General features: G+C 69.4%; 106 protein-coding genes and 1 tRNA gene (1 of these 107 only partly in view). 40 read left to right on the forward strand and 67 right to left on the reverse strand.

All coding sequences use genetic code 11. The features are described 5' to 3' along the window. The first annotated feature begins 82 nt into the window (after positions 1 to 82). Positions 83 to 1,495: an acyl-CoA dehydrogenase family protein gene (locus C7H75_RS17085; protein WP_106851627.1), complete on the forward strand. Its 1,413-nt coding sequence runs from the start codon at positions 83 to 85 to the stop codon at positions 1,493 to 1,495. A 33-nt stretch (positions 1,496 to 1,528) separates the two neighbouring features. Continuing rightward, a complete protein-coding gene (locus C7H75_RS17090) occupies positions 1,529 to 2,737 on the forward strand; it encodes an acyl-CoA dehydrogenase family protein (protein WP_084962111.1) in 1,209 nt (402 codons plus the stop codon). A gap of 373 nt (positions 2,738 to 3,110) precedes the next feature. On the opposite strand, the gene C7H75_RS17095 is transcribed toward C7H75_RS17090, so the two are convergent. The 3 genes from C7H75_RS17095 to C7H75_RS17105 form a co-directional block, all read right to left on the reverse strand. Beyond that, positions 3,111 to 3,587, reverse strand: coding sequence for an Rv2732c family membrane protein (locus C7H75_RS17095; RefSeq protein ID WP_005518848.1), 477 nt, complete (start codon positions 3,585 to 3,587; stop codon positions 3,111 to 3,113). Next, a complete protein-coding gene (locus C7H75_RS17100) occupies positions 3,584 to 5,068 on the reverse strand; it encodes a PepSY-associated TM helix domain-containing protein (RefSeq protein ID WP_022597053.1) in 1,485 nt (494 codons plus the stop codon). Before C7H75_RS17100 ends, C7H75_RS17095 begins: the two co-directional genes overlap by 4 nt. A gap of 153 nt (positions 5,069 to 5,221) precedes the next feature. Beyond that, positions 5,222 to 5,758, reverse strand: a complete 537-nt coding sequence (locus C7H75_RS17105; RefSeq protein ID WP_013416688.1) for a hypothetical protein — start codon at positions 5,756 to 5,758, stop codon at positions 5,222 to 5,224. A 127-nt stretch (positions 5,759 to 5,885) separates the two neighbouring features. Here C7H75_RS17105 and C7H75_RS17110 point away from each other — a divergent pair, with 127 nt between their 5' ends. After that, positions 5,886 to 7,529: an acyl-CoA synthetase gene (locus C7H75_RS17110; RefSeq protein ID WP_060934501.1), complete on the forward strand. Its 1,644-nt coding sequence runs from the start codon at positions 5,886 to 5,888 to the stop codon at positions 7,527 to 7,529. 161 nt (positions 7,530 to 7,690) lie between these two features. Here the strand turns inward: C7H75_RS17110 and C7H75_RS17115 are convergent. Continuing rightward, positions 7,691 to 7,767 (reverse strand) — tRNA-Met (locus C7H75_RS17115). 458 nt (positions 7,768 to 8,225) lie between these two features. Here C7H75_RS17115 and C7H75_RS17120 point away from each other — a divergent pair. Next, on the forward strand, positions 8,226 to 8,777 hold the full coding sequence (locus tag C7H75_RS17120) for a transglycosylase family protein (protein WP_022597055.1): 552 nt from the start codon (positions 8,226 to 8,228) through the stop codon (positions 8,775 to 8,777). Positions 8,778 to 8,861: 84 nt separating this feature from the next. On the opposite strand, the gene C7H75_RS17125 is transcribed toward C7H75_RS17120, so the two are convergent. After that, entirely contained in the window at positions 8,862 to 11,783 is a 2,922-nt protein-coding gene (locus C7H75_RS17125; RefSeq protein ID WP_233281926.1) for a UPF0182 family protein, read from the reverse strand. Positions 11,784 to 12,010: 227 nt separating this feature from the next. Here C7H75_RS17125 and C7H75_RS17130 point away from each other — a divergent pair, with 227 nt between their 5' ends. Continuing rightward, positions 12,011 to 12,595, forward strand: coding sequence for a PPA1309 family protein (locus tag C7H75_RS17130; RefSeq protein ID WP_233281786.1), 585 nt, complete (start codon positions 12,011 to 12,013; stop codon positions 12,593 to 12,595). On the opposite strand, the gene C7H75_RS17135 is transcribed toward C7H75_RS17130, so the two are convergent. Continuing rightward, on the reverse strand, positions 12,592 to 13,650 hold the full coding sequence (locus C7H75_RS17135) for a YlbL family protein (RefSeq protein WP_217451363.1): 1,059 nt from the start codon (positions 13,648 to 13,650) through the stop codon (positions 12,592 to 12,594). The genes C7H75_RS17130 and C7H75_RS17135 overlap by 4 nt on opposite strands. 111 nt (positions 13,651 to 13,761) lie before the next feature. On the opposite strand from C7H75_RS17135, the gene C7H75_RS17140 reads away from it, so the two are divergent. Next, positions 13,762 to 15,204, forward strand: a complete 1,443-nt coding sequence (locus tag C7H75_RS17140) for a zinc-dependent metalloprotease (protein ID WP_084985009.1) — start codon at positions 13,762 to 13,764, stop codon at positions 15,202 to 15,204. Here C7H75_RS17140 and C7H75_RS17145 read toward each other — a convergent pair. Continuing rightward, on the reverse strand, positions 15,201 to 15,803 hold the full coding sequence (locus tag C7H75_RS17145) for a M48 metallopeptidase family protein (protein ID WP_233281787.1): 603 nt from the start codon (positions 15,801 to 15,803) through the stop codon (positions 15,201 to 15,203). The two genes, C7H75_RS17140 and C7H75_RS17145, sit on opposite strands and share 4 nt — an antisense overlap. A 158-nt stretch (positions 15,804 to 15,961) precedes the next feature. On the opposite strand from C7H75_RS17145, the gene C7H75_RS17150 reads away from it, so the two are divergent. From C7H75_RS17150 to C7H75_RS17160, 3 genes are all read left to right on the forward strand, one after another. Next, the gene (locus C7H75_RS17150) at positions 15,962 to 16,855 is read left to right on the forward strand and encodes a TOMM precursor leader peptide-binding protein (RefSeq protein ID WP_081182427.1); all 894 of its coding nucleotides are present in this window, start codon (positions 15,962 to 15,964) and stop codon (positions 16,853 to 16,855) included. 7 nt (positions 16,856 to 16,862) lie between these two features. After that, positions 16,863 to 18,206, forward strand: a complete 1,344-nt coding sequence (locus C7H75_RS17155) for an ABC1 kinase family protein (protein ID WP_106851630.1) — start codon at positions 16,863 to 16,865, stop codon at positions 18,204 to 18,206. A 202-nt stretch (positions 18,207 to 18,408) separates the two neighbouring features. Then, on the forward strand, positions 18,409 to 19,050 hold the full coding sequence (locus C7H75_RS17160; protein ID WP_064077655.1) for a DUF2510 domain-containing protein: 642 nt from the start codon (positions 18,409 to 18,411) through the stop codon (positions 19,048 to 19,050). Positions 19,051 to 19,129: 79 nt separating this feature from the next. Here the strand turns inward: C7H75_RS17160 and C7H75_RS17165 are convergent, their stop codons facing one another. Then, positions 19,130 to 19,462, reverse strand: a complete 333-nt coding sequence (locus C7H75_RS17165) for a WhiB family transcriptional regulator (protein WP_041674341.1) — start codon at positions 19,460 to 19,462, stop codon at positions 19,130 to 19,132. Between the two features lie 492 nt (positions 19,463 to 19,954). Continuing rightward, the gene (locus C7H75_RS17170) at positions 19,955 to 22,126 is read right to left on the reverse strand and encodes an ATP-dependent DNA helicase UvrD2 (RefSeq protein WP_005518823.1); all 2,172 of its coding nucleotides are present in this window, start codon (positions 22,124 to 22,126) and stop codon (positions 19,955 to 19,957) included. Between the two features lie 125 nt (positions 22,127 to 22,251). Here C7H75_RS17170 and C7H75_RS17175 point away from each other — a divergent pair, with 125 nt between their 5' ends. After that, complete coding sequence (locus C7H75_RS17175; RefSeq protein WP_022597066.1) at positions 22,252 to 22,476, forward strand: mycoredoxin; 225 nt, start codon at positions 22,252 to 22,254, stop codon at positions 22,474 to 22,476. 28 nt (positions 22,477 to 22,504) lie between these two features. Here C7H75_RS17175 and nudC read toward each other — a convergent pair whose 3' ends face one another. Together nudC and C7H75_RS17185 are read right to left on the reverse strand one after the other, a co-directional pair. Beyond that, complete coding sequence (nudC, locus tag C7H75_RS17180) at positions 22,505 to 23,407, reverse strand: NAD(+) diphosphatase (RefSeq protein ID WP_013416698.1); 903 nt, start codon at positions 23,405 to 23,407, stop codon at positions 22,505 to 22,507. Positions 23,408 to 23,449: 42 nt separating this feature from the next. After that, a complete protein-coding gene (locus C7H75_RS17185) occupies positions 23,450 to 24,517 on the reverse strand; it encodes a potassium channel family protein (RefSeq protein ID WP_005518820.1) in 1,068 nt (355 codons plus the stop codon). Between the two features lie 143 nt (positions 24,518 to 24,660). On the opposite strand from C7H75_RS17185, the gene C7H75_RS17190 reads away from it, so the two are divergent. After that, the gene (locus tag C7H75_RS17190) at positions 24,661 to 25,056 is read left to right on the forward strand and encodes a DoxX family protein (protein ID WP_013416699.1); all 396 of its coding nucleotides are present in this window, start codon (positions 24,661 to 24,663) and stop codon (positions 25,054 to 25,056) included. Between the two features lie 10 nt (positions 25,057 to 25,066). Here the strand turns inward: C7H75_RS17190 and C7H75_RS17195 are convergent, their stop codons facing one another. Together C7H75_RS17195 and C7H75_RS17200 are read right to left on the reverse strand one after the other, a co-directional pair. Further along, positions 25,067 to 28,444 (reverse strand): ATP-dependent helicase, encoded by a 3,378-nt coding sequence (locus tag C7H75_RS17195; protein WP_022597073.1) that lies wholly within the window; start codon positions 28,442 to 28,444, stop codon positions 25,067 to 25,069. Then, on the reverse strand, positions 28,441 to 31,758 hold the full coding sequence (locus tag C7H75_RS17200; RefSeq protein ID WP_022597074.1) for an ATP-dependent helicase: 3,318 nt from the start codon (positions 31,756 to 31,758) through the stop codon (positions 28,441 to 28,443). Before C7H75_RS17200 ends, C7H75_RS17195 begins: the two co-directional genes overlap by 4 nt. 56 nt (positions 31,759 to 31,814) lie before the next feature. On the opposite strand from C7H75_RS17200, the gene C7H75_RS17205 reads away from it, so the two are divergent. The 3 genes from C7H75_RS17205 to C7H75_RS17215 are packed head-to-tail and all read left to right on the forward strand — an operon-like array spanning position 31,815 to position 34,707. Then, complete coding sequence (locus C7H75_RS17205; RefSeq protein WP_044991357.1) at positions 31,815 to 32,591, forward strand: alpha/beta fold hydrolase; 777 nt, start codon at positions 31,815 to 31,817, stop codon at positions 32,589 to 32,591. An 8-nt stretch (positions 32,592 to 32,599) separates the two neighbouring features. Next, positions 32,600 to 32,896 carry an MGMT family protein gene (locus tag C7H75_RS17210; RefSeq protein WP_022597076.1) on the forward strand — a complete coding sequence of 99 codons (297 nt, stop codon included), beginning with the start codon at positions 32,600 to 32,602 and terminating at the stop codon, positions 32,894 to 32,896. A 41-nt stretch (positions 32,897 to 32,937) separates the two neighbouring features. Continuing rightward, on the forward strand, positions 32,938 to 34,707 hold the full coding sequence (locus tag C7H75_RS17215; RefSeq protein WP_022597077.1) for an NTP transferase domain-containing protein: 1,770 nt from the start codon (positions 32,938 to 32,940) through the stop codon (positions 34,705 to 34,707). Positions 34,708 to 34,714: 7 nt separating this feature from the next. Here C7H75_RS17215 and C7H75_RS17220 read toward each other — a convergent pair whose 3' ends face one another. Further along, on the reverse strand, positions 34,715 to 35,065 hold the full coding sequence (locus tag C7H75_RS17220) for a PLDc N-terminal domain-containing protein (RefSeq protein WP_005518808.1): 351 nt from the start codon (positions 35,063 to 35,065) through the stop codon (positions 34,715 to 34,717). 138 nt (positions 35,066 to 35,203) lie between these two features. Then, positions 35,204 to 36,268, reverse strand: a complete 1,065-nt coding sequence (locus C7H75_RS17225; RefSeq protein WP_044991316.1) for an alpha/beta hydrolase — start codon at positions 36,266 to 36,268, stop codon at positions 35,204 to 35,206. A 393-nt stretch (positions 36,269 to 36,661) separates the two neighbouring features. On the opposite strand from C7H75_RS17225, the gene rsgA (C7H75_RS17230) reads away from it, so the two are divergent. Together rsgA (C7H75_RS17230) and C7H75_RS17235 are read left to right on the forward strand one after the other, a co-directional pair. After that, a complete protein-coding gene (gene rsgA, locus C7H75_RS17230; RefSeq protein WP_044991358.1) occupies positions 36,662 to 37,765 on the forward strand; it encodes a ribosome small subunit-dependent GTPase A in 1,104 nt (367 codons plus the stop codon). A gap of 31 nt (positions 37,766 to 37,796) precedes the next feature. After that, complete coding sequence (locus tag C7H75_RS17235; RefSeq protein ID WP_022597081.1) at positions 37,797 to 38,306, forward strand: GNAT family N-acetyltransferase; 510 nt, start codon at positions 37,797 to 37,799, stop codon at positions 38,304 to 38,306. Here the strand turns inward: C7H75_RS17235 and C7H75_RS17240 are convergent. After that, on the reverse strand, positions 38,279 to 39,319 hold the full coding sequence (locus tag C7H75_RS17240; protein WP_022597082.1) for a hypothetical protein: 1,041 nt from the start codon (positions 39,317 to 39,319) through the stop codon (positions 38,279 to 38,281). The genes C7H75_RS17235 and C7H75_RS17240 overlap by 28 nt on opposite strands. Before the next feature lie 55 nt (positions 39,320 to 39,374). Further along, positions 39,375 to 40,346 (reverse strand): R2-like ligand-binding oxidase, encoded by a 972-nt coding sequence (locus C7H75_RS17245; protein ID WP_005518799.1) that lies wholly within the window; start codon positions 40,344 to 40,346, stop codon positions 39,375 to 39,377. Positions 40,347 to 40,546: 200 nt separating this feature from the next. Between C7H75_RS17245 and C7H75_RS17250 the strand changes: the two genes are divergently transcribed. After that, positions 40,547 to 41,389 carry an acyl-CoA thioesterase domain-containing protein gene (locus tag C7H75_RS17250; RefSeq protein ID WP_005518798.1) on the forward strand — a complete coding sequence of 281 codons (843 nt, stop codon included), beginning with the start codon at positions 40,547 to 40,549 and terminating at the stop codon, positions 41,387 to 41,389. On the opposite strand, the gene C7H75_RS17255 is transcribed toward C7H75_RS17250, so the two are convergent. The 8 genes from C7H75_RS17255 to C7H75_RS17290 all read right to left on the reverse strand — a co-directional run bounded on the left by C7H75_RS17255 (position 41,343) and on the right by C7H75_RS17290 (position 52,593). Continuing rightward, positions 41,343 to 42,074, reverse strand: a complete 732-nt coding sequence (locus C7H75_RS17255) for a sirohydrochlorin chelatase (protein ID WP_022597084.1) — start codon at positions 42,072 to 42,074, stop codon at positions 41,343 to 41,345. The two genes, C7H75_RS17250 and C7H75_RS17255, sit on opposite strands and share 47 nt — an antisense overlap. Next, positions 42,071 to 43,240 (reverse strand): uroporphyrinogen-III synthase, encoded by a 1,170-nt coding sequence (locus tag C7H75_RS17260; protein ID WP_044991360.1) that lies wholly within the window; start codon positions 43,238 to 43,240, stop codon positions 42,071 to 42,073. The genes C7H75_RS17255 and C7H75_RS17260 overlap by 4 nt, the downstream gene beginning before the upstream one ends. Next, on the reverse strand, positions 43,237 to 43,659 hold the full coding sequence (gene nirD, locus C7H75_RS17265; protein WP_005518795.1) for a nitrite reductase small subunit NirD: 423 nt from the start codon (positions 43,657 to 43,659) through the stop codon (positions 43,237 to 43,239). The genes C7H75_RS17260 and nirD overlap by 4 nt, the downstream gene beginning before the upstream one ends. 63 nt (positions 43,660 to 43,722) lie before the next feature. Then, entirely contained in the window at positions 43,723 to 46,248 is a 2,526-nt protein-coding gene (gene nirB / locus C7H75_RS17270) for a nitrite reductase large subunit NirB (protein ID WP_106851631.1), read from the reverse strand. Next, on the reverse strand, positions 46,245 to 47,732 hold the full coding sequence (locus tag C7H75_RS17275; protein ID WP_106852032.1) for an FAD-dependent oxidoreductase: 1,488 nt from the start codon (positions 47,730 to 47,732) through the stop codon (positions 46,245 to 46,247). Before C7H75_RS17275 ends, nirB begins: the two co-directional genes overlap by 4 nt. Beyond that, a complete protein-coding gene (locus tag C7H75_RS17280) occupies positions 47,729 to 49,849 on the reverse strand; it encodes a molybdopterin oxidoreductase family protein (protein WP_106851632.1) in 2,121 nt (706 codons plus the stop codon). The genes C7H75_RS17275 and C7H75_RS17280 overlap by 4 nt, the downstream gene beginning before the upstream one ends. Continuing rightward, complete coding sequence (locus C7H75_RS17285; protein WP_087586979.1) at positions 49,846 to 51,243, reverse strand: MFS transporter; 1,398 nt, start codon at positions 51,241 to 51,243, stop codon at positions 49,846 to 49,848. The genes C7H75_RS17280 and C7H75_RS17285 overlap by 4 nt, the downstream gene beginning before the upstream one ends. A gap of 183 nt (positions 51,244 to 51,426) precedes the next feature. Beyond that, positions 51,427 to 52,593, reverse strand: coding sequence for an MFS transporter (locus C7H75_RS17290; RefSeq protein WP_044991362.1), 1,167 nt, complete (start codon positions 52,591 to 52,593; stop codon positions 51,427 to 51,429). A gap of 255 nt (positions 52,594 to 52,848) precedes the next feature. Here C7H75_RS17290 and C7H75_RS17295 point away from each other — a divergent pair, with 255 nt between their 5' ends. Continuing rightward, positions 52,849 to 53,514: a FadR/GntR family transcriptional regulator gene (locus C7H75_RS17295; RefSeq protein WP_013416713.1), complete on the forward strand. Its 666-nt coding sequence runs from the start codon at positions 52,849 to 52,851 to the stop codon at positions 53,512 to 53,514. Between the two features lie 27 nt (positions 53,515 to 53,541). Here C7H75_RS17295 and C7H75_RS17300 read toward each other — a convergent pair whose 3' ends face one another. The 4 genes from C7H75_RS17300 to C7H75_RS17315 all read right to left on the reverse strand — a co-directional run bounded on the left by C7H75_RS17300 (position 53,542) and on the right by C7H75_RS17315 (position 57,550). Beyond that, positions 53,542 to 54,396 carry a TIGR02569 family protein gene (locus tag C7H75_RS17300; protein ID WP_005518784.1) on the reverse strand — a complete coding sequence of 285 codons (855 nt, stop codon included), beginning with the start codon at positions 54,394 to 54,396 and terminating at the stop codon, positions 53,542 to 53,544. A 79-nt stretch (positions 54,397 to 54,475) separates the two neighbouring features. Further along, positions 54,476 to 55,654, reverse strand: a complete 1,179-nt coding sequence (gene moeZ / locus C7H75_RS17305; RefSeq protein WP_044991363.1) for an adenylyltransferase/sulfurtransferase MoeZ — start codon at positions 55,652 to 55,654, stop codon at positions 54,476 to 54,478. A 42-nt stretch (positions 55,655 to 55,696) separates the two neighbouring features. After that, entirely contained in the window at positions 55,697 to 56,452 is a 756-nt protein-coding gene (locus C7H75_RS17310; RefSeq protein ID WP_013416715.1) for a beta-phosphoglucomutase family hydrolase, read from the reverse strand. Positions 56,453 to 56,461: 9 nt separating this feature from the next. Beyond that, entirely contained in the window at positions 56,462 to 57,550 is a 1,089-nt protein-coding gene (locus tag C7H75_RS17315) for a DUF3152 domain-containing protein (protein WP_013416716.1), read from the reverse strand. A gap of 360 nt (positions 57,551 to 57,910) precedes the next feature. Between C7H75_RS17315 and fasR the strand changes: the two genes are divergently transcribed. Continuing rightward, entirely contained in the window at positions 57,911 to 58,582 is a 672-nt protein-coding gene (gene fasR, locus C7H75_RS17320) for an HTH-type transcriptional activator FasR (protein WP_013416717.1), read from the forward strand. Between the two features lie 67 nt (positions 58,583 to 58,649). Here the strand turns inward: fasR and C7H75_RS17325 are convergent, their stop codons facing one another. Beyond that, the gene (locus C7H75_RS17325; RefSeq protein ID WP_022597096.1) at positions 58,650 to 58,880 is read right to left on the reverse strand and encodes a DUF3107 domain-containing protein; all 231 of its coding nucleotides are present in this window, start codon (positions 58,878 to 58,880) and stop codon (positions 58,650 to 58,652) included. A 106-nt stretch (positions 58,881 to 58,986) separates the two neighbouring features. Continuing rightward, positions 58,987 to 59,667, reverse strand: a complete 681-nt coding sequence (locus tag C7H75_RS17330; RefSeq protein ID WP_005518776.1) for a ferritin-like fold-containing protein — start codon at positions 59,665 to 59,667, stop codon at positions 58,987 to 58,989. Between the two features lie 370 nt (positions 59,668 to 60,037). On the opposite strand from C7H75_RS17330, the gene C7H75_RS17335 reads away from it, so the two are divergent. Then, positions 60,038 to 61,675 carry a DEAD/DEAH box helicase gene (locus tag C7H75_RS17335; RefSeq protein WP_081120612.1) on the forward strand — a complete coding sequence of 546 codons (1,638 nt, stop codon included), beginning with the start codon at positions 60,038 to 60,040 and terminating at the stop codon, positions 61,673 to 61,675. Between the two features lie 20 nt (positions 61,676 to 61,695). Beyond that, complete coding sequence (locus C7H75_RS17340; protein ID WP_081120613.1) at positions 61,696 to 62,910, forward strand: Rv3212 family protein; 1,215 nt, start codon at positions 61,696 to 61,698, stop codon at positions 62,908 to 62,910. Between the two features lie 15 nt (positions 62,911 to 62,925). Here the strand turns inward: C7H75_RS17340 and C7H75_RS17345 are convergent, their stop codons facing one another. Continuing rightward, positions 62,926 to 63,729 carry a ParA family protein gene (locus C7H75_RS17345; protein WP_013416719.1) on the reverse strand — a complete coding sequence of 268 codons (804 nt, stop codon included), beginning with the start codon at positions 63,727 to 63,729 and terminating at the stop codon, positions 62,926 to 62,928. 55 nt (positions 63,730 to 63,784) lie between these two features. On the opposite strand from C7H75_RS17345, the gene C7H75_RS17350 reads away from it, so the two are divergent. Both C7H75_RS17350 and C7H75_RS17355 read left to right on the forward strand, forming a co-directional pair. Next, on the forward strand, positions 63,785 to 64,399 hold the full coding sequence (locus C7H75_RS17350; RefSeq protein WP_106851633.1) for an acid phosphatase: 615 nt from the start codon (positions 63,785 to 63,787) through the stop codon (positions 64,397 to 64,399). A 23-nt stretch (positions 64,400 to 64,422) separates the two neighbouring features. Next, positions 64,423 to 64,911, forward strand: coding sequence for a GNAT family N-acetyltransferase (locus tag C7H75_RS17355; RefSeq protein ID WP_106852033.1), 489 nt, complete (start codon positions 64,423 to 64,425; stop codon positions 64,909 to 64,911). A 13-nt stretch (positions 64,912 to 64,924) separates the two neighbouring features. On the opposite strand, the gene C7H75_RS17360 is transcribed toward C7H75_RS17355, so the two are convergent. Then, positions 64,925 to 65,347, reverse strand: coding sequence for a hypothetical protein (locus C7H75_RS17360; RefSeq protein ID WP_005518768.1), 423 nt, complete (start codon positions 65,345 to 65,347; stop codon positions 64,925 to 64,927). A gap of 45 nt (positions 65,348 to 65,392) precedes the next feature. Here C7H75_RS17360 and C7H75_RS17365 point away from each other — a divergent pair, with 45 nt between their 5' ends. Beyond that, complete coding sequence (locus tag C7H75_RS17365; RefSeq protein ID WP_106851634.1) at positions 65,393 to 66,349, forward strand: diacylglycerol/lipid kinase family protein; 957 nt, start codon at positions 65,393 to 65,395, stop codon at positions 66,347 to 66,349. A 338-nt stretch (positions 66,350 to 66,687) separates the two neighbouring features. Then, positions 66,688 to 66,942, forward strand: a complete 255-nt coding sequence (locus C7H75_RS17370; protein WP_005518766.1) for a WhiB family transcriptional regulator — start codon at positions 66,688 to 66,690, stop codon at positions 66,940 to 66,942. Positions 66,943 to 67,031: 89 nt separating this feature from the next. On the opposite strand, the gene C7H75_RS17375 is transcribed toward C7H75_RS17370, so the two are convergent. Further along, positions 67,032 to 68,543, reverse strand: coding sequence for a sensor histidine kinase (locus C7H75_RS17375; protein ID WP_106851635.1), 1,512 nt, complete (start codon positions 68,541 to 68,543; stop codon positions 67,032 to 67,034). A gap of 28 nt (positions 68,544 to 68,571) precedes the next feature. Then, a complete protein-coding gene (locus tag C7H75_RS17380; protein WP_106851636.1) occupies positions 68,572 to 68,823 on the reverse strand; it encodes a biotin/lipoyl-binding carrier protein in 252 nt (83 codons plus the stop codon). 72 nt (positions 68,824 to 68,895) lie between these two features. Here C7H75_RS17380 and C7H75_RS26490 point away from each other — a divergent pair, with 72 nt between their 5' ends. Next, the gene (locus C7H75_RS26490; protein ID WP_022597109.1) at positions 68,896 to 68,970 is read left to right on the forward strand and encodes a 50S ribosomal protein bL37; all 75 of its coding nucleotides are present in this window, start codon (positions 68,896 to 68,898) and stop codon (positions 68,968 to 68,970) included. Positions 68,971 to 69,043: 73 nt separating this feature from the next. Here the strand turns inward: C7H75_RS26490 and rsrA are convergent, their stop codons facing one another. Continuing rightward, positions 69,044 to 69,343, reverse strand: a complete 300-nt coding sequence (rsrA, locus tag C7H75_RS17385) for a mycothiol system anti-sigma-R factor (protein ID WP_005518761.1) — start codon at positions 69,341 to 69,343, stop codon at positions 69,044 to 69,046. Next, the gene (locus tag C7H75_RS17390) at positions 69,340 to 70,011 is read right to left on the reverse strand and encodes a sigma-70 family RNA polymerase sigma factor (RefSeq protein WP_175271684.1); all 672 of its coding nucleotides are present in this window, start codon (positions 70,009 to 70,011) and stop codon (positions 69,340 to 69,342) included. The genes rsrA and C7H75_RS17390 overlap by 4 nt, the downstream gene beginning before the upstream one ends. Positions 70,012 to 70,245: 234 nt before the next feature. Between C7H75_RS17390 and ybaK the strand changes: the two genes are divergently transcribed. Together ybaK and C7H75_RS17400 are read left to right on the forward strand one after the other, a co-directional pair. Then, the gene (gene ybaK, locus C7H75_RS17395; protein WP_013416724.1) at positions 70,246 to 70,740 is read left to right on the forward strand and encodes a Cys-tRNA(Pro) deacylase; all 495 of its coding nucleotides are present in this window, start codon (positions 70,246 to 70,248) and stop codon (positions 70,738 to 70,740) included. Between the two features lie 73 nt (positions 70,741 to 70,813). After that, on the forward strand, positions 70,814 to 71,839 hold the full coding sequence (locus C7H75_RS17400; RefSeq protein ID WP_106851637.1) for an LLM class flavin-dependent oxidoreductase: 1,026 nt from the start codon (positions 70,814 to 70,816) through the stop codon (positions 71,837 to 71,839). Here the strand turns inward: C7H75_RS17400 and C7H75_RS17405 are convergent. Then, complete coding sequence (locus C7H75_RS17405; RefSeq protein WP_106851638.1) at positions 71,826 to 72,581, reverse strand: SOS response-associated peptidase; 756 nt, start codon at positions 72,579 to 72,581, stop codon at positions 71,826 to 71,828. The genes C7H75_RS17400 and C7H75_RS17405 overlap by 14 nt on opposite strands. Before the next feature lie 37 nt (positions 72,582 to 72,618). On the opposite strand from C7H75_RS17405, the gene aroA reads away from it, so the two are divergent. Then, the gene (aroA, locus tag C7H75_RS17410; protein ID WP_069856627.1) at positions 72,619 to 73,968 is read left to right on the forward strand and encodes a 3-phosphoshikimate 1-carboxyvinyltransferase; all 1,350 of its coding nucleotides are present in this window, start codon (positions 72,619 to 72,621) and stop codon (positions 73,966 to 73,968) included. An 8-nt stretch (positions 73,969 to 73,976) separates the two neighbouring features. Next, on the forward strand, positions 73,977 to 74,957 hold the full coding sequence (rsgA, locus tag C7H75_RS17415; RefSeq protein ID WP_106851639.1) for a ribosome small subunit-dependent GTPase A: 981 nt from the start codon (positions 73,977 to 73,979) through the stop codon (positions 74,955 to 74,957). A 93-nt stretch (positions 74,958 to 75,050) separates the two neighbouring features. Here the strand turns inward: rsgA (C7H75_RS17415) and C7H75_RS17420 are convergent, their stop codons facing one another. The 8 genes from C7H75_RS17420 to C7H75_RS17455 form a co-directional block, all read right to left on the reverse strand. After that, entirely contained in the window at positions 75,051 to 76,331 is a 1,281-nt protein-coding gene (locus tag C7H75_RS17420; protein WP_106851640.1) for an NADH:flavin oxidoreductase, read from the reverse strand. 113 nt (positions 76,332 to 76,444) lie between these two features. Beyond that, complete coding sequence (locus C7H75_RS17425; RefSeq protein WP_106851641.1) at positions 76,445 to 76,828, reverse strand: PLDc N-terminal domain-containing protein; 384 nt, start codon at positions 76,826 to 76,828, stop codon at positions 76,445 to 76,447. A gap of 153 nt (positions 76,829 to 76,981) precedes the next feature. Continuing rightward, positions 76,982 to 78,220: a fatty acid desaturase family protein gene (locus C7H75_RS17430; RefSeq protein WP_005518745.1), complete on the reverse strand. Its 1,239-nt coding sequence runs from the start codon at positions 78,218 to 78,220 to the stop codon at positions 76,982 to 76,984. 70 nt (positions 78,221 to 78,290) lie between these two features. Next, complete coding sequence (locus C7H75_RS17435) at positions 78,291 to 79,550, reverse strand: fatty acid desaturase family protein (RefSeq protein ID WP_005518743.1); 1,260 nt, start codon at positions 79,548 to 79,550, stop codon at positions 78,291 to 78,293. A 121-nt stretch (positions 79,551 to 79,671) separates the two neighbouring features. Further along, positions 79,672 to 80,787 carry a ferredoxin reductase gene (locus tag C7H75_RS17440; protein ID WP_106851642.1) on the reverse strand — a complete coding sequence of 372 codons (1,116 nt, stop codon included), beginning with the start codon at positions 80,785 to 80,787 and terminating at the stop codon, positions 79,672 to 79,674. A gap of 118 nt (positions 80,788 to 80,905) precedes the next feature. After that, positions 80,906 to 81,421, reverse strand: coding sequence for a DUF6912 family protein (locus C7H75_RS17445; protein ID WP_005518740.1), 516 nt, complete (start codon positions 81,419 to 81,421; stop codon positions 80,906 to 80,908). Between the two features lie 21 nt (positions 81,422 to 81,442). Then, positions 81,443 to 82,879, reverse strand: a complete 1,437-nt coding sequence (locus C7H75_RS17450; RefSeq protein ID WP_106851643.1) for a WS/DGAT/MGAT family O-acyltransferase — start codon at positions 82,877 to 82,879, stop codon at positions 81,443 to 81,445. Beyond that, complete coding sequence (locus C7H75_RS17455) at positions 82,879 to 83,319, reverse strand: HAD-IA family hydrolase (protein WP_106851644.1); 441 nt, start codon at positions 83,317 to 83,319, stop codon at positions 82,879 to 82,881. The genes C7H75_RS17450 and C7H75_RS17455 overlap by 1 nt, the downstream gene beginning before the upstream one ends. 90 nt (positions 83,320 to 83,409) lie before the next feature. On the opposite strand from C7H75_RS17455, the gene C7H75_RS17460 reads away from it, so the two are divergent. After that, positions 83,410 to 84,039 carry an Rv3235 family protein gene (locus tag C7H75_RS17460; protein WP_233281788.1) on the forward strand — a complete coding sequence of 210 codons (630 nt, stop codon included), beginning with the start codon at positions 83,410 to 83,412 and terminating at the stop codon, positions 84,037 to 84,039. A 10-nt stretch (positions 84,040 to 84,049) separates the two neighbouring features. On the opposite strand, the gene secA is transcribed toward C7H75_RS17460, so the two are convergent. The 18 genes from secA to C7H75_RS17550 form a co-directional block, all read right to left on the reverse strand. Beyond that, a complete protein-coding gene (gene secA / locus C7H75_RS17465) occupies positions 84,050 to 86,887 on the reverse strand; it encodes a preprotein translocase subunit SecA (protein ID WP_106852034.1) in 2,838 nt (945 codons plus the stop codon). Between the two features lie 155 nt (positions 86,888 to 87,042). Next, the gene (hpf, locus tag C7H75_RS17470) at positions 87,043 to 87,720 is read right to left on the reverse strand and encodes a ribosome hibernation-promoting factor, HPF/YfiA family (protein ID WP_041674361.1); all 678 of its coding nucleotides are present in this window, start codon (positions 87,718 to 87,720) and stop codon (positions 87,043 to 87,045) included. A gap of 240 nt (positions 87,721 to 87,960) precedes the next feature. After that, complete coding sequence (locus C7H75_RS17475) at positions 87,961 to 88,626, reverse strand: ComF family protein (protein ID WP_233281789.1); 666 nt, start codon at positions 88,624 to 88,626, stop codon at positions 87,961 to 87,963. A gap of 51 nt (positions 88,627 to 88,677) precedes the next feature. Continuing rightward, entirely contained in the window at positions 88,678 to 90,450 is a 1,773-nt protein-coding gene (lpqB, locus tag C7H75_RS17480) for an MtrAB system accessory lipoprotein LpqB (RefSeq protein WP_022597128.1), read from the reverse strand. Then, positions 90,447 to 92,318, reverse strand: coding sequence for an MtrAB system histidine kinase MtrB (gene mtrB, locus C7H75_RS17485; protein ID WP_106851645.1), 1,872 nt, complete (start codon positions 92,316 to 92,318; stop codon positions 90,447 to 90,449). Before mtrB ends, lpqB begins: the two co-directional genes overlap by 4 nt. Further along, positions 92,315 to 92,992, reverse strand: a complete 678-nt coding sequence (mtrA, locus tag C7H75_RS17490) for an MtrAB system response regulator MtrA (protein ID WP_005518730.1) — start codon at positions 92,990 to 92,992, stop codon at positions 92,315 to 92,317. Before mtrA ends, mtrB begins: the two co-directional genes overlap by 4 nt. Positions 92,993 to 93,058: 66 nt before the next feature. Next, entirely contained in the window at positions 93,059 to 93,727 is a 669-nt protein-coding gene (locus C7H75_RS17495; RefSeq protein WP_005518728.1) for a dTMP kinase, read from the reverse strand. 59 nt (positions 93,728 to 93,786) lie between these two features. After that, a complete protein-coding gene (locus C7H75_RS17500; RefSeq protein WP_041674365.1) occupies positions 93,787 to 95,064 on the reverse strand; it encodes a metal-dependent hydrolase family protein in 1,278 nt (425 codons plus the stop codon). 119 nt (positions 95,065 to 95,183) lie between these two features. Then, a complete protein-coding gene (ahcY, locus tag C7H75_RS17505; RefSeq protein ID WP_005518723.1) occupies positions 95,184 to 96,662 on the reverse strand; it encodes an adenosylhomocysteinase in 1,479 nt (492 codons plus the stop codon). Between the two features lie 75 nt (positions 96,663 to 96,737). Then, the gene (locus tag C7H75_RS17510; RefSeq protein WP_005518722.1) at positions 96,738 to 97,346 is read right to left on the reverse strand and encodes a TetR/AcrR family transcriptional regulator; all 609 of its coding nucleotides are present in this window, start codon (positions 97,344 to 97,346) and stop codon (positions 96,738 to 96,740) included. A 33-nt stretch (positions 97,347 to 97,379) separates the two neighbouring features. Beyond that, on the reverse strand, positions 97,380 to 97,562 hold the full coding sequence (locus tag C7H75_RS17515; protein WP_005518720.1) for a rubredoxin: 183 nt from the start codon (positions 97,560 to 97,562) through the stop codon (positions 97,380 to 97,382). 20 nt (positions 97,563 to 97,582) lie between these two features. Then, positions 97,583 to 97,744: a rubredoxin gene (locus tag C7H75_RS17520; RefSeq protein ID WP_005518718.1), complete on the reverse strand. Its 162-nt coding sequence runs from the start codon at positions 97,742 to 97,744 to the stop codon at positions 97,583 to 97,585. Beyond that, positions 97,741 to 98,958: an alkane 1-monooxygenase gene (locus C7H75_RS17525; RefSeq protein ID WP_022597136.1), complete on the reverse strand. Its 1,218-nt coding sequence runs from the start codon at positions 98,956 to 98,958 to the stop codon at positions 97,741 to 97,743. The genes C7H75_RS17520 and C7H75_RS17525 overlap by 4 nt, the downstream gene beginning before the upstream one ends. Before the next feature lie 109 nt (positions 98,959 to 99,067). Beyond that, positions 99,068 to 100,594, reverse strand: coding sequence for an amino acid permease (locus C7H75_RS17530; RefSeq protein WP_022597137.1), 1,527 nt, complete (start codon positions 100,592 to 100,594; stop codon positions 99,068 to 99,070). Between the two features lie 158 nt (positions 100,595 to 100,752). Then, on the reverse strand, positions 100,753 to 101,991 hold the full coding sequence (gene manA, locus C7H75_RS17535) for a mannose-6-phosphate isomerase, class I (protein ID WP_005518714.1): 1,239 nt from the start codon (positions 101,989 to 101,991) through the stop codon (positions 100,753 to 100,755). Beyond that, positions 101,991 to 103,106, reverse strand: a complete 1,116-nt coding sequence (locus C7H75_RS17540; RefSeq protein ID WP_106852035.1) for a tobH protein — start codon at positions 103,104 to 103,106, stop codon at positions 101,991 to 101,993. Before C7H75_RS17540 ends, manA begins: the two co-directional genes overlap by 1 nt. A gap of 84 nt (positions 103,107 to 103,190) precedes the next feature. Further along, positions 103,191 to 104,573: a phosphomannomutase/phosphoglucomutase gene (locus C7H75_RS17545; RefSeq protein ID WP_081120623.1), complete on the reverse strand. Its 1,383-nt coding sequence runs from the start codon at positions 104,571 to 104,573 to the stop codon at positions 103,191 to 103,193. Between the two features lie 189 nt (positions 104,574 to 104,762). Then, on the reverse strand, positions 104,763 to 105,161 hold the full coding sequence (locus tag C7H75_RS17550) for a DUF3499 domain-containing protein (protein WP_013416746.1): 399 nt from the start codon (positions 105,159 to 105,161) through the stop codon (positions 104,763 to 104,765). Between the two features lie 145 nt (positions 105,162 to 105,306). On the opposite strand from C7H75_RS17550, the gene C7H75_RS17555 reads away from it, so the two are divergent. Then, a complete protein-coding gene (locus C7H75_RS17555) occupies positions 105,307 to 105,798 on the forward strand; it encodes a metallopeptidase family protein (RefSeq protein WP_037085013.1) in 492 nt (163 codons plus the stop codon). A gap of 7 nt (positions 105,799 to 105,805) precedes the next feature. Here the strand turns inward: C7H75_RS17555 and C7H75_RS26015 are convergent, their stop codons facing one another. Continuing rightward, the gene (locus C7H75_RS26015) at positions 105,806 to 106,039 is read right to left on the reverse strand and encodes a WhiB family transcriptional regulator (protein WP_172504596.1); all 234 of its coding nucleotides are present in this window, start codon (positions 106,037 to 106,039) and stop codon (positions 105,806 to 105,808) included. A gap of 480 nt (positions 106,040 to 106,519) precedes the next feature. On the opposite strand from C7H75_RS26015, the gene cofD reads away from it, so the two are divergent. Genes cofD through C7H75_RS17575 form a run of 3 tightly spaced genes read left to right on the forward strand, consistent with a single transcriptional unit; the run spans position 106,520 to position 109,443 of the window. Next, the gene (cofD, locus tag C7H75_RS17565) at positions 106,520 to 107,515 is read left to right on the forward strand and encodes a 2-phospho-L-lactate transferase (protein ID WP_106851646.1); all 996 of its coding nucleotides are present in this window, start codon (positions 106,520 to 106,522) and stop codon (positions 107,513 to 107,515) included. Next, positions 107,512 to 108,879: a coenzyme F420-0:L-glutamate ligase gene (locus tag C7H75_RS17570; RefSeq protein WP_106851647.1), complete on the forward strand. Its 1,368-nt coding sequence runs from the start codon at positions 107,512 to 107,514 to the stop codon at positions 108,877 to 108,879. Before cofD ends, C7H75_RS17570 begins: the two co-directional genes overlap by 4 nt. Continuing rightward, positions 108,880 to 109,443: an NUDIX hydrolase gene (locus C7H75_RS17575; RefSeq protein WP_106851648.1), complete on the forward strand. Its 564-nt coding sequence runs from the start codon at positions 108,880 to 108,882 to the stop codon at positions 109,441 to 109,443. It begins immediately after the preceding gene. Between the two features lie 38 nt (positions 109,444 to 109,481). Here the strand turns inward: C7H75_RS17575 and C7H75_RS17580 are convergent, their stop codons facing one another. Both C7H75_RS17580 and C7H75_RS17585 read right to left on the reverse strand, forming a co-directional pair. Continuing rightward, positions 109,482 to 110,129: a CoA transferase subunit B gene (locus tag C7H75_RS17580; protein WP_005518700.1), complete on the reverse strand. Its 648-nt coding sequence runs from the start codon at positions 110,127 to 110,129 to the stop codon at positions 109,482 to 109,484. After that, positions 110,126 to 110,872, reverse strand: coding sequence for a CoA transferase subunit A (locus C7H75_RS17585; RefSeq protein WP_041674819.1), 747 nt, complete (start codon positions 110,870 to 110,872; stop codon positions 110,126 to 110,128). Before C7H75_RS17585 ends, C7H75_RS17580 begins: the two co-directional genes overlap by 4 nt. A 181-nt stretch (positions 110,873 to 111,053) precedes the next feature. Between C7H75_RS17585 and pcaH the strand changes: the two genes are divergently transcribed. The 5 genes in view from pcaH to C7H75_RS17610 are tightly spaced (at most 13 nt apart) and all read left to right on the forward strand, a layout consistent with a single transcriptional unit that may run on beyond the window. After that, positions 111,054 to 111,776 carry a protocatechuate 3,4-dioxygenase subunit beta gene (gene pcaH / locus C7H75_RS17590; protein ID WP_005518695.1) on the forward strand — a complete coding sequence of 241 codons (723 nt, stop codon included), beginning with the start codon at positions 111,054 to 111,056 and terminating at the stop codon, positions 111,774 to 111,776. Beyond that, the gene (gene pcaG / locus C7H75_RS17595; protein ID WP_106851649.1) at positions 111,769 to 112,413 is read left to right on the forward strand and encodes a protocatechuate 3,4-dioxygenase subunit alpha; all 645 of its coding nucleotides are present in this window, start codon (positions 111,769 to 111,771) and stop codon (positions 112,411 to 112,413) included. The genes pcaH and pcaG overlap by 8 nt, the downstream gene beginning before the upstream one ends. Positions 112,414 to 112,426: 13 nt before the next feature. Then, complete coding sequence (locus C7H75_RS17600) at positions 112,427 to 113,758, forward strand: lyase family protein (protein WP_106851650.1); 1,332 nt, start codon at positions 112,427 to 112,429, stop codon at positions 113,756 to 113,758. Continuing rightward, entirely contained in the window at positions 113,755 to 114,942 is a 1,188-nt protein-coding gene (pcaDC, locus tag C7H75_RS17605) for a bifunctional 3-oxoadipate enol-lactonase/4-carboxymuconolactone decarboxylase PcaDC (RefSeq protein WP_081186861.1), read from the forward strand. The genes C7H75_RS17600 and pcaDC overlap by 4 nt, the downstream gene beginning before the upstream one ends. A 2-nt stretch (positions 114,943 to 114,944) precedes the next feature. Then, positions 114,945 to 115,343, forward strand: the start of a protein-coding gene (locus C7H75_RS17610) for an IclR family transcriptional regulator (RefSeq protein ID WP_005518689.1). The gene runs 432 nt beyond the window's last position; only the first 399 of its 831 coding nucleotides appear in the window; its start codon is at positions 114,945 to 114,947; its stop codon lies beyond the right edge, outside the window.

A 115,343-nucleotide genomic window follows, 5' to 3' on the forward strand; every position in this document is an offset into this window, starting at 1 on the left:
TGCTCGTCACTTTGCCGATTGACTCGACTTCGTTTCTTACTCCGGAGTAAGGTAAGGGCGTCCGAGACCGCACCCCCGAGAAATGGTCATCATGAGCAAGCAAGACGTTGTGAAGACGAACGGCGCCAAGCGTGAGCCCCGCGACACCTCGGCGGTCGGCCTGAACCCGGTCAGGCGGGACGCGATGGGCGCCGCCATGCGCGTGCTGACCCGGATCACCGGGTCCGACCTGGCCGAGAAGTACAACCTGCGCCAGGTCATCGACCGCGTCACCTACGAGGGCACCAAGACCGGCTTCAAGACCCTCGGTGCCGCGACCCGCACGTTCAACCGGGTCTCCGGAAACGGCGCCCCCAAGCGCCTGCCCGACGGCGCCCCCAAGAACGCCGGCTACTTCGACCTCACGCCGGACGACGAGCAGAAGATGATCGTCGAGACGGTCCGCGAGTTCTCGGCCGAGATCCTCCGTCCGGCCGCGTACGACGCCGACGAGGCCGCCGCCGCACCCGCCGACCTGCTGAAGCGTTCCGCCGAGCTCGGCATCACACTCATCAACATCCCCGAGGAATTCGAGGGTGTCGCGTCCGAGCGCGGCGCGGTCACGAACTCGCTGGTCGCCGAGGCCCTCGCGCACGGCGACATGGGTCTGGCGCTGCCGATCCTCGCGCCCAGCGGCGTGGCCGTCGCCCTCACCCAGTGGGGCACCGACTCGCAGCAGAAGACGTACCTGCCCGCGTTCGCCGGCGAGAACGTCCCCGCCGCGGCGGTCGTGGTGAGCGAGCCCCGCGCGCTGTTCGACCCGTTCGCGCTGCAGACCAAGGCCGTTCGCTCCCCCAGCGGTTACAAGCTCAACGGCGTCAAGAGCCTCGTCCCCGCCGCGGGCTCGGCCGAACTGTTCGTCGTCGCCGCCGAACTCGACGGCCGTCCGGCGTTCTTCATCGTCGAGTCCGACACCAAGGGGCTTGTCGTCGAGGCGGATCCGAGCATGGGTCTGCGCGCCGCCGGCCTCGGCCGTCTGGTCCTCACCGACGTCGCGGTGCCCGAGTCCGCGATCCTCGGTGACGGCGACGCCGACCAGCGTGCCCGCGAATACGCCGACGCGGTCCGGCTCGCGCGGCTGGGCTGGGCGTCGCTCGCGGTCGGCACCAGCCAGGCCGTACTGGACTATGTGATCCCCTACGCCAACGAGCGGGAGGCGTTCGGCGAGCCGATCAGCCACCGGCAGGCGGTGGCGTTCATGATCGCGAACATCGCGATCGAACTCGACAGCATGCGGCTGGTGACGCTGCGGGGCGCATCCCGCGCGGAGCAGGGCCTGTCGTTCGCGCGTGAGGCCGCGCTGGCCCGAAAGCTCGCCTCGGACAAGGGCATGCAGATCGGTCTGGACGGCGTCCAGCTGCTCGGCGGCCACGGCTTCACCAAGGAGCACCCGGTGGAGCGCTGGTACCGCGACCTGCGAGCCATCGGCGTGGCCGAGGGCATCGTCCTCATCTGACGCCGACCCGATTCGTTTACAGGAGACCTTTCGATGATCAATCTCGAACTTCCCAAGAAGCTGAGGGCCTCGGCGAACCAGGCGCATCAGGTCGCGGCGCAGATCCTCCGTCCCGTGTCCCGCAAGTACGACCTCGCCGAGCACGAGTACCCCAAGGAACTCGACACCATGGCGGCCATGGTCGAGGGCCTCAACGACTCCGGGCAGGGCGCGTCCGGCGCCGCACTGGGCCGCGGTGACGAGCAGCCCAAGGCTGTGGGCAACACCAACGGCGGCAACATGGCGTCGCTGATGAACGTGATCGAAACCTGCTGGGGCGACGTGGGTCTGACCCTGTCGATCCCCTACCAGGGCCTCGGTAACTCGGCGATCGCCGCGGTCGCCACCGACGAGCAGCTCGAGCGCTTCGGCAAGGTGTGGGCGTCGATGGCCATCACCGAGCCCAGCTTCGGCTCCGACTCGGCGGCCGTCACCACCACCGCCGTGCTCGACGGCAACGAGTGGGTCCTCAACGGCGAGAAGATCTTCGTCACCGCCGGTGAGCGCTCCACGCACGTCGTGGTGTGGGCCACGGTCGACAAGACGAAGGGCCGCGCCGCGATCAAGTCGTTCGTCGTCCCGCGCGAAGCGCCGGGCCTGAGCGTGGCCCGCCTCGAGCACAAGCTCGGCATCAAAGCGTCGGATACCGCCGTACTGCTGCTCCAGGACTGCCGCATCCCCAAGGACAACCTCCTGGGCGATCCGGAAGTGAACGTCGAGAAGGGTTTCGCGGGCGTCATGCAGACGTTCGACAACACCCGTCCCATCGTCGCGGGCATGGCCATCGGCCTGGGCCGGGCCGCGCTCGAGGAGCTGCGCGGCATCCTGGAGGAGGCCGGCGTCGAGATCTCGTACGACACCCCGGCCTACAACCAGCACGCGGCTGCCGCCGAGTTCCTGGCGCTCGAGGCGGACTGGGAGGCGTCGTACCTGCTGGCGCTGCGCGCGGCGTGGATGGCCGACAACAAGAAGCCGAATTCGCTCGAGGCGTCGATGTCGAAGGCCAAGGCCGGACGCACCGGAACCGCGGTGTCGCTCAAGGCCGTCGAGCTGGCCGGCAGCTACGGGTACTCGCAGCGCCCGCTGCTCGAGAAGTGGGCCCGAGACAGCAAGATTCTCGACATCTTCGAGGGCACCCAGCAGATCCAGCAGCTCATCATCGCCCGGCGCCTGCTGGGCAAGAGCTCGGCCGAGCTGAAGTAGCAACGCCGATCGACCAATCGGGCCCCCGTCGCAGCAGCGGCGGGGGCTCGTTCAGTTCGGTTCGCGGGGGCCCGAAACGCCGAAGCGCCTCCCGCGCATGGGTCGCGGGAGGCGCTTCGCATCGAGAGCTGAGGAGGCGTCTCTGCCCTCGGGTCCGTGGGTCGACGCGTGCTCACCGAGCAGAACACCCGAGTACGCCGACAAAGTGGCACTGATCGAACTGCATGCGACGGTACACCCGACCAAACCGACCGGCCACCCTTTTGGAGCAATCCAATCAATTTGCACTGCAGTACATTTGCCCTGCGTCTACCGACGCGAAGGAGAGCGCCCGCCGCAGATGCGACGGGCGCCCTCTCGAGTGTTCGGCGACTCAGCGCTGCATGAGGTTCGACCGCCCGGCGACCACTGGAATCCACAGCGCCGCGAGGAAGGCCATCGCCGCCCACTCGACCAGCAGGCCGTAGCCGAGGCTGCCCGTCTCGGCGCTGCGGACGCTGTGCTGCGACCAGTACGTCAGCAGTCCGAGCGCGGTGCCGACGGTGACCCCGGCCATCGCGACCCACGCGAACACCCAGCGCCGCGTCCACGCCGCGAGCGCTGACACCCCGATCCCGAACACCACCACGAACCACGTGAACAGCCGGGCCAGGGCAGCGACCTCGTCGTGCCCGCCGGCCAGGACCTGCCACGCGCGCAGTCCGTCGACCTGCGGAGCCGCGAGCGCGATCAGCAGGATCAGCACGGTCGCCGCGATGAACGGGCCCCGCCCGCGCGGGTCGACTTCACGCGCCACCTTGGCCTCGATCGACGCGAGTTCGCGTCGCAGCAGCGACAGGTCGTCACTCATTCGTTCGTGCCGCTCGATGCTCGTCTGCGCTGAAACACACCGACGACCATATCGACGGCAACGAACCCGAGCAGCGTCAGCCCCAGCAGCGGCACGAACCATCCGACCAGTACGGAACCGATCACAATCGCGCCGATCACGGCGGGATGCAGGCCCCGCAGTGCGCCGCGGGCCGGCGGCCGACCCCAGCGCTGCGTGCCGCGCGTGGGACGTCGCAGCCACCACATCCGGTAGCCGAGGACGATCACCGCGACCAGTGCGATCGCCAACGCCAGCAGAACGATCTGGTTCGACAACCCGAACAGGATGCCCATGTGCAGCGCGATGCCCCACGTGGTGAGCTTCGCCGCGAGCGGCCAGTCGGCGAACCGCGATTCGTCGGTGATCTGCCCGGTCGCGCCGTCCACCGCAACCGCATCCGTCGAGAACTGCCACGGCTGACGGGTCTGGGTCACCACGAAGGCGGTCTCGGGCGTCGCCGGGATCGACGCCTCCACCTCACCGGTCACGCCGGCGTTCGCGGCGACCGCGAGGACGTCGTCGATGCGTCCGACGTTGCCGTCCAGCACATCTGTGCCGGCCGGAGCAGAAGCATGCCCGCCGTGGCCCTCGTGCCCACCGGACGGAGCGGCGTCGGTGCCGGACAGCGTCTTCGCCACCGACGGCGTCGTCCAGCCCAGCGACGTCCGCAGGTCGGTGACGTTCTCGCCCGCGTACTTCGACCAGGTCAGGCCCGTCGCGGACAGGAACACGAGACCGATTGCGATCCACAGCCCGACGGCGCCGTGCCATCCGAGCGCCCGGTTGCGCCCGCGTGCACCCCGCTTGACGGTCCACAACCGGGGTGCGGCGGCCGCGCTGCGGACTCGGGCCGTTCGGTAACGACGCACCCACAGGTAGACGCCACCGAGCGCGATCACCCACAGCCAGGACGCCGCGAGTTCGCTGTAGAGCCGGCCGGGTTCACCGAGGTGAAGATGCCGGTGCAGCTGGGAGATCCACGTCCGCAGCGGCAGCGCGCTGCTGCTTCCGTAGACGACGAGTTCGCCGACCGGCCGCGCTGTCACAGGGTCGACGAACACCGACAGCCGCTCGGATTCACCGAGTGTCGGGTCGGTGAACAGCACCCGCGTGGTCTGCCCCTCCCCCGACGACGGCCGTACCGCCGACACGGTCAGGTCGGGGCGCTCGGCCTGCGCGGCCGCGACCTGCTCGCTCACCGGTGCGGCGGGCCCGGTCGACTCGACGTGCAGGTAGTCGCGGTAGACGAACTGCTCGAGGGTGGGTGCTATCGCGTACAGACCACCGCTGATCGCCGCGATGACAAGGAACGGCGCGACGAAGATGCCGGCGTAGAAGTGCAACCGCAGCACCAGTTTGCGGAGTGCGCCGGGCGGAGACGAATCATTTGACTCCGGGCGGGATTTCGGATCGTTCGGAACGTGCGCAGGGGTGGTCCCCACGCCTTCGGAAGCATGCATGACACAGGCTCTTTCCTGAAGTCTCGGATCGGCGCGCGAAACGAACGCGCGCCGCAAGGAATCCGCCGACGGGCCCCGGAACACGGGTCGTGTGGGGACATCGGCGGTGAAGACGACGGCAGATGCCGGGCACGCGAGCGCGTGACCGGTCGGCTACCGGGAAAGAGCGGGCGGGCCGCGGGTTCCGCCCGCGACGAGGGCGACGCGAGCGCCGGTCGGGTCGAGGCGACGGACGACCGTGGGTGTCCACCGGCGAATGTGGGGGACGGGGGGCGCGGACAGCACCGCGACGACGACCCGGAGCACCGATCCGAGGAGGCTCAGCAGCGACCGCTCGGCCGCCCGGATCAAGACGGCGCCGACGATGGTCGCCGCGGCGTGCGCACCCAGCATCTGCGGGGTGAGCTGCAGTCCGTGTGCGTGCTCGGACGCCAATGTGAGGGTGAAGTGGCCGATTCCCTGCCCCGCTGCCAGCATCAGCGCGAGAAGTACCAGCGGGCCACGCCGGGAGCGCAGCGACGCGACCGCGGCGCCGACGACGGCACTCGCCGCGACCAGCAGCACGATCGCCTCGTCTCCGGGGAACGCGGAGCCTCCGCCCAGTCCGTGTGCCGCGATACTGAGCGCCCCGGACAGCGCGCCGACGACCGTGCCGCGCAGTTGCGCGGCGGCGTCGGGTCCGGATTCCACTCCGCGAGACTAACTGCCGGCGTCCGACTCGCCCGCGGCCGCCGACTGTCGGACCAGGACGAATTGCCCCACTGTGACGCACATCACCGCTAGTCTGGGGCTGCCGACGTCACCGATGGGAGCAACCATGCAGGACGTTCTGACGAAGATCACCGACACACTCAGCGCGGTGCGCGTGATGCAGCGTTCCGGGCTCATCCCCTTCCCCCGTGTGGACGAGGGGGTTCGCGTGCTGCTCGCCGTCGACAAGTACGGCCCGTTCGCGGGTTCGGTGCACGCCCATGCCGCGGCCGGACACGGACGGATCGCACTGATCGACGAACGCGGCGCACTCACCTACCGCGAGCTCGAGGCACAGTCCAACGCGCTGGCACGCGCCTGGAAGACCGAGGGCATCGGTGTCGGCACCTGCGTCGGCGCGATGTGCCGCAACCACCGCGGCCTGATCCTCACGATGCTCGCCGCAGCCAAGAGCGGAGTTCGCCTGGTGCTGATGAACACCGGATTCGCGCGGCCGCAACTGGTCGACGTCGCGGTGCGGGAGAAGGTGGAGTTCTTCGTTTTCGACAGCGAGTTCGCCGACATCGCCGATGCCCTCCCGTCCGACGTCGCCACGTACCTGTCGTGGGTCGACGAGCCGGTGCGCACTCCCCCGGCCGAGACACCGCCGCGCACCCTCGACGACCTCATCGCCGGACAGTCCACCGACACCGTGCCCGCCCCCGAACAGCCCGGCGTCTTCATCCTGCTCACGAGCGGCACCACCGGCACCCCCAAAGGCGCGCCCCGGGGGCACACCTCCCCGTTCGTCACCGCACAGTTCCTCGACCGGATTCCCTTGCGTCCCAAGCAGACCATGCTGATGGCCGCTCCCGCGTTCCACGGCACCGGCATCTCCCAACTCGGCCTGGGCATGGCGCTCGAGAACACCGTCGTGATGCAGCGTCGGTTCGACCCGGAGACCACGGTGCGCCTGATCGCCGAGCACCGCGCCGACACCCTCGTGCTGGTGCCGACGATGCTGCAGAGAATCATCGATCTCGGCCCCGACGTGCTCGGCAAGTACGACACGTCGTCACTGAAGGTCATCTTCGCGGCCGGATCGGCCATACCCCCGGACCTGTGCATCCGCACCCAGGAGGTGTTCGGCAAGGTGCTGCACAACTTCTACGGCTCCACCGAGGTCGCCGCGGTCACCGTTGCCACCCCGGACGACCTCGAACGCGCACCCGGCACCGCGGGACGACCGCCTGCCACGTGCCACATCGCCCTGTTCGACGACGCCGGCAAGCGGATCACCGAACCCGACGTCGTCGGGCGCATCTTCGCCAAGTCCGGACTGAGCTTCGAGGGTTACACCGACGGACGCGACAAGGAACGCATCGACGGCATGCTCTCGACCGGCGACGTCGGCCACTTCGATCACGACGGACTGCTGTTCGTCGACGGACGCGACGACGACATGATCGTCTCGGGTGGGGAGAACGTCTACCCACTCGAGGTCGAGAACCTCATCGCCGAGCGGCCGGATGTCCTGGAGGTCGCGGTGATCGGCGTGCAGGACGACGAGTTCGGCCACCGCCTGCGCGCCTTCGTCGTCGCGGCGTCCACGTCCACGCGCGATCCCGACGAGATCCGTGCCCACGTGAAGTCGAATCTCGCCCGATACAAGGTGCCGCGCGACGTCGTCTTCATCGAGGAACTGCCCCGCAACGCCACCGGCAAGTTGCTGCGTCGGGTGCTCTCGGAAATGGACGTCGAGTCGTCCTGAGCGGCCCCGGCGCACACACATCGCCCCGGCGCACTGAACCCGATCGGAATCGGCACAGACAGCACGATCGACCACCCACGGCAAGTTCCCGTGCGAGGACGCTGCCTGCACGAGCACAAAAGGAAGAACCCCCGCCCTGATCCAGGACGGGGGTTCTTCATTGGTAGCGGGGACAGGATTTGAACCTGCGACCTCTGGGTTATGAGCCCAGCGAGCTACCGAGCTGCTCCACCCCGCGATGCATGAACGAAGTTACACGAGCGGCGGAACGGAAGGCAAATCGCCTGCAGCGAGCCGGTCGCGTCCGCCGAAGCCGCCACCGAAGCTCGTTGCAGGGTGACTCGGATCACGAAAAATCGGTAATCCATCTCACATAACACGCATGTAACGGCCAGGGCTCGAAAAGGCAACGCGCCGCTCGGACCTGCATGAATGCGGCCGGGTAGCACTTCCGAACGGGTCGACCGGACTGTTTCGTCGACATGACTTTCCGGCGGGCGTCGTCGTACGTTCGTTACCAGCTCGTGATGTTCGAGTGCAGGACCGACCCGCCGCTGCCAGCTCTGCCCCCGCGGGATTCGGACGAACACAAACCCTTCGAGGGGCAGGGACGCGACACCACGAACGGTGTGCCCGGGAGGACGAACCCGTCTCCCGCCGGCCCAGTCGCGTCGGCGCAGGAGAGGAACTACCCGCATGACCAACACCAGCTTCACCAAGCGCGCCCTCGGCTGGGCCGCCGTCACCGGCGCCCTCGTCGCAGTCCCGTTCGCCGCAGGCACCGCCACCGCAAGCGCCGCCACCCACAACTGGGACGGCGTCGCGCAGTGCGAGAGCGGCGGCAACTGGGGCATCAACACCGGCAACGGCTACTACGGTGGCCTGCAGTTCTCGCAGAGCACCTGGACCGCCAACGGGGGCACCGGCTCCCCGCACACCGCGTCCAAGGAGGAGCAGATCCGCGTCGCCGAGAACACCCTCGCCTCGCAGGGTCCGGGCGCCTGGCCCACGTGCGGCCAGTACCTGACCACGGCCGAGCCGGCCCCGATCGCCGAACCCGCGCCTGCCCCTGCCGAGGCCCCCGCACCGGCGCCGATGCAGGCCCCGTCCGCTGCCGACCTCGTCGACCAGGCCGTCCGGCTTGCCGGCGACGCGGCCTCCCAGCACGGCTACGGCGACCAGTTCCAGCAGCTGCTCGACACCCACGGTGGCGCCGTCACCGACGTGAAGGCCGCGCTCACCCGCTGAGCCCACACAGCTGAAGGGACCCTTCGTACGCTCGGAGCGTACGAAGGGTCCCTTCAGCTGTTTACCGGACTCGGAACCTACCGATCAGCCACCGGCCGACTGGTAGGCGTTGACGGCCCGCTGCAGGCGATCGAGCGCCTCACCGTAGGCCTTGAAGTCGCCGCCGGCCTGCGCCGACTGCAGGTTGGCCAGTGCCGCATCGAGTTCCGCGACCGCAGCAGCCTTGTCCGGCGTCTGACCCGGTGCCGACGGAGCCGGAGTGGGTGCCGGCGTCGTCTGACCGCCGGTCTCCGGCTGGGCGGCGGGCTCACCACTCGGCCTGGTGGCCGAGCTGCCCGTGCCCGACCCGAACACCTGGTCCAGCGCCTCCGCGAGCGTCGGCGCGTAGCCGACCCGGATGCCGGTGGTGTCGGTGAAGCTGACCATCACCCTGGCGAGCTGCGGGAACGCGTTGGCCGAGTTGCGCTGCGTGTACAGCGGTTCGACGTACAGGATGCCGCCGTCCGCGATCGGCAGCGTCAACAGGTTTCCGAAGATCACCTTGTTCGACTGCCGCAGCAACGCCAGCTCGCTGGCGACGCGCGGATCCGACGTCATCGCGGACTGCGCCTGCTGCGGACCCTGCGTCTGGGTGTTGGTCGGCAACTGCAACACCCGGAACTTGCCGTAGTTCTCGGGGTCCGACTGCACCGAGATGTACGCCGACAGCAGCTCACGCTGGTAACCGACCATCGGGCTGGTCAGAACGAACTGCGGCTTCGCCGTCTCCGGGTTGCCGGCCAGCACGTAGTACGGCGGCTGGTTCTTGTCGGTCTCGACCGTCGGGTCACTGGGCACCGACCAGAACGCGTTGTTGCTGAAGAACTCGCCCGGATCGTCCACGTGGTACTTCGCGAGCATCTCGCGCTGCACCTTGAACAGATCCTCCGGGTACCGGAAGTGCGCCTGCAGATCCGGGCTCACCTCGGACTTGGGCTTGACGGTGTCGGGGAAGACGCCCATCCAGGCCGAGAGCACCGGATCCTTGTCGTCCACCTGGTACAGGGTCACCGTGCCGTCGTACGCGTCGACGGTCGCCTTCACCGAGTTGCGGATGTACGAGACTTCCTTCTTCGGCAGCATGCGGCCGTTGGCCTGGTTCGTGCTGTCCTGCACCAGACCGTCGAGCGAGGACCGCTGCGCGTACGGGTAGTTGTCGAGCGTGGTGTACGCGTCGACGATCCACTGCATGCGCCCGTTCACGACGGCCGGGTACACGGTGCCGTCCGTGGTGAGCCACGGCGCCACCTTGTTCACGCGGTCGGCGGGATCACGGTTGTAGATGATCTTCGAATCCGAACCGATGGCTCCGGAGAACAGGATGTTGCGCTCGGTGTACTTGGCTGCGAACGCCAGGCGGTTGAACCAGTTCCCGATGCCGACACCGCCCGCACCGGTATAGGTGTACTTCCGCGAGTCGGTGTCGTACTCGCGAGGAGCACTGCCCGGCTCGCCGCCCACGATCGCGTAGTCGGCATCCGAGGACGCGATCACCGGACCGTAGTAGGTGCGCGGATTCTCGACCTCGAGGGCGGGGTCCGCGGGCTTCGTCTCCAGGTCGCTGACGCTGTAGATCGGGTAGCCGCCGGTGTTGTTCTGGGTGTCGCCGCTGACCGCCGTCACCTGGTTCGCGTACGCAGCGACGAAACCGTTGCCGTGCGTGTACACGGTGTGCTTGTTGATCCAGTCCGTCTGGTTGCCCTGCAGACTCGACGGCGACAGCTCGCGGGCCGCGACGACGAAGTCGCGGAGCGTGCCGTCCATCTCGTACCGATCGATGTTCAGCGACTTCGGGAACGCGTAGAAGTTCTTGAGCTGCTTCTGCGCGGTGAACGTCGGCGAGAGCACGTTCGGATCGAGCAGGCGGGTGTTCGCGATGGTCGTGACGTCCGCCGGAACATCCTTGGGTTGCTTGGTCGACGTTCCCGAGTAGTCGACGTATTCGACTGTCTGGTCCGTGATCCCGTACGCCTGTCTGGTCGCGGTGATGTTCCGTTCGATGTAGGTGCGTTCCTTGTCGGCCGCGTTCGGCTTCACCGAGAACTGCTCGACGACGAGCGGGTACACGGCACCGACGAGCACCGACGACAGCACCAGCAGCGCGACGGCCATCGCCGGGATCCGCAGATCGCGCAGGAAGATCGCCGCGAAGAAGGCGATCGCGCAGATGACGGCGATCGCCAGCATGATCAGCTTGGCGGGCAGCACCGCGTTGATGTCGGTGTAGCCGGCGCCGGTGAACGTGGGCTCCTTGCGTGAACTCGACAGCAGCGCGTACCGGTCGAACCAGTACGAGACCGCCTTGAGGAGCACGAACGTGCCGGCGAGCACCGCCAGCTGCACGCGCGCCGACTTCGTCAGCGCGCCCTGACGACCGCTCAGCCGCAGCCCGCCGAAGATGTAGTGCGTGATCAGGCTGGCGAAGAACGCGATGACCACGGCGACGAACAGCCAGTTCAGGACGAACTGGTAGAACGGCAGATCGAACGAGTAGAACCCGATGTCCTTGCCGAACTGCGGGTCCGTGATCCCGAAATTTTGGCCGTTGAGGAACAACTGCACCGTCGCCCAGCTGGCCTGTCCCGCGAGACCGGCGAACAGGCCGATCACGACCGGGATGCCGATGCCGAACAGCTTCTGACGGGTCATCACCGCGGTGCGGTAGCGCGCGACCGGGTCGTTCGAGCCCGGCGAGGGCAGGAACATCGGACGCGATCGATACGCCAGCAGCAGCGCGAGCCACACGATGGCGCCCACCACGAGGCCGACCACGAAGAACAACGCGATCCGGGTCAGCAGCACCCTGCTGAACACGCTCCGGAAGTCGACCTCACCGAACCACAACCAGTCCGTGTAGACGTCGATGAATCGCGGGCCGACCAGCAACAGTGCTGCGGCGATCAACGCCAGGATCAGCAGCACCCGTGTGCGTTTCGACAACGAAGGTAAACCGGCGGGGGGCCTCATGCCCACGTGCCACTCTCCCAACAATCCGGCGACGCCTTCGCGCCGCAGCCAATGCACCGTCCAGCGTCACCTGAGAGTGACCGTTTCGTCCCACTCTACGTAACTACCCGTCGACGTCGCGCCCCGTGACCGAGCCGCGCGCCGTCGGGCCATGGTGCAAGGATAAGGATGTGATCGATAGCGATGGTGTTTTCCACGGCGACGGGTCCCCGGGAAACCGTGGAAATGTGAGCCTGTCCAGCGAATCCTTGAGCCGATGCGTGCACGAGGTGATCGACTTCGTCGACGCCGGCGGGTGGGGTCAGCCGCCCACGGTGTTCGCCATCGTCCCGACGGCGCTCGTCGCGGCGGCCGAGCCGTCGCTTCTCGACCAGCTGGACGACGGGGCCGAGCTCACGCCCATCGAGCAGGAGTCGCTGCCCGACGACGTCGAGGGCGGCTCCCCCGCGCTCGACGAGTTCCTGGCCACGACCACGTGGCCGTCCGAGGTGGTCGGCTGCGCTCTGGTGCAGGAGATCGTGGTGCTGCCGCCCGAGGCGGAGTCCGACCTGGACGACGCGGTCGCCCCGACGCTCACCGATCAGCACGCCGCGAACGAGGCCGCCCGGACCGCCGCCGAGTCGCATCCCGACCGGCGTGAGGCCCGGCTGATCGCGGCGGTGCTGCGGGACGGCCCGTCACTGGCCCTTCTGCAACTGCGACCGACCGACGACGACGATCCGTTCGCCGGGGTCGAACTGCGCACGTACGACAATCTCGCTCCCGGCGTCGTCTCCGCTCTCTACGCGACGCTCGACGCGGACGAGCTCTAGCAACTCGGCGCCGGACGGCCCTCGTTGATGTCGGCGAGCGCGTCGATTGCGCCGCCGAGCGTCTCGACCTTCACGAGGTCCAGGCCGTCGGGCCGGTTCGCCACCGCCTCGTCGCAGTTCTTGGCCGGAACCAGGAAGGTCGTGGCGCCGGCTTCCTTGGCCGCGATCATCTTGTAGGGAATGCCGCCGATCGGCCCCACGTCACCGGCGGGGTCGATCGTGCCGGTGCCGGCGACGAAGTCGCCGCCGTTGAGTTCGCCCGGGCTGAGCTTGTCGACCACGGCCAGGCTGAACATGAGGCCGGCCGACGGCCCGCCGATGTCGGCGAGGTTGAAGTCGATCGTGAACGGCACCTCCGGCACCGTCCCGGCGCCGACACCGAGGTAGCCCGGGTTCGAATCGTCGCCGTCGCCGTGCGGGCGGGAGCCGAGGGTCACCGGCGCGGTGGTTTCCACACCGTCCCGCACGAACGTGATGTCGACGGTGGATCCGGCACCGGCCGCACCGACCGCGTCCTGCAGTTCGTCGGCGCTGCCGACCGGAGTGGAGCCCACCCGCAGCACACGGTCGCCCTCACGCAGGACGCCTGCGGCCGGGCCGCCCTCCGCGACGGTGCGGATCTCGACGGCGACCGGAAGGTTCAGATACCGGAGGGCCGCGAGCTCGGCACTGTTCTCCGACTTGGCGAACTGAGCCGAATTCTCTTCCTTGACCTCTTCCTGCGACTTCTGCGGCGGGTAGACGTCCTCGCGGGGCACCAGCCCCTGCCGTCCGCTCACCCACAGACCGAGTGCGTCGAACAGCGTCAGGTTGTTGCGCACCGCGACGGTCGTCATGTTGAGGTTGCCACTCGTGGCGTCGACCGCGGTGCCGTCGATCTCGACGACGGGCTTGCGCACGATCTCGCCGTTCTCTTCGACGTCGGTCTCGCCGAGCGTGTTGAAGGTCGGGCCGGGGCCGAGCGCGACGAACGGGACCTTCACCGTCGTTCCGAGGACGCCCAGTGCCAGGACCGGGGCCAACGTCGCCAGTAGGGTCACCATCCGTCGGTTCACCTGGCCAGGATAGAGGCCGCCGCGAGTTGCATCGCCGGACCCCGGGTGGTGTTCGCCGTGAGCGTGATCTCCGCACGGGCCATGCGGGGCCGCGCCTTGTACCGTTGAACTATGAGCGATCTGCCCTTTGGCTTCTCCAACTCCGACGACGACCCGGACCGCAACAAGGATTCGGCGGGCCGCGAGCAAAGCGGGGGTCAGGGAGGTTCGGCCGGTCAGCCGTTCGGCTTCGATCCGAGTGCATTCGGACTGGGCGGCGCGGGCGGTGCCGGGGGCGCCGGGTTCGATCCGGCCGCGCTCGGTCAGATGCTCTCCCAGTTCGGGCAGATGCTCAGTGGCATGGGCAGTGCGATGGGTAAGGGCGACCAGTCCGGCCCCGTCAACTACGAGATCGCGAAGAATCTCGCGCGCCAGCAGATCGGCTCGGTGACGCCGATCGGCGAGGGCACCGCGTCCGCCGTCTCCGACGCCGCGCGTCTCGCCGAACTGTGGCTCGACGGCGCCACCACACTTCCCGCCGGCGCCACCCGCACCCTGGCGTGGACTCCCAACGATTGGCTCGACGGCACCCTCGACACGTGGAAGCGGCTGTGCGACCCGGTCGCCGAACAGGTTTCCGGCATGTGGGTGCAGGGCCTTCCCGAAGAGGCCCGCAACATGATCGGCCCGATGGCCGGGATGTTCACCCAGATGGGTGGTCTCACGTTCGGATCCCAGCTCGGCCAGGCACTCGGCCAGCTGTCGAAGGAGGTCCTCACCTCCACCGACATCGGCCTGCCGCTCGGGCCTGCCGGTACCGCAGCTCTGCTCCCCGCCGCGATCGAGGCCTTCAGCGAGGGGCTCGAGCAGCCGCATCGCGAGGTGCTCGTGTTCGTCGCCGCCCGCGAGGCCGCCTACCAGCGGCTCTACAACCACGTGCCGTGGCTGCGGCAGCGACTGCTCGCGACCGTCGAGGACTACGCACGCGGGATCAAGATGGACTTCTCCGCGATCGAGGAGGCCGCGCAGGGACTCGACCCGTCGGCGCTCACCGATCCGTCGCAGCTCGAGAAGATCCTGCAGCAGGGCGCTTTCGAGCCGCAGACCACGCCGGAGCAGAAGCAGGCCCTCGAACGCCTCGAAACCATGCTGGCGCTCGTCGAGGGCTGGGTGGAGGTCGTCGTCGCCGAGGCGCTCGGCGAACGCCTGCCCGGTGTCGCCGCGCTCACCGAGACGCTGCGCCGCCGCCGCGCGACCGGTGGACCCGCCGAGCAGACCTTCGCGACGCTCGTCGGCCTGGAACTGCGCCCCCGCAAAGTCCGTGAAGCCGCGCAGCTGTGGCGCCGGCTCACCACCGACACCGGCATGGAAGCGCGCGACGGCGTGTGGGCTCACCCGGACCTGCTGCCCGACTCGTCGGACCTGGACAATCCGGCCGCATTCGTCGACCGCGTTCTCGGCGGCGGCGAGGCGAGCACCTTCCACGACCCGATCGCGCAGCTCGAGCAGACCGAGGCACGCGAGCGGGAGGAGAAGAACCGCGATCAGGGCGACGCCGGCGAGTCCGAGGCCTAGTCCGGAACGCTGTCGTCGGCGGCGGCGCAGTCGTCCGCGTCGCCGCCCTGCAGGCCCGGTTGCCGGGTCACCACTGAGTACGCCTCCAAGTAGCCCATGGCCCGCTCGGTGCGCGGATACTGCCGGACCTCACGCCAGAACCGTTGGTTGTGGCCGCCCGAGACATACAGGTGCACCAGTTCGTGGACCAACACGTAATCGAGCACGTAGGCCGGCACCGTCTGCAGCAGTTCGCTGACCCGGATGGTGCCGTCCACCGGCGTGCACGACGCCCAGCGCGTCTTCATCGACGGCACCCACCGCACCGAGACCGGGGTGGCCGCGCCGCCGAGCCATCGCGCCGACAGTCGCGCGGCGCGCTCGGCCAGTTCCACGTCGCTGCGTCGGGCCCGGTCCGCCGCGCGTAGATCCGCGCGCTCGAGCTTCTCGATCATCTCGGCGACCAGTTCGGCCTCTGCCTTCTTCGACAGACCGGTCGGCATCAGCACGACGACCTTGTCGCCCTCGCGGCGCGCGCTCACCGTCCGCCGTCGGCGGGCGCTGCGCCGGATCTCCACCTCGGGCCCTGCACCGCTGTTCGACGTCTCCGAGCCAGTCACGGACCACCACGCTAGCCGTCCGGTCCGACACCGCTCCACACAGATCTCGGACCGATCGGCTGCCTGTGCGAAATACCGAGCTCACGGCGCATTTTTCCCTGTGGATAACCCCCGGAATTCCGACGGGCGGTCGGTGTCCGGAATGAGATCGTCCGTCCATGACCTCCGTAGCCGCCACACACCTGCGACGTCTCGTCCTCGATCCCCGACTGCCCGTGCTGGTGCGGCCGAGCGGTCGCCTACAGATCGGGTGGGACCCGGAGACGTCGATCATCCTGACGCCGCCCCCGTCGGTCGATCCGCAGGCCCTCGTCTCGGTGCTGGGGCTTCTCGACGGCCGCACGTCCCGGCCGGGCGTGGTGTGGCGTGCGGTGGAACACGGCATCGCACCCGCCGACATGTCGACGATCCTGAGCGAGCTCGAAGAGGCCGGGGCGCTGCGGCCCGCCCCGACGCCCCCGGACGACGTCCCGACGATCCGCGTGCACGGCCGCGGACCGTTGGCCGACGCCATCTCCAGCGCACTCACCACCGGCCCGGCCCGGGTCACCCGGTCCACCCACTTCACCGCGGACACCGACGTCACGACGTGGAACTGTCTGTGTGTCGTCCTCACCGACGAGCTCGTCGTCGATCCTCGGCTGGTGGACGCGCTGTTGGTCGCGGGTATTCCCCACCTGCCCGTCCGCCTGCGGGACGGGCGCGGGGTGGTGGGGCCGCTGGTCCTGCCGGGCAGCACGAGCTGCCTGCGGTGTGCCGACCTCACGCGATCCGACGTCGACGAGGAATGGCCGCACGTGGCCGCGCAGCTGCTCGGCCGGGTCGGTCACGCCGCCCCTGCGACCGTGCTCGCCACCACGGCCGTCGCGTTGGGACAGCTGGAAATGGTGCTCTCGCGGGCGGCCCGCCCCGCGCCCGCGAGCCTGGACGCGACGCTCGAGATCGACCTCGATTCGCACCGGTTCGCGGTCCGGCCGTGGCCCCGCGATCCGCGGTGTGGATGCTCACGTTCCGCAATCTTCTTGGACGAACCCGCGAATCTTCCGCCATGATGGTCTGGTGTCCGACATCCCACGCAGAAGCACCGCCCGCACCGCCAAGCTCGCGAGCATTCCGCTGGGCATCGCCGGTCGCGCGGCGATGGGTTTCGGGCGCAAGCTGGCCGGTGGGGACCGGGACGAGATCGACGCCCAGCTGACCGCGAAGGCCGCCGAGCAGTTGTTCACCGTGCTGGGTGAGCTCAAGGGCGGCGCGATGAAGCTCGGGCAGGCGCTCAGCGTGATGGAGGCCGCGATCCCGGAGGAGTTCGCCGAGCCCTACCGCGAGGCGCTCACCAAGCTGCAGGCCGAGGCACCGCCGCTGCCTGCGAAGCAGGTGCACCGAGTCCTCGATCAGCAGCTCGGCACCAAGTGGCGCGATCGCTTCGCCGAGTTCGACGACACTCCGACCGCTTCGGCGAGCATCGGTCAGGTGCACCGCGCGGTATGGGCCGACGGACGGGAGGTGGCCGTCAAGGTCCAGTACCCGGGCGCCGACGAGGCCCTGCGCGCCGACCTGAAGACGCTCACCCGGTTCGCCGGGCTGTTCACGTCGGTGATGCCGGGAACGGACATCAAACCGATCCTCGACGAGCTGAGTGCACGCACCGAGGAAGAGCTCGACTACCGCATCGAGGCCGACAATCAGCGCGCGTTCGCGAAGGCGTTCCACGGCGACCCCCGCTTCGTCGTGCCGCGGGTCGTCGCGAGCGCCCCCAAGGTCGTCGTCACGGAGTGGATGACGGCCACCCCCCTCTCGGCGATCATCACCGACGGCACGACCGAACAACGCAACACCGCGGGCGCGCTGCTCGCGGAGTTCCACTTCGTCTCGCCGGCGCAGGTGGGGCTGCTGCACTGCGATCCGCACCCGGGCAACTTCATGCTGCACGACGACGGCCGCCTCGGGATCATCGACTTCGGCGCGACCGCCCCGATGCCGAACGGGCTGCCCCCGGTGTTGGGCCGCATGGTCCGCCTCAACCTGGAGGAGCGCTTCGACGAGCTGACGGAACTGTTGCGCGCCAATGGTTTCGTGCTCCCCGGTCGCACTGTCACCGATCAGGAGATCGCCGACTACCTTCGCCCGTTCACCGATCCGATCCGATCCGAGTCGTTCCACTTCACACGTGCGTGGCTGCAGAAGGCGGCCGGGACGGCGACCGATCTGTCGGGCAGCCACTTCCGAACCGCGCGTGCCCTCAACCTCCCGGCCGAGTACCTGATGATCTTCCGGGTGCTGCTGGGTTCGGTCGGCATCTGTGCCCAACTCGACGCGTGCGCCCCGTACATGGCGATCCTCACCAAATGGCTGCCCGGCTTCTCCGACGACGCCGACGGTCTCGAGAGCCTCGACGGCGCGTAGGTCAATACAACCCAATTAGTCTCGTTCTTAGGACACTCAGGACGTCTGGGTACTAGGTTCAGATCGCTCGATCTGAGCACTCCGCTACGTGACCTCCGCGCGGTGACTGCCAAGTCGCCTCCAGGCGACTGCATTGCACGGGTGAACGAAGGAGCAGGGGACTGTTCCACAGGGTACTGCTGTGGGCGGAGAGGACTATGGAATGTCTGACGAGCCGCGTTCAGCAGCGCCCGGCTGGTACCCCTCGCCGGACGGCGGGCAAAGGTACTGGGACGGACAACAATGGCTGGCGTTGCCCGACCCGGGCTCCTCGCGCATCGCGGGTGGCAAGCCTCCTGCAACGCGCTCTCGAATCTTCACCATTCCGCGTTTTACCAAGCACCCCCTCGTGCTTGGAATCTTGGCGGTGCTCGTGGTCGCCGGAATCGGCTCGGCGATCGCCGTCAAGGTTTCGAACGATTCGAAGGCCGAGGAGCGCCGGCAGGCGACCGCCGCGGCCGCTCAGGCCGAGTCCGATCGCGCAGCCGCGGCGGCCGCCGCAAAGCAGAAGGAAGACGACGGAGAACGTGCAGAGCGAGCTCTTTACGTCATCCAGCTCGAATCCAGCGTCAAGACCATGGCCGAAGAACACGTCTCGAAGTCGATCATCGACGGACCGATCCTCAACGTTTCTTGTGATCCCGTCGGTGGGGGATCAACGGACGACTTGACTGAAACGACCACCGTCTTCGAGTGCTTCGCGGCCACCGAGGAGGTCGGAGACGGACGGATGCGGGGCTTCAAATACCACGCGACGATGAATTGGACGGCCGGAACATACACCTATGGATTCGGAGCACCTTGACATCTCCTGTGTCGAGGTGCTCAAACCTCTAAGGCCTCGTCGTGGGCTTCTGTTCGAGTCGAAGCCCACGACGAGTGCATCAGGCGCAGACGAGCGCCTTGCGTTGGTCCGGGTTCTTCCGGGGCCGACCTCGCGGCCTCTTACGGGCGATCACGACCCCCTGATCGAAGATCTCACCGCCCCAGACTCCCCACGGCTCGGCGCGGTCGAGTGCGGCGCGCAGGCACCGGTTGCGGACGGGGCACTGTCCGCACAGCGCCTTGGCCCGTTCGAGGTCGGCAGGTGTCTCGGCGAACCACAGGTCGGGGTTTTCCACTCGACAGGGCAGCTCCGGGCGTGCCGAGTCGACTACTGCCAATCCGCCGGACACGGTGCTGGTCTCGTTCTGTACTCGGCATGTCGCGGTAGACACGTCGTTCTCCTCTGCTGATGTTTCGCGGCTGGCGCCGGCTTTCGGTGGTCATACGAACCGAAGTCGAAGGCCTGGAGCTCGAGGGCTCGAAACACGAAGGCCACGGTTCGCAGTTGCGATCCGTGGCCTCGAGAGGAATGGCGGGAGTGCCTACCGAACGAATTGTCGGTGTCTACTCCGGGCCACGGATGCGGGGGCTGCTGCTTCTGCTGCTGCGCGCAGACGGATTGCGTGCGGTGCGGCGGCTGCGTTCCTCGCAGCGACCGGGGCGGCCGCAGGGAGGTACGCGCCAGCGATTGCGGGCACAGATGCACGCGCTGCTGCTGCAAATGCAGTTGCATTCCAGTCGTTCATCTTTTTGCCACCTCCCTTTCGTATCGGTCCGACAGTTACCGCACACAAGTTTTACCCCGTGGTGTGCAGTCCAGGGTATGCAACCCGAACAGACCGCACAAGTTATTTTTGACCTGCGGTTTTACCGCGGATCGTGGGTCACGTGGGATCCAGTGTCGCCGACGACCACTCGCCGCGCACCACGGCGAGAACATCGGCGCCGAACTGTTCCAGCTTTTTCGCACCGATCCCCGAAATCGCGGTGAGCGCACGTTCGTCCTGCGGCTGCTGCTCGGCGATCGCCTGCAGCGTGTTGTCGGTGAACACCACGTAGGCGGGCACCTTCATCTCACGGGACGTCTCCCGGCGCCAGTCCTTGAGCGCCTCGAAAAGCTCCATGTCGAGGTTCGACGGGCAACCCTCGCACCGGCCGAGCGTGTGCGCGGTCGCGTCCAGCAACGGCTTACCGCACACGCGGCACCGCGGCCGCTGTTTCGTGGAGCGTGCGGGCTTGGCGATCCGCGACGCCGGCGAATCGTCCGGGATCACGTTGGTGAGGAAGCGGGACCGGCGCCGGGACTTGCGTCCCCCTTCGTTGCGCGCGAGTGCCCACGACAGCGCCAGGTGTTCGCGGGGACGTGTCACGCCGACGTAGAGCAGCCGACGTTCCTCCTCGATGCCGTCCTGGTCGCCGGGCGAATTGGAGTCGCCGAGCACGTGCGCGATCGGCAGCGTCCCCTCGGTGAGTCCGACCAGGAACACCGCATCCCATTCGAGTCCCTTGGCGGCGTGGAGCGACGCCAGCGTGACGCCCTGCACGACCGGAGGATGTCGCGCCTCCGAACGGGCGGCCAACTCTGCGAGCAGCCCACCGAGCGTGAGGTGCGGGTCGTGCGCGAGCAACTCCTCGGTGAGCGACACCAGCGCAGTGAGCGAACCCCACCGCTCGCGCGCCTGGGCGCCGGTCGGTTCGACGTCGGTGAGCCCCAACGGGACCAGCACCGCCCGCACCAAGGTCACCAGCGCCTGGCCGGTGTCGGCGCCCTCGGGCAGGTCGTCGCGACCTGCCACCTGCCGCAGCGCGTTGATCGCCTGCCGCACCTCCTGCCGAGTGAAGAAGCCTTCGCCGCCGCGCACCTGGTACGGGATCCCGGCCTCGGTGAGCGCCTGCTCGTGCACCTCCGACTGTGCGTTGATGCGGTACAGCACCGCGATCTCGGCCGGTTCGACACCCTGCTCGATGAGCTTCTTGATCTGCCGCGCCACCGCCGCGGCTTCGGCCGGTTCGTCGTCGTACTCGGCGAACGTCGGTTCGGGGCCGGACGGCCGCTGCCCGATCAGCTGCAGGCGCGTGCCGGCGATCCGGCCGCGGGCCTCCCCGATCACCCGGTTGGCGAGCGAGACGACCTCCGGGGTGGACCGGTAGTCGCGCTCGAGCCGCACGACGGTCGCGTCGGGGAACCTGCGCGAGAAGTCCAGCAGGTACTTCGGGGTGGCACCGGTGAACGAGTAGATCGTCTGGTTGGCATCGCCGACGACGGTGAGGTCGTCACGATCCCCCAGCCACGCGTCCAGCACCCGCTGCTGCAACGGCGTCACGTCCTGGTACTCGTCGACGACGAAGCACCGGTACCGGTCACGGAACTCCTCGGCGACCGCCGAGTGCTCCTCGAGAGCGGCCGCCGTGTGCAGCAACAGGTCGTCGAAGTCGAGCAGCATGCCGTCGTAGTTGCGGGCCTTGAGTTCCTCGTAGCCCGAGTACACGGCCGCGACCTTGGCGGCGTCGGCCGGGATGTCCCGCCGGGCCCGCGCCGCGACAGCCGGGTAGTCCTCCGGGGCGACGAGCGATCCCTTGGCCCACTCGATCTCGCTCGCAAGGTCGCGGATGCTCTCGGTGCTGGTGGACAACCCCACCCGGCTCGCCGCCTGCCCGACGAGCGCGAACTTGCGGTCCAGCAGCTGCCACTCGGTGTCGCCGATCACCTGCGGCCAGAAGTAGCGCAACTGACGCAGCGCCGCGGCGTGGAACGTTCGGGCCTGCACCTGCGGCCCACCCCCGCCGATGCCGAGCCCGCGGAGCCTCCCGCGCATCTCTCCGGCCGCACGGGCCGTGAAGGTCACCGCGAGGACCTGACCGGCCGAGACGTGCCCACCCGCGACGAGGTGTGCGATGCGGCGGGTGATGGTGCGGGTCTTGCCGGTGCCGGCGCCCGCCAGTACGCACACGGGGCCGCGCGGTGCCAGCACGGCGGCAGACTGCTGCGGGTCCAGGCCCTCGTCGGGCCTGGTTCCGGTGCGCTCCGGGGTGACATCCGCTGACATGCCGTCCATCCTCTCAGGGCGCACCGACACCGGCTGCCCGCACCCGCTGCGCTGTGACGTACGCCCGTGCGGGAACAGTACGGACCGATCGTGGTGTTATAGGCGCCGTGACTACCGAAGCTCCCGCCCTGACTATGTACTCGACCACGTGGTGCGGTTACTGCCGTCGCCTGAAGAAGCAGCTCGACGAGAACGGCATCTCGTACGTCGAGATCGACATCGAGCTCGATCCCGCGTCGGCCGAGTTCGTGGGCAGCGTCAACGGCGGCAACCATGTCGTCCCCACCGTGAAGTACGCGGACGGCAGCACCGCCACCAATCCGAGCCTGGCGCAGGTCAAGCAGGCCCTGGGCCTCTAGCCCCTCGTTCGGCTCGTCGGTCGGCCCGTCAGTCGGTTGCGGCCCAGGACTCGATCATCACTCGCGCGATCGAGATCGATCCGGGCAGCAGCAGCTCGGCGTCCGAGCGCGACGTCCAGTCGCCGGCGTCGAGCGCGGACCGGATCTGTTCGCGCGTGAACCAGTGGGCCTCGGCGATCTCGCCGTCCGCGAATTCGAGCGGAGCGGCGGGGTCGCCTACGGCCGAGAACCCGATCATGACCGAACGCGGGAACGGCCACGGCTGGCTGCCGAGATACCGGACGTCGTGCACGTCCAACCCGACCTCCTCGCGGATCTCCCGCACCACGCACGTCTCGAGGGACTCCCCGGCCTCGACGAATCCGGCGAGGACCGAGAACATCCGCGGCGGCCACACCGGCTGACGTGCGAGCAGCACCCGGTCGGCGCCGTCGTGCACCAGGCAGATCACCGCCGGGTCGGTGCGCGGAAACTCCTCGTGCCCGGTGCTCGAGCTGATCCGGGACCACCCGGACATCGTCGGTTCCGTCGCGGCCCCGTCGATCGCGCTGTAGCCCGCGTGGTCGTGCCAGTTCAACAGCGCCACAGCGGTTGTCAGCAGTCCCGCACTCGACTCGTCGAGCCGGTGGCCGAGCATTCGCAGATCACCGAGTTCGCCGGTCATCGCCGGAACCCGTACCGCCCACACGTGGCGCGTACCGTGAAGCCCCAGGAATACCGCGTCGTTCGCCGGTTCGTCGCCCAGCGTCGATGCCGGCTCGAGAACCAGTTCGCCGTCGGCTACCCGAACCTGACCCCGCGGATTGACCCGCAGCAGAAAAGCGTTCGCCCATCCGGCACGCAGCGCGTCGGTGTCCGCGCGCAGTTCCTCCGCCCGGTCGAGGGCGGCTCGCGACAGCAGTGGAGTCTCGGTCAGTTCGAAGTGCGGCACGGGAACGACCCTACTGCGAGGGACCGGTCCGCCCGACTTCGCTCAGCTGCTGACGCGCCGGATGTACAGCAGGAGGTCGTCGGCCTCCACGGCGTCGACCTCGGGCGACCCCACCCGCAACAGACGGCCGTCGCGCACCACGCCCAGCACGATGTCGGACAGGTGCCGCGGCGAACCACCGACCTCCTCGGGTTCGACCTCACGCTCGGCGATCGCGAAACCGGCCTCCGGGGTCAGCAGGTCCTCGACCATCTCCACCACGCTCGGCGTGGTGCGGGCGATACCGAGCAGGCGTCCCGCGGTCTCCGAGGAGACGACCACCGAATCCGCCCCCGACTGCCGCAGCAGGTGCGCGTTGTCGGTCTCCCGGATCGCGGCGACGATCTTCGCCTTGGGTGCGAGTTCGCGCGCGGTGAGTGTGACGAGGACCGCGGTGTCGTCACGGTTCGCGGCGACGATGATCGACGCTGCGTTCTGCACACCGGCGAGCCGCAGCACGTCGGACTTGGTGGCCGAGCCGTGCACGGTCACCAGGCCCATGCTCGCCGCGGTGTCGAGCACCACCTGATCGGTGTCGACCACCACGATGTCGGAGGGCACGATGCCGTCTCCGAGCATGGCGTCGATGGCGGTACGTCCCTTCGTACCGAATCCGACGACGACGGTGTGGTTGCGCACGCGATGCCTCCAACGCTGGATCTTGAACGCCTGGCGCGAGCTCTCGGTGAGCGCCGAGAGGGTCGTACCGACCAGGACGATGAGGAAGAAGATGCGGAGCGGCGTGATGACCAGAACGTTGATCAGTCGCGCTTCCGGGGTGATCGGGGTGATGTCGCCGTAACCGGTGGTCGACAGCGAGACCGTCGCGTAGTAGATGCAGTCCAGCAGCGACAGCTGGTTGTCCTGCGCATCCTTGTAGCCGTCCCGGTCGATGTAGACGACGAGCACGGCCAACGCCAGTGCGCCGAGCGCGTACGAGACTCGCCGCGCGATGGCGCGGGACGGACTGGTCTGCATCTCCGGGACCTTGAGCACGCCGACTAGCGCGAAGTCCGGCCGATCCGTCAGCGCGTCCGCGTTCCCGAACCGCGCTCTCAACCTACCGGGCATCCACTGGTCCCCATCTCCTCTGCTCCGACTGGCAGTTCACACAGTCGGCTCGCAGCCTAACCGCGGATCCCGGAATAGCGGAACGGCACAGGAAAATCGGGGTGACGGTGGCGGAACGACGGCGCGTGGGGCAGGGTGGCCGCATGTCACAGCGTCCGAACCGATCCAGTCAGGCTCCTGCTCTCCGCCTCGCCGCTCTGCTCTTCGGCGCCGGAACACTGCACTTCGTCCGGCCGCGGCCGTTCGACGCGATCGTGCCGCGCGCGCTCCCCGGAAGCGCGCGCACGTACACGTACGCGTCGGGTGTCGCCGAGCTCGCGACGGCCGCGGCGCTCGCGGTGCCCCGGACGCGCCGGCTCGGCGGCACGCTCGCGACCGCACTGTTCGTCGCCGTGTTTCCCGCCAACGTGCAGATGACGATCGACTGGTTCCGGTCGAACCGCACGTCGACGCCCGCGAAGGTCCTCGCCGCGGCCCGTCTGCCGCTGCAGATCCCCCTGGTCGCCGACGCATTGAGGGCCCGGCGCAACGCGGCCTGACCGGACAGCTTCAGTCGGCCGGCGTCTCTTCAGCACCGGCAGTCGTGATGAGACGTGCCAGACGGTCGGCGTCGGGCAGATCCTCGGGCGCGATGGTGCGTCCGGTACGCACGTAGTGGAACGCAGCGCGCACCTTGTCGAGCGGCGGCTCCACCGGCCGTCCGGTGAGCCGGGACTGACGCGCCGCCATCAGCTCGGCCCACGCGATCCGGTAGGCGGCCAACTGCATCACGACGGCGCGTTCGTTCGCGGCGGACGGCTCGGCGCCGGTCTTCCAGTCGATCACCGTCCAGCCGCCGTCGGCGTCGGCGAAGACGGCGTCGATCCGGCCGCGTAGCACGGTCCCGGCGACGGAAGTCTCGAACGGCACCTCCACCTCGACGGGGCTGCGGTCGGCCCACGGCGAGCGCAGGAACGCGTCCTGCAGCAGAGCGAGTTCGGTCTCGGTGCCCACCCCGGTGTCGGCGGCGCCGGGAAGCTCGTCGAAGTCCAGCAGACGAGTGGCACCGAACCGCTGTTCCACCCACGCGTGGAACGCGGTCCCCCTGCGCGCCAAGGGGTTCGGCGGGAACGGCAACGGTCGACGCAGCCGGGCCGCGAGTGCGTCGGGATCGGCGGCCAGGTCGACGAGCTGGCTGACCGACAGTTGCGCCGGCATCTCCACGTCGGTGCCGCCGTGTCCGCGTTCCCTCCGCTCGGCGAGGAGCGCGTCCACATCGGCAGCCCAGTTGTCCGGGTCGTCGTCCGCCGCCTCGGGCTCCGGCGCGGCCTTCCCCAACCCCGCGAGCGCTCCGCGCACCAGTTCGGCACCGCGTTCGACGTCGGCTCGCCGGCGCCCCAGCGGATCCCGCGGCCACAGCGCCGATCGCGGCGTCGCCGTGAGCGGGTTCTCGGCGCCGTCGTCCGGCGCGGGTGCCCAGACGTCGATCGCGCCGAGTCGCTCACCCTCCCACGTCGACACGAGTTCCTCGAGTTCGAGCAGGAACGGCGACGGGCCCTTGGGGTCCGCACCGGATTCGGCCCAGTGATGGCCGGACACGAACAGCGCCCGCTCGGTGCGGGTGAGCGCCACGTAGAACAGGCGCCGGTCCTCGTCGAGACGGCGTGTCGAGAGCGCGTCCTTGTGGGACTTGATCGCGTCCTCGAGGTCCTTGCGGTGGTACAGATTCTCGAGGTCGAGAACCGGGACGCCGTCGGCGGATTCACCCGGGTAGGCACGATCACCGCGCAGTGTGGGCGGCAGTTCGGCCACCGATCCCAGCCACGTCGCCGACGCCTGGCTGGAAGGGAAGACGCCGGCGGTCAGGTGCGGCACCGCCACGACCTCCCACTCGAGCCCCTTCGCCGAGTGCACCGTGAGCACCTGCACACGGTCGGGCGCCACCTCCACCTCGCCGGGGGCGAGACCGTTCTCGACATGTTCGGCGGCGGCGAGGAACGACAGGAGTCCCGTCAGCGTCGCCGACGTGCGGTTCGCGTAGCCGGACACGACATCCGCGAAGGCGTCCAGGTGCTCGCGTCCGGCGCCACCCACCTCGGACTGCCGTGTCCGAGCCTGCGCCTCGATCCCGATGCCGATCACGCGTTCCACCTCGGCGACGAGTTCGGTGAGGGGCTGGCCCAGCCGTTCCCGTAGCGACGCCAGCTCGGCGGCGACCGCACAGATCCGCACGTACCCGGCCTCGGAATACCGGTGCGCCGGGCCGGGATCGGCGAGCGCGTCGGCCAGGCCGGCCTGCTCCGACTGCTCTCCGGGCAGGGCGCTGCCGAGCGCGTCGTCGAGGGCGGCCGCGTCGGTGACCGCACCGGTGGCGCCGTGGTCGGAGCGGATCCCGAGTTCGCCTGCACGCTTCCACAGGGCACGGATGTCGGCGGCACCGATCTGCCAGCGGGCGCCGGTGAGGACGCGTACGGCGGCGCTGCCCGCCATCGGGTCGGCGACCAGGCGCAGCATCGCGACGACGTCGGCCACCTCAGGCGTGTGCAGCAGACCACCGAGGCCCACCACCTCCACGGCGAGGCCCCGCGCCCGCAGTTCCTCCGCGATCGGGGCGGCGTCGGCGTTGCGTCGCACCAGCACGGCCGCGGTGGGCGGCTTCGCGCCGTCGACGCGGGCCGCCTCGTACTGCTCGGCGATCCGGTCGGCCACCCAGGCGCGCTCGGTCTCCACGGTGTCGAGAAGGGCGAGCCGCACGTCGCCGGGGACGGCCGCGGGCCGCGCCCGCAGCTTGCTGACCTCGACTCCCCTGTCGCGCAACGGCTCCGAGATCATGTTGGCGAGCTCGAGGGCCTCCGGCGGGTTCCGCCAGCTCGTGAGCAATTCCAGCTTGGGCGCCGGGGTGCCGTCGGCGAGCGGGAAATCGGTGGCGAAACGCGGCAGGTTGGCCGCCGATGCCCCACGCCAGCCGTAGATCGACTGCATCGGGTCGCCGACCGCCGTCAGTGCCAAACCGGCGTCCTCACCGCCACCGAACAGCGACGACAGCAGCACTCGCTGCGCGTGCCCGGTGTCCTGGTACTCGTCGAGCAGCACTACCCGGAACCGGGCGCGCTCGCTGCGCCCCACCTCCGGATGCTCGGACGCGACGCGTGCCGCGAGCGACATCTGACTGCCGAAGTCCAGCGCGCCCTCACGACGCAGGGTGTCGGCCAGACGCTGCACGAGCGGCAGCAGATCGAGCCGCTGATGCTGCACCTCGAGCAGGTCCAGCAGCGTCTTCGACGGGCCGCCACGCTGTTTCGGCCCGGCCGGGAGCGTGTGGATCAGCTTGTCCAGTTCGGTATGCGCCTCCCGCAGGTCGGCCGGTTCGACGAGGTGCTCGGCGAGCTGACCGGACAGCGCGAGTACCGACTCGGTGATCGAGGCGGGGTTGCGGTCGGTGTCGAGATCGTCGTCCCAGGCGCTGACCACCCGGTACGCGAGCTGCCACAGCTCGGTCTCGGACAGCAGCGTCGCGGACGGCTCGATCGGCAGCAGCAGCCCGTGTTCGGAGAGCAGCCGTCCGGCGTACGCGTGATACGTGCTCACTTCGGGTTCACTCGCAAGGATCCGGGACCGCAGCGACCCGCTGGGGTCGAGATCGCGGACCAGCGCCGAGCCGGCCAGCTTCGCGAGTCGCTTACGGATGCGGGCAGTGAGCTGCTGCGCCGCCTTACGGGTGAACGTCAGGCCGAGGACCTGTTCGGGATCGACCAGCCCGTTCGCGACCAGCCACACGACGCGCGCCGCCATCGTCTCGGTCTTGCCCGCCCCGGCGCCGGCCACGACGAGGGTGGGGCCGAGCGGAGCCTCGATGACCGCGGCCTGCTCGGGCGTCGGCGGGAACTGCCCCAGCGCCTCCGCGAGTTCGGCCGGGCTCACGCGGCGCCCGCTCTGCACGGTGCTCACTCCGACGTCACCTGCCGTCCTTCGTCGTGTGCCGGGCAGCTCGAGAGCACCGGACAATGCCTGCAGCCGTCGTTGATCCTGGCGAGGAACGCCGGTCCGCGGGTGGCCGCGGCGGCGTCGTGGATCACGTTCTCCCACAGCGCGACTCCGTCGTCGTCGAGCGCGGACTGTATGCGCTGCGTCGACCCTTCCTTCTTGTGTGGCTTGGCCACGAACACCAGACGGGCGCCACCGGGCTGCGACGCCGGCACCCCGTCGATCAGACCGCGGGCGGCGGCCACCTGGTAGGCCGCCAGCTGTGCGTGCTGCTCGGCCTGTTCCTTGGTGACCGCGGCCTTCGCGGTCTTGACGTCGATGACGACGGGCCGCCCGTCCGAGTCGCGCTCGAGCCGGTCGATCCGGCCGCGGATCCGCACGGTCGCCTCGCCCTCCGTGCGGGGTTCGAGCACGCCGTCCACGGCCACCTCGACGCCGATCTCGGTGAGTTCGGATCGAGTGCCCCGCAGCCAGTCCGCGAAGTTGTCGAGCATGCCCCGCGTGCGCTCGAGTTCGCGGCGCGAGAACCACTCCGAGCCGAGATCCACCGAGTCCCATGCCGTTTCCAGGGCGTGGTCCACCTGATCCGGCGGGATGTGGCCGGCCAGCGCCTGCACGAGGGTGTGCACGAGCGTGCCCGCGATGGCGTGGGTGTTGTCGCCGTCGCTGCCCCCGTGCCGCTCGAGCATCCACCGCAGGGGACAGTTGGCGATCAGTTCGATCGTCGACGGCGACAGCGGAACCGGTCCGTCCTCCGGATCCCACAGCCCCACATCGGAACTGGGCGCCGACGTTCCGTACCACTGGTCGGGGTGCGCGCCGCGGACGCCGGCCTCGGCGAGCCGCGCCAACTGGTGCGCCGCCCGTTGCTGCCGCTCCGGGTCGGCGACCGCCACCTCGGGATCGCACACCACACTGCGCAACTCGGCAACCAGGGCCGGCAAGGCGAGGACGCGGGGGGTGTCGTCGGTGACCGGCGCGACCTCGTCGACGTCGAGGTCGTCGGCGCCGCGCAACAAGTCGTCCACGAACCGCGAGCGCACCAGTTCGGTGTCGCCGCTCGACGAGTCGACCGCTGTCACGAGCAGCGAATCGCGAGCCCGGCTGCACGCCACCAGGAACAGGCGCCGTTCCTCTGCGAGCAGCGGCGCGGTCCGCGACAGCGTCTTGTCGACCTCGCCGAGCCCGCTGGTGATCTCGATGAGTTCCTCGGTGCCGAGCAGCGTTCCGCGCGCCCCGAGGCTGGGCCACAGCCCCTCCTGGACGCCGAGCACGACGACCACCCGCCACTGCCGTCCCGCCGCCGAGTGCGCGCTGAGCACCGTCACGGTCTCCTGCGACGCCACGGCGCGCATCGGGGCAGGCCCCGGAATCGCCTGCTCGACGAGGTAGTCGACGAACCCGGACAACTGAGCCCGCGGCAGTCGGTCGACGTAGTTCGCGGCAGCATCGAAGAGAGCCACCACCGCATCGAGATCGCGGTCGGCCTGGGCGCCGATCGGCCCGCCGAACGCGGAGGCCGCCGCCCAGCGACGCTCGAGCCCGGTCGCCTGCCACGCCGCCCACAGCACCTCTTCGATGCCCCGGCCGCGCTGCAGCGGTACCCGGGCGCGCCGCAGCACCTTCAGCACCCTGCGCAGCGAGAGCGATTCGACATCCGTCAGTCCGGGAAGCAGGTGTGCCACCCCGTCGGCGTCCGGCCCGTCCACGATGAGCGCCCGCAACAGCTCGGCCGAGTCGCGGTCGCCACCCGACGCCAACTCGACCCGTCGCAGGCCGCGACGCAGCCGCCGCAGGCTCACCGGCTCGGCCCCACCGATGGGACCCGACAGCAGCGCGATCGCGTCCTCGCCGGTGAACTCGCCGCCGACGAGGGCGCGCATGACGGACAGCAATCCGGCCACCCCGTGCTGCTTCGCGAGCGGCAGTTCGCTCGCGGCGGTGGTCACCGGCACTCCCGCCGAGAGCAGCGCGCGCCGCAGTGGCGGCAGCACCCGCGGCACCGACCGCGCAACGATCGCCATCTCCGACCACGGCACGCCGTCGATCAGGTGCGCGCGCCGCAGGGTGTCCGCGACGAGCGCCGCCTCCTTGGCCGGAGTCGACAGCACCCGGACCACTGCACGCCCGTCGGTGTCGTCCTCGGTGACGGGCACCGCCGCGCCGCGGTGCGGCGGGTTGCCGGGGAGCAGGCCCGCGATCCGCCCCGCCACCCGTGCGACGGCCGGCGCCGCCCGGAAGTTGGTGTCGAGGATCACCTGCGCGAGGTCCCCGCGATCGGCGAGACCCGTGAGGAACCGTGGGTCCGCGCCACGGAACGCGAAGATCGCCTGGTCCGGGTCGCCGGCGATCGCGGTGCTCGCGGTCCCGGTTCCGATCAGGCGTACCAACTGCGCGGCCTGCGGATCGAGGTGCTGGGCATCGTCGACGAGCAGGTGCCGCACCCTGGCGCGTTCGCGGCGCAGCAGGTCCCGGTCGGTCGCGAACGCGGTGAGAGCCGCGCTGATCAACTCGGCGGCGTCGAGCGCCGGCGCGGTGGCCTCCGGCGCCTCCATTCCCACCGCGCCACGCAGCAGCATGCCCTGCTCGTAGTGGGCGGCGAACCGCCCCGCCGCGACCCATTCGGCCTTGTCGTGGGCATATCCGAGATCGATCAGATCCTCCGGGCCCAGGCCGCGCTCGTTGGCGCGCAGCATGAGGTTGCGCAGTTCGACGGCGAAACCGGTCATTCCCAGAGCGGGACGCAACCGCTCCGGCCACATTCCCCCGCCGTCCGCGATGTCGCCACGCAGCAACTCGCGCAGTACCGCGTCCTGCTCCGCACCGGTGATCAGCCGCGGCGGCGGATTACCGTGCGCGGCGGCCTGCAGCCGCAGTACCGCGAAGGCGTACGAGTGCACCGTCCGGACGAGGGGCTCCCGGGTGGCCCGGGGCTGGACCCCGGGGCTCTCCGGGTCGTGCTCGGCCGCGAGCAGTCGCTCGGTGATCTGCTCCCGGATCGCGGTGGCCGCTCGGCGCGACTGGGTGAGCACGAGCACCGACTCGGGATCCTCGCCGGCAACGATCCGGGCCACCGCGGCATCGACCAGCAGCGTCGTCTTCCCGGTCCCCGGGCCCCCGAGGATCTGCCAGGGGTGCCAGCCGCGGCCGGGCGGTGCACCGGTCAGGACCCGTGCGGGGTCCGCCGGCCAGGTGCGCAGCGACGGCGTCGATCCGCGTCGCCCGACGAGCCGTGCGGTGGGCGCCGTCTGCCTCGTGCGTGCGCCCGTTTCGCTCATACAGGGAATCTCACCAGACGGGTCCGACAGACGTCGCATCCGGCATAGTGGACGACATGCGCGGTCTCCACACGTACCTGTTCGGCACGCCCGGAGCACCCGAAGTGCTCGCCCTGCACGGACTCACCGGGCACGGACGCCGGTGGGAGGCGCTCGGCACCGGCCAGCTCGGTGACACCCGGATCATCGCACCAGATCTGCGCGGCCACGGCCGCTCCCCGTGGACGCCGCCGTGGGGTCTGGACACACACGTCGGCGATCTGGTCGGAGTGCTCGACGAGCACGCGACCGGCCCCGTCGTCGTGGTGGCCCACTCGTACGGCGCCGCGATCGCGCTGCATCTCGCGCAGGCGGTACCGGATCGGATCCGCGGGGTCGTCCTGCTCGATCCCGCCCTCGGGCTCGACCCGGAGAACATGAGCCGGATCGCCGGACTCGTCGCCGCCCACCCCGACTACACCGACGCAGCGGAGGCCCGCTCCGAGAAACTGCACGGCGCGTGGGCCGACGTGCCCACCGAGGCCCTCGACGCCGACCTCGCCGAGCACCTGGTCGAACTCGACAACGGACGAGTCGGCTGGCGCATGTCGGTTCCGGCCGTCGTCGCGTCGTGGGGCGAGATGGCACGCCCGTTCGTCCTCCCACCCAAGGGCATCCCGACGGTTCTGGTGCAGGCACTGCGCGTGCAGCCGCCGTACGTCACGCCCGAGTTCCGCGCCGCGCTCGCCGAGCATCTCGGGGACGACCTGACCATTGCCGACCTCGACTGCGACCACATGGTCGCCCACGCGAAGCCCGACGAAGTCGCTTCCCTCGTCCGCAAGCTGCTGTAGGACCGCACGTGGCCGCCACCACCGAGGAACAGATCGAGCGCGTCCGCGACCTGGTCGCCTCGATTCCACTCGGTCGGGTCGCCACGTACGGAGACATCGCCTCGGCCGCAGGACTTTCCAGCGCCCGCACCGTCGGCTGGATCATGCGTACCGACTCCGCCGACCTCCCGTGGCACCGAGTCCTGGGAGCGTCGGGCCGGCCGGCGGCCCATCTCGCCCGTCGCCAGTTGGCGAAGCTCGAGCTCGAAGGTGTGCCGATCCGGGACGGTCGGGTGGATCTCGGGGCGGCACGCCACCGGTTCTGACCGGCGGCGCACGCGTACACCCGATGGGGCAGCATTGGGCCATGCAGACCTTCGGCCCTCCCGGCGGGCACCCCGCCGCGATCGTGCTCGCCGGTGGACGTGCGACCCGGATGGGCGGGATCGACAAACCCGGCCTCGTCGTGGCGGGCCGTCGGATGCTCGACACCGCACTGGACGCCGTCGCCGACTGTGATCGGGTGGTCGTCGTGGGTCCGCACCGCGACGACCTGCCGGCCGCGATCGTGCAGACGCAGGAGTCACCCGCCGGCGCCGGCCCGGTCGCCGCGCTGGCTGCGGGCCTGGCCGCGCTCGATCGAGCACCCGGCGACATCGTCGTGCTTCTCGCCGCCGACCTGCCGAGCCTCGACGCGACGGTCGTCGCGGCTCTCGTCGCGAGCCTGGGCGCCGACCCCGGCGCGGAGGCCGCGTTCGCGGAGGACGACGCCGGCCGACTGCAATTCCTGCTGTCGGCGTGGCGCCGGACCGCGCTCGCCGCGCGTCTCGACGCGCTGCCCGACCTCACGAACCTGCCGATGAAGTCGCTCGTGCCGGACCGTCACGTCACGCTGGTGTGCGCGGGCGTCGCCGACTGCGACACTCCGGCCGACGTCGAGCGGGCCCGCGTCACCCACGTGCCGGGGCCGATGGACATCACTACGGCGCGTACGACGATCCGGAACACGCTCGCGCCCTTACCGATCCGTGCGTCCGCTCTCGGCGACGCGCTGGGGGCCACACTCGCTGCCCCGCTCGTCGCGGCGGAGGCGCTGCCCCGTTTCGACGTCTCCGCGATGGACGGCTATGCCGTCTCGGGACGGGGACCGTGGCGACTGCACGCCGAGATCCGATACGCCGGGGCGGCCTCCGATCTCGTGCTCACCCCCGGGGACGCGGTGCGGATCGCGACCGGCGCCCAGGTCCCGCGCGGTGCGACGTCGGTGATCCGGGACGAATTCGTGGACGTGGCACCGGATTCGGTGGGCAGGCTCGTGGTGCGGCGCCCCGAGACCCCGGAGCGCGACGACACCCGTCGCCGCGGCGAGGACTGGCAGCCCGGCCATCACCTCGCCGAGGCAGGGACCGCGGTGACTCCGATGCTCGTCTCGGCCGCCGCGAGCGCGGAGGCCACGACGGCCGAGGTGCGCGGACCGGTGTGCGCACACGTCGTGGTGACGGGCGACGAGATTCGACGCAGCGGCCCCCTGCGCGCCGGTCAGACGCGCGACTCGCTGGGACCTGTGCTGCCGGACCTGCTGCGGCACTGCGGGGTCCGAACCGTCGCCGACACGCATCTTCGGGACACCGCCGACGGCTTCGACACCCTCCTCGACGGCGCCCGGGACGCCGATGTGATCGTGGTCGTCGGCGCGACGGGTGGCGGCGCCGCCGATCAACTCCGCAGCGCACTTCTGCGTGCCGGCGCCCGGATCGTCGTCGGACGGGTGCGCTGTCGGCCCGGAGGTTCGCAGGTGACCGCCATGTTGCCCGACGGCCGGGTGGTCCTTGGACTGCCCGGCAATCCCGTCGCGGCGGTGGCGACCTTGCTGATGGTGATGCCGGCGATCGTCGACGCGCTGACCGTGCGCACGCCCGTCGTACCGATGACCGGCGCGGTGTCGAACGCGTCGCAGGTCGGTGCCTCGGTCGCCCGGATCGTGCCCGTCACGCGGCAGGTGGACGGGACCTGGCGGGCCGACACGATCGTGCGCACCGCACACCTGGCGGGGCTGATCGGGAGGGAGGCGCTCGCGCTCGTCCCGCCCGCCCCGGTCGACGGTCAGAGTGTGGAGCTGCTGCCCCTCCCGACGTGACGGCGGGTCAGTCGGGCTGAGCCCGCCGCTGCTCCCGACCGATCCGGCGCTGCTCCTCGGCGCGCTCCCGGCAACGCCGCAGGAACTCCTCGTCGGTCTCCGAGTCCTGCGCGATGTGTCGTCCCGGCCGGTCGTACTCGGGGAACGCCGACGGCGGTCCGGAACGACGCGATGCGCTGTATCCGCCTTCCGGACGGCCCGCGACCAGCCACAGCACCGAGCCCAGCAGCGGCACCAGCACGACGACGACGGCCCAACCGACCTTCGGGATGTTCCGTACGGCGTGCTCGTCGGCGACGATCACGTCGACCAGACAGAACACCCACAGGACCATCACGATCAAACCCAGATACGGCATGGACGCCGACCCTCCCCACTTCCGCCCCGACCACGATGACTCCCCGACCACACGTGCACCGTCGATGAAACCAACCCAAAGGTACGTAGCGCAACTATCGAGTCTCGCCCGAGGAGCCGGGGCGTGCGGGACGCGTGATCAGATCCCCAACGACCGCGCGATCATCGGCCAGGAGTTGTGCAGGTCGTCCTGCCAGTAGCCCCACGAGTGCGTGCCACCCGGCTTGAAGTCGAACGTCGCCGGAATCTGCAACTGGGCCAGACGATTCGCGAGATTGTGGGTGCAGTAGTTCGTTGCCGCTTCGATGATGCCGCCCACGATCACCTGGTTGGCCAGCGCGGCCGGGCGACCGTCGATCCCGAGACCGTCCAGTGTCTCGTGCGGACCGGGCAGTCCCGACCCGGTGGTGATGTACAGTTCCGTGCCCCGCAGGCGTTCGGCGTTGGCCACCGGATCGTTCTGCCCCCAGCCGGGCCCGTCGAGCGGCCCCCACATGTTGGTGACGTCCACCCCGCCGCGGAGACCGACCACGGTCTGGATGAAACTCTGGCCGGCCGGCGTCGCCGTCTCGGCGCAGCCGCTGAACGAGCCGACACTCCGGTAGAAGCCGGGCTTGGCGATCGCGTAGTTGAGAACCGACGTGCCGGTCATCGAGATCGCGACGATCGACTGCACCTTGTTCGTACCGAACTCGGCGTCGATGACGGGAGGCAGTTCCTCGAGCATGAAGGTCTGCCACTTCTGGCGGCCCAGCTTCTCGTCGTCCTTCTGCCAGTCGGTGTAGTAGCTGAAGGCGCCCTGGAGTGGGGTGACGACATTGACGTTCTTGTCCTGGAAGAACTGGTTGATGTCCGTGTTCCGCTGCCACGTGGCCCGGTCCTCGCCACCGCCCGCGCCGTTGAGGAGGTACAACGTGGGGCGCGGCACGCTCCCGTCCGCGGGACGAATGACCTCGAGCGGAATGTTGCGGTCCATCGAGGGCGAGTACACCGAGATGTTCACCCTGCGATCGGATACCGCGGTCGATTTCACCAGATACGCGCCGGAGGCTTTCGACACTGCCGTCACCGCACCGCCCGAGGAGTCGCCGCCCACGGTGTCGCCGCCCGCGGACGCCGTTGCCGGAACGGCGACCAGCGGGACCACCGCCGCGGCGGCTGCGGCCACGAACAGACGCGTCGCCGAAAATCTCGGATGCCTCATGTGAAACCCTCTCCCCCGGAACACGAACGCGCCGGACCTCACCGGACCGCAGAACCACGCCGGACCATACCGAGCGAATCGCCCCGAGTGTCCCGATCGGAGTTTTCGCTCGAAGTTCACCCGCCGCCTCACCCGCCTGCGCGGACCGCCCGCGAAAATCACGTTGCGGAGCAACGGCACCGGTCGCTAGGGTCGTCCGCAGACGTTCGAGAGCGACCAGGAGGTGAGTCGATGATTGCGGTGACAGCCACTGCCGTGGGCACTGCCCGGACCATCCTCACATCCCGGGCCTCGATCTGAGTCGAATCCCCTCTTCCTGACCGGACGGTGCGCAACAGCGCGCCGAGGGTGAAGCGCGTCCTCGGACGGGGCCCGATCCCGAAGGGTCTCACCATGTCTTCTTCACCATCGTCTTCCACACCATCCCCCAACTCCTCCGCACAGGACCTCGCCGCACTCGGCTGGGACGGCACGCTCGCCGAACAGTTCACCGAGTACGAATCCCGAGGGCTCGTCGCTGCCCGCGTCGCCAGGGTCGACCGTGGTCGCTGCCACGTACTGACCGCGAGCGGTTCGGTACGTGCCGACAGCACGGCCGTCACGACGTCCGATCCCGAGCACACGGTGTGCACCGGAGACTGGGCTGCACTCGAACTCGGCCCGCAACCTCGAGTCGTGGCAGTACTGCCGCGACGCGGCGTGATCGCACGAGCATCGGTGGGTCGGACGTCGCATCGCCAAGTTCTGGCGGCCAACGTCGACACCGCCTGCGTCGTGGTGTCACTCGCCGCACCGATCAAGCCGGGCCGAATCGAGCGGCTGCTGGCGCTGGCCTGGGACGCCGGCACCACACCGTTGATCGTTCTGACGAAAGTCGATGCCGCCGAGTGCGATCCGGGGACCGCAGCGGACGAGGTCTCCGCACTGGCGATCGGTGTCGACGTCGTCACCGTCAGCGCCCGCACCAGAGAGGGCATCGACGAACTCGCGCGGCGCCTACCCGGAACCACCGTGCTGCTCGGCCCGTCCGGTGCCGGCAAGTCCTCGCTGACCAACGCCCTGCTCGGCGAAGACCGGATGGATACGAACGAGGTCCGCGCCACCGACGGCAAGGGACGGCACACCACGGTGCACCGGGAACTGTTCCCCGTCCCGGGAGGCGGTGTACTGATCGACACCCCAGGACTGCGAGGCATCGGCGTGCACGACGTCGGCGACGGCATCGAGCACGTCTTCGGTGACATCGAAGAGATGGCCCGGGGCTGCGGATTCCGGGATTGCCGGCACCGCAGCGAACCGCGATGCGCGGTCCAGGACGCGGTGACCGACGGTCGACTCGACCTCGAGCGGCTCGACCGCTACCGCCGAATGCTGCGCGAGAGCGAATGGGCGGCGTCTCGCGGCGACGCCCGGCAGGCCGGCAAGCGCACCGCCGCGGACAAGGCCATCACGCGCGACATCAAAGCCCTGTATCGCCTCCGCGGGCGCCGAGACTGAAACCCGAATCCCCTTGAAACGGAAGGATTACATGACCATTCACTGGACCACCCGGCCCGAGAGCGACACCGACAGCGACGCCGTCCGCCGGATCCTGCTGGCTGCGTTCGACACCGCCGAGGAGGCCGATCTCGTCGACGCGCTGCGCCGCGATCCGGCGTGGGTCGACGGCTTGTCGATGCTCACCGTCGACGCCGACGGCGAGCCCGTCGGGTTCGCGCTGCTCACGCGCTGCCACATCGGCGACACCCCCGCACTGTGTCTGGCACCGTGCGCGGTGCTGCCGCAGTATCAGCGGACCGGTGCCGGCTCGGCCGCGATCCGTGCGGTGCTCGACGCCGCGAAGCAGCGCGGCGAGCACTTCGTGACCGTCCTCGGGCACCCGGAGTACTACCCGAGGTTCGGGTTCACCCGCGCGTCCGCGCACGACGTGCGAATGAACGTCGTCGTACCCGAGGACGCCCTCATGGTGCTCGCGTTGGACGGGCGCCCGATCCCGGGCGGGACGATCACCTACGCCGCCGCGTTCGGCGACATCTGACGGCGACCCAGCACGAACGACCCCCGCGCGACCGCTGCCACGACGAGTAGCAGCGTCAGCGCACCGGCGACGTAGATCCACGCCGGGGTTCGGTCGGCGTCCGGGGCGGCCTGCACGGCAGTGTCCGCCTCGGACGCCTTCGTCTGCGCCGACGGCAGCGCTTTCGATGCGTCGGACACGTTCGTCGAAAGCCCCTGCACCACACCGGTGATCGGCCCGGTGCCGTCGACGAGCTGCCCGGTTCCGTCGGCGAGGGCCTTGCCACCGTCGTCGAGGAGCGCGAGGCCGTCACTCAGCTGCCGGGCGCCGTCCGCAACCTGTCCCACACCGCTGACGAACTGGGCGGACGGATCACTCAGCTCGTACGACAGTTGACGAGCGCCGTCCTTCAGCATGGCGAGCTGCGCGAGGGTGTCCGGTCCGAGCCCCTCGGCGTCGAGCTGCGCGACGAGGTCGTTCACCCGCCCCGACGCGGCCTGCGACACCGGATCGGTGGATGCCGACAGCGCTGCCGCCACCTGCCGCAGCGAACCGGTGACCTGCCCCTGCAGCTCCCCCAGCCCGGAGAGCCGGTCCACGACCTCGTCGACGCCGCCGCTGATCTGTTGCGCGCCGTCACCGAGTTGTCCGACGCCTCCGCTCAACTGGTCGAGCCCGGCAGACAGCTGCCCCGCCCCGTCCCGAGCCTGCCCGAGTCCCACCGAGAGCTGGTTGGCGCCGTCGTCGAGCTGCCGGCCCCCGTCCACCAGCTGGTTCATCCCACCGTTCAACAGCGACAGCGGCAGGCTGGTCTGCTGCAGGCTCCGGCGGGCCTGCGCGAGAGCGTCGGCATCCGAGTCGGCGGGCGGACCCGCCTCGAGCGACGTGTCGGGGTCGGCCCTGACCACGGGTTCGTCGGCGAACACGGTGAAGTACGACACCGTACCGACGACGGCGACGACGAGCAGGCCGAGGAGCGCGACGACCTGTCGGGTGGAGAGTCTGCGGCGGCGGGGTTTGTCGTGTTCGCTCATAGGTCCGCGAACGGTAGCCGCGGCAATTAAGCGATCTCTGAGATGGAGACACCTCTCACATCGATGTCGCCTCCGCCGCGACCTCGGCGATGACCGCAGCGTCCTCCTCACCGAACGTCTCCTCGAGCGCCTCGGGTGAGTAGTCGAGGTCGATCTCCTCGACCGGCCGGCCCCGGGCCGACTCGATCGCACCGAGGCGACGTTGCGCCCGGTCCGCGGCGTACTCGAGATACACCGCGGGGTCGATGCCGAACGGCGGTTCCTCGAACTGGTCGTTGACCCACTGAATCATGTCGAGCGCGTGCGGGAGAAGCTCCCCCATCCGCTGCTGGACGAGGTCCCAGTTGCTGTCGTCGGCGGCGACGTGCCGGCGGCACGTGAAGGTGCCCCACGCCATATGCCGACGCTCGTCGTCACCGATGCGACGGACGAGTTCCTGCATGCCCGGGAAGATCCCGCGCTCGGTGCACACACGCTGCCACGCGTAGTAACCGGTGAGCGCGAGGCTGCCCTCGATGACGTGGTTGTAGGTGACGCTCGCGCGGATCTGGTTGGCCGGACTGGGATCGGTCTCGAGGATCCGCAGGGATCGCGGCAGCTCCTCGTAGAACAGCGTGCGATAGTGCGGGTTCTCGGCAACGAACGGGTGGAGATCGCCGTCGAGGCCGACGGCGTCCATCCACCGCCGGAACACCTGGACGTGCTTGGCTTCCTCGAAGCAGAACTGCGTCAGGTACATCTCGTCGTTGAACCGCCCCTCTGCGGCCATCGCCTTCATGAACGGCTGGATGTCCTCGGTGACCGCCTCCTCGCCGGCGATGAACTGGGTGCACAGGTACGTGGAACTGCGCTTCTCCTCACTGGTGAGTGAGGCCCAGTCCTCGGCATCCTGCGTGAAGTCGATGTCCGCCGGATTCCAGAACTTGGCATTGCCCTTCACGAACAGTCTGAGCGGGAATGCGTCCCAGTTGAGTCCGCCCTTGCGGAGCGAACTGAAGCCCTCTCTGTCCACCGATGTCGCGGTCATCCGAAGAACCTCCTGCGCCGACGTCCGCCTCGCACGCTCCCAGTCCCGGACCTGGACGTATCGATTGGGCCGAGCGTGCCCGGTCGCTTCTCACGGTAGTCCGGTTCGACCCCCGTCGGGAGTGTTTCCTGCACACCGATGCGCAAAGAAGTCGGGCGCGCGACGGCAATGCCTGTGTCTCCGGTCACCGCCGATGTCGTATGTTCCGGGAAGCAGTCGACGAAGGAGCAGTTGTGGACACGACCGAGATCGGATTCCTGCGCCGCGACGGCGACGGGTTCTTCCCGCTCGACATGGGTATCAGCAAGTGGTCACCCGACATGATCAACGGGCCGGCGATCACCGGCATCCTCGCGCGGGCCATCGAGAACGAGCACGGCGCAGAGGGATTCGTGCCGGCGCGCCTGACCGTCGACCTGTTCCGCCCGGCACGGGCCGAGCAACTCCACGTCGTCACCCGCAGCGTCCGCGACGGCAACCGTATCCGCGTCGCCGACGCCGAGGTGATCCAGCAGGGCGAGGCCGTCGCCCGCGCCTCGGTGGTGTTCCTGCGCCGCTCGGAGCAGCCGCCGGGCGAGCTCTGGACTCGCCCCGACACACCGCAACCGCCGCCGCTGAGCCTCCTCGAACCGTTGCAGGCACCGTCACATCCGTGGATCGGCAGCGACGGCCATCCCGCCGGCTGGTCACCGTCACTGCGCGATCACGAGGGTTCGAGCCGCAAGCGCATGTGGCAGTACCAGATCCCGGTGGTCGCCGGGGAGGAACCGTCACCGTTCGCCCGCGCCGCGATGGTCGGCGAGACCACCAGCCTCATGACCAACTGGGGCACCGCCGGCATCGGGTTCATCAACGCAGACCTGACCCTCGCGCTGTCCCGGCTGCCGGAGGGACCGGAGATCGGCATCGAGGCAGACAATCACCTCAGCGTCGACGGCATCTCCGTCGGTAGCACGACGATGTTCGATCGGCGCGGACCGATCGGCACGTGCATCGTCAGCGCACTGTCGAACGCCGAGCGGCAGCTGGGGTTCCGCCGCTGACCCGCGCCGCTCGCGGACTCGCCAGGAAGAAGCGCTCGGCGACCAGGTCGGCGATCGCGTCGTGCGCGCCGAGCGGGTCCGCGACCCCGTCCGCCCCGGCCTGACCCAGCCGCGTGTGGAACAGGCCGGGCGCCAGCAGGTACGACGCGACGCGCACGCGCCGTTCCCCCTCCGCCCGAAGTCGGGCGACGGCCTCGGCCACCGTCGGCGTGCCGGAGGCGATGTAGCCGACCGGGACGTCACGGCGCACCCGCGCCGACAGCATCGCCGCGGCGCGGCGTACGTCGTGCCGGCCCCGCGGATCCGACGACCCCGCCGCGGCGAGCACCACGGCATCGCCGAGCCGCCAACCGGATTCGCGCAGTCGCTGTTCGAGCACCCTTGCCAGGGCGGGGTGCGGGCCGAGGGCGCGGGTCACGACGACCCGCGGGTGTCCGCTGTCCGCGACCGCACGGGGCACGTCGGTGTGCACGTGGTACCCGGACGCCAGGAACGCGGGCACGAGCACTGCCGGTCCGCGGACGTCGCACAGCACCTCGGTGGGCGACGGCCCCAGCACGTCGACGAACGCGGTGCGCACCGCCCCGACCTGCTCGGCCGCCGCTTCGGCGAGCGCCGCAACGGTTTCGACGCCGGCGCGGCTGCGGGTGCCGTGCGCGACGAGCACCAACTCCGTGGCGCTCACCGGCTTGCCTCGAGCAGCCGGTCGTACTCCGCCGGGTCCAGCGCCAACCGGTAGCCACGCTTGACGACGGTCTGCACCGCCTTGGGTGCCCCCAGGTGGCTGCGCAGCCGCGCGATCGCGGTCTCGACGGCGTGCGGATCACCGCTGCCGCCGGGGAGCGACGCCAGCAGGTCCGCACGGGAGACCACCATGCCGGGCCGCTCCGCCAGGCGTCGTACGAGTGCCATTCCGGCGGGTGAGAGCACCTTGACCTCGCCGTCGACGACGACGCACGTGCCGCGCACGCTCAGTTCGTGGCCGCCCGCCCGCACCTGCGCGTCCCGCCGTGGCAACTCGTCCGCGATGTGCCGGGCCAGCGACCCCAGACGTGAGCGTGCCGGCATCGTCGTAGGTGCCCCGAGTGCGGTCAACGGCGCGGCGGTGACGGGTCCGACACACGCCGCGAGCACCCGCCCGTCAAACGCCCGGAGCAGCGGTTCGAGCGCACCGGTCTGCTTGGCGCGGCCCAGGATCGAGGCGACCGCGGGCGCACTCGTGAAGCTCACCGCGTCCAGCCCACCGCACCCGACGGACTCGATCAGCCGGTCCATCGCGCTGCAGTCGTCCGGCGGCGTCCATCGGTACACGGGCACCGCGATCACGTGGGCCCCGGCGGCCCGCAGCGCCGCGCAGAAATCCGGTGCGGGTTCCCATTCGGTGGTTGCACCGTGCAGTTGCACAGCGATTCGTCGGCCCGCGATCCCCTCGCCCAACAGATGTTCGAGCACCTCCGCCGACGACTCGGATTCCGGCGACCACTCCTCGCGCAGGCCGGCGGCGCGCACCGCTCCGGTCGCCTTGGGACCGCGAGCCAGGATCCTCGTGGACCCCAGCGCGGTGAGCAGTTCCTCGCCCGTTCCCCAGCCCTCGGCCGCACCCATCCAGCCCCGGAAACCGATGCCGGTGGTCGCGACGATCACGTCCGGCGGGTCCGCGACGATCGTCTCGGTCACACGGGCCAGTTCGGTGTCGTCGGCGAGCGGGATGATCCGGATCGCCGGCGCGTGCACGACGTCCGCACCCCGCCGGACGAGCAGCGTCGCGAGCTCGTCCGCCCGACGCGACGCCGTGATCCCCACCGTGAAGCCGCGCAGCTCGTCGCCACGCGGCGGCCCCCCAGCCGTCACGTGGACCCGACCGGGGTCACGCACACCTGGACGACGTCGCCGCCACGCCCCTCGACGACACGGACCGGGTACACCGGCAGCCGCACCGACGCGTCGTCGAGACACCTCCCGTCCACGAGCGAGAACACCTGCTTGAGCAGTGGCGACGCGACGGTTGGTTCACCGTGCCGGTCGCCGACCAGTCCCCGGGACATCACCGCGGCCCGGGCGACGGGGTCGATGTTGCCCACCGCTCGCAGGCTGCCGTCGGCGAGCCGGAACAGTGCGGCCTGGGCGCCGCCGCGCAGGAGCACGGCCACGCCGCGCCCCGGGATCAGATGGCTCCGCGTACACGCGGACGTCCAATGCCGTGCCTCCGCCTCGAAGGGCGTCTCACTGGTGCCGACCTCGCCGGACACCCAGCTCTCCATCACCGTCATCGCAGACCTCCCTGTCCTGTGCTCATTCAAAAGTCGGGTTGTTTCCGCGGCGTTACTCCTCGATTACCGACTCGAGGAGAGTTCCGAACGGCGTTCCGGTACGTCCGGTATGCCCATCAGGACGGGCACCTTGCGGGGTCCGGAGTCGTCGAACACCACGGTCGGGTCGGGCACGTCGGGGGCGTTGACGAACGACACGAACCGCGACAGCTTCTCCGGATCCTCGAGTACCCCGGCCCACTCGTCGCGGTAGCCGGCGACGTGCCGGGCCATCGCCGCCTCGAGGTCGTCGGCGATCCCGAGGCTGTCGTCGCACACCACGGCCTTCAGGTGATCGAGTCCGCCGTCGAGCGATTCCACCCACGGCGCGGTGCGCTGCAACCGGTCCGCAGTGCGGACGTAGAACATGAGGTAGCGGTCGATGTACCGGATCAGGGTCCCGTCGTCGAGACCGCCCGCGAGCAACTGCGCGTGCCTGGGCGACTGGCCGCCGTTACCGCCGACGTACAAATTCCAGCCGCTCTCGGTGGCGATGACGCCGACGTCCTTGCCGCGGGCCTCGGCGCACTCGCGCGCGCACCCCGACACCCCGAACTTGATCTTGTGCGGCGCGCGCAGGCCGCGGTACCGGTTCTCGAGTCGCACCGCCATCCCCACCGAGTCCTGCACGCCGTACCGGCACCACGTGGACCCGACACAACTCTTCACGGTGCGCAGCGACTTCCCGTACGCCTGACCGGATTCCATGCCGACTTCGATCAGACGCCGCCAGATCTCCGGTAGCTGCTCCACGCGGGCACCGAACAGGTCGATCCGCTGACCACCGGTCACCTTGAGGTAGAGATCGTAGTCGCGGGCGATCTCACCGATCGTGATGAGCTGTTCGGGCGTGCACTCGCCGCCGGGCATCCGCGGCACCACGGAGTACGTGCCGCCCCGCTGGATGTTGGCGAGGAAGTGATCGTTGGTGTCCTGCAGTGCGGCCTGCTCGCCGTCCAACACGTGGTCCGACGACGTGGACGCGAGGATCGACGCGACGACGGGCTTGCAGATGTCGCAGCCGGTTCCGGTGCCGTACTGCGCGATCAGACCCGAGAACGTGCGGGTGTCGGTGGCGCGGACGATCTCGAACAGTTCGGCGCGGGACTGCGTGAAGTGCTCGCACAGCGCCTTCGACAGCTCCACACCCGACGACGCGAGCAGTGCCTTCACGGTCGGCAGGCACCCACCGCACGTCGTGCCCGCGCCGGTGCAGTTCTTCACCGAGGCGAGATCGCACGCACCGTCGGCGATCGCCGCGCAGATCTCGCCCTTGGTGACGGCATTGCACGAGCACACCTGCGCGTCGTCGGGAAGTGCTCCGGCGCCAGGCTTCTCGCCGGCCGAGGAGATCAGTGCCGCGGGGTCGCCGGGCAGCTCCCGTCCGACGAGCGGACGCAGCGATCCGTACGCGCTCGCGTCGCCGACGAGGATGCCGCCGAGCAGAGTCCGCGCGTCGTCGGAGACCACGAGCTTGGCGTAGGTGCCCTTCGCGGCGTCGCTGAGCACCACCTCCAGGGCGCCCGGGGTGGCGGCGTGCACGTCGCCGAAGCTCGCGACGTCCACGCCGAGCAGCTTGAGCTTGGTCGACAGGTCGGCGCCCGGGAACACCGCGTCGCCTCCGAGCAGCCGGTCCGCGACCACCTCGGCGGTGGTGTATCCGGGCGCGACCAGCCCGTAGCAGCGGCCCTCGACGGCCGCGCACTCACCGACCGCGAACACCGCGGGATCGGAGGTGACGCAACCGCTGTCGGTGAGGATGCCGCCCCGCTCGGCGACGGCGAGCCCGGCGTCGCGGGCCAGCTGGTCGCGGGGCCGGATGCCCGCCGAGAACACCAGCAGCGCCGCGTCGATCACCGTCCCGTCGGACAGTTCCACGCGCACCCCGGCCGGGCCGTCGGTGATCGACGCGACGCCGGTGCCGGTGTGCAGCGCGAGCCCGAGGTCGGTCACCAGCCGGGCCAGCACGGCGCCGCCACCCTCGTCGACCTGCAGTGGCATGAGGCGTGCGTTGTGCTCGACGACGTGCGGCGTCATACCCAGCTGCCGCAACGCGTTCGCGGCCTCGAGCCCCAGTAGCCCGCCGCCGACCACGACACCGACCGCACTCGGTCCGGCCGCCTCGGCCCGCGCGCGGATCCCGTCCAGATCGGTGGGAGTGCGGTAGACGAAGCACAGATCGTGGTCGTGGCCGGGCACCGGCGGCACGAACGGATAGGAGCCGGTGGCGAGGACGAGTGCGTCGTAGCGCAGTTCCTCCCCCGTCGACGTCGTGACGATGCGAGCATCCGGGTCGATCGACTCCGCGCGCACCCCCACCCGCAGATCGACGGCGCCGTCCCCGTCGAAGTCGTTGCCCGACAGCGCGAGTTCGCGCACATCCCAGGAGCCGACGTACGACGACAGCGCCACCCGGTCGTACGCCGGCACGTCCTCCTCGCCCAAGACGATCACCGTCCAGGTGTCGGCGTCGTCGCGCGCCCGCAGCGCCTCGACGAATCGGTGTCCCACCATGCCGTGTCCGATGACGATCGCGGTCCGTACGCTCATGCCGCACCTTCCTTCCGGGCCCGTTGTGTCGTGTCTTCGTCGTGTTCGTTCCGGGGATCGGTGGTCCGCAGCCAGTCGCAGATCCCCTCCACCGCGGAACTGCAACCGCCGCACCCCGTCGTCGCACGGGTCGCCGTCGCGAGCGCCCCGACCGACCGCGCACCGGCCCGCCACGCGCCCGTGAGATGCGCCTTGGTCACCGAGTTGCAGCGGCAGATCACCGCGCCGCCCGGCATGCCGGCGGGGCTCGCGGTCTCCGATGCCGCGCCGGTGCGCCCGGTCAGCAGCGACATCCGGTCCTGCGGCACCGGCAGTTTCGCGTCGAACAGCTGGGTGACCGTCCCGACGGTGTCGGGGCAGCCGAGCAGGACCGCTCCGGCGATCCGCTCGTCGGCCACGACCAACTTGGCGTAGCGCCCGCGGGCCGGGTCGGCGACGGTGAGAACCTCGTACTCACCGTCGTGCAGGTCCGCACTCACGTCACCCATCGACGCGAGATCGATGTCGTGGGCCTTGAGTCGCGTCACCGGCGGGGTGCCGTGGTACTCGGCGGTGGCGTCGGCGCCGGTGATCCGGTCGGCGACCACCTCCGCCTGCTCCCAGCCCGGCTGCACGAGCCCGTACACCTCGCCGCGGTGCTGCGCGCACTCGCCGATCGCCCACACGTGCGGGACGTCGGTGCGCAGCGCGTCGTCGACGACGATCCCGTGCTCCACCGTGGCGCCGACGGCCGACGCCAGCTCGGTCGCCGGCCGGATTCCGGCCGTGAGCACCACGATGTCCGCGGGAAGTTTGGTGCCGTCGTCGAGCACGAGCGCTCTCCCGGAGGCGTTGCGACGCAGGGCGACCGCGCGGCGCTCGAGTACCACCCTCATGCCCAGGCTCGTCAGGACGCGGGTGAGTACCCGGCCGCCGCCCTCGTCCAGCTGCCGCTCCATCGGCACCGCCCGGGGATGCACGACGGTGACGTCGGCGCCGCGCAGCAGCAGCCCGCGGGCGGCCTCGAGCCCGAGCAGCCCGCCCCCGAGTACCACCGCCCGGCAGCCCGGGCCCGCGGCCTGGGCGATGCGCGCGCAGTCCTCCACCGTCCGGAATGCGACGACGTCCGAATCGTCGGCCGCCATCCCCTCGATGCGCGGCACGAACGGAACGCTGCCCGTCGCGAACACCAGCTCGTCGTAGCCGAGCGTCGTGCCGTCGTCGCCGCACACGGTTCGGGTCGCGGTGTCGATCCCGGTCACCCGCACCCCAGTGCGGACGTCGACGTGGTTGCGGACCCACCAGTCGTCGGGCCGCAGCCGGGTGTCGCGCGCGGTGATGCTGCCCGCCAACACGTTCGAGAGCAGGATCCGGTTGTACGCGGCCCGCGGCTCCGCACCGAACACCACGATCCCGAGCCGGGCCGGGTCGCGTTCGCGCCGCCGCAACTCCTCCGCCAGCCGCGCCCCGGCCATGCCGTTGCCCACGATCACCACCCGGCTCACGGGGCCACCGCCCGGGCCGGCTCCAGCCGCACCGCGCACACCTTGAACTCCGGCATCCGGCTCGTCGGATCGAGTGCCGGGTTGGTGAGCAGGTTGGCGCGGGCGTCGCCGGCGAAGTGGAACGGCAGGAACACCGTGTCCAGGCGCATCGAGTCGTCGCACCGCACCGTGACGGACACTCGGCCGCGGCGCCCGACGACGAGCGCGTCGTCCCCGTCGCGCACGCCCGCCCGTGCCGCGGTGTCCGGGTGCACCTGGACGAACATCGACCCGGCCGCGGACGCCAGCTCCGCGACCCGGCGGGTCTGCGCGCCCGATTGATAGTGCGCGAGAACACGTCCCGTGGTCGCGACCAGTGGGAACTCCTCGTCCGGCGCTTCTGCCGGACCCCGATGCTCGACGGCGGTGAACCGAGCCCTCCCGTCGTCGGTGCCGAAGCGGTCGAGGAACAGCCGGGGCGTCCCGGGATGCCCGACGTCGGGACACGGCCAGTGCAGCACCTCCCCCGCATCGAGACGGTCGTAGGTGACGCCCGCATAGTCCGCGCCGCCACCGGCGGATGCGGCCCTCAGCTCGTCGAACACCTCGCGCGGCTCGACCGGGAACCGGTGCGCAGGCTGCCCGAGCCGAACGGCCAACCCACGCAGCACTTCGAGCTCGCCGCGAGCTCCGTCCGGTGGTTCCACACCCCGACGCCGCCGCAATACACGCCCCTCGAGGCTCGTCATCGTGCCCTCCTCCTCGGCCCACTGCAGGACCGGCAGCACCACGTCGGCCATCGCGGCGGTCTCCGACAGCAGGAAGTCGCACACCACCAGCAGATCGAGGGAGCGCAACCGGTCGACGACGTGCCCGGCCCGGGGCGCCGACACCGCGAGGTTGGCGCCGTGCACCATCAACGCGCGAGGTCCGCCGGGGCGGCCGAGCACGTCGAGCAGTTCGTACGCGCTGCGGCCCGGCCCGGGCAGGTCCGCCGGATCGACGCCCCACACGCGTGCGACGTGCTCGCGTGCAACGGGATCGCTGATCTTGCGGTAGCCGGGCAACTGGTCCGCCTTCTGCCCGTGTTCGCGGCCACCCTGGCCGTTGCCCTGACCGGTGACCGGGCCGTAACCGCTGCCCCGCCGGCCGGGCAGGCCCAGCGCGAGCGCCAGCCCGATCCACGCCGAGACGGTGTCGGTGCCGCTCGCGTGCTGCTCTGTCCCGCGCGCGGTGAGCACGTACGCGCCCGTGTCCGCCCGTCGGGACCGCGCCAGGACCTCCACTGCGCGCCGCAGCGCCGCGACCGGGACCCCGGTCACCCGTTCGGTGCGCTCGGGCCACCACTGTGCCGCTGCGAGCCACGCGTCGTCGAAGCCGGTCGTGCGGGTCTCGACGAACTCCCGGTCGAGGTGCCCCTCGGTGACGGCGAGGTGCAACATCCCCAGCGCCAGGGGCAGATCCGTGCCGGGCGCGAGTTGCAGGTGCAATCCGCCGCCGGCCAGCGCCCGGTCCGCCGTGGCGGTGCGCCGCGGGTCGACGACGATCAGCCCGCCGGCCTCCGCCGCCGCCGTCAGGTGCCCGACGAGCGGCGGCATCGTCTCGGCGACGTTGCCCCCGACCAGCAGGATCGCCTTCGCCGACGTCAGATCGGTGACCGGAAACGGCAGTCCGCGATCGAGCCCGAACGCGCGGATCCCCGCCGCCGCGGCGGACGACATGCAGAACCGCCCGTTGTAGTCGATGTTCGACGTGCTGAGCGCGACGCGCGCGAACTTGCCGAGCATGTACGCCTTCTCGTTGGTGAGCCCGCCGCCGCCGAACATCCCCACCGCGTCCCGACCCCCGACCTCCTGCGCGGCGCGGAAGCCGTCGGCGACCCGGTCGAGGGCGTCGTCCCACGACGTCGGCTGCAGCCGCCCGGCGACCCGGACCAGGGGCGTGGTGAGCCGGTCGGGGTGGCGCAGCAGTTCGGCGCTCGTCCACCCCTTCTGGCACAGGCCGCCGCGGTTGGTCGAGAACTGACGGGCCGAGACGGTCGGCCCGGATGCGCCGTCGGCGGTGAGCGCCATCGCGCACTGCAGGCCGCAGTAGGGACAGTGGGTGTCGATCCGTCGGCCGACGACGGGCGCGATCACGACGCCACCGCGATCGACTGTCCGGCAACGTCGTTCGCTGCGGACGTGCGCCGCACGAACACGATCCAGGTGACCACGGCGCACACGATGTAGAAGCCGAGGAACACCCAGAACGCCATCGTCGCCGACTTGGCGGGGCTGCTGTACGACGCCCGCAGCACCAGGTTGATCCCGACTCCCCCGAGCCCGCCGATCGCACCGGCGAACCCGATCAGTGCCCCGGTCATGTTGCGCGACCATGCGGCCCGCGCGTCGGCGTCCAGTCCGTCCAGCGTCCGGGATCGGCCCTCGAAGATCGACGGGATCAGCTTGTACACCGACCCGTTGCCGATGCCGGAGAGCACGAACAGCGCCACGAAGCCGATCACCAACGCGGTCATGGCGGTCCCGGTCGCGGCGCCGGGGGTGGCGTCGTCCGCGGTGCCGGCCGCGACCAGCACTGCCGCCGCCAGCACCATCGCGGCGAACGTCCACAGCGTGATCCGGCCACCGCCGATGCGGTCCGCGAGCCGGCCGCCGAGCGGACGGGCGATCGAGCCGAGCAGCGGCCCCAGGAACGCGATCTGCGCGGCGTGCAGTGCGGCCTGCGCCGGGGTGTCGCCACCGGCGAGGAAGTTGATCTGCAGCACCTGACCGAACGCGAAACTGAACCCGATGAACGAGCCGAACGTACCGATGTAGAGGAAGCTGACGATCCACGACTCCCGAACCCGCAGCGCTTCGAGCATCGAGTGCAGGTCGGCCTTCTGCCCCGTGAGGTTGTCCATGAACAACCCCGCACCGACCGCCGCCACCGCGATGAGCACGAGGTAGACCGCGCACACCAGGTACGGCGCGGTGTTGCCGACCGTCGCGATGACGAGCAGACCCACCAACTGGATCACCGGCACGCCGATGTTGCCGCCGCCCGCGTTGAGCCCGAGTGCCCACCCCTTGAGACGCTGCGGGTAGAACGCGTTGATGTTGGCCATCGACGACGCAAAGTTGCCGCCGCCGACACCCGCGGTCGCCGCCACCAGCAGGAACGTCGTGTACGACGTGCCGGGGTGCATCACGAACCACAGCGTCAGCAGTGTCGGGACCAGCAGTACCAGCGCGCTGAAGATCGTCCAGTTACGTCCGCCGAACCGGGCCGTCGCCACCGTGTACGGGATGCGCAGGATCGATCCGACCAGGGTCGGGACGGCTACGAGGAAGAACTTGCCGGCCGCGTCGATGCCGAAGACATCGGTCGGCATGAACAGCACCATCACCGACCAGATCGACCAGACCGAGAAGCCGACGTGCTCAGCGACCACCGACCACACGAGATTGCGTCGGGCGATGGCCTTGCCGCCGGCTTCCCAGGCGTCGACGTCCTCGGCGTCCCAACGCTCGATACGGTGGCCGCGCACCGTGGGCGCGGCGCCGGACGTTTCTGTGGGCCGATCGGAGAGAGTGGTCACCTGGGCCTCCTACCTGTGTGGGAAACCCCAAGGTAGGAGGCCGGTGTTGCGTCGGTGCTGCGCCCGGTGACCCGTCCGTCAACTCTCGCTCACGATCGCCCGGCCGGGCGGTGAGGTCCACGAACGTCCAGGTCAGGCGGCTTTCGCACCCCAGCTGTCTTCGAGCATGCGGGGCTTGCACGCCGCCCACGCCGAGATCAGGACCACGACGACGGCGACACCGAGCAGCGCGAACGGCGCGCCCCAACCGCCGGTCGACTCGTGCAGTACGCCGAACAGCAGGGGCCCGACGCACGCGACGGTGTAACCGATGCCCTGGGTGAATCCGGACAGCGCGGCGGACCCGGCGTGCGTCCGGGTGCGCAGGTTGATCAGCGTCAGCGACATCGGGAACGTGCTGGGGCCGAGGCCGATCACGACCACCCACAGGATGGGCGCCGCCATCGGCGCGAGGAACAGGCCGGTGAATCCGATCGCGTAGGCGAGCGCGCAGCCCACGACGATGGGGAACGGGTTACGCATCCGGGCGCACACGCTCGGCGCCGCGAACGCCGCGATCAGCCCCATGAACGAGAACACCGCAACCATGCTGCCGCCGAACGATTCGCTCGCCCCCGCCTCGGTGAGGATCTTCGGGATCCACGTGAACATCGAGTACGTGATCAGGGATGTCATCCCGAACATGCCGGCCATGCCCCAGCCGACGGGCGAACGCCACGGGCGTCCCGGCGCGTGCGACTCGGCGGGCAGCGCCGCCGCGGCGGCGGCGCCGCCGACCTGCTTGCGCCCGCGGGCGAGGATCATCAACCACGGCGCGGCAGCCGCGAAGCCCAGCAGCGACCAGACGCCGATCGAGATCCGCCAGTCGAACGCGTCCGCGAGCGGCACCGCGACCGTGGCGGGCAGGATCGTGCCGATCTGCACACCGGTGATGTAGACCGAACTCATGAGCGCCAGCCGGTCGCCGAAGTACCGCTTGACCAGCGGCGGGATCACGACGTTGCCGATACCCATGCCGCCGAGGGCGAGTGCCGACAACGCCAGCAGCGACCACGTGTCCGACACCATCGCGCGGGTGAGCATCCCGACGCCGGCCATCATCATGCCCAGCAACGCGGTCCATTCGAGCCCCAGCCGACGCGCGATGGCCGGAGTGAGCAGGCCGAAGACCGCGAACATCGCCGTCGGGACCATGCCGAAGACGCCGACCACGGTGGACGAGAAGCCCAGTTCCGAGCTGATCTGGTCGGCCAGCGGCGTGAACGAGGTGACCGCCGTTCGCAGCACCAGCGCCGACATGGCGATCGCGGCGAAGACGAGTACCCGGCCTGCCAGGAGCGGTTGTGGCCCGCGCGGGGCCGTGGCGATGGATCCCGCGGAGCGGGAACTGCCTGCAGGCGCGGTCATGTACTGCCTCGTTCCGTGATCGATCGGAGAAAATTCGGGAGCGCTCTCGCCGGGGCTTTGGCACTCGACCAGATAAATCATAGGATGACCGGATGAAAGAGGGCAAAGCATAATTCGTGTGACGCCCGTCTACCCGCAGGAGCTCCGTTGCAACCCGTTCGCCGCAGCACCCTGATCACGCAGGTGACCGACCAGCTCCGGGACGAGATCCGCTCCGGCAAGTGGCCGGTCGGCTCACGCATCCCCACCGAGCCGGAGCTCTCCGAACTCACCGGGACCGGTCGCAACACGGTGCGCGAGGCCGTCCAGGCCCTCGTCCACACCGGACTGCTCGAACGACGACAAGGGTCGGGCACGTACGTGCTCGCGGCCTCCGAAGTGAGCGGCACGCTGGGCAAGTACTTCGCCGGCGCGCACGAACGCGACGTCCTGGAACTGCGCCAGTCGCTCGACGTGACGGCCGCGGGACTCGCCGCGCGTCGGCGCGACGACCAGGACATCCGGAACCTGCGCGCCCTGCTCGCCGCCCGCAGCGAGGCCTGGCACGGCAGCGATCTACGCACGGCGATCACGGCCGACATCGCATTGCACCGCGGCATCGTCGCCGCCAGCCACAACCGCGTGTACCTCGAGTTCTACGACTCGCTGCTCCCCGCGATCGAGGAGACGGTCACCAAGCACGCCTCCGCGACGGGCGCCGCATTCCACGACGAGCACAGCGAACTGGTAGAGGCGGTCATCGACGGCGACAGCGTGCGCGCCGTCGCGGCGGCCCGCTGCTTCTTCGACGAACTGCTCGCGGGCTACGCCTAGACCCGGCGGCAGCTGGGGTCGGTGTGGCTAGAGGATCAGCCGCACCAGATCCGCGGTCCGCAGCAGACCGGGCAGCGCGTCGGGCGTCGAGCGCGGATGCAACGCATGGACGGAGAGCCGGAAGAGCAACGCCCGCAACAGCATCTGCGGCCACTCGGGTAGATCTTCCCAGCGCCCGATCAACCCCTCGTCGGCGCCGCCCCACGACAGTGCGTCGACGACGACCACACCGGCCGCCCACGCGGCGGGACGCCAGTACGGGGTGATGTCGGTGACGCCGGGCGCGGCGCTGCCGTCGAACAGCACGGTGCCGAACAGGTCTCCGTGCACGAGCTGGTCCGGGGACCGCACGGGCTTGCGCAGGGTCGCGAGCTGACCGATCACGTCGACGCTGCGCTTGGCATCGGGAGTGAGGTCCTCGAGCGCCCCCGCCGCACGGGCCGTCCGCAGCGGGACCGTTTCCCACGCGGCCCGATCCGCGGCGACGAAGACGTCGACGTCCGCCCACGGCGCCACCGGCGGCTGGGCGAGGAATCGAGGTCGCTCGAGCTGCGCGGTCGCGGCGTGCAGGCGCAGCGACAACGACACCACCTCGTCGTGCCGAGGCTCGGACGAGCCCGTCAGGAAGGTGTCGGCGCGCCAACCGGAGACGACGTAGCGGCCGTCGGTGGCCCGCACCGGGCGGGCGAGGCGCACCGCGTCGACCGCGAGCGTCTCGCGTACCTTCGCGGACCACGCCGCGCGTGCATGATCGGCTACCGCCGACAGCACGACGTCACCGCAGCGCCAGCCGCCGTCCCAGTCGGCACCCAACGCGACCGGCTCGACCTCACGGAGACCGAACGTGGAACAGACGTGCTGGGGCGGTTGCGTAGAGCTCACGGCCGTCAGGCTACCGCCGCAGACCGTCCGTTTCGGTGAGGCTCTCCGAAGGCCGCGCTGATTGGATCCGTGGGGACGTTCAGTAGACCGGGAGGGACGGGTCGACCTGGTTCGCCCATGCGACGACCCCGCCCTGCAGATGCACCGCGTCGGCGAACCCGGCCTTGCGGACCGCGGCCAACGCCTCCGCCGAGCGGATGCCGGTCTTGCAGTGCAGCACGATCCGCTTGTCCTGCGGTAGTTCGGAAAGGGCCTCCCCCGACAGGATCCGGTCCTTGGGGATCAGGGTCGCGCCGGGCAGGTGCACGATGTCCCATTCCACCGGCTCCCGCACGTCGACGATCGCTATATCGGCACCCGCGTCGAGCAGCGCGCGCAGTTCGCGCGGGGTGATCGTGGCGTCGCGCTCGGCCTCGGGAACCGACGTCACCCCGCAGAACGCGTCGTAGTCGACGAGTTCGGTGACGGCCACCCGGTCGGGGTCGCGGCTGAGCCGCACGGTCCGGTAGTTCATCGCGAGAGCGTCGTAGATCATCAGCCGGCCCAGCAGCGACTCCCCGATGCCGGTGATCAGCTTGATCGCCTCGGTCGCCATGATCGACCCGATCGACGCGCACAGGACGCCGAGCACGCCCCCCTCCGCGCACGACGGCACGGTGCCCGGCGGCGGCGCCTCCGGATACAGGTCGCGCAGCGTGATGCCGCGCCCGTCGGGGGCGGCGTCCCAGAACAGCGACACCTGCCCCTCGAACCGGTAGATCGACCCCCACACGTACGGGCGCCCGGCCAGCACGGCGGCGTCGTTGACGAGGTAGCGCGTCGCGAAGTTGTCGGCGCCGTCGAGGATCAGGTCGTACTCGCCGAAGAGTTCGACGGCGTTGGACGCGTCGAGCCGGAACTCGTGCAGGCGGACGTCGACGTGCGGGTTGATCTCCACGATCTTCTCCCGCGCACTCTGCGCCTTGGGCCGTCCGACGTCGGCGGTGCCGTGGATGACCTGACGCTGCAGATTCGACTCGTCGACGACGTCGAAGTCGACGATGCCGATCGTGCCGACACCCGCCGCCGCGAGGTACATCAGCGTCGGCGAGCCCAGCCCGCCCGCTCCGATGACCAGCACGCGGGCGTTCTTCAACCGCTTCTGTCCCGTCGTACCCACGTTCGGGATGATCAGGTGCCGGCTGTAGCGGGCCACCTCGTCGCGGCTCAACTCCGCCGCAGGCTCCACCAGAGGGGGAAGCGGACTCTTCGCGGACACCACACGCTCCTGAACTCGACCGGTCAACGCTCGTCGTCCAGCCTAGGCGGTCGGCAATCTCACCTCGAGGTCGCTCAGGTCGGACACCACGACGTCCGCACCGGCCTCCCGGAGCGCGTCCGCATGATGAGCACGGTCGACGCCCACGACCACCCCGAAGCCCCCACGCCGGCCCGCCTCGACGCCGGCCAGCGCATCCTCGAGCACCACGCACTCCGACGCGGACAACCCCAGTCGCCGAGCGCCCTCCAGGTACGTGTCGGGCTCCGGCTTACCGGCGAGCGCCAAGCGGTCGACGTCCACGCCGTCGACCCGGGCGTCGAACAGGTCGGTCAGGCCGGCCGCGTCGAGCACGCGGACCGCGTTGCGGCTGGCGGTCACCAACGCGACCGGCACGCGCGCCGCTCGCAGTCTCCGGACGAGTGCGACGGTGCCGGGGAACGCCTCGACCCCGTGCTCCTCGAGTTCGTGACCGAACATCGCATCCTTGCGGGCCGCCAGTCCGCACACCGTGTGCTCGGTCGGGGGATCCGACGGCCGGCCGTGCGGGATGTCGATCGAGCGGGAGGCCAGGAACGACGCGACGCCGTCGACGCGTGGCCGGCCGTCCACGAACTGCAGGTAGTCGTCGGACGTGAAGGGTGGTTCGCCGCGGCCCCGTTCGGCCAGGAATCCGTCGAACAGTCGCTTCCATGCCCGTTCGTGCACGCGTGCGGTGTCGGTGACCACGCCGTCCATGTCGAACAGGAATCCCGCGCACACGGCGTCCCCGATGCGGGCGGCTCCGGCGGCGGTCACGGTCGGTCCTCAGCCTCGGGGGTACGGCCAGGGATTGAAACGGCACACCTTGCCGTCCATCGGGACGACGCCCTCCGGGTCGAGCTTGGCGATGTCGTTGTTGGCGGTGCCGAACGACTGCTGCATCATCACCGGCGCGAGCCCGCCGTCGGTCTCGCACGGCTGATGCGCCTGGTACCCGATGGCGTGCCCCACCTCGTGGTTGATCTGGTACTGCCGGTACGAACCGATGTCGCCCTGGAAGGCGGTGGCGCCGCGCACCCAGCGGGGCTCGTTGAGCACCACCCGGTCGATACCCGGGTTGAAGCAGGACACCTCGAGCTGGATGTCGTAGCCACAGGCCTCGCGGATCGTCATCTGCGAGGTCAGCGAGATCCGGAAGTCCGGCCCGTTCCCGTTCTTCAGTAGCGGATCGGTCGCGTCGACGCGCCGGAACGCGAATCGCGGATCCCGTGTCCAGCTCTTGGGGTTGCCGAGCGTCTGGTCCACCATCCGGCCGAACGCCTCGTCGCCGCCCAGACCCGCCGTGTCGATTCCGTCCTCGACCTCGACGCTGTACGTGAACACGCGCTCGGTGCCCTGCCCGACCTGGCCGGTCGTGCCGGGCACCACGTGCCAGGTGCCTGCTCCCGTGGCGGTGAACGGCCCGCCGTCGGGCAGCGCACCGGCGGGCACGGTGTCGGCGAAATTGCCGTCCGCGAGGGGCGGGACGCCGACGATGTCGGTGCCGTCCTCGTGGCTGAGCACACCGAATCCGGGGTCGTCGGAGGCCGCGGAGTCGGAATCACCGATCCCGCGGACAGCGTCGACGAGCACCAGCACCGTGACGATCAGGAGGACCGGGATCGCGTAGGCGCGCCACCCGTACATCGAGACGAACCTGCCGAGTTTGCTCTGCTTGCGGACGTCCCGCTCGGGTCGTGGAGCCCGGGGACGACCGATGTTCCGGCGGGTCGGATCCCACAGCGCGCGCAGCGGCTCGTGCGGATCGGGTACCCGGCCGGGGTCGATGCCGGAGGCCCGGTAGTCACCGGATCTCGGGTCGTCGGACGCCTCGGGAACTGTGCCCCCCAGGCGCGGTCCTCCTCGGTCAGTCACCCCGCCAGAATCTCACAGACCGCCCGACGGTTCACCCGGCGCGCCGGAAATCCGGAGGGCACGACCCCCGTGTGTGAGGTGCCCCACCGGCCGCTGCACAGCTCCCGCGCCACCCCGCACCGTCACCGCCGGCGGGCGACCGCTCACCGCGCCGCCGTGTCCCGCGTGGGGAATCCTGGAATACTCGCAGACAGGGGGCGTGACGGTGCCCGGCACACGGCGCGTCGACGACAAGTTCAGTACAGCGAAATAGGCCGAGAAGCGTCCGGGTATCGTGCAAATGATTTATCTTGCCCCGAGGCGTTCGTGAGAGGTCGGACACCGAACGAAGCGGGGCTCTTTGTGCAGATTGGGAGCGACATGACTGAACTCGCGGATCGGACACACTCCGATCGCGCCGCCACGACCGCAAACGGTCAGGGCACCCGCCGCAACACCCGGCTACCCCGGGACGCGCGGCGTCTTCAGTTGCTCGCGGCCGCCAGCGAGGTCTTCGTCAGCCGCGGCTACCACGCCGCCGGCATGGACGAGATCGCCGAGTGCGCCGGCGTGAGCAAGCCCGTCCTGTACCAACATTTCCCGGGCAAGCTGGAGTTGTACGTCGCGGTGCTGCAGAGCTACGTCGACACCCTGATCTCGGGAGTGCGGCAGGCACTGCGGTCGACCACCGACAACCGGCAGCGCGTCCGGGCGGCCGTGCAGGCATTCTTCGACTTCGTCGACACCGACACCCAGGGCTTCCGTCTGGTGTTCGAGTCCGACCTGATGGGCGAGCCCCAGGTGGCACGTCGCGTCGAGCAGGCCACCGAGGCCTGCGTCGATGCCGTGTTCGACCTCGTCGCGCACGACTCGGGACTCGATCCGTACCGCGCTCGAATCCTCGCCGTCGGCCTTGTCGGCGCGAGCCAGTTCACCGCACGGTACTGGCTCGAGGCTGCGCGGCCGATCCCCAAGGAGGAGGCGGTCGACACCACCGTCGCTCTGGCCTGGGGTGGCCTCTCCCACGTGCCGCTGCACGCGGAGACCAAGTAGTCGGTCCGCCGACGAGCGAAGGGCGCGGAGTCTTCGAAGACTCCGCGCCCTTCGCGTACATCCGGATCTAGCTGGTCGGCGCGAACCCGACCTTGCGGCTGTCGGACGGACCGATCTCCACGTAGGTGATCCGCGCTGCCTGGACGAGGAACTTGCGTCCCTTCTCGTCGACGAGCGAGAGCACACCGCCCGCGTCTCCGAGCGCCTTCGTCACGTGCGCCTCCACCTCGTCGGGCGTGAGGACGCTGTTGACGACGAGCTCACGCGGGCTGTCAGTTACACCGATCTTGACCTCCACGGTCAACCTCCGAACTCTCCGAGCGCTTGAAGCTGTCCCGGCCAGGTTAATGCAGCGCTGCCCGCCCGGGCCTGCCGCGACGCTGTGCTGAGAGCGAACAGCGCGCTCAGACCAGGCCCAGCACCGCCATCCGCTCGGCGTGCTTCGCCTGCATGTTGTCGAACAGAGCGGCGACGCCGTTGAGGCTGCCGGTCGCCGTCATCACGAGGTCGGTGAGGTCCTCGCGGCGGGCGAGGACGAACTGGGCCTGCGTGATCGCCTCCCCGAGCAGCCGGCGACCCCACAGCATCAGCCGGTCCTTCTCGCTCTTGCTCGCGGCGACCGCGGCACGAACCTCCTGCACGACGAACTCCGAGTGGCCCACTTCGGCCAGCACCTCGCGGACGATCCCGCCCACCGTGGGATCGAGCGAGTGCGCGATCTCGAGGTAGAAGTCGGCCGCGATGCCGTCACCCACGTACGCCTTCACGAGCGACTCGAGCCACGTCGAGGGGTCCGTCGACGCGTGGTAGGCGTCCAGGGCACGAACGAACGGGTCCATGGCCGCGTACACCTCGATGCCCCGGTCCGTGAGCGCCCTGTGCAGCGTCTCGAAGTGACCCATCTCGGCGGCGGCCATGCTCGCGAGCGCGACCCGTCCCTGCAGCGTGGGAGCCATCCGGGCGTCCTCCGCCAGGCGATAGAACGCGGAGATCTCGCCGTACGCGAGAACTGCGAACAACTCGGCCACACCCGGGTGGTCGGCAGCGATGGCGGGCACGGACGACGTCGGTGAATCGGCTCCCATGACGCCACAGCCTAATCCGTCCTGTGACGTACCCCCGGGAGCGACAGGACTCGCCCGGATACGTGATCTGCGCCATCAGGTGTCGGGCGTGACGGGGTGGGCCGCTACAATTGTGTCGGGAGACCGATATTTCCGCGCTGGTCCCGGTACCGGAGCACGACATCCGGAGTGCCGAATTCGAGTTTGGATTCGAACGATTCGGGCGCGAAACGGATACGGACTCCCGAAGATAATGTGCGCGCACCTGATCGACGGCGCTCGCCGCGTCTCGCCGAGATCCACGCGATCTCCGCGCTGAGACGGAGGCTGGGCCACCGCACAAGAGGGCACCGACATCGGCCGACTTACGGCCTGGCCCCTTACCTCGTGCGTGCGTGCCGATACGAGGAAGGCCAGTTCCCTGAGCAAGATCACGATCGACCACGAAGACAGTAACCACGCAGCAACCGAGACCACGCTGTCCGCGCAGCTGGACGAGACGCACACCCCGCCGACCTTCGGCGAGCTGGGCGTCCGCGACGAGATCGTCAAGGCGCTCGCCGAGATCGGCATCGAGCGCACGTTCGCCATCCAGGAGTTGACGCTCCCCCTCGCCCTCGCCGGCGACGACCTCATCGGTCAGGCCCGCACCGGCATGGGCAAGACGTTCGGCTTCGGTATTCCGCTCCTGCACCGGGTGTCCACCGCCGATTCCGGCACCACCCCGCTCGACGGCACACCCCGCGCCCTCGTGATCGTGCCGACGCGCGAGCTGTGCGTCCAGGTCACGCAGGACCTCGAGAACGCATCGAAGTACCTGAAGTCCGGCGAGAAGAACCTCGAGGTCCTGTCGATCTACGGCGGCCGCCCGTACGAGCAGCAGATCGACGCGCTCCGCAAGGGCGTCGACGTCGTCGTCGGTACCCCGGGCCGCCTGCTCGACCTCGCCAACCAGGGTCACCTGATCCTCGGCAAGGTCGGCGTCCTGGTCCTCGACGAGGCCGACGAGATGCTCGACCTCGGGTTCCTTCCCGACATCGAGCGCATCCTCGGCATGGTGCCCGACAAGCGGCAGACGATGCTGTTCTCGGCCACGATGCCGGGCCCGATCATCACGCTGGCGCGCACGTTCCTGACGCAGCCGACGCACATCCGCGCCGAGGAGGCGGACTCGTCCGCCGTCCACGAGCGGACCACGCAGCACATCTACCGCGCCCACGCACTCGACAAGGCCGAGATGGTGGCCCGCGTCCTGCAGGCCGACGGCCGCGGCGCGACGATGATCTTCACCCGCACCAAGCGCACCGCGCAGAAGGTCGCCGACGACCTGAACGAGCGCGGGTTCAACGTCGGTGCCGTGCACGGCGACCTCGGCCAGATCGCCCGCGAGAAGGCGCTCGCCGGCTTCCGCAGCGGCAAGGTCGACGTCCTGGTGGCCACCGACGTCGCGGCCCGCGGCATCGACATCGACGACGTCACGCACGTCATCAACTACCAGTGCCCGGAAGACGAGAAGACCTACGTGCACCGCATCGGCCGCACGGGTCGCGCCGGTCGCACCGGTATCGCGATCACGCTCGTGGACTGGGACGACGTCCCCCGCTGGCAGCTGATCGACAAGGCTCTGGCTCTCGGTGTGCCCGACCCGGTCGAGACCTACTCGAGCTCGCCGCATCTGTACGAGGACCTCGGTATCCCCACGGACGCAAAGGGTTCGATCCGCAAGCCGCGCGCCGAGCGTCCGGCCAAGGAGCACAAGGACGCCCCGGCGGCCGAGAAGTCGGAGAAGTCGGACGCTCCCAAGCGTTCGCGCCGCCGCACCCGTGGCGGTAAGGCCACCGACGGTTCGGCGTCGGCCGCCGCGACCGCGACGTCCGGCGAGAAGACCCCCGAGGTCGCCTCGTCGACGACCGACGAGGCCGGCTCCGCGCCGCGTCGCCGTCGTCGCCGCCGTCGTCCCGCATCCGCCGAGGGCGCACCGGCGCAGACCGACTCCCAGCCCGTGAGCGTCACGGCAGCCGCCGAGTAGTTCGGGGTAACCTGCCACCTGTGCTGGCACCCGAGCGTCGTACCCGTCTGGACGTCGCCGTCGCCGCGACCATCGCGATCGTCGTCGCGGTCGCCGCGGCGGTGATCTGGATTCGGAGCGACGCTCGGGGTACCACCTCGGTGACCGCGGATGCTCCCGCGTCCACGGTCGACACTCCCCTGTCCCCGCCCGCGTCGCTGACCGAGATCTGGCGTGCCGCGAGCCCGGAATCGGCCGCCCCCATCGTCGCCGACGGCACGGTTGCGACGGCCGACGGCGGAACGGTTCTCGGGCGGGACCCCGTCACCGGCACCGAGCGGTGGCGGTACCAGCGGGACATGCCGCTGTGCGGCGCGATCGGAGCCTGGAACACGGTGGTCGCGGTCTATCGCGATCAGCGGGGCTGCAGCCAGGTCACCCAACTCGACGGAGCGACCGGACAACGTGAGGCGCAGCGTTCCAGCGACGCCGACGACACGGTCACCCTCTCCTACGACGGCACGTACGTGGTGTCCCGCGGCTCGGAGCGGATGGAACTGTGGCGGTCCGACCTGGTCCGCACGCTCGAGTTCGGACGGGTCGACGCGCCGATCAACCCCGGCAAGCAACCGCGCCCCGACTGCTCCCTGAAGTCGGCGGCAGCCGGCGGCACCCGAGTGACCGTGCTGATGAACTGCCCCGGCGAGGCCGGCGACCGGATCAGCGTCCTCGACGCAGCCCCGAAGGACAATCAGGAGCCGCAGGAGGCAGGCTCGACGCTGCTGACCGGGCCGGGCGCCGACACGTCCGGGGCCCGGCTCGTCGCGGCGTCCGGCGACCGCACCGCGGTGTACCTGCCGGCCGGACCGATTTCCGAGGCCCGCATCGCCGTGGTCGACGGCGAGGGCACCGAGATCGCGTCGCACCCCGCCACCACCCCGGTCGCCGACGGCGCGACCGCCGCCCGCAACGGTTCCGTCTTCACGTGGTGGACCGGTACCGAGCTCATCGCGCTCTCCACCAGCGAACTGGCGCCGAAGTGGACGATGACCGGCGCTCTGGGCCCCGGCGCGATCATGGCCGGATCACTGCTGGTTCCGGTACCCGGCGCGATCGCCGTCCTCGATCCCGCCACGGGCACCGAGCGGGCGCGGATTCCCGTAACCCGAGACAGTGACGCCGGCCCGATCGCGACATCGGTCCTGGGCGACATCGTCCTCGAGCAACGCGGCGACGAGGTCGTCGCGCTGCGCTGAGTCACGCGGGCACGGTCAGGCAGTTCCCTCGTACGGCGAGAAGGTGACGAGCTCGGCGTCACCGGTCCAGTGCGCCGAAAGATGATGCGCCAGTTGACGATACGCCTCGCCACCCTTGTTCTTGCGTCCCGCTAGGACCGTCGCGCCGGACGCCGACGCCTCCGCGAACCGCACCGTCCGAGGAATCGGCGGGGCCAGCACCGGAAGGTCGTAGCGATCCGAGACGTCGGACAGGACGTCGCGGCTGTGCGTGGTGCGCGCGTCGTAGAGGGTGGGCAGCGCACCGAGCAGAACCAGGTCGGGATTGGTGATCTGTTGGACCTCGGACACGGTCCGCAACAACTGCCCCACGCCACGGTGCGCGAGCGTCTCGCACTGCAACGGCACCAGAACCTGTTGCGCCGCGGTCAATCCGTTGAGGGTGAGCACCCCCAGCGACGGCGGGCAGTCGACGATGATCACGTCGAAGTCGTCGAGCACCGGCGCGAGGGCACGCTTGAGCGCGAACTCACGGCCCGGGCGCATCAGCAGCAGCGCCTCCGCGCCCGCGAGGTCGATGGTTGCGGGGAGCAGCTTCACGCCGTCGTCGGTGTCGAGCAGCACGTCCGCGACCGGGACGTCGCCCGTGAGGACGTCGTGCACCGACGCCTCGAGCCGATCGGGGTTGTGCCCCAACGAGAATGTCAGACATCCCTGCGGGTCCAGGTCCACCACCAGCACCCGCCGGTCGAGATCCACGAGCGCCGCCCCCAGAGACGCGACCGTCGTGGTCTTGGCTACCCCACCCTTTTGATTCGCTACAGCCAGTACCGTCGTCACGGCCTAGATCCTTGCGTACTCGAGGCCCGAAGGCGAGGGTTCGAGCGCACCCGGCATGATTGATTCCATGACCCCACGCGAGCGCCGACTGGTTCTGCTGCGACACGGGGAGACCGAGTGGGCGCGCCTCGGCCGGCACACGAGCACCACCGAGGTCCCTCTCACCGAGCGCGGCGCGGCCCAGGCCCGGGCGGTCGGCGCGCAGTTGACCGAACTCGCGCTGGACGATCCGCTCGTCGTCACCAGCCCCAGACGCCGGGCGCACGTCACCGCAACGCTCGCCGGGCTGACCCACGACCGTCACTGGGACGCGTTGACCGAGTGGGACTACGGCGAGTTCGAGGGCCTGACCACCCCCGAGATCCGCGAGCAGGTCCCCCATTGGACGGTGTGGACCCACCCCTGCCCGGGCGGCGAGACCCACGAGATGGTCGGCTCCCGAGCCGACATGGTGGTGCACACCGCCGAGGCGGCTCTCGCGGACCGCGACGTCGTGCTGGTGGGACACGGCCATTTCATGCGGGCTGTGATCGCGCGCTGGGTGGAGCTGCCCGTGACCGAGGGGCGACGTTTCCTACTCGATCCCGCCGCGCACACGGTCCTGTCCTACGAGCACGGGTTCCGCACCATCCGAGCCCACAACGTGACCCCGAGAGAAGGCCTCCAGTGAGTGAATCGACGCGCCAGACCGCGGTGATCCGTCGTGCGACGCCCGCCGACGTCGACGCCGTCACCCGCTTGATCTACGAACTCGCCGAGTACGAGAAGGCCCGGCACGAGTGCACCGTGGTTCCCGAGCAGCTCGCCGCCGCTCTCTTCGGCCCCGAGCCCGCGGTGTTCGCCCACGTCGTCGAGGTGCCGACGCCGGAGGGGCCGACGGTCGTGGGGACGGCCATCTGGTTCCGAAACTTCTCGACGTGGGACGGCGTGCACGGGATCTACCTGGAGGATCTGTACGTCACGCCCGAGCACCGGGGTGCCGGCTACGGCACGGCGCTGCTGGCGACGCTCGCCGAGGAGTGCGTGACGAAGGGATACACGCGGCTGTCGTGGTCGGTGCTGAACTGGAACACGCCGTCGATCGGCTTCTACGAGTCACTCGACGCGGTCGCCCAGGACGAGTGGACGACCTACCGGCTCACCGGCGACCCGCTGGCGGCTCTCGCCGCCCGGGTGTCGTGATCGGCCGCCGCGCTCATTCCTCGTCTGCGTCCGGAGCCCCGTAGGCCTCGGCCATCCAGCGGGAGGTGCTGCCGGCGAACAGCATCGCCAGCGCCGCCAGCACCACCGCGCCGAGCAGGACGCCCCAGAACCAGCGGTGCGAGGTGAGCACGTACCACGTGACGGGCAACAGCAGCAGCTGCGCCATGAGGGCGATCGTTCGGCCCCAACGCTGACCACGCAGCAGTGCGACGCCGGCCGCCAGTACGGCGCCACCGAGAATCAGGAACCAGGCGGCGGTGCCGTAGCCGCTCGTGACGCTCTGGTCGGCACCGAGCAGACCCCGCACCACCAGGAAGATCGCGAAACCGACGGCAACCGCGCCTTCGAGGGCGACGAGCACGCCGGCCCGCCGGACCGTGCTGGGAGTCGGGGTGGGTGCAGGCTGATTCGACACGCAGCCAGCCTATACATCGACCGGACCCGGCTAGGCTGATGCCCCGTGCGCGCGCTGCTGATCGTCAACCCCAACGCCACCTCGACCACTCCCGCGGGACGAGACCTCCTCGCACACGCGCTGTCGAGTCGGGTCCGCCTCGACGTCGCGCACACCACCCACCGCGGACATGCCGGCGAACTGGCGGCGCAGGCCCGCACCGACGGGGTCGCGTTGATCATCGTCCACGGCGGCGACGGCACGGTGAACGAGGTGGTCAACGGTCTGCTCGGCGAGCCGCACCCCAGATCCATGCGGTCCGTTCCGATCGGGCCGATACCGCTGGTCGCGGTGGTCCCGGGTGGATCGGCGAACGTCTTCGCCCGCTCGCTGGGCATCGAGCCCGACCCGGTCGACGCCACGAATCAGCTGATCGACCTCCTGGCCGCGCGCCGGCGCCGGACGATCGGCCTCGGTCACTGCGACAACCGCTGGTTCACCTTCAATGCGGGGATGGGCCTCGACGCGCAGGTCTGCGAAGCCGTCGACAAGGGCCGCAACAACGGGCAGGCGGTGACGCCGGGGCGCTACGTGCGTCACGCCGTCCGCGCCTTCTTCCGAGCGAAGTGCGAGGAGCCGACTCTGACTGTCGAGGTCCCGGATCGCGACCCCATCGACGGCATCCACTACGCGTTCGTCTCGAACTCGACACCGTGGACGTACCTGAACAGGCGTGAGGTGCACACCAACCCGGGAACCGGCTTCGACACCGGCCTCGGCCTGTTCGCGATGCGCACGATGCGCGTCTTTGCCAGCCTTCGCGTAGTTCGTCAACTACTTTCGGCCGGATTATCGCCTAAATCACATTCATTGATTCGATTCGACGACGTTCCGCAAATCCATATCCGTTCGAGTTCCCCCATCGGGTTGCAAATGGACGGCGACTATATCGGCCTGCGAACCGATGTGACATTCGTCGCCGTGCCCGACGCACTCGAGGTCGTGGCCCCCGCGCCGCGCTGATCCGCGCGGCGCCCAGGATCCCCCGCAGAGGCACCGCCGCGGCCCCGTTCCACTGAATCGAACGACCGATCGGGACCCCTCAGCCGTCCGATCGGCCACCGCGCTGGACCCAAATGTCCAGATGGGGTGCGCAAACCCGCAGGTGGGTGTAGAAAGGACGAGGGCCCACATAGGGGAGCCTAACCGAGTGAGCTTGCCCACGGTGCAACCGATTTCTATTGACTTCCCCTGGGTTCGTGAAAGCATTCACAAGTAACAGCGCTGAAACTTCCAAGTAAGCGCCCATGAACTTGTGAATACATAACGGTGCACATTGCACCCAGTTAAGGAGTAGAAGGATGGACTGGCGTCACACTGCAATCTGTCGCGACGAGGATCCCGAACTGTTCTTCCCCGTGGGAAACAGCGGTCCGGCCCTTGCGCAGATCGCTGATGCCAAGGTTGTCTGCAACCGTTGCCCCGTCACCGCCGAGTGCCTGTCCTGGGCCCTCGAGTCCGGCCAGGACGCCGGCGTCTGGGGCGGCATGAGCGAAGACGAGCGTCGCGCCCTCAAGCGCCGCAACGCCCGCACGCGCGCACGCACCGCGGTCTGATACGGCTTTCGCAGGAGGGCCCGGCACCTATCGGTGCCGGGCCCTCCTGCTTTCCACGCGTTTCGTGACGCGAACGTAAGAAAGGTCGGTCAGCCGCGCGGTGAGCGGCGGCCCAACGGCACCCGCAGCACGGCGTCGGTTCCGCCGTCCGGCGACGGGTGCAGCCCGAGGGACCCACCCAGTTCGGCGCCCACCAGGGTCCGCACGATCTGGAGCCCCAGACGGTCCGACTTCTCGAGACTGAATCCCGGCGGCAGTCCACGGCCGTCGTCGTGGATGACGACGTCGAGCCAGCGCGCGGAACGGTCCGCCCGCAGATACACCGTTCCCGACTCCCCCGGCTCGAAGGCGTGCTCGATCGCGTTCTGCACGAGTTCCGTCAGCACCATCACCAAAGGCGTCGCCCGCTCGGCCGAGAACACCCCCAGACTGCCCTCCCGCTCGATCTTGATCGGCATGTTCACCGACGCGACGTCGGCGAGGATCGGCACGAGGCTGTCCACGACCTCGTCGAGGTCGACCTCCTCGTCCACCGACATCGACAACGCATCATGAACCAGCGCAATGGAAGTCACGCGGCGGACCGACTCGCTGAGCGCCTGCCGCGCCTCCTCGTTCTCGGTCCGGCGGGCCTGCAGTCGCAAGAGCGCGGCGACCGTCTGGAGATTGTTCTTGACCCGGTGGTGGATCTCGCGGATCGTCGCGTCCTTGCTCAGCAACGCGCGGTCTCGCCGCTTGACCTCGGTGACGTCGCGGATGACCACGGCAGCGCCGACCACCTGACCGCGCGGTTTGAGCACGAGCGCCCGGAGCAGGACGGTGGCTCCGCGGGCCTCGATCTCCATCCGGTGGCCGAGCCGACCGCCGAGCGTGCCGCTGATGTAGTCGGCCACTTCCTGCGACTCGAACGGGTCGTTGATGAGCGAGCGCGTCGTGGACGCCAGGTCCTTGCCCACCAGATCGGTGTTCAGCCCCATGCGGTGATACGCCGACAGCGCGTTGGGGCTCGAGTAGACGACGCGGCCTGCGGGGTCGAGACGGATGAAACCGTCGCCCGCGCGGGGGCTCGAATTGGTGTCCGAGCGCGTCTCGGGATTGGGGAACGTCCCCTCGCTGATCATCTGGCACAGGTCCGCCGCGCAATCGAGATACGCGATCTCGAGTGGGCTCTGGGCACGCTGCTGCGCCAGATTGGTGTCCCGGCTGAGGACGGCGATCACCTCGCCGTCGCAGCGCACCGGGACCGCCTCACGACGGAGCGGGGTTCCCCCGCGCCACGTGCGGTCGACCTCGCTGACGATCTCGCCCTCGACGAGTGCCCGCAGTACCTGCGGGTGCTCGGACTCCGAGACCACGGACCCGACGGCATCGTCGGGAAACGCCGTGGAGGCGGTCGTCGGCCGGCACTGCGCGACGCACACGACGGTCCCCGGCATTGCGCCGTCGTTGCCCTCCGGTCGTTCGGTGGCCACCCACAGCAGGACATCGGCGAAGGACAGGTCCGCGAGCAACTGCCATTCGCCGACCACCTGCTGCAGGTGGTCTACCGCGTTACCGGGAAGGTCGGTGTGCTCGGCGAGCAGGTCGCTCAGGGTCGACATGTGCCAGGCTCCGAATCGCTTCTCTGGTTCAGCCGATGGTGGCGATCAGATCGCCCTGCTGGATGACGTCGCCTACCTTCACGTCGACGGACGTCACCTTGCCGGCGACCTCGGCCAGAACGGGGATCTCCATCTTCATGGACTCGAGGATCACCAGGGTGTCGCCCTCGTCGACCTCTTCGCCTGCACTGACAACGACCTGGTAAACGGTCGAAACCATCTCGGCGCGCACATCTTCTGCCACCTGGCACCTCACTGTTCGTGGACGGTCGCGGACCAGCCAATGGAACCACAGCCAACCACACGTGAAACACTAGGACGAACCCGAGTTCGAACAGAGAAGGAGCTACTCATGGGTAAGCGTGGTCGTAAGAAGCGCAGCCGCAAGGGCAACGCCGCCAACCACGGCAAGCGTCCCAACGCCTGAGTAAGGCTGTAGACGAGAATCGGGGGCCGGCAAGCCACAGCTTGCCGGCCCCCGATCGTCGTATCGGACCAGGTCAGCGGTCGGTCTCGCGATCCACCACCGGTCCGGCGTCGCTGACGACCACCGTGCGGCGGATCTCGATCGACAGGCGTTCCCGGAGCCCGGCGGGTGCATGATCCCCGCCACACTTGCGCCCGATCAGTCTCTTGACCTTCTCCTCGATGCCGTACGCCGCGAAGCATGCACCGCAGGTCTCGAGGTGGTGCTCGATTCGCGCTCGGGAATGCTCGTCGCACTCGCTGTCGAGCAGCAACCACACGTCCGCGATCACCGCCGAGCAGTCCAACTGCTCGAACTCGTTCTCCCCGGTCACCGAGTAACCTCCTGCTCCGCCTCGACCTCAGTGCTGCGCCCGGCGGCGTCGACGGCGCCCCCGCGGTTGAATCCACGTTCCCGCGCGACATCCGCGAGCAGACCCCGCAACTGCTTGCGCCCGCGGTGCAGTCGGGACATCACGGTGCCGATCGGCGTGCCCATGATCTCCGCGATCTCCTTGTAGGGAAATCCCTCGACGTCGGCGTAGTACACCGCCATCCGGAACTCCTCCGGCAGTTCCTGCAGGGCTGCCTTGATGTCGTCGTCCGGGAGGGCGTCGAGCGCCTCGACCTCCGCGGACCGCAGACCGGTGGAACTGTGCTCGGCCGTCGCGGCCAACTGCCAGTCGGTGATCTCGTCCGTCGGGTACTGCGCAGGCTGACGCTGCTTCTTGCGGTAGGAGTTGATGTAGGTGTTGGTGAGGATCCGGTACAGCCAGGCCTTGAGGTTGGTCCCCTCCTTGAACGAGCGGAACGCCGAGTACGCCTTGACGTACGTCTCCTGCACCAGGTCCTCGGCGTCCGCGGGATTGCGCGTCATGCGCAGCGCGGCACCGTACAGCTGATCGAGGAGCGGTAGCGCGTCACGCTCGAACCGCTCGATCAACTGGTCCTGGGACTCCGGCCCATCACCCGCAGATTCGTTCGCGGGTTCGTGATCGTCCAGCACACTGATCCCTTCGCTAGCCGTAGGGGTCAAGGCTACCGCCAACCCCGGGGCCGTCGAGGGATGCGTCTCGGTCACGAAACCGACCGTCGTCGATCCGGTCACGGTCTCCGGACGAACCCGTTCTGCACACAACACCGGCACGTACCACTCCCTTCGCTGATGCAGCGTCTCGCGAGGTATCAACAGCACGGGGCGAGAGTCTGTTCCCGGACCGCTCTAGAGTCAGTGCTCATGGCCGGAACATCGACTCCCGCAACGAAGCTGCTCGACAAGGAGAAGGTTGCGCACCGGATCCACTCGTACGACCACGACGCCCGCGCGGCGTCGTACGGCGACGAGGCGGTCGAGTCGCTGGCCGGACAGCTCGGGGTCGAACCGGGACAGATCTTCAAGACGCTCGTCGTCAAGACCGACACCGGCAAGCTGGCGGTCGCGGTGTTGCCGGTGCCGTCGAAGCTGTCCCTCAAGGCGGCCGCCGCGGCGTTGGGCGCGGGCAAGGCCGTCATGGCCGAGCAGTCCGACGCGGAGAGGTCCACGGGGTACGTGCTGGGCGGAATCTCGCCGCTCGGCCAGCGCAAGCGCCTCCCCACGGTGGTGGACGCGTCCGCGCTCACGTGGGATCGCGTGCTGTGCAGCGCGGGCCGCCGGGGGCTCGAGATCGAGGTGGCTCCGCAGGACCTGGTGCGGCTGGCGGGCGCGGTGGTCGCGGAGATCACCACCGGCTGACGCTCCCGCCGAGGAATCTGTGGGCGGCTCCCGCTGTTGCGCTGTGGGAAGAAACTTCGACGAACGAAAGACGGTGCCCGGCGTGTCTGATCTCTCCCTGCCCATCTCGATCCTCGACCTTGCCCACATCGGTACCGACGAGAGCGCCGCCGACAGCTTCCGGGCGAGTGTGGAGATGGCCCGCAACGCGGAGCGGTGGGGCTTCGAGCGGATCTGGTACGCCGAGCACCACAACATGCCGGCGATCGCGTCGTCGGCGACGAGCGTGCTGATCGCGCACGTCGCCGCGCACACCGAGCGGATCCGCCTCGGTTCGGGCGGCATCATGCTGCCCAACCATGCTCCGCTGACGATCGCCGAGCAGTTCGGCACCCTCGCCGAGCTGCACCCCGGCCGCATCGACCTGGGTCTGGGCCGCGCCCCCGGCAGCGATCAGCAGACGATGCGGGCGCTGCGCCGCGACCCGAGCTCGGCGGAGTCGTTCCCGCAGGACGTGCTCGAGCTGCAGGGCTACCTGACCGGGCCGTCCCGGGTGCCGGGCATCGAGGCGACCCCGGGCAAGGGCACGAACGTGCCGCTGTACATCCTGGGTTCGTCGCTGTTCGGTGCCCAGCTCGCGGCCGCACTGGGTCTGCCGTACGCGTTCGCGTCGCACTTCGCCCCGGCCGCGTTGGACGACGCGCTCGCGATCTACCGCCGCGAGTTCCGCCCGTCCGCACAGCTTGCCGAGCCGTACGTGATCGCCGCCGTCAACGTGATCGCCGCCGACACCGACGAGGAGGCGCAGCGGCAGTTCCTCGAGACCAAGCGCAAGCGGGTCGGGCTGTTCGTCGGACGCGGGCGCACCTTCACGCCGGAGGAAGCGGACATGATCCTCGAGTCGCCCGCGGGCCGGCAGGTGCTGGCGATGGTCCGGTACACCGCCGTCGGCACGCCGACCGTGGTGGGCGACTACCTCGACCGGTTCGCCGCGCAGACGGGCGCCGACGAGCTGATGGTGGTGTCGTCGGCCACCGAGCGCTCCGCGTGGATGCGTTCGCTGGAACTGGTTGCCGACGTCGCCGGCCTCACGGCACGGCAGCCGCTCACAGCAGGCTGATCTGCTCCCCTGCCCGGTCGCCCACATCGGGCGCCAGGAGGTCGGGGCCGTTGTTGCGGACGCTGTTCACCTTCGGTGACACGCGCCGGATCTCGACGGCCGCGGCCTCCTCGAGGCTCGGCCGGATCAGGTCGGGATGACCGAGGCTGTCCGGATCCAGCCAGGCGTCCCAGCGGTCCCGCGGCAGGATCAGCGGCATCCGGTCGTGCACGTTCGCGAGCTGGTCCACCGACTCCGTGGTGAGGATCGTGGTCGACAGCAGCGGCGCCTCCCGCGGAGCCTGCGGGTCGTGCCACACCGACCACAGCCCCGCCATGAAGAGCGGCGCACCGTCGCCCCGGGACATGTAGTACGGCACCTTCACGGCCTTGCCGTCCGCGGTCGGCTCGGTCTGCCACTCGTACCAGCCGTCCATCGGCACGAGGCACCGCTTGAACCGCAGCGACGTCTTGAACGCCGCTTTGGTGGCGACGGTCTCGGACCGGGCGTTGAACAACGGCGCACCCTTGCCCGGCTCGGTCGCGTACGACGGCACCAGTCCCCAACGCATCCGCCGGATCCGGCGCCGCACCGGGCTGTCGTCGTCGCCCCGGTCGTGCCGCGCGACGACCGTCAGCACCTGGGTCGTGGGCGCGACGTTGTAGTCCGCGGTCCCGGAATCGGTCTCCCCCGTCTCGTTCACGGCGTCGAGTTCCACCGCGAGCGTCGCGGGGTCGGCCGTCGTCGCATACCTGCCGCACATGCCTCCATGCTGGCACGGATCACCGACACGTTCCGTCATGAGAGAAGATGGACCGGTGAGTCGTGAGAGCCTGTGGAGAGCGCCCCGAGCCGAAGCCCCCGTGGATGCGTCCGTGACGCTGCCCGGATCGAAGTCGATCACCAACCGGGCGCTGATCCTCGCGGCGCTCGCGTCGGGACCGTCCACCATCACCGGCGCTCTGCGCAGCCGCGACACCGATCTGATGATCCAGGGCCTGCGCGCGCTGGGCGTCGCCATCACCGCCACCCCCGACGCCGCGACCGGCACCACGCTGCATGTCGTGCCCGGCCCGATGACCGGCGCCGCGGTGGACTGCGGGCTCGCCGGCACCGTGATGCGGTTCCTGCCGCCCGCCGCCGCCCTGGCCGAGGGCACCGTCGCCGTCGACGGCGACGAGCAGGCCCGCACCCGGCCGCTGGGCACGATTCTCGACGCGCTGCGCGGGCTCGGCGCCGACATCGACGGTGACGCGCTGCCGTTCACCGTGCACGGTCACGGTGGCCTGCGCGGCGGGACGGTGACGATCGACGCCTCCGGCTCGTCGCAGTTCGTGTCCGGGCTGCTGCTCTCGGCAGCCCGATTCGACGAGGGTGTGACCGTCCGGCACCAGGGCGGCTCGCTGCCGTCGATGCCGCACATCGACATGACCGTCGAGATGCTGCGCGAGGCAGGCGTCACCGTCCACACGCCGGGCGAGAGCGGCGACGCCGACACCTGGAAAGTGTTGCCGGGCAAGATCGATCCGGTGGACTGGGTCGTCGAGCCCGACCTGTCGAACGCGACGCCGTTCCTGGCCGCGGCCGCCGTCACCGGTGGCACCGTGCGGGTGCCGCTGTGGCCGTCGCGCACCACGCAGCCGGGAGATGCGATCCGCGGAATCCTCGCGGAGATGGGCGCCGACGTCCGACTCGAGGAGGGCGTGCTCTCCGTAACCGGGCCGAAGACGTTGCGCGGCATCGACATCGACCTGCACGACATCGGCGAACTCACTCCCACCGTCGCGGCGCTGGCGGCCCTCGCGGACGGCCCGTCGGTGCTGCGCGGCATCGCGCACCTGCGCGGCCACGAGACCGATCGGCTGGCGGCGCTCGCCACCGAGATCGGCAAACTGGGCGGCGCGGTCACCGAGACCGCCGACGGCCTGCGCATCGAGCCCCGACCGCTGCACGGGGCCCAGTGGCACTCGTACGCCGATCACCGGATGGCCACCGCCGGCGCAATCCTCGGACTCGTGGTCGACGGCGTCGACATCGAGGACGTCGGCACCACGGCGAAGACGCTGCCCGGGTTCGAGAACTTGTGGACGGCCATGCTCGACGAGACACGGTCCGCGTCGGGACCCGCCGAGCAGGAGGCGCTGTCCTGAGCCGCCGGGTGTACGACGAGTCCGACGTCCGGATCCGTCCGGGCAAGGGGTCGCGTCCACGGACCAAGAACCGACCCGAACACGCCGACGCCGCGGAAGGAATGGTCGTCTCCAAGGACCGGGGCCGCTGGGGCGTCGTACTGGGCGGCGACCCGGACCGGCTCGTCGTCACCATGCGGGCCCGCGAACTCGGCCGGACACCGATCGTGGTGGGCGACCAGGTGAGTGTGGTCGGCGACCTGTCCGGCAAGCCCGACACCCTGGCCCGCATCGTCCGCGTCGCCGACCGGTCGACCGTGCTGCGCCGCACCGCCGACGACACCGACCCGTTCGAGCGGATCGTCGTCGCCAACGCCGAGCAACTGCTGATCGTCGTCGCGCTGGCCGACCCGCCTCCGCGCACCGGCTTCGTCGAACGCGCCCTCGTCGCCGCATACGTCGGTGGCCTGGAACCCGTTCTGTGCCTGACGAAGAGCGATCTCGCGACGCCCGACGAGTTCGCCGCCACGTTCGCCGGCCTCGACGTTCCCGTGGTGGTTGCCGGCCGCGACGATCCGATCGAACCGGTGACCGAGATCCTCGAGGGCCGCCTGACCGCACTGATCGGACACTCCGGTGTCGGCAAGTCGACGATGGTCAACCGGCTGGTACCGGACGCCGACCGGGCCACGGGCGTGGTCTCCGGCGTCGGCAAGGGCCGGCACACGTCGACGCAGTCGGTGGCGTTGCCACTGCCCGGCGGAGGCTGGGTGATCGACACCCCCGGTATCCGTTCGTTCGGGCTCGCGCACATCTCTTCCGAGAACGTCGTCGAGGCGTTCACGGACCTGGCCGCGGCCGCCGAGGACTGTCCCCGCGGATGCACGCACCTGGGCCCACCTGCGGACCCGGAGTGTGCGCTGGACAAACTCGAGGGGAAGTCGGCGGACCGCGTCGAGGCGGTGCGGCGACTGCTCGTCGCCCTCATATCCAACGAGTCCTGGACGTAGGGGGCGGTAGCCCGACCCCCGCTGTGCCACCCCGCGACCGGACGGCGCCCGCCCCGATCCGGGGCGGGCGACCATCGGGTGCGGAGCGCCGCGTCAGGCGGGAGTGATCGGCAGTTCCCGCGAGCGGTCGGCGGTGAACGAGGTGGCCGTGGCGGGACCCGCGGCGCCGTGGGTGCTGTCGGGGTCGAGGACGCAGTGGGTGCGTCCGTAGACGGTGTACATGCACTTGTTGTTGTGGTTGCAGCGCCCGGAGACGGTGCGGTCGGCCTGGATCCGGGTCACGAGGTCCGGCTCGCGCAACAGCGCCCGACCCATCGCGACGAACCCGAAGCCCTCGCGCATGCCGGTGGCGATATGGTCGTAATTGTTGATGCCACCCAACAGGATCAGCTGGGTCTCCGACACCACCGGGACGAACTGTCGAGCGGATTCGAGCATGTACAGGTCCTCGTAGGGGTAGGTGCCGAGTGCGCGCTTCCCGAAGAGCCGGACCCCGGTCTTGAACGGCTCCTTCATCACCGCCGCGAACTCGTCCACGGGGACGTCACCGCGGAACAGGTACATCTGCTTGAAGAACGACGAACCCTGGGTCAGCTCGATCGCGTCGAGGTTGCGGTCCCGGTCGAGCAGCTGCACGGTGCGCAACGACTCGGACAGCCAGATGCTGCCCCGGATGCCGTCGTCCATGCTGATCTTCGCGGTCACCGCGATCCGATCTCCCACGACCTCGCGCACCCGCTGCGCGATCTCCCGCACGAGCCGCGAGCGGTTGTCGATGGTTCCGCCGTACTCGTCCTTGCGGCGGTTGAGCAGCGGGCTCAGGAACGAGCTCGGCAGATACAGGTGCCCGAAGTGCAGCTCGACGGCGTCGAAGCCCGCCTCCACGGCGATCGCAGCCGCGTCCCCGAACTGGTCGATCACGCGGCGGATCTCCGACGCGCTGATCTCGCGGCAGTACTCGAGCGACGACGGGTTGATCACCCGGCTCGGCGACATGGCCGTCACTCCGGTGATCTTCTTCGACGCGACGACGCCGGCGTGGCCGAGCTGCGCGGCGATGGCTCCGCCCGCGGCGTGGACCGCGTCCGTCAACCTCTGCAGGCCCGGAAGTGCCTTGTGGCTCATCAGGATCTGGCCGGGCGCACTGGCCCCTTCGGGGGCCACACAGCAGTAGGCCACCGTCGTCATCCCCACCCCGCCCCGGACGAAACCGAGGTGGAAGTCGATGAGGTCGTCGGTGACGAGGCCTTCCGGCGACCGCCCCTCCGAGGTGGCGGCCTTGATGATGCGGTTGCGCAGCCGAACGGGCCCCAGAGTGGCGGGGGCGAAGGGATCCGGGGTCACCGTCTCGGTGGGTAGGCCTGCGATGGTCATGAGTCGCCCTTCTCTCGATCCAATTGTGACGGGCACCACGATTCGTGGAGGCTGTCGCGGCGTCAATACCGCGTCCCTCCCACCGGGCAACCCGCCTGGATCGAGAGCCCGGGTCAGTCGACCCCGCGCGCACGCGCCGCGAGGACGCGGTACTCCTCGTCGGTGATCGTCCCCGAGTCGAGCAGTGATTTCGCCGTCACGAGGTCGTCCGGCGACGGCGTCCCCGCGACCCCCCGGATGTAGGCGTCCTCGGCTGCTTGGTACCGACGGTCGGCGCGGGCGGACCGCTCGACCATGCCGCGGCCGCGGACGATCAGGTAGACCATCTCCCCGATGATCGGCAGGACGAACAGGAAGAAGACCCACACGGCCTTCGCCCATCCGGACGTCCGGTGGTCGCGGAAGAGATCGGTGAGGATCGAGAACAGGATCACCACGTACGCCGCGAAGGCGAAGCACGCGAAGACCAGCCAGAAATACTCCCAGAACGAGTCCATCGCTTGCTCCGTTCACGAGACGACGGCGAGTGAACTGCGCAGTCCATTCTGCTACCGGTCCGCCCGCGGGACACGACGATTCACGGAAAGCACGAATCCCGGCGGGTCCACACCGAGAAAGGTGCGGATCCCACCGGGACTCGGACGAACCCTCTAGCGCGACACCAGCGCGCGCAGGCCGCGGCGCTTCTTCGACGCCTTGATCGCCGACAGCAGACCCTTGCGCCTACCCGTCACCGGATCGATCGTCGCGGTGGTGTTGCCGCCGAACTTGCGCTCCGACGCCGTCTCGGGCGCATCGTCCGGCGTGTCCTTGAGGAACTTGTTCGGCAGCGACAGCTTGGCGATGGTGCGCCACGACTTGGCGTACTGCACCGGCAGCGGACCGGTGGTGTACGGCAGGTCGTACTTCTCGCACAGCGCCCGCACCTTGACCGCGATCTCGGCGTACCGATTGGACGGCAGATCGGGGTAGATGTGGTGTTCGATCTGATAGCTCAGGTTGCCGGTCATGAAGTCCATGACCCGCCCTCCGGAGATGTTGGCACTGCCGAGCATCTGCCGCAGGTACCACTCGGCGTGGGTCTCGTTGTCGACGTCCGCCTTCGTGAACTTCTCGGCACCGTCCGGGAAGTGACCGCAGAAGATGACCGCATTGGTCCACAGGTTTCGGATGACGCCCGCGGTGAGGTTCGCGGTGAGCGTGCTCTTCCACGCCTTGCCGGTCAGGGCCGGGTACACGACGTAGTCCTTGAGGGTCTGCTTCGCGATCTTGCGGCCGACCTCCTTGGCGTTCTTCTTCGTGTACTCGCGGTCGTCGCGGCCGGCCGCGACCCGGCCCAACTCGAGGAGCTGGATCGCGATGCCGTACTCGAACAGCAGCGCCAGGATCGCGTTGTACGCGAGGTTGCCGTAGTTGAACGGCCGCCACTTCTGGTCACGGGTGACGCGGAGGAGCCCGTAGCCCACGTCGTCGTCCATGCCCAGGATGTTCGTGTACTTGTGGTGCAGGTGGTTGTGGGTCTGCTTCCAGTGCGCCGACGGGTCGACGTTGTCCCACTCCCAGTTCGCGGAGTGGACCTCCGGATCGTTCATCCAGTCCCACTGCCCGTGCATCACGTTGTGCCCGAGCTCCATGTTCTCGATGATCTTCGCGACGCCGAGCATGCCGGTGCCGAGCAGCCACAGGGGCCGCTTCCGGCTGCCGAACAGCACCGCACGTCCACCGATCTCGAGGGACCGCTGCAGTCGGATCGTGTTGCGGATGTAGCGCGCATCGCGCTCGCCACGGGAGTCCTCGACATCACGACGGATGGCGTCGAGTTCGCGGCCGAGCGCCTCGACGTCGGCATCCGTCAGATGCGCGTACTCCTTGATGTCGGTAATCGCCACGGCCCTACCGTACCGTAAGTTACGGCACCGTAGGTTAACAACAGATCACTGTGTGACACGTCACAGTCGGCTACACCCGGCGGGGACGCCCCCGCCGACCCACCTGCGCCTCGGCGTGCGCGCGCAGCGCCGACAACAGTCCGCGGCGCCGCCCGGTGCGCGCGTCGACCCGCAGCGCCTCGGCGATCCGGGACCCCGTCGAGGCGAACTTGCGCTCCGACGACGTCTCGGGCGCGTCGTCGGAGGTGCGCTTGAGGAACCGGTCGGGCAGCGCGAGCTTGTGGATCGTCCGCAACGCCAGCAGGTACTGCCTGCTCAGCGGCCCGGAGGTGTACGGCAGGTCGTACTTGGCGCACAGCGCCTGCACCCGGACGCCGATCTCGGCGTAGCGGTTCGACGGCAGATCCGGGAACAGGTGATGCTCGATCTGGTAGCTGAGGTTGCCCGTCAGGAACGCCATCACCGGACCCGCGTCGATGTTGGCGCTGCCGAGCATCTGACGCAGGTACCACTGCGCCCGAGTCTCGTTCTCGAACTGCTCGACCGTGAACTTCTCCGCCCCGTCCGGGAAGTGACCGCAGAAGATCACCGCGTAGGCCCACAGATTGCGGACCAGGTTCGCCGTCGCATTCGCAGTGAGCGTGTGCTTCCACGCCCGGCCCGACAGAGCCGGGAACAGCACGAAGTCCTTGCCGACCTGCCGGACGATCTTCACCGCGAACTGCCGATTGGGCGCGGTGTTCAGTTTCTTGTGGTCGACGCCCTCGAGGTCCTTCTGTGCCGAGAGGTCGTGCAGCGCAATCCCCCACTCGAAACCGGCCGCGAGAATCACGTTCGCGATCGGCTGGAACAGATTGATCGGCCGCCACTTCTCGTCGCGGGTCATCCGCAGGATGCCGAATCCCACGTCGTCGTCCATGCCGACGATGTTCGTGTAGGTGTGATGCGAGTAGTTGTGCGCACGCTTCCAGTGGTCGGACGGACCCGTCATGTCCCACTCCCACGTCGTGGAGTGGATCTCCGGATCGTTCATCCAGTCCCACTGGCCGTGGGTGACGTTGTGCCCGAGCTCCATGTTCTCGATGATCTTGGCGAGCGACAGCATCGCGGTGCCCGCGACCCAGGCCGGCTTGCGTCGACTGGCGAGGAGCACCACCCGCGCACCGAGTTCCAGCGAGCGCTGCAGTTTGATCGTGCGCCGGATGTAGCGGGCATCGCGTAGGCCCCGAGACTCCTCGACATCGCGACGGATCGCGTCCAACTCGCGCCCGAGGGCGTCGATATCGGCGTCGGTGAGGTGGGCGAACTCTTTGATGTCCGTAATGGCCACCGAGGTCCTCCGTTGGATAGATCAGTTCACCGGCGTCGACATTCGACGCGAGGCACAGCACTCAACGATACGGGAAATCGGACACCTGCCGATCTCGCAGATACCGAGATCACAGGCGCGTTCAGGCGTCGAGAGTGCAGTCGCCGGCGGCGGCCGAGATGCACGTCTGGATGCGCTCGCCCTCGGCGTGCTCCTTGCCGTTGCGCAGATCGACCGCGTGACCGGACTCCAGCGGCAGCACGCACGTCTGGCAGATGCCCATGCGGCAACCGAACGGCATCAGCACGCCGGCCTTCTCGCCGGCCTCGAGGAGCGTGGTTGCGCCGTCCACCTGGACCTGCTTGCCGGACCGGGAGAACGTCACGGTGCCGCCGTCGCCGGACAGGTCCGCGCGGGACACCGCGAAACGCTCGAGGTGCAGGTTCGGACCGACGCCCTCGCGCTCCCACGTCTTCTCGATCTCGTCGAGCATGCCCTGCGGACCACACGCCCACACCTGACGCTCGCGCCAGTCGGGGCATACCTCGTCCAGCGACGACAACTCGAACTTGCCCTGCGCCCGGGTGTGCCGGACATGGCAGCGGAAGGACGGGTGCGACTTCTCCAGCGCCGTGAGCTCGTCACCGAACATCACCGCCTCCTCGGTGGGGGCCGAGTGCACGTGCACGACGTCGGGCAGGTCGTCGCGGCGGTCCATCGTCCGCAGCATCGACATGATGGGGGTGATGCCGCTGCCCGCGGTGAGGAACAGGATCTTCTCCGGCGGCGGTTCCGGCAGCGCGAAGTTACCGGTGGGCGCGGCCAGGCGCACGATCGTGCCCGACGACACGCCGGTCACGAGATGGCTCGACAGGAACCCCTCGGGCATCGCCTTGACGGTGATGGAGATCAGCTTGTGGTCGACGTTGGGCGCCGACGTGAGCGAGTACGACCGCCAGTGCCAACGTCCGTCGACGTGGATGCCGATGCCGACGTACTGGCCCGGCTGGTAGTTGAAGTCGAAGCCCCACCCCGGCTTGATCACGAGCGTCGCCGAGTCGGCGGTCTCCGGCCGGACCTCGACGATGCGGCCGCGCAGCTCGCGCGCCGACCACAGCGGGTTCACCAGGTGTAGGTAGTCGTCGGGGAGAAGCGGCGTCGTCAACCTGGTCACGGCACCGCGCACCAGGCTCGCCACGGACCGGTTCGACCCGGCAACTCCCGCTGCAGGCCCCTCGATCCAGCTCTTCAGTCCCATCCGACCTCCATCTCGCACTTCGGGCGTACGGCCAGAGTAGGGCATGTCCCTACGGTGGCGTAACTTACGCCCGAGTAATGAGCAGAGGTAACGATCCGGGTGGGACGTACGACCCCGATCAGAGCAGTTCGAGCAGGAACGGCAGCTCCTGCGTCGCGTACCACGCCAGCTCGTGGTCCTCGGCGTCGCCGAGCACGAACTCGGCGTCCGCGTCACCGAGATCCGCGTCGTCGACGATCGCGACGGCCTTCTCGATGTCCGGCTCCGCCTCCGCCAGGTCGACGTGCACCGACGCCACCTGCTTCAGCGTGAGCACCTGACCGAGCCGCACCACGGCGTCGTCGAGGTCGGGACGGTGCGTCGCGTCCTCGACGTCCGCCGCGATCACCGCACGGCGGTACCGGGGCGCCGGGGCGTCGCTGCCGGGTTCCGGAACGGCGGCGGCGATCAGTCGCAGCGACGCGCGTGCCGCCTCCGCCATCGCGACCTCGGACAGCTCGTCCTCGTCACCGGAGTGGTACGCCTCGCGCAGCGCGGGGGTGACCGCGAACGCGGTCCGGCTCACCGGCGCCAGCTCGCGCTCGGCCACCAACTGCTCCAACATCGCGATCGTCGCGGGAACGTAGACCCTCACGCTCGACCTCCGGTCACGGACTCAGCCACTGGCATCCAACAACTCCTCGAGAGACTCGTGCAGCGACGCGGCCACGACGTCCACATCGGCCATCGCGTCGCGATCCGCATTCAAACCGTAGTGGACGTTCCCGTCATAGGACGTCAACGCGATGCTGAGGGCCTGATTCTCCAGCAACGGGAAGACCGGATACATCTCCACCATCCGCATCCCCGCCAGGTACAGCGGAATCTGCGGGCCGGGCGCATTCGTGACCATGACGTTGAACATCCGTTGGGACAGACTGCTCGCCGCCCGGGCCCCGCGGGCGTGGAGCGAGGCCGGCGCGAACCCCGACAACCGGATCATCGTCCGGGCGGTCACCTGCCGGCTCTGCCGCCCGAAAGCCTCGGTCGCGTGCGCCACGTGGGACAGGCGCATCACCGGATTCGGCTCCCCCACCGGCAGATCCACCAGGAACGACGACGTCCGCCCGTGCGGTTGCCCGTCGCCCCCACCCACGTCGACGACACTCGCACCGTTCGTTCCCGGATGCGCCTCGCAGATCGACATCGGTGCCAGCGCGCGCAACGTCGTCCCCTCCGACACCGGCATCCCGCGCGACAGCAGCCAGTTCCGCAACGCCCCCGCGACCACCGTCAGCACGACGTCGTTGATCGAACACCCGTAGCGGGCCCGGATCTTCCGATAGCGCTCCAGGTCGGTGGTGGCGGTCGCGAACCGACGGTTCCGCGAGATCGGCGCGTTGAGCGGACTCGACGGTGCCGGCTGCGCGGCGGTGCGGGCGAGCGCGGCGAGTTTGCCGAGGGCGCCCACCGTCTCGTCGACCACGCTCGACACGTCGCCGAGCGTCATGCGCAGCGTCTGCAGGCCCTCGCGCGGTTGCGAGACCAGTTGCGCGAGGGCACCGGCCACCAGCGCGGCTTCGCTCGGCGCCGACTCCGGCATCCAGAGGTCCACCGACGTCTCCTCCGGTATCGCGGTGTCGTCCAGCAGCACCTGCCCGATGTCGAGCGCCTTCTCGCCGTCCACGAGGGCCGAATGCGACTTCACGAACACCGCGCACCGGTTGTCGGTCAGCCCCTCGACCACGTACATCTCCCAGAGCGGGCGGGTGGTGTCCAACGGTCGCGACAACAGCCTGGCCACCAGGTCGTGGAGCTGCTCGTCGGTGCCCGGGGACGGCAGCGCCGAACGCCGCACGTGGTAGGTGATGTCGAAGTCCTGGTCGTCGACCCACACCGGTCGCGCGAGCCCGAACGCCACTTCCCGAACCTTGCGGCGATACCGCGGAACCAGATGGAGACGGGCGTCGACGAGCCGTAGCACCGCCTCGAAGTCGAATCCTCCCGACGGAACTTCCAGCACCGCAACGGAGCCCATGTGCATGGGAGCGGTACCCCCGTCGAGGAAGTAGAACGACGCGTCCTGCGTCGTGAGCCTCGTCGCTTTCGCCATCAATGCCCCCTGTTCCGCGCCGCCTTCGCCCCCGACTCCCGACGGTCCGAATCGAGAAGAATCGCAATCTCTTCCGCGGCCGACTCCGGATCGGCGTGATGCACACCCACCATGCCCGCGGCGACCGCACCGCGTACGTTGCCGATCAGGTCGTCGACGAAGATGCACGCACTCGGCGCCAACCCCAGCCGATCGGCCGTCAACTCGTAGATCCGGCGATCCGGTTTGGCCGTCCCGACGTCCCCGGAGATCACCACGACATCGACGAACGCACCCTCGAGATCCCGCAAGGGCTGCGCGCGCGGCCCGCCGGGGTCGTTGCTGAGGATTGCGGTGCGCACACCGTCGCGCCGGGCCGCAGCCACGACGCCCGCCATCAGGCGGCCGTCGGCGCCCGGTCCCGCGAGCACGCCACCGAAGTCCAGCACCAGCCCTTGCACTCCCCCACCCTAGGACGGCCCGGACGTCTCCGCGACACCAGCCGACCCCGACGGCGCCCGCGCCTCTCGCTTTCTGCGGCCGGACATGTCATGATGTCGCGCAGATTCCGCCTCTCCACGGAGTCGACCACCCGCGTCCGTCCGGATCCGAATCCGGCGGGCGCAGTCGACGAGCGTGCCGCCCCGAGCGCACCGGAGAGGACGATCATGCAGGTACCACACCGATTCATCTCCCCCGCACCGCATTTCGAACCGCCTACCCGGAACGGGGTCCACCCGCTCGGCCGACGACCGGTGGCCGAACCGCGGGTCGGCACCACTCGTAGGTCACCGCACGACGGCCGCTCACCGCGCCGAACCCTGCCGCGGCCGAATGTGGAGAACGCCGCGCCCCCGGAACTGCGCCGGTTCACCGAACACTCGCTCCGGCTCACCTTGGAAGTGCTCGACGGACGCCGTCCGCCGGCCCACCTGCGCCCCCTGCTGACCAAGTCCGTGCACGATCTCGTGCCGGCGCTCGTCCGCTCCGCGCCGGCCGGCCGCCGCCTCGGGGGAGCCATCCTCACGCGCATCCACATCCGCGTCGTGCACGCCGACGCCGCCGAGGTGTTCGGCACCTACAACCGCGGCGGCCGGGTGTTCGCCCTCGCCGCGCGTATCGAACGCGGCAAGGGCGCACACCCGGCCGGATGGGCGATCACATCTCTGCAGATCGCCTGACGAGCACGGTCTAGCGCTTGCGCTTGGACTTGGGGGCCCGCTTCGACTTCGCGTCGGCACGGGCCGCCTCACGACGCTCGCGGCGGGTGCCGGGCTCACCGTCGACGTCACCGGCCGCGCGGCTCACCTGAGCGCTACCGTCCTCGGCGGGGCCCGACAGCGTCAGCCCCCGGGGCTGCTCGTCGTCGAGGCCCTTCGCCCGCAACGCGACCGGTGCGGCAGGCACCGACTCAGACGCCGGAGCGGACTGCTGCCCCAAGGCCGGCCCGCCCGCGGCAGCGGCAGCAGCCGAGGCCGCGGTGACGCTCACCGGAGCTCCGCCGCCCTGCGGCGTACCGGCCTCGACCTGCAGGTTGAACAGGAACCCGACCGACTCCTCCTTGAGCCCCTCGAGCATGCCGGTGAACATGTCGAAGCCCTCGCGCTGGTACTCGACCAGCGGGTCGCGCTGCGCCATCGCGCGCAGGCCGATGCCCTCCTTGAGGTAGTCCATCTCGTAGAGGTGCTCACGCCACTTGCGGTCCAGGACCGACAGCATGACGCGACGCTCGAGCTCGCGCATGCCGCCCTCACCGGCGATCTCGTTGATCTGCTGCTCCCGCTTGGCGTACGCGTCGTGCGCGTCCTTCAACAGGGCGTCGAGCAGACCCTCCCGGTCGAGGTCGGAATCGCCCGCCTCCGCGGCGCCGACCAGTTCCTTGTAGTCGATGCCCACCGGGTACAGCGTCTTCAGCGCCGACCACAGCTGCTCGAGATCCCAGTCCTCGACGTAGCCCTCGGACGCGGCACCGTTGACGTACGCGGTGATCACGTCCGTGATCATCGACTCGACCTGGCCCTCGAGGTTCTCGCCCTCGAGGATGCGGCGGCGCTCGTCGTAGATGACGGTGCGCTGCTGGTTCATCACCTCGTCGTACTTGAGGACGTTCTTGCGGATCTCGAAGTTCTGCTGCTCGACCTGCGTCTGCGCGCTCTTGATGGCCTTCGAGACCATCTTGGCCTCGATCGGAACGTCGTCGGGCAGGTTGAGCCGGGTCATGATCGACTCGAGCGCCGCACCGTTGAACCGGCGCATCAACTCGTCACCGAGCGACAGGTAGAAGCGGGACTCGCCGGGATCGCCCTGACGTCCCGAACGACCACGCAGCTGGTTGTCGATGCGGCGGGACTCGTGACGTTCGGTGCCCAGCACGTACAGGCCGCCCGCGGCACGAACCTTCTCGGCGTCCGCCTTGACCTCGTCCTTGACCTTCTCGAGGACGCCGTCCCACGCCGCCTCGTACTCCTCCGGATTGTGCACGGGATCGAGCCCCTGCTTGCGGAGCACCAGGTCGGCGATGATGTCGGGGTTGCCACCGAGCACGACGTCGGTGCCTCGGCCGGCCATGTTGGTCGCGACCGTCACGGCGCCGGAACGGCCGGCCTCGGCGACGATGGTGGCTTCCTGCTCGTGGAACTTCGCGTTTAGCACGCTGTGCGCCACGCCGCGCTTGGTGAACTGCTTGGAGAGGTACTCCGAGCGCTCGACGCTGGTGGTACCGATGAGGACCGGCTGACCCTTCTGGTGCCGCTCGACGACGTCGTCGACGACCGCGTCGAACTTGGCCTCTTCGGTCTTGTAGATCAGGTCGCCGTTGTCGACGCGGATCAGCGGCCGGTTGGTCGGGATCGGGATGACGCCGAGGCCGTAGGTCTGGTGGAGCTCGGCAGCCTCCGTCTCGGCCGTACCGGTCATGCCCGAGAGCTTGTCGTAGAGGCGGAAGTAGTTCTGCAGCGTGATCGTGGCGAGCGTCTGGTTCTCCGCCTTGATCTCGACCTTCTCCTTGGCCTCGATCGCCTGGTGCATGCCCTCGTTGTAGCGGCGCCCGACGAGGATGCGGCCGGTGAACTCGTCGACGATGATGACCTCGCCGTCGCGAACGATGTAGTCCTTGTCGCGCTGGTAGAGCTCCTTGGCCTTGATCGCGTTGTTCAGGTAGCTCACCAGCGGCGAGTTCGCCGCCTCGTACAGGTTGTCGATACCGAGCTGATCCTCGACGAACTCGACGCCGGCCTCGTGCACGCCGATCGTGCGCTTCTTGATGTCGACCTCGTAGTGGACGTCACGCTTGAGCAGCGGCGCGATGCGGGCGAACTCGCCGTACCACTTGCTGGACGCGTCGGCCGGACCCGAGATGATCAGCGGCGTACGGGCCTCGTCGATGAGGATCGAGTCGACCTCGTCGACGACCGCGAAGTTGTGCCCGCGCTGGACCAGGTCGTCGAGCGTGTGCGTCATGTTGTCGCGCAGGTAGTCGAACCCGAACTCATTGTTGGTGCCGTACGTGATGTCGGCCGCGTACGCCTTGCGGCGCTGTGCGGGCGTCATGCCGGACAGGATCACGTCGACCTCGAGCCCGAGGAAGCGGTGGACGCGGCCCATCCACTCCGAGTCACGCTTGGCGAGGTAGTCGTTGACCGTGACGACGTGCACGCCGTCGCCGGAGATCGCATTGAGGTACGCCGGGAGGACACAGGTCAGGGTCTTGCCCTCACCGGTCTTCATCTCGGCGACGTTGCCGAAGTGCAGGGCTGCACCGCCCATGACCTGGACATCGAAGTGACGCTGGCTGAGCACGCGGCTCGCGGCCTCGCGGGCGACGGCGAACGCCTCCGGCAGCATGTCGTCGAGCGTCTCGCCGTCCGCGTAACGCTTCCTGAACTCATCGGTCTTGGCCCGCAGCTGCTCGTCGGAGAGCGCCTCGACCTCGGGAGAGAGGGAGGAGACATGGTCGGCGATCTGCTTGAGCCGCTTGACCATGCGACCCTCACCTACACGGAGCAGCTTCGATAGCGACAGTGACGGCACGGTCTTCTTCGTCCTCAATCCAGGTGTCGGGTTCCAGGTGTCGGTATCGGTGGCAGATACATGACAAACGGGATCCGGCCGAGGTCGGGTTACCCCAGCCGGATCCCATGTTATGCGTATTCACGGTCGGACGAGTAGACCGACCGGCCGCAACGTCAGGCCAGGCGAATCAATCCGTAGTCGAACGCGTGGCGGCGGTACACGACGGAAGGCCGGTCGGTCTCCTTGTCGTGGAACAGGTAGAAGTCGTGGCCGACCAGCTCCATCTCGTACAGCGCGTCGTCGACCGTCATCGGCGAGGCGGAGTGGACCTTGGTGCGCACGATCTGCCCCGGACCGGGCGGCGCCTCGCCGTCGAGGGAGAGATCACGGTCGATCGCGAGCGAATCATCTTGCGCGAGTGCTGCGGTGGCTTGCGCGACCGATACCGGCGTCTTCTCCCCGTAGTGGACCTTTCGGCGGTCCTTGGTGCGGCGCAACCGACTTTCCAGCTTGGCAGTCACGGATTCGAATGCCGCGTAGAAACTGTCCGCGCTCGCTTCGGCGCGGGCGACCGGCCCCTTGCCGCGGGCCGTGATCTCGACTCGCTGGCAACTCTTGGCCTGTCGGCGGTTGCGTTCGTGTTGGAGTTCCACATCGAAGTGGAAGATGGTGGGATCGAAGCGCTCGAGTCGTGCGAGCTTCTCGGAAACGTAGACCCGGAAGTGTTCCGGCACTTCTACGTTGCGTCCTTTGACGACGATTTCGGCGTTGTTCGCGCCCGTGGTACTCGGAGCCTCCGTCGTGGCGGCGTCTTCGTCAACGAAGACCGAGGCTTGCATAGGGGTCGTCACTCGTACCTCCCGATTTACGGCCGGTTCACTGAGGTGAGACCGGCGAGTTCGATCTCGACCGGGCGGGGGACCACCCGGTATCAGAACGTGAAATATCACCTCCCACCTGTGACTTCGGGTGTGATGGCGACGCTAGTACGTAACTGCTCCGTGTGCCACTGTTCAGCGCGATTTCACCGGTGTGTCGTGAACGACATTCGCCCGGATCGACCGTTTCCGCAGTTCGCCGCGTCTGCCGGGTCAGGCGGCGGCCACGACGATCACCGCCGCGACCGGCACCCCCGCGGCACCCAACGCACGCACCGATTCCGCACACGTCGCGCCGGTCGTCACGACGTCGTCGATCAGAACCACCTGCCTCCTCCCGGGGGCGCACACGCCCCACGGCGACCGATCGACCACGATCCGTCCGCCGATGTTGTCCTGCCGCTGGCCCGCCGAGAGGCCGACCGAATCGCGCACGCCTCGGCGCATCGACAGGACGGGCCACACCCGGCACCGCGCGTCCAGACAGGTCGTTGCGGACTCCACGGCCCGCAGCACCGGGTCACCTCCGCGCAGTCGCGCGGCACGGGTGCGCGTCGGCGCGGGCACCAGGCAGAGCCCTGACGACGCCGCGGGCCGCAGTTCACCCCACCGTCGCAGAACGTCGATCGCGCCCGCCAGCGCGGCACCGAGCGGCCCTGCGAGATCGCGGCGCCCACGCTCCTTCGCGGCGATCACCGCGCGCCGCCGGGGACCCGAGTACGGCCCCAGCGCCCACACCGGCACCCCCGGGTCCACGCGCGGTGTGACGGCGATCGGGACATCCGCCAGCGCCCGACGGCACCGCCCGCACCACTGGGTGCCGGTGACACCGCAACCCCCGCACTCGGCGGGCAGGACCAGGTCGAGGAGTGTGCGCACAGCCGGCAGTGTGCCGCCCGCCACCGACAACCCGCGCCGCTCGAAGCCGGGTCAGCCCGGCAGGACCGGAACCGCCTTGGTCCCGGCCAGGCCGGGCACCTCCCGCCAGTACCGGTCACCGGCCGGATCGTTGTTGTTGAGCTGGAACACCGCACGCGCATCCGCCACGTACTCGGTGGTGGACGTCGCGTCGACGGCCGTCACCGGCGCCGTCAGGTTCCGGCTCGGCAACGAATCCATCCGCGACCCGTCGACCGCCAGCTGGACCACCGGGACGTCGGATCCGCCGCGCGCGACGACCACCGTGTCCCCGGTACTCCAGTCGAGCGAGATCGCCGGCCCGCCGAGGCCGTGCGCGATCGCCCGCGGGCTGGTGAGCGAGTACGCGCCGTCCGGCATCTGGACGACCGTGGCGACGTACACCTTCCCGTCGATGATCATCGCGGCGCGGACGCCGTCGCGGGAGAGCCGCAACTCCGTGATCGGGCCACCGATCGCGCCGAGCGCGCCGCTCTCCACGTTCATCGTGGTCAACTTGCCGGTGCCGGTCTCCCGGACCACCCGCACCACGGTCGACCCGTTCACGACCGCCCAGACGCTGGCGCCGTCGACGCCCCACGACGGTCGCGTCACGGACTGCGCCTCGAGCGCGGTCGCCACGTTGCCGTCGTACGTCCCCACCACCAGGGCCGTCTGTGGCTCGGGTGCCGGCCGCCGGGTCTCCGCCACGGCCGCGACGAGGGCGCCGTCACGCGAGATCGCGACGGAACGGAGGTTGTCCGACGCCCCGAAATACCCGGGAACCTGCGTCACGGCGCCGTCGTCGACGGCGACCAGCCCGCCGCCGCGCAGCGCGTGCAACCCGACGGAGGCGCTCGACGTCGCAAGCGGATTCAACGAGGCGACGTCCGCGGTGGTCCAGCCGTCGGCATACCGCGAATCGAGCGGTTGGCCGTCGGCCAGGAGCACGTAGGGTCCCGAGATGTCGGCGTTGGCCAACGTCCAGACCACCTGCGCCGCAAGTAGTTCGCGCGACTGCGCGTTCATCTTGCTGAGCCCCTGGAAGTCCACTCGGATGCCGCCGAGTCCCACCCCGACCTGGGACGAACGTCCGTCCGCCTTGGTGATGGTGCCGAGCACCGACACTCCCGAGCCCAGCTCGTTGCGCACCGCGCCGGCGAGCGAAGGCTTGGGTCCGTCGATGAGCAGCCCGATCAACTGCGTCGCCATCTGGTCCTGGCTGGCCGCGACCCACCGTGGATCCGGCACCACGGTGGTGGCACTCGGATCCAGGAAGTACAGCGACTTGCGTTGGTACGAATTCAGGAACTGCGGGCGATCCATGATGACGCCCGACGGCAGGTCGTCGATGCGCCACTCGCCGTCGACCTTGACCCAGCTGAACTTGGCCTCGAAGGTGCCCTCCTGGGCCTGGTAGAGGCCGCCCGGTTCGAGCTGCCCCACCCGGTTGGCCCGGATCGTGTACACGGCGCGGTCCGCGGTTCGCGATTCGAGGATGAGGTCGATCTTGTCGACGATGGTCGCGCTCGCGGCGTCGTCCCACCGCGCCGAGGTCTCCTTGGTGAGGAACTGCCGAGCGGCGAGGTGCCGGTTGGCAGGATCGGTGCTCGCCTTGACGAAATCGCGAAGCAACAGGTCCGGCTCGCGTCCGGGCGCGGGCGCCTCGACACTCGTGGTCGGCATCGAGCGTTGGATCGTCCCGATCGCCTGCGGGGCGGACGAATCCGGCAGGTTGGCGCAACCCGTCGCGCCGACGATCACGGCACCGAGCACCGCGCACAGCACCGCCCGCGCCCGGCTCACGATTCCCTCTCCCGCACCCTCGGCACGGTCGGACTCTCGTCCGGATCGGGCTGCGGAGCCGTCGTCGGCAGGTCCTCGTCCGCCCCGGTGGTAGCCGTCGTGGGCTCCGAGACGACGAGAGCCGTGGGCTCCGACACGACGGGAGCCGTGGGCGTCGAGACGATCGAGGCCGTGGGCTCCGCAGAGCCCTCCGCCGACGCCTCGTCGGCCCCGGTCGCGGCGGGCGCGCCCGGCAGCGGCCGACCCTGGATGTACTTGGCGACGCCGGGCTTGAGCGGCAACGGACTCCGCGACACCTTGCGCCCCCGCACCCGCGGCAGCGTCAACCGGAAGCACGCACCCTCGCCGGGCTCTCCCCAGGCCTCGAGCATGCCGTTGTGCAGGTTCGCGTCCTCGACGCTGATCGCCAGCCCCAGGCCGGTGCCGCCGGACCGGCGGACACGCGACGGGTCCGAGCGCCAGAATCGGTTGAACACCAGCTTCTCCTCCCCCGGCCGCAGACCGACACCCTGGTCGCGCACGATGAACGCCGCGGCGTCGTCGTCCGCCCGCAACCGCAGCAGCACGGGCTTGCCCTCACCGTGGTCGATCGCGTTGGCGAGCAGGTTGCGTAGGATCCGCTCGACGCGGCGCGGATCGACTTCCGCGACCACCGGCTCCTCCGGCAGGTCGACGATCAGTTCTGTCGACGTCTCCTTCGCGAGATGACGCACCGTCGAGACCGCGGCGCGCGCACACATGCGCAGGTCCAGTTGCTCGGACGCCAGTTCGGCGACGCCGGCGTCGTGGCGCGAGATCTCGAGCAGGTCGCCGAGCAGGCTCTCGAAGCGGTCGAGCTCGGCGACGAGCAGTTCGGACGAACGCTTGAGCACGGGATCGAGCTCGTCACTGCTGTCGTGGATGAGGTCGGCCGCCATTCGCACCGTGGTCAGCGGGGTCCGCAGCTCGTGGCTCACGTCGGAGGTGAACCGCTTCTGCAGGTTGCCGAACTCCTCGAGCTGCGTGATCTGCTTCGACAGGCTCTCCGCCATCTCGTTGAACGACATCGCCAGGCGCGCCATGTCGTCCTCGCCGCGCACCGGCATGCGCTCCTTGAGTCGACCGTCCGCGAAGCGCACCGCGATGCGCGACGCAGAGCGGATCGGCAACACGACCTGACGCGCCACGAGCATCGAGATGGCCGCGAGCAGCACCGCCAGCACGGCGCCGCCGATCAGCAGCGTGCCGCGCATCAGCGACAGACTGCTGTCCTCGCTTGCGAGGGGGAACACCAGGTACAGCTCGAGTGTGGCGATGTCCGACGCGGTCGGGCTGCCGATGATGAGCGCGGGACCGGAGTAGCCGTCGGGGTCGTTGACGGTCGCGAACTGGTAGCTGATCTGGTTCGCGCGCACGAATTCCCGCAGGCTCTCCGGGATCTGCTCGGCCGGGCCACTCGACGTCGGCTCGCGTGGGCCGTCCCCCGGCACGATGACCACCGGGTCGAAGGTGCCCGCCGAACCGGACGTCTGGCCGGCGTCGGACTCCCGGTTGGTCAGCGCCAACCGGGCCGCGTCCAACCGGACCTGCAGCGATCCGCTGTCGTCGGCACCCGACAGCTGCGCCTCCACGGTCCCCCGCGCGCGGTCGAGCTCCTCGCTCGCCGCCGTGATCTTGGCGTCGAGGAGGCGATCGGTGAGCTGACTGGTGAGCACCACACCGAGAATCGTGATGACGATCAACGACAGCGACAGCGCCGAGACCACGACGCGCAGCTGCAGCGACCTACGCCACGAGTGAGCGAGCCAGTTGCCGGAAGCCCGACACCAGCGGATCAGCGGAGAGAACGCCCTGTTGACTCGCCGCCGGTTCCGTCCGGCACCGATCACGGCGGTCCGGCCTTGTAGCCGACCCCCCTGACTGTGAGCACCACCTCCGGGTTCTCAGGATCCTTCTCGACCTTGGCGCGCAGCCGCTGCACGTGCACGTTCACCAGTCGGGTGTCGGCGGCGTGGCGGTAACCCCACACCTGCTCGAGCAGCACCTCGCGGGTGAAGACCTGACGCGGCTTGCGGGCCAGCGCCACCAGGAGATCGAACTCGAGGGGCGTCAGCGAGATCAGCGCGTTGTCGCGGGTGACCTTGTGCGCCGGGACATCGATCATGATGTCGCCGATGCTGAGCACCTCTGCCGGCTCCTCCTCGGTGCGACGCAGCCGGGCGCGGACTCGGGCGACCAGTTCCTTGGGCTTGAACGGCTTCATGATGTAGTCGTCCGCCCCGGACTCGAGCCCGAGTACCACGTCGACGGTGTCCGTCTTGGCGGTGAGCATCACGATCGGCACGCCGGACTCGGCCCGCAGGACACGGCAGACGTCGATGCCGTTCATGCCGGGAAGCATGAGGTCGAGCAGCACCAGGTCCGGACGCGTCTCACGGACGGCCGTCAGTGCCTGGCTGCCGTCGCCCACCACGTAGGGTTCGAACCCCTCCCCACGAAGCACGATGGTGAGCATCTCGGCGAGCGCCGTGTCATCGTCGACAACCAGAATCCTTGGCTTCATATCCCTATCGTTACATCTTCGAGGCTGCTTGATGTGGAAAGGCGCGTACACGCCCCGGCGTGCCGCTCAATGTTGCGACGGCAGGCCTCTCCGCTGATGCAAGACTGCCAGTTTATCGGCCAGAATGCCCGGATCGGTGTCCGGTGTGAGCGTCCACCACGGGGAATTCCAGTCCGCGGCCGCCAGCTCGCGGTACACCTCACCGGTCCTCGCCTGCAGGCCACTGTCCTTCTCGTACGCGTCCAGCGTGCGGGAAACGTCCTCCGCCTCGCGGGCCCGGGCACGCTGCTCGGCCAGCGCGACGGGCACGTCGAGGTACAGCTGGAGGTCCGGGCGCGGCAACCCGAGGCGGTCGAACTCGAGGTTCTCGATCCAGCCGACGAATTCGCCGTCGCCGCCCTCGTGCATCCGGGCGGCGCCGTACGCCGCGTTGGAGGCGACGTACCGGTCGAGGATCACGACGTCGTGCGCGGCGACGAGGTCGCGCAACCGGTCGGCAGCGCCCGCCCGGTCGAGGGCGAACATCACCGCCATCGCGTGCACCGAGGCACTCAGGTCGCCGTGCGCGCCTTTGAGGGCTTCGGACGCGAGGTCGGCGTGGATCGACGTCCCGTACCGCGGAAAGTCGAGAGTCGCGACGTCCAGGCCGTCCGCTTCGAGTCGCGCGACGACCTTGCCCACCAGCGTGCGCTTACCGGCACCGTCGAGCCCCTCCAGGGCGATCAGCATTCCCACGACGGTCGAGCCTATCGGTGGTCACCGCCGGACGCCCGGACCTGGGGACGGGACGGCGGTCACAACGTGTTCTTGTGAACGACGCCGCCCTTGACGATGACGTCGAGGTGCTTGTCCGGGTCGGCGAGCAGCGACAGGTCCTCGAGCGGATTCCCGTCCACCAACAGCACGTCGGCCCACGCGCCGGGGGCGATCACGCCGAACGGGGCGTCCCGGTACGGGTCCCGCTCCCCCGCCAGACGGAACAGTCGGGCATTGCCCGACGTCAGCATCCTCAGCGCCTCCAGGTTGCCGAAGTAGTCGGCCAGGCGTGCCGCCATCGCGCTCTGCCGCGCGGCGGACTCGGGTTCGAGGAGCAGATCGGTACCGAAGGCGACCCGCACCCCGTGTTTGCGCGCCCAGCCGTAGACCTGTTCGACCCCGCCGCAGATCTCCCGGTTCTTCTCGGCGCGATCCGGATCCGGGTAGTGGTGGTCGTCCTCGGCGAACGGCTGCATCGACAGCCACACGTCACGCTCGGCCATGAGGGCGACGGTGTCCTCGTCCGCGAGATGTCCGTGCTCGATCGACTTCACGCCGGCCTCGATGGCCCGCCTGATGCCGGTGACGTTGTAGACGTGGGTGGCGACGTAGGTCCCGTAGTCGGTGGCCGCGTCGACCGCCGCCCGAAGCTCACGGGCGGTGAACTGCACCGTGTACAGCGGGTCGTACATCGACGCCGCGCCACCGCCGACCATCAGCTTGATCTGCGAGGCCCCGCGCTTGAGTTGTTCCCGCACCGCCGCGAGTACCTGCGATTCACCGTTCGCGATGCGCATGAATCCGATTGCCTCGGAGCGGTTCTCGACACCCCCCAGCTCGGTGGGCGTGTCGTAGACGAACCCGAAGTCGCCGTGTCCGCTGGTCTGGGAGATCGCCGCCTGGCACGGATAGATTCGCGGCCCCGGGAACTGGCCCCGGTCTATCGCGGTCTTGATGCTCGCGGTGTCGCCGGCCATGTCCCGCACGGCGGTGAAGCCGCGCAGCAGCATGTTCCGGGCCTCCGCGGTCCCGTTGAGCGCGATGTGCGCCTGCGTCCCCGTGAGCAGATCAAGATACGAGTTCGCGTTGCCCACCAGGTGCACGTGCGCGTCGCTCATCCCCGGCATCAGCACCCGGCCCCCGCCGTCGACGACGACGGTCCGCCGGCCCGGTGCCTCCCCGATGGGCGATCCCGACACCGCCTCGATCCGGTCGCCGTCGATCAGCACGTCGCCGTGCACGAGGTCCGCGGACTCACCGTCGAACACCCGCACGTCGCGAAACAACAGCCGCTCGCCACTCCCCGTTGCCGCCATACCCTCGGACCCTAGCGAGCGGGCGCGCCCGGGGCGGCCGGATAACGGCATCGGCCGGGGATCGTGACCACGATCCCCGGCCGATGCCGTGACTGATTACGACGAATGTCGCGGGTACCTCAGTAGCGGTAGTGCTCCGGCTTGTACGGACCCTCGACGTCGACGCCGATGTACTCGGCCTGATCCTTCGTCAGCTTGGTGATGGAGCCGCCGAGCGCTTCGACGTGGATCTTCGCGACCTTCTCGTCGAGGTGCTTGGGCAGGCGGTACACCTCGTTGTCGTACTCCTCCGGCTTGGTCCACAGCTCGATCTGCGCGATCGTCTGGTTCGCGAACGAGTTCGACATCACGAACGACGGGTGACCGGTGGCGTTGCCCAGGTTGAGCAGGCGTCCCTCCGACAGCACGATGATCGAGTGGCCGTCGGCGAACGTGAACTCGTCGACCTGCGGCTTGATGTTGATCCGCGTGACGTCGCCGGCCCGCTCGAGGCCCGCCATGTCGATCTCGTTGTCGAAGTGGCCGATGTTGCCCAGGATCGCCTGGTGCTTCATCTGCTTCATGTGCTCGAAGGAGATGATGTCCTTGTTGCCGGTCGCGGTGATGACGATGTCGGCCTCACCGATGAACTCCTCGACGGTCTTGACGTCGTAGCCGTCCATCATCGCCTGCAGCGCGTTGATCGGGTCGATCTCGGTGACCGTGACGCGCGCGCCCTGGCCGCGCAGCGCCTCGGCGCAACCCTTGCCGACGTCGCCGTAGCCGCACACCAGCGCCGCCTTGCCGCCGATCAGCACATCGGTGCCGCGGTTGATGCCGTCGAGCAGCGAATGGCGGGTGCCGTACTTGTTGTCGAACTTGCTCTTGGTGACCGAGTCGTTGACGTTGATCGCCGGGAAGGCCAGCTCGCCTGCAGCGGCGAACTGGTACAGGCGCAGCACGCCCGTGGTGGTCTCCTCGGTGACGCCCTTGACCGACTCGGCGATCGCGGTCCACTTGCCACCGTCGGCCTCGAGCGACTTGCGCAGCAGCGCCAGGAACACCTTGTACTCGTCCGAGTCGTGCTCGTCGTCGGTGGGCGGGACCACGCCGGCCTTCTCGTACTGCGCGCCGCGCAGCACCAGCATCGTGGCGTCGCCGCCGTCGTCGAGGATCATGTTCGCGGTGGTACCGGGCCACGTGAGCATCTGCTCGGCTGCCCACCAGTACTCCTCGAGGGTCTCGCCCTTCCATGCGAAGACCGGGACACCCTTGGGCTCGTCGACGGTGCCGTGCGGGCCGACGACGACGGCCGCGGCCGCGTGATCCTGCGTCGAGAAGATGTTGCACGACGCCCACCGAACCTCAGCACCGAGGGCCGTCAAGGTCTCGATCAGGACCGCGGTCTGGATCGTCATGTGCAGCGAGCCGGAGATGCGAGCGCCCTTGAGCGGCAAGACGTCTGCGTACTCACGGCGGAGCGCCATGAGACCGGGCATCTCGTGCTCGGCGAGACGGATCTCCTTGCGGCCGAACTCGGCGAGCGACAGATCCGCCACCTTGAAGTCGATGCCGCCGCGGTGCTCTACCACCGGCTCCGATGAAACTGAGGTCGTCATGTGCCTCTCCTGTTGGCTGTCTGGGTTGACTCCCAGGCTATCGGGTGCCGATCCGCCCCGGGGGACGGGACGTGCCTACGCCCGGGTCACGACGTCGACGAAGGGGGCGAGCAGGGCCGCCAACTCCTGAGCGTCGTCCCGATCGGACGTCGGCGGCATCGACACGTAGCTCAGTGCGATACGCACGATGCCGTGTCCCAGCACCGTCGAATCGCCCTCCGACGCCTGAATCCAGCTCAGCCGGAAGGTCTCTGCCAGCCGCCCCGTGGCCCGCTCGATGAGCGGCGCGCTGTCGGTGGTGACGATGCGCAGAAGGTCCGGTTTCGCCGCGCCCGTCCGCAACGACCGAACCAACGGGTCCGCGCCACTGGCCTGGAAGAAGCCGGTGAAGCCGTCCACCAGCGCCGCACGCGCGTCGCCCTCGTGTCGGTAGACGGCGTCGGTGACGGCGTCGACGAAGCGGTCCACCAATCGCAGCGCGTAGCCGTTCGCGAGACCCTGCCGCGACCCGAACTCGTTGTACAGCGTCTGCCGGCTCACGCCGACAGCCGCCGCGACGTCGGTCATCGTGACCCCCGACCAGTCCCGTTCGAGCAGGAAGTCGTGGACCGCGTCGAGGATCGACTCGCGCAGCAGCAGTCGCGACGCCTCCTGGTAGGGCACACGTGGCTGGGGCTCGGTCATGACGTCGAGCCTAGTGGCGGCACGCCCCCGGCCTCAGCTGCGCTCGACCTCGACCATGAAGAAGTCCTCCTTCGCGGCGCCGCAGTCGGGACAGCGCCAGTCGTCGGGAATGTCCTCCCATCGCGTCCCAGGGGCGATGCCCTCGTCGGGCCAGCCGAGTTCCTCGTCGTACTCGAATCCGCACTGCGCGCACTGATAGAGCTTGTAGTCCTTCATGATCCCTGTCCTCTTTCCCGTCAGACGGGTTCGAAATCGATCTTCTCCCGGACACCGCAGTCGGGGCAGCACCAGTCGTCGGGCACCGTCGCCCACGACGTCCCCGCCGGGAACCCCTCACGGGGAGCTCCGACGGCCTCGTCGAACACGAACTCGCACACCGGGCAGCGATACGCGCTCATGCCGCTCCCCCGTGGGCCGCGAGCAGCTTCTCCCGCCTACTCGGCTGCAGGTTGACCTTCGTGATGTCACCGTCGTAGTGGGCGAGGACCTTTCGATCCATCACCGCCCGCCACAGGGGCGGCACGTACGCGAGCATGATCATGCTGGCGTACCCGCTCGGCAGGTTCGGCGCGATGTCCATGCTCCGCAGCGTCTGGTAGCGCCGCGTCGGGTTGGCGTGGTGGTCGCTGTGCCGCTGCAGGTGGTACAGGAAGATGTTGGTGCAGATGTGATCGCTGTTCCAGCTGTGAGCGGGCGTGCACCGTTCGTAACGCCCACTCTCGGTGCGCTGCCGCAGCAACCCGTAGTGCTCGAGATAGTTGACGGTCTCCAGCAGGGAGAACCCGAACACGGCCTGCAGCAACAGGAACGGCGCCACTTCCCAGCCGAAGATCGCGATCATCGCGCCGAACAACACCACCGACATCAGCCACGCGTTCAGCACGTCGTTCCGAATTGTCCACGGCCCCTTCCCGAGCCGCTCCAGGCGCGCCTTCTCCAGGCGCCAGGACGACCGCAGACTGCCCCACACGCTGCGCGGGAGGAATGCCCAGAAGCTCTCCCCGAAGCGTGAACTCGCGGGGTCCTCGGGGGTCGCGACCCGCACGTGGTGGCCGCGGTTGTGCTCGATATAGAAGTGGCCGTAGAACGACTGCGCGAGCGTGATCTTCGACAGCCATCGTTCCAGGTCGTCCTTCTTGTGGCCGAGTTCGTGCGCGGTGTTGATGCCGATCCCGGCCACGCACCCGACACTGATCGCGAGACCGATCTTCGAGACCAGGCCCAGGCCCCCGTCGATCCCGAGCCAGCTCAGGTCGTCCGCCGACCACAGGTAGCACGCGACCACCACCGTGACGATCTGCAGCGGGATGTACGCGTAGGTGCACCAGCGGTAGTACCGATCGTTCTCGAGCTGTTCCATAACCTCGTCGGGCGGGTTCTGCCCGTCCGCCCCGAAGGCGAGGTCGAGGATCGGCAGCAGCACGTAGACGAGCAGCGGACCGATCCACCACCACACCGGCGCCACCGCCCCGAGCCCGACCCGATTGAACGCCCAGACCAGCGCGAGCGCCAGGAAGATCGCGGTGGGCGGAATCAGGCCCAGCAGCCACAGATAACGCTTCTTGTCGCGCCAGACCGGCACTTCCGTTTCGACAGCTCCGTCCGCCGCCATGATCATCCCCTTCCACGAGGCCACTCCAACGTGAGCAGCATCACCCTGGAATTGACGATACGCGTCCTCGTGTACGGGGTCTAGACAATCGCAAAGATTTGTAAACCGGTCAGGACTTCTCCTTCGCCTCCGCCGCCGCCGCGCGCTCGCGAACCCCGATCATGGAGTGCCGGCGACTGTAGGCGAAGTAGACCACCACACCGATCGCCATCCAGACGATGAAACGCAGCCAGGTCTCGACGGAGAGGTTGAACATCAGCCACAGGCAGGAGAGCACCGCCAGGATCGGGACGAGCGGTACCAACGGCACCCGGAAGCCGCGCGGCAGGTCCGGACGCGTGCGACGCAACACCACGACGCCGATCGACACCAGCACGAACGCGAACAGCGTTCCGATGTTCACCATTTCCTCGAGCGTGCCGATCGGGAAGAACGCGGCGAGAACGGCGACGACGACACCGACCAGCACCGTGATCCGCACGGGGGTGCCGTGCTTACCGGTAGGCGCGAGGCTCCTCGGCATCAGGCCGTCCCGCGACATCGCGAACAGCACGCGGGTCTGGCCGAGCATGAGGACCATGACGACGGTGGTGAGGCCGGCGAGGGCGCCGAACGAGATGAGGTTCTTCGCCCAGTCCATGCCGTTGATCGCGAACGCCGTCGCGAGCGTGGAGTCGTCGCCGGCGAGGTCTGTGTACTTCACCATTCCGGTGAGCACGAGGGAGACCGCCACGTAGAGCACCGTCACGATCGCGAGCGATCCGAGAATGCCGCGCGGCAACGCCTTCTGCGGATTCTTGGTCTCTTCCGCGGTCGTCGCCACGACGTCGAAGCCGATGAACGCGAAGAACACGAGGCTGGCAGCCGCGAGGAGGCCGTACCAGCCGAATGTGCTGCCGCCGGCGCCGGTGACGAACGAGAACAGCGACTGGTGGATGCCCTCACCGGTCGATCCGGCCTCGGACGGCGGAATGTACGGGGAGTAGTTCTCGCCCTTGATGTAGAAGGCGCCGACCACGACGACGAACAGCACGACCGCAACCTTGATCGCGGTGATCACCGCGGAGACCCGCGACGACAGTTTCGTGCCGGTCGCCAGGAGGACGGTGATGATCGCGATGATGAGGACCGCGCCCCAGTCGATTTCACGAGAACCGATGTGCAGCACGGGGCTCGAGCTGCCCAGCACCTCACCGAGGTACAGCGACCAGCCCTTCGCCACCACCGACGCCGCGAGTGCGAACTCCAGGATCAGATCCCAGCCGATGATCCAGGCGACGAACTCACCGAAAGTCGCGTACGAGAAGGTGTACGCGCTGCCCGCGACGGGGACTGTCGACGCGAATTCCGCGTAACACAGGGCCGCCAACGCACACGCGACGGCCGCGAACACGAACGCCAGCGATACCGACGGCCCCGCAATGTTGCCGGCCGTCCGCGCGGTGAGGGTGAAGATGCCGGCGCCGATCACGACCGCGACGCCGAAGACCGTCAGGTCCCACGAGGTGAGGTCCTTGCGGAGTTTGGTCTCCGGCTCGTCGGTTTCCAGAATCGACTGCTCGACCGACTTGGTGCGGAACAGACCTGATCGTGATCGTGCGCGGGTACTACCGACATTCGGGTCGGACGTCGCCATCGCTGCCTCCTCGGAGGTGGGGATGGAGAAAGCCTATGCCGGTGGGACGCCGCCAGCACGGTTTCGCGACACGCCGCCTGACCTGGGACGAAACACCCAAACGGCACTCGCGCGGTATACGCGCGGCCCGATCTCGGGCGGGGCCGCGGAACGGGGCGTCAGCCCCCCACCCCGGCCCGGAAGATCTGGGTGTCGTCGGCGCAGGCCTGGATGTGAACCTCGTTGTCCGACGCCGAGATCCAGGCCGCACCGCCCCGCTCGAGAACGAGCGAGTGCGGGCCGCACCCGAGCTTGGCCGCACCCGACGTGCACAGCAGGATCTGCGGGCCGTCCGGCTCGATCGTCACGGAGACCTCGGAACCGGCGTCCGACGCGTCCAGGTCGATGCGGGTCAGCACGAACTCCGCCGCGGGCGTCGCGTAGGCCACCTCGCCGGGCCGGCCGGTCGGAGCCGGCGCCAGCAACGGCACGTCGACGGAGTCGAAGTCGAGCACCCGCAGCAGTTCCGGCACATCCACGTGCTTGGGGGTGAGCCCGCCCCGCAGCACGTTGTCGGAGTTCGCCATGATCTCGACTGCCGTGCCGTGCAGGTAGGCATGGAGGTTGCCGGCGGCCAGGAACAAGCCCTGCCCGGGCTCGAGCGTGATGCGGTTGAGCAGCAGCGCCGCGAGCACCCCGGCATCACCCGGGTAGCCCTCGCTCAGTTCGAGCGCGGTTCGCGCCTCGGGGACGAACTCGGCTTCGGCCGCGTCGGGCCGCGACAGGTACCGGACACAGCCGTCGAGCACGGGAGGCAACAGCGCCGACAGTGCCGGCGACGGCAGCGTGATCCACGTCGTGAACAGTGCGCGCAGACCGTCCGGGTCCGGCTGACCGGCGAGCAGACCGACGTAGGGCGCAAGTTGTTCGACCTCGAGCGCCTGCAGGAACCGCACGGTGCGGTGCGGATCCCGGAACCCGGCCAGCGCCTCGAACCTGGTGAGCGCGACGACCAGTTCCGGCTTGTGGCTCGCGTCGCGGTAGTTGCGTTCCGCCGAATCCACGGGGATACCCACCGCGTCCTCGCGCGCGAACCCCTCACGGGCCTGTTCCGCACTGGGATGCGCCTGCAGCGACAACGGTTCCTCGGCGGCCAGCACCTTCAGCAGGAAGGGCAGCCGTTCACCGAACTGCGCGACGCTCCGCTCCCCGAGTTCGGACAACGGCGCGGCGTCGATGACGTCCCGCAGCGAACGGGTGCCGCCGTCCTCGATCACGTGTGCGGGATCGCCGGGATGCGCTCCCAACCACAGTTCCGCCTCCGGGTGTGCACTGGGGCTCGGACGACCGCACAGTTCTGCGAGCGCGGTCCGCGACCCCCATGCGTACGACCGGAGCGCCCCTTCGAGTTGGCGCACTAGTTACCACCGATCAGACGTAGATAGGCCGCGCTCATCTCGAGTCGGCCGACGAGAATTGCGAGTTGCTCGAGGTCGGTTCGCGTACCCCCGGGCCCCGGCGACCGCGATGCCGACCCGGCGAGGTCCGGCGCGCTCTCGCTGCCGTCGGCGACGACGACGTCGGCGTCGGGAAGAGCCGCGACGCGACGTTCGACCAGTGCCCGATTCTCTTCGAGCGCCAGCACCACGACACGCACGGCCGCAGCGGGGGCCGGACCGTCGAGTTCCTCGTCGTGGAAGAACGGGTCGTAGCCGGCCGCGGTGCCGGACGGGAACCGGCGCACGCCGCTCACCGCATCGGGCAGGTCCGTCGCGGCGGCCACGTCCGCTCCGACGCGCAGCAGCGCCTCGCTGCCGTGCCGTGCCACGAGCGCGGTCGTCCGGGAATCCCCGGTGAGCACGACACGTCGGCCCTGCATCCGCGCGGCCAGCGACTTCGCCGGATTGTGGAAGACCTCGTTCGACGGGTGATCGCGCACCGCCTCCGCGTCGACCACGTCGGCGAGACGGTCGAGATCCGGGACGATCTTCGCCGTCCGCTCCGCGTCGACGGCGACGAGGACCGCCAGGAACGCTGCGAGGTACCGGAGCAGTCCGTGTTGACCCGGGACGGCGACGCGGGGCGGCAGGAGCAGGGCCCGCCCGGCACCCGCAGCACGCATCGGGCCTTCGTCCGGGGCGACCACGACGACCTCGGCGCCGCGCCGCAGCGCGCTGTCGACGGACTCGACGAGGCGCGGGTCACCCGCATCGTCACCGGCGACGACCACCACGTCGAGCGGACCCACCCAGGGCGGTGTCCCGACGGCTCCGAGTACCGGGACCCCGATGCGGCTACCGACGGCGGCCTGGGCCAGTTCCGCGGCCCGGGACGCGCTGCCCTCGCCACTGACCAGGACGACGCTGCGCGGCTGCATGCCGTGCAGCCGGGCCAGTGCGTTCTCGTGCACCGCGGCCGCGGTCGCACGGATCTGGGCACCGCCGAGCGCCGCGAATCTGAGTGTGCCGTCGACATCGGCAGCGAGCAGGGCGTCGACATCGTCGAGATCGAGCAGAGACGACGGAGCTGTCATGGCGAACACACCTCCCTTTCACTCCCACTCAACCCTGTCCCCCCGACGAGTCCAGGTGAATCGAGTATCCCAGCAATCGACGTTCTAGGCGCGGACCGTTCCGAGGATCTCGGTGACGAGCGCGTCCACGTCGGCGGACGTGCGGGCCTCCACGTTCAATCGCAGCAGCGGCTCGGTGTTGGAGGCGCGCAGGTTGAACCAGGCACCGTCGCCCAGGTCGACGGTGACGCCGTCGAGACGATCCACGGAGACCGTGCGGTCCGCGAACTGCGCGATGACGGCCTCGGTGCGCTCGGACGCGTCCGCGACGGTCGAGTTGATCTCGCCGGACGCCGCGTATCCCTCGTACGACGCCATCAGCTCCGACAGCGGCCGATCCTGCTCACCGAGGGCCGCGAGGACGTGCAGTGCCGCGAGCATGCCGGAGTCGGCGCCCCAGAACTCACGGAAGTAGTAGTGCGCCGAGTGCTCGCCACCGAACACCGCGCCGGTCTCGGCCATCTGCTGCTTGATGAAGGAGTGGCCGACACGGGTGCGGACGGCCGTGCCGCCGAGCTTCTCGACGAGTTCCGGCACGAAACGCGACGTGATGAGGTTGTGGATGATCGTGGCGCCGGGCTCCTTCGCCAGCTCGCGATCGGCGACCAGCGCCGTCACCGCCGACGGCGAGACCGGGTCGCCCTTCTCGTCGACCACGAAGCACCGGTCGGCGTCGCCGTCGAAGGCCAGCCCGATGTCGGCGCCCGTCTCGCGCACGAACTTCTGCAGGTCGACCAGGTTGGCCGGATCCAGGGGGTTCGCCTCGTGGTTGGGGAAGGTGCCGTCGAGCTCGAAGTACAGCGGCAGCACCGTGACGGGCATGGGATCGAACACCGCCGGGACCGTATGGCCGCCCATGCCGTTGCCGGCGTCGACGGCGATCTTCAGCGGCCGAAGGTCGGCCAGTTCCACCAGGCCGCGGACGAAGCTCGCGTACTCGGCGAGCACGTCCTGCTCGGACACCGTGCCCGCGTCTCCGTCGTACGCGGGCACACCCTCCGCGACCTCACGTGCGATGACGGCGAGACCGGTGTCCTGCCCCACCGGCTTGGCGCCCGCGCGGCACAGCTTGATGCCGTTGTACTTCGCCGGATTGTGGCTGGCGGTGAACATCGCGCCGGGGCAGTCGAGGATGCCGGAGGCGAAGTACAGCTGGTCGGTCGACGCGAGCCCGATGTGCACGACGTCGAGGCCCTGCCCGACGACGCCTTCCGCGAACGCCCGGGACAGTTCGGGTGACGATGCGCGCATGTCGTGTCCGATCGCGACGCGGGTCACCGGCGCGATGCCGGTCGCCTCGTCGCGGACCAGTCGAGCGAACGAAGCACCGACGTCGCGGACGAACTCGACATCGATCTGCTCGCCGACGACACCACGCACGTCGTAGGCCTTGATCACGGCATTCACGGATTCGACGGATCGAGCCACTGCTGGTTACTCCTGCTGTTCGTAGATGCGACAGACGGGGCTTTTCGGGCCGATTCGTCCACCGGGTCGATCACCGAGCCTAGTGGGGACCGTGCCGGGTTCGCCTCCCGAGCGGCAGCGCCGGGCGCGTGGTAGGCCTCCGAGCGGAGAACGGCGGTCGCCGAGGGCGCTGTCGCGCGCCGGGACGGATCAGTTGGCGGGGTCGGGTAAGACGCGCAGATGACCGCGCCGACCGGTCCGCACCGTGGGCGGCGCCGACGGCACCGAAGCACCGGAACGGGACTCCGGCGAGCCGTCGTCGGTGCGGGGGCGCTCCCCCAGGCCGGCCTCGCGGACCGCTTCGGCCAGCGCGGTGAGATCGTCCTCGTCGGGTGTGCTGGACGAGAAACCGCCCTCGTAACGCACGAGTTCCCAGCCCTTGGGGGCGGTGATGCGCGACGCGTGGGTCTCGCACAGGTCCCACGAGTGCGGCTCTGCCACCGTGGCCAGCGGACCCACGACGGCGGTGGAATCCGAGTACACGTACGTCAAGGTGGCGACAGCAGGGTTCTTGCACCCAGGCCGGCAGCATCGACGCAGTGATCTCACAAGCAAGGAGACTAACCCCATGCGTCCGGTTGGCATACTCGGACACACCGAGGAAGCGATTCCGGGACTGCTCGCACGCGTCCGTGCCACAGGTCACCGGCGGCGTCCAGGGGTGCGGTTCGGCGGTCGCGGTAATCTCCACGGCATGGCCAGATCTCGTCGCCCTCGCCCGCTGACGTCGCGCTCGGTCGCGCGCCGGGGCCGCGGCATCCGGGGACCGCTGTTCCCGCCGGATCTGCCGGCAGCGCGCACCCGCGCGGAGAAGTTCGATCAGTTGGTGCTGGGAGCTTTCGAGCCGATCGATGCACGATGGCACGACCGCCTCACCAAGCTGGACATCGCGGTCGACGAAGTGCCGCGTATTCGCGCCATCGACCCGGATTCGGTGAACTGGCCACCGGAAGTCGTCGCAGACGGACCGGTGCCGCTGTCGCGTCTCATCCCCGCGGGCATCGATCGGCGCGGGACGGCGACGCGCGCACGCATCGTCCTGTTCCGGCGCCCGATCGAATTGCGCGCCAAGGATCCTCAGGACCTCGAAGACTTGGTGCACGACGTCCTGGTGGAGCAGGTGTCCACCTATCTCGGCGTGGACCCCGAAGTGATCGACCCCGATCTACCGGGAGCCGACGAGTAACGAATCGTCAGATGATGCCGCGCTTGAGGCGCCGGCGTTCGCGCTCCGACAGCCCGCCCCAGATACCGAAGCGCTCGTCGTTGGCGAGTGCGTACTCGAGGCATTCGCCCCGCACCTCGCACCCGAGGCAGATGCGCTTGGCCTCACGCGTCGATCCGCCCTTCTCGGGGAAGAACGCCTCGGGGTCGGTCTGCGCGCACAGCGCCCGGTCCTGCCACTGTTCCTCGGCCGGGTCGACCATCGCGTCGAGTCCCGGGATCAGACTGAGCTGCGGGACGGTCACGCCGAGTTCGAAGTCGACGGCGTCGCCGAGCGACACATGTGCGTCCGAATCGGCCTGCGGCTCGTCGTCGACAACGCTCAGAGGAGTGTCGAACTCATACTGCCGGTACTCGTACTGCTGGTACTGCATCGCTCCGCCTCCCCACCTGTGTTCTAGCGCAGAATTAGTCGATCGATCTCGATGGAAATCACGCCGTTCTCGCCTCGAGGGCTACCCGTGCAACGGCCCGAACGATGGTTCGAACCGACAGCCGCTCCAGATGAACTCGCCCCTCGAACCTGGAATGACATACATGTGATTAGACATGCCCTGGCGTGTCGGGTCAAGCTGAACGGGAAAAGTCGTTTACTATCCGCGCCCCATCGCACAGCGTGGTAGAACCCGGTTCGATGAGACAGCCTCGATCAGCACTGAGCGACAACGCATAGGCTTCGGGTTGTGAAGGTGACTGTATTGGTTGGCGGCGTCGGAGGGGCCCGTTTCCTCCAAGGTGTTCGAAATCTGCTCGGCGACGACTCGGCGGCGCCGGACGCGTCGTCCGATCACGAGATCACGGCGATCGTCAACGTGGGTGACGACGTCTGGATGCACGGGCTGCGTATCTGCCCCGATCTCGACACGTGCATGTACACCCTCGGCGGGGGTATCGACCCGGAACGTGGCTGGGGTCACGTCGGCGAAACCTGGAATGCCAAAGAGGAACTCGCGGCGTACGGCGCCCAGCCCGACTGGTTCGGACTCGGCGATCGCGACATCGCCACGCACCTCATCCGCAGCCAGATGCTGCGGGTCGGCTACCCGCTCTCGGCCGTCACCGAAGCCCTCTGCAAGCGTTGGCAGCCCGGTGTCTCGCTGTTGCCGGTCAGCGACGACCGCAGCGAGACCCACGTCGTCATCACCGACCCCGAGGATCCCACCGGCGAGCAGCAGAAGGCGATCCACTTCCAGGAATGGTGGGTCCGGTACCGCGCCCAGGTTCCCACGCACAGCTTCGCGTACATCGGTGCGGAGCAGGCGAAGCCGGCCCCCGGAGTCCTCGAGGCGATCGAGTCCGCGGACGTCGTGCTACTCGCGCCGTCGAATCCGGTCGTGAGCATCGGCGCCGTTCTCGCCGTCCCCGGCATCCGCGGCGCACTGCGCACCACCAAGGCGAAGATCGTGGGACTGTCGCCCGTCATCGACGGAAAGCCGTTGCGCGGCATGGCGGACGAGTGTCTCGAGGTGATCGGCATGGAGACCTCCGCCGAAGCGATCGGCCGCCACTACGGTGCGCGTTCGGGTACCGGAATCCTCGACGGCTGGCTCGTGCACTCCACCGACCGGGCCGACATCCCCGGCGTCGAGGTCCGCAGCGTCCCCCTGCTGATGACCGACCCCGAGGCCACGGCCGAGATGGTCCGCGCTGCCTTCGACGTGGCCGGAGTGAGCCTGTGAACGACCGGAGTGAGCCTGCGAGCGTGCGCGATCACGGCGCCGGTCGGGCGATCGAGATCGTGCCCGTCACCGGGCTTCCCGAATTCCGACCCGGCGACGACCTGGCCGGCGCGATCGCGGAGGCGGCACCGTGGCTCGCCGACGGCGACGTTCTCGTCGTGACCAGCAAGGTGTTCTCGAAGGTCGAGGGCCGGATCGTGGCCTCCCCCACCGACCCCGACGAGCGGGACGCCGCCAGGCGGCGCCTCGTCGACCAGGAGGCAGTCCGGGTGGTGGCCCGCAAGGGGCGCACTCTCATCACCGAGAACCGACTGGGCATCGTGCAGGCGGCGTCGGGCATCGACGGCTCGAACGTGGACGGCGCCGAATTGGCGCTGCTGCCCGAGGATCCGGACGGCAGTGCCCGAAAGTTGCGGTCCGACATCGAGTCCCGTCTGGGCGTCGACGTCGCCGTCGTCGTCACGGACACGATGGGACGGGCGTGGCGCATCGGCCAGATCGACGCCGCGATCGGGGCCTCGGGTGTGCCGGTCCTGCACGCGTACGCCGGTGCGGTCGACGGCCAGGGCAACGAACTGTTCGTGACGGAGGTCGCGGTCGCCGACGAGATCGCGGCGGCAGGCGATCTCGTGAAGGGCAAGCTCGGTGGAGTGCCCGTCGCGGTCGTCCGGGGGCTGGGTCTCGAAGACGACGGGTCGGCCGCCGAGAAGCTGATCCGCCGCGGACCCGAGGACCTGTTCTGGCTCGGCACCGCGGAGTCGGTGGAGATGGGTCGCCGCGAGGCGCTGCTGCTGCGCCGGTCGGTGCGTGAGTTCTCCCACGACGTCGTCGACCCCGACGCACTGCGGGACTCGATCGCGGAAGCGCTCACCGCACCCGCACCGCATCACACCCGGCCGGTGCGGTTCGTGTGGCTGCGCAGCCGTGACGTCCGCGGTCGCCTGCTCGACGCGCTGCAGCAGCGCTGGCGCGACGACCTCGCCGCCGACGGGTTGAGCGCCGAGCGGATCGAACGTCGAGTTCGCCGCGGCGACATCCTCTTCCGCGCACCCGAGGTCGTGATCCCGTTCTGCGTGCCCGACGGCGCACACGACTACCCCGACGAGCGCCGCACCCGTGCCGAGTCGACGATGTTCACCGTCGCGGTCGGCGCGGCGGTGCAGGGTCTGCTGGTCTCGCTCGCGACCCGTGGCCTCGGCAGCTGCTGGATCGGTTCGACGATCTTCGCGGCCGACACCGTCCGGGGCGAGCTCGACCTTCCCGACGACTGGCAGCCCCTGGGCGCGATCGCGGTGGGACATCCGGTGCAGCCGCTGACGCCCCGCAAGCCGGTCGCGCCGGGCGACGCCCTCGTGGAGCTGTAGATGTCGGCGCGGTCACTGCACGCGTCCGCCCGCGAGGCGCTGCAGAACTGGGACGCGGACTCCGACGACGCGGAGTCGTTGCGGCACACGATGCTCGCGTTTCTCGACTCCGCACCCGACGGCTGCCTGCGCTCGCACGCACCCGGGCACATCACCGCGTCGTCGCTCGTCCTGGACGAGGACGGACGGCACGTTCTGTTGACACTCCACCCGCGGGTGGGCCGGTGGATCCAGCTCGGCGGGCACTGCGAGCCCGGCGACGAGACCGTCGTCGACGCGGCCCTGCGCGAGGCGCGCGAGGAGTCCGGCATCGAGGGGCTGCGTATCGAGCCGCGAATGCTGTCCGCGCACACGCACCCGATCACGTGCTCGCTGGGCGTGCCCACCCGCCACCTCGATCTGCGTTTCCTCGTCACCGCGCCCGGGCCGGCGTCGGAGGTACCGATCACCATCAGCGACGAGTCTCAGGATCTGCGCTGGTTCCCGCTCGACGACCTGCCGGAGGGTGCCGAGAAGGAGACGATCGATCATCTGGCGCTCCGCGCCCGTGCGCCTTTTCCGTAGCTGCAACTACCGAAAAGGCGCACGGGCGGCGAAGCCGCCTACACCAGCAGCTTCGCCGCGGTGGCCGCGACCACATCGTCGACGCCGATGCCGGGGGCCGTCTCGACCAGCCGCAAGCCCTCGTCGGTGACGTCGAGGACGGCCATGTCGGTGATGATCCGCTGGACGCAACCCTTGCCGGTGAGCGGCAGGGTGCACTCGTCGAGGATCTTGGATTCGCCCTTCTTGGAGACGTGTTCCATCATCACGATCACCCGCTTGGCGCCGTGGACGAGGTCCATCGCACCGCCCATGCCCTTGACCATGTGGCCGGGGATCATCCAGTTGGCGAGATCACCGCGGGCGCTGACCTGCATCGCGCCGAGGACGGCGACGTCCACCTGACCGCCGCGGATCATCCCGAACGACTGCGACGAGTCGAAGTACGACGCGCCCGGCAGGACCGTGATGGTCTCCTTGCCCGCGTTGATCAGTTCGGGGTCGAGTTCGTCCTCGGTGGGGTACGGGCCCACGCCGAGCACTCCGTTCTCGGAGTGCAGCACGACGGTGATGTCCTCGGGAATGTAGTTCGGCACCAGAGTCGGCATGCCGATGCCGAGGTTGACGTACTGACCGTCGGCGAGTTCCCGGGCGACCCGGGCGGCCATCTGCTCGCGGGTCAGCTTCTGCGCAATTGCCTGAGTCATGCTCGTACCGTTCGCTTCTCGATTCCGACATCGACCTTGCCCACGTGCACCACCCGCTGCACGTGGATGCCCGGGGTGTGAATCTGGTCCGGGTCCAGCTCGCCGGGTTCGACGAGGTGCTCGACCTGCGCGATGGTGATCCGGCCCGACGCCGCGGCGGGCGGGTTGAAGTTGCGCGCGCTGCGGCGGTACACGAGGTTGCCGTGGCGGTCGCCCTTCCACGCGTGGACGAGCGCGTAGTCGGCGGCGATGCCGCGCTCCATGACGTAGGTCGTGCCGTCGAACTCGCGGGTCTCCTTGACTGGGCTCGCGACCGCGACACCGCCGTTGCCGTCGTAGCGGCGCGGCAGCCCGCCCTCGGCCACCTGCGTTCCGACGCCGGCCGGAGTGAAGAACGCGGGGATGCCCGCGCCGCCGGCACGCAACCGCTCGGCGAGCGTGCCCTGCGGCGTCAGCTCCACCTCGAGCTCACCGGACAGGTACTGGCGCGCGAACTCCTTGTTGTCGCCCACGTACGAACTGATGGTTCGTCGGATGCGGCCCTTCTCGAGCAGCACACCCAGACCGAAGCCGTCGGTCCCACAGTTGTTGCTCACCGTCTCGAGGTCGGTGGCGCCCTGGTCGAGAAGCGCGCCGATGAGGATCTCCGGCACTCCGACCAGGCCGAACCCGCCGACGGCGATCGTCGCGCCGTCCGGCACGTCTGCGACGGCCTCGGCCGCTGTGGCAATGACTTTGTCCATCATGGCGGCCAGCATACGACGCTTCGTACGTAATGTGAACCACCGTCCGCATCATGAACACGCCGCCGCTCGGCATTGATCGCAGCGACCCGACGCACTACCGTGTTCGTATAGCGTCACATCGTCCACATTGCGAACAGCATTCGGTTCCCCCTCACCCTGTTCCCCGAAGAGGTCTCTCATGCTCCATCTGCCCCCGCAGTACCGGCCGCTCGGCGCCGGCGTGAACGCCCCGCCCGACTTCGCCGACTACAAGACGACCGGTCTGCGCAGTCCCCGGCAGCCCCTGAAGTTGCTGCCGCAGCGCCTCGGTGAACTGACCGGACCGGTGTTCGGCGAGGACCGCATCCAGGCCGGCGACGCCGATCTGACCATCGCGAACGGCGGCGAAGCCCAGGGCCAGCGGATCGTCGTGCACGGCCGCGTGCTGGACTCGAACGGCAAACCCGTCCCGAACACCCTGCTCGAGGTGTGGCAGGCCAACGCCGGCGGCCGCTACCGCCATACGGGCGACAACTGGCCCGCACCGCTCGACCCGCACTTCGACGGAGTGGGTCGCTGCGTCACCGACGCCGACGGCCACTACACGTTCACGACGATCAAGCCCGGTGCGTACCCGTGGCGCAACCACGACAACGCGTGGCGCCCGTCGCACATCCACTTCTCACTGTTCGGCACCGCGTTCACCCAGCGCCTGGTCACGCAGATGTACTTCCCGGACGATCCCCTGTTCTTCCAGGACCCCATCTACAACGCCGTGCCCGCCGAGGCGCGGCACCGGATGGTCAGCGTCTTCGACTACGACGCGACCGTGGCCGACTGGGCACTGGGGTTCCGCTTCGACATCGTCCTCCGCGGACGCGACGCCACTCCGTTCGAGGACGACGAGGATCACGATGACTGACACCGCCCCGCAGCACACCGCCCCGCTCTACTCCGTCACGCCGGGCGACTTCACCACCGCCCCATTCGGTGTCACCCCGTCGCAGACCGTGGGCCCGTACTGGCACATCGGCCTGCCCTGGGCCGACGGCCCCGACGTCGCGGCGCCGGGGACCCCCGAACGGATCACGCTGCGCATCACCGTCATCGACGGCGACCGCGTCCCCGTGGCGGATGCGATGGTCGAGACCTGGCAGGCGGACGCGGTCGGCCGCTTCGCCCATCCGGACGATCCGCGCGGCGCAGCCGCACCGACTCCGGCGGGATTCCGCGGCTTCGGCCGGGCCGGCGCCGACGAGACGGGCACCGCGGTGATCCACACCGTCAAGCCGGGCGCCCTCCCCGCGGAGAACGACACCGTCGAGGCGCCGCACGTCAACCTCGGCATCTTCGCGCGGGGCATGCTCGAGCGCCTCTACACGCGGCTGTACTTCCCGGAGGACACGCAGGCTCATACCGGCGATCCAGTGCTGCTGGCACTGCCCGAGTCGCAGCGACCCAAGCTGATCGCGAGCAGGACCGACGACGGTTACAGCCTCACGGTCTATGTTCAGGACAGCGACCCCGACGGTGTCGAGACGCCGTTCTTCGAGCTGTGATCAGGAGCCTGGCGTGACACACACCCGCGGTGAACTGTTCGACCCCGTCTTCGGCGGCTCCGCCGTCGCCGCGGAGGTCTCGGATCACGCGTGGGTGGTCGCGCTGCTCGAAGTCGAGGCCGCGCTGTCCCGGGCGGCCGCAACGGTGGGCCTGGTGACGGTCGAACACGCGTCGATCGTCACCGGCGTCGCGACCAGGCTCGCCGCGCCCGGCGCGCTCGACATCGCCGACCTCGGCCGCCGATCCGCCGCGGGCGGCAACCCGGTGATCCCGCTCGTGCAGATCCTCCGATCGGCCTGCGCCGCCGAGGGGGTGCCGAGGTCCGCCGTGCACGTGGGTGCCACCAGCCAGGACGTGATGGACTCGGCGCTGATGCTGTTGTCGCGCAGGGCGGGTCGGCATGTGCTCGCCGATCTGCGGGTCGCGGCGAACGCCGCGTCCGAACTGGCCCGGCGGCACCGTGCCACCCCGATGGTCGCGCGCACCCTGGGACAACAGGCACTACCGACGACGTTCGGCGCACTGGCGGTGTCCTGGTTCACCGGTCTCGACGACGCGGTGGCCCGGATCGACCGGGCACTGTCCGCGCTGCCCGTCCAGTTCGGTGGTGCCGCCGGCACCCTCGCCGCCGTCCACCCGCACGGCCTCGCGATGGCCGACGCCCTCGCGGCCGAGCTGGGCCTGGCCCGGCAGGTGGCGCCGTGGCACACCACCCGCACGCCCGTTGCCGCACTCGCGTCCGGCCTGGGGATCGCCGCCGGAGCAGTGTCGAAGCCCGCCACCGACGTCATCGCGATGGCCTCCACCGAGTTCGGGGAGGTGGCCGAGAACGCACCCGGTGGGTCGTCGGCCATGCCGCACAAACAGAATCCGGTGTCCGCGATCGCCGCGCGAGCCGCGGCTCGGCGGGTGCCGGGCCTGGTATCGACGATCCTGGCGTCGATGGACCACGAGTTCGCGCGCGCCGCGGGCGCGTGGCATGCGGAGTGGGAGACGGTCGGCGACCTGCTGCGGCTCACCGGCGGCGCCGCGCGGCGCCTCGCGTCGAGCCTCACCGGTCTGCACGTCCATGCCGATGCCATGTCCCGCAATCTCGACATCACCGGGGGCCTGATCCTCGCCGAACGGGTGACCGGGGCGCTCGCGGCCCACACGGACTCGGCCCGCGAGATCGTGACCGCCGCCGCGTCTTCGGGAATACCGCTCGATCAGGCGCCGGAGATCACCGCGCACCTGACGGCCGGCGAGCTGCGCGATCTGCTCGACCCCGCGAACTATCTGGGCCACGCGATCGATCTCGTCGACCGTGCGCTCGCTTCTCGAACCACCGGAGGACACCCATGACCGAGGACGGGCGCACTGCCCTGCACTACGAACTGCACGGTGACCCCGACGCCCCGCCGGTTCTCCTGCTCGGCTCGCTGGGCTCGGACCTGCACATGTGGGACCCCCAGATCCACGCACTCTCGGCGCACCATCATGTGATCGCCGTCGACCATCGCGGCCACGGCGGATCCCCGGCCCCGACCGGGCCGTACACGATCGCGGACCTCGGCGGCGACGTCGTCGCGCTCCTCGACACACTCGGGATCGACGCGGTGCACTTCGTGGGCCTGTCCCTCGGCGGCGCGGTCGGACAGTGGCTGGCAGCACACCGCCCGCAGCACCTGCGCACGTTGACCGTGCTGTGCACGGCAGCGCAGTTCGCGCCCGCGCAGCCGTGGCTGGACCGGGCGGCGGCCGTCCGCGCCGACGGCGTCGCCTCCATCGCGGACGCCGTGGTCGGACGCTGGTTCACTCCCGAACTGGCGCAGCGGGATCCGGAACTGGTGGCCCGCCACGTCGCGATGGTGCGCGGCACCACCGACGAGGGCTACGCGGCCTGCTGCGAGGCGCTCGCGCACTGGGACGGCCGGCCCGACCTGGCGCGCATCGTCGCACCCACACTGGTGATCGCTGCGGAACAGGACGGCCCCACTCCCCCTGCAGCGCTGCAGGAGATCGCGGACGGTATCGCGGGCGCCGAGTTCCACGTCGTGTCGCCCGGTGCACACCTCGCGAACGTCGAGCAGGCCGGCACCGTGACGCGGTTGATCGCCCGCCACATCGCGGCCGCCACTCCGGTCGGGGTCGCCCGACGAGCGGTTCACGACGCCGGAATGTCGGTACGCCGTTCGGTTCTCGGCGACGCGCATGTGGACCGCGCGATCGCGAACAGCACCGCGTTCACGGAACCGTTCCAGGACTTCATCACCCGCACGGCGTGGGGCGACATCTGGGCACGCGAGGGCCTCGACCACCCCACCCGGCGTCTGCTGACGCTCGCGATCCTCACGGCCGTCGGTAACGAGCACGAACTGGACATGCACATCCGGGCCGCACTGCGCGCGGGCACGGCCCCGGAGTTGCTCGTGGAAGTATTCCTCCATACCGCGGTGTACGCGGGTGTGCCGAACAGCAACCGGGCCTTCGCGCTCGGCAAGCAGGCTCTCGCCGACCTGGCGGGCGCCACCGAGGGGAGTACCTGACAGTGACGAATTCGAGCGGGACCGAAGCGGCCGGGGCGTCGACCGACTACGTGCAGTCACTCGCGCGCGGGCTTTCCGTCATCAAGGCCTTCGACGCCGAGAATCCGCGTCGCACGCTCAGCGACGTCGCCCGTGCCACCGATCTCACCCGGGCGACCGCTCGACGCTTCCTGCTCACCCTGGCCGAGCTCGGTTACGTCCGCACCGACGGATCGGCCTTCTGGCTGACCCCGCGGGTACTCGAACTCGGCTACAGCTACCTGTCCAGCCTGTCGCTGCCCGACATTGCCGGACCACACCTCGAGGCGCTGTCCGACCGGGTCCACGAATCGACGTCCGTGTCGATCCTCGACGACGGCGACGTCGTGTACGTGGCGCGCGTGCCGGTCCGGCGCATCATG

The sequence above is a fragment of the Rhodococcus (subgen. Prescottella) equi genome, from assembly GCF_003013675.1.
GTDB classification, from domain to species: Bacteria; Actinomycetota; Actinomycetes; order Mycobacteriales; family Mycobacteriaceae; genus Prescottella; species Prescottella equi.

Excerpts from the sequence above, each read along its gene's own strand:
- C7H75_RS17085 (WP_106851627.1), top strand. The coding sequence starts at position 83 with ATGGTCATCATGAGCAAGCAAGACGTTGTGAAGACGAACGGCGCCAAG.
- C7H75_RS17090 (WP_084962111.1), top strand. The coding sequence starts at position 1,529 with ATGATCAATCTCGAACTTCCCAAGAAGCTGAGGGCCTCGGCGAACCAG.
- C7H75_RS17095 (WP_005518848.1), bottom strand. The coding sequence starts at position 3,587 with ATGAGTGACGACCTGTCGCTGCTGCGACGCGAACTCGCGTCGATCGAG.
- C7H75_RS17100 (WP_022597053.1), bottom strand. The coding sequence starts at position 5,068 with ATGCATGCTTCCGAAGGCGTGGGGACCACCCCTGCGCACGTTCCGAAC.
- C7H75_RS17110 (WP_060934501.1), top strand. The coding sequence starts at position 5,886 with ATGCAGGACGTTCTGACGAAGATCACCGACACACTCAGCGCGGTGCGC.
- C7H75_RS17120 (WP_022597055.1), top strand. The coding sequence starts at position 8,226 with ATGACCAACACCAGCTTCACCAAGCGCGCCCTCGGCTGGGCCGCCGTC.
- C7H75_RS17125 (WP_233281926.1), bottom strand. The coding sequence starts at position 11,783 with ATGAGGCCCCCCGCCGGTTTACCTTCGTTGTCGAAACGCACACGGGTG.
- C7H75_RS17140 (WP_084985009.1), top strand. The coding sequence starts at position 13,762 with ATGAGCGATCTGCCCTTTGGCTTCTCCAACTCCGACGACGACCCGGAC.
- C7H75_RS17150 (WP_081182427.1), top strand. The coding sequence starts at position 15,962 with ATGACCTCCGTAGCCGCCACACACCTGCGACGTCTCGTCCTCGATCCC.
- C7H75_RS17160 (WP_064077655.1), top strand. The coding sequence starts at position 18,409 with ATGTCTGACGAGCCGCGTTCAGCAGCGCCCGGCTGGTACCCCTCGCCG.
- C7H75_RS17170 (WP_005518823.1), bottom strand. The coding sequence starts at position 22,126 with ATGGACGGCATGTCAGCGGATGTCACCCCGGAGCGCACCGGAACCAGG.
- C7H75_RS17175 (WP_022597066.1), top strand. The coding sequence starts at position 22,252 with ATGTACTCGACCACGTGGTGCGGTTACTGCCGTCGCCTGAAGAAGCAG.
- C7H75_RS17185 (WP_005518820.1), bottom strand. The coding sequence starts at position 24,517 with ATGCCCGGTAGGTTGAGAGCGCGGTTCGGGAACGCGGACGCGCTGACG.
- C7H75_RS17190 (WP_013416699.1), top strand. The coding sequence starts at position 24,661 with ATGTCACAGCGTCCGAACCGATCCAGTCAGGCTCCTGCTCTCCGCCTC.
- C7H75_RS17200 (WP_022597074.1), bottom strand. The coding sequence starts at position 31,758 with ATGAGCGAAACGGGCGCACGCACGAGGCAGACGGCGCCCACCGCACGG.
- C7H75_RS17205 (WP_044991357.1), top strand. The coding sequence starts at position 31,815 with ATGCGCGGTCTCCACACGTACCTGTTCGGCACGCCCGGAGCACCCGAA.
- C7H75_RS17215 (WP_022597077.1), top strand. The coding sequence starts at position 32,938 with ATGCAGACCTTCGGCCCTCCCGGCGGGCACCCCGCCGCGATCGTGCTC.
- C7H75_RS17220 (WP_005518808.1), bottom strand. The coding sequence starts at position 35,065 with ATGCCGTATCTGGGTTTGATCGTGATGGTCCTGTGGGTGTTCTGTCTG.
- C7H75_RS17225 (WP_044991316.1), bottom strand. The coding sequence starts at position 36,268 with ATGAGGCATCCGAGATTTTCGGCGACGCGTCTGTTCGTGGCCGCAGCC.
- rsgA (WP_044991358.1), top strand. The coding sequence starts at position 36,662 with ATGTCTTCTTCACCATCGTCTTCCACACCATCCCCCAACTCCTCCGCA.
- C7H75_RS17235 (WP_022597081.1), top strand. The coding sequence starts at position 37,797 with ATGACCATTCACTGGACCACCCGGCCCGAGAGCGACACCGACAGCGAC.
- C7H75_RS17240 (WP_022597082.1), bottom strand. The coding sequence starts at position 39,319 with ATGAGCGAACACGACAAACCCCGCCGCCGCAGACTCTCCACCCGACAG.
- C7H75_RS17245 (WP_005518799.1), bottom strand. The coding sequence starts at position 40,346 with ATGACCGCGACATCGGTGGACAGAGAGGGCTTCAGTTCGCTCCGCAAG.
- C7H75_RS17250 (WP_005518798.1), top strand. The coding sequence starts at position 40,547 with ATGTTCCGGGAAGCAGTCGACGAAGGAGCAGTTGTGGACACGACCGAG.
- nirD (WP_005518795.1), bottom strand. The coding sequence starts at position 43,659 with ATGACGGTGATGGAGAGCTGGGTGTCCGGCGAGGTCGGCACCAGTGAG.
- nirB (WP_106851631.1), bottom strand. The coding sequence starts at position 46,248 with ATGAGCGTACGGACCGCGATCGTCATCGGACACGGCATGGTGGGACAC.
- C7H75_RS17290 (WP_044991362.1), bottom strand. The coding sequence starts at position 52,593 with ATGTCGGCGCTGGTGCTGCGAACGGCGGTCACCTCGTTCACGCCGCTG.
- fasR (WP_013416717.1), top strand. The coding sequence starts at position 57,911 with ATGACTGAACTCGCGGATCGGACACACTCCGATCGCGCCGCCACGACC.
- C7H75_RS17330 (WP_005518776.1), bottom strand. The coding sequence starts at position 59,667 with ATGGGAGCCGATTCACCGACGTCGTCCGTGCCCGCCATCGCTGCCGAC.
- C7H75_RS17350 (WP_106851633.1), top strand. The coding sequence starts at position 63,785 with ATGATTGATTCCATGACCCCACGCGAGCGCCGACTGGTTCTGCTGCGA.
- C7H75_RS17370 (WP_005518766.1), top strand. The coding sequence starts at position 66,688 with ATGGACTGGCGTCACACTGCAATCTGTCGCGACGAGGATCCCGAACTG.
- C7H75_RS17375 (WP_106851635.1), bottom strand. The coding sequence starts at position 68,543 with ATGTCGACCCTGAGCGACCTGCTCGCCGAGCACACCGACCTTCCCGGT.
- ybaK (WP_013416724.1), top strand. The coding sequence starts at position 70,246 with ATGGCCGGAACATCGACTCCCGCAACGAAGCTGCTCGACAAGGAGAAG.
- C7H75_RS17405 (WP_106851638.1), bottom strand. The coding sequence starts at position 72,581 with ATGTGCGGCAGGTATGCGACGACGGCCGACCCCGCGACGCTCGCGGTG.
- aroA (WP_069856627.1), top strand. The coding sequence starts at position 72,619 with ATGAGAGAAGATGGACCGGTGAGTCGTGAGAGCCTGTGGAGAGCGCCC.
- C7H75_RS17420 (WP_106851640.1), bottom strand. The coding sequence starts at position 76,331 with ATGACCATCGCAGGCCTACCCACCGAGACGGTGACCCCGGATCCCTTC.
- C7H75_RS17425 (WP_106851641.1), bottom strand. The coding sequence starts at position 76,828 with ATGGACTCGTTCTGGGAGTATTTCTGGCTGGTCTTCGCGTGCTTCGCC.
- C7H75_RS17440 (WP_106851642.1), bottom strand. The coding sequence starts at position 80,787 with ATGGGACTGAAGAGCTGGATCGAGGGGCCTGCAGCGGGAGTTGCCGGG.
- C7H75_RS17450 (WP_106851643.1), bottom strand. The coding sequence starts at position 82,879 with ATGGCGAAAGCGACGAGGCTCACGACGCAGGACGCGTCGTTCTACTTC.
- C7H75_RS17460 (WP_233281788.1), top strand. The coding sequence starts at position 83,410 with ATGATGTCGCGCAGATTCCGCCTCTCCACGGAGTCGACCACCCGCGTC.
- mtrA (WP_005518730.1), bottom strand. The coding sequence starts at position 92,992 with ATGAAGCCAAGGATTCTGGTTGTCGACGATGACACGGCGCTCGCCGAG.
- C7H75_RS17500 (WP_041674365.1), bottom strand. The coding sequence starts at position 95,064 with ATGGCGGCAACGGGGAGTGGCGAGCGGCTGTTGTTTCGCGACGTGCGG.
- ahcY (WP_005518723.1), bottom strand. The coding sequence starts at position 96,662 with ATGACGACCTCAGTTTCATCGGAGCCGGTGGTAGAGCACCGCGGCGGC.
- C7H75_RS17510 (WP_005518722.1), bottom strand. The coding sequence starts at position 97,346 with ATGACCGAGCCCCAGCCACGTGTGCCCTACCAGGAGGCGTCGCGACTG.
- C7H75_RS17515 (WP_005518720.1), bottom strand. The coding sequence starts at position 97,562 with ATGAAGGACTACAAGCTCTATCAGTGCGCGCAGTGCGGATTCGAGTAC.
- C7H75_RS17520 (WP_005518718.1), bottom strand. The coding sequence starts at position 97,744 with ATGAGCGCGTATCGCTGCCCGGTGTGCGAGTTCGTGTTCGACGAGGCC.
- C7H75_RS17525 (WP_022597136.1), bottom strand. The coding sequence starts at position 98,958 with ATGGCGGCGGACGGAGCTGTCGAAACGGAAGTGCCGGTCTGGCGCGAC.
- C7H75_RS17530 (WP_022597137.1), bottom strand. The coding sequence starts at position 100,594 with ATGGCGACGTCCGACCCGAATGTCGGTAGTACCCGCGCACGATCACGA.
- C7H75_RS17540 (WP_106852035.1), bottom strand. The coding sequence starts at position 103,106 with ATGACAGCTCCGTCGTCTCTGCTCGATCTCGACGATGTCGACGCCCTG.
- C7H75_RS17555 (WP_037085013.1), top strand. The coding sequence starts at position 105,307 with ATGGCCAGATCTCGTCGCCCTCGCCCGCTGACGTCGCGCTCGGTCGCG.
- C7H75_RS26015 (WP_172504596.1), bottom strand. The coding sequence starts at position 106,039 with ATGGTCGACCCGGCCGAGGAACAGTGGCAGGACCGGGCGCTGTGCGCG.
- C7H75_RS17575 (WP_106851648.1), top strand. The coding sequence starts at position 108,880 with ATGTCGGCGCGGTCACTGCACGCGTCCGCCCGCGAGGCGCTGCAGAAC.
- C7H75_RS17580 (WP_005518700.1), bottom strand. The coding sequence starts at position 110,129 with ATGACTCAGGCAATTGCGCAGAAGCTGACCCGCGAGCAGATGGCCGCC.
- C7H75_RS17585 (WP_041674819.1), bottom strand. The coding sequence starts at position 110,872 with ATGGACAAAGTCATTGCCACAGCGGCCGAGGCCGTCGCAGACGTGCCG.
- pcaH (WP_005518695.1), top strand. The coding sequence starts at position 111,054 with ATGCTCCATCTGCCCCCGCAGTACCGGCCGCTCGGCGCCGGCGTGAAC.
- pcaG (WP_106851649.1), top strand. The coding sequence starts at position 111,769 with ATGACTGACACCGCCCCGCAGCACACCGCCCCGCTCTACTCCGTCACG.
- pcaDC (WP_081186861.1), top strand. The coding sequence starts at position 113,755 with ATGACCGAGGACGGGCGCACTGCCCTGCACTACGAACTGCACGGTGAC.